This is a genomic window from Paenibacillus radicibacter (assembly GCF_024721995.1).
GTDB lineage: Bacteria > Bacillota > Bacilli > Paenibacillales > NBRC-103111 > Paenibacillus_AM > Paenibacillus_AM radicibacter.
This window is the reverse complement of sequence record NZ_JANQBC010000008.1, coordinates 115,343-230,685: the sequence shown is the minus strand read 5'-3', so window position 1 is coordinate 230,685 and position 115,343 is coordinate 115,343. Positions and strand designations below refer to the sequence as shown.

The following is a 115,343-nucleotide window of genomic DNA, read 5'->3' as shown; positions in this document are numbered from 1 at the left end:
TTCATCCGCTTTGTTGCTTAAGAATGCGGTTTCCACAAGAATACTCGGAATGGTACCCATGCGAATCACATAAGCTGCGCTTGGCATTAAGCCTTGATTTTTAACACCCGTATTTTTTATGTACTCTTGTAGCATCAGCTCTGCAAATTTCTTTGACTTTGGTGACAGAGCTTCCATTTCTGGCGATGCTGGATACGACGATTGCGGATAACGATTATCATAATACATAATCAATCCGCCGCGAGCCTCGTTGTTGGTATGTGAGTTTGCATGTATAGATACGAATAGATCCGCTGATTGACGATTGGTAAAGTTGACGCGTTCCTGTAAACTTAAGAACTTGTCTGATTCACGAGTCATAATGACCTCGATACCACGCCTCTGAAGCTCATCTCGCACTTTCAGTGAAATGTTTAAATTCACAACCTTTTCCTGCAAACCCGTAACACCGATTGCTCCAGGATCTTTACCCCCATGTCCTGGATCGACGACTACTTTTAACGCAAATGCGGAACTCGGAAAGCATAGCGTAAAAATAGTAAAAAGAAGTAGAGCGCGTGATGCCTTTTTCATAGTATGTATCTCCTCCCAGGCCTTATTCTACATTGAAAGCATAGCTAGTTGCACGTATAATTAGGCTTGTAGATTTTGGGAGAGGACGGAATTAGATCAATCTATGAAAAAAAACTATTTTATTTTGTTCCTATTTATTGTCATTGGATTAGTAGTTGGAATTATCATCGGTGAGCTGTTAGCACCCGTTAAAGCGCTCTCTTTCTTAACCAAATCAGTAGGGTTCTCTTGGGAACCGAAGGCGGATTTGAACGTGATTAAGTACAACATTGACTTTGAAGTCAAGTTGAATTTGTGTGCAGTGATTGGGCTAGCCGGAGCAATCTGGTTGTATCGAAAGCTCTAATCATGCACATTCTGAAGTTGAGTTTAATAGTTGAATTTAATTGGAAAATAAAAGGAAGTGACTCGCGCATGCATGAGGCAGTAACAGATCAAGTCACGCTTGTCCTAGCGTCATCCTCACCACGCAGACAAGAGCTAGTTCGCTCGCTAGGGTTTCCCTATCGAATTGAAGTAAGTGATGCGGATGAACAAGTGGAAGAAAGTTTAACACCTAGCCAAATTGTGGAAACCTTAAGTCTTCGCAAAGTGAATGTGATTTATGATAAATTAAAGCTAGAACAGCAAATGGGTAGATCCATATTAATTGGTTCCGATACAATTGTTGTCAAAGATGGCGTTGTGCTCGGCAAGCCGATCAACGAGCAAGATGCGGCACATATGTTGAGTATGTTGCAGAACGCAACGCATCAAGTGTATACAGGGATTGCTTGTGTAGATTTGGAGACAGGTCAATCGATTATGCGCCATCGTGCAACGGATGTCCATATGAAACCATTGACAGATGGGCAGATCAAGCGTTATATTGCAACAGGCGAACCGATGGACAAGGCAGGTTCCTACGCAATTCAAGGCATTGGTGCAACTTTCGTAGAATCGATAGAGGGTGACTATTTCAACGTAGTTGGACTCTCGGTTTCACTTCTGAGTGATATGCTTGCTGAACTTGATGTTAATATATTGTAATTTGTATTTCTTTTTTTCTGGTATAATAGTTGGGAATAAATGAAAATTTATACACCTATACTATGATGAAAGAAGGGAATTCATATTTTGCCTCATCTTGCAATACGGGATGTCCCTAGTGAAGAAAGACCGCGTGAACGCATGCTGCAATTTGGTGCACAAGCACTGAGTAACGCTGAACTTCTTGCGATATTACTAAGGACAGGAACGATGGCAGAATCCGCGATTGGACTTGCACACCGTGTACTTGCCCACGCGGGCAGCTTGCGCGCTCTAGTTGAGATGCGCAGGGAACAACTTACCCAGATTAGAGGCATCGGGGATGCAAAAGCCTTGCAAATACAGGCTGGCATCGAGCTTGGACGTAGAATTGCTCGTTCGACGATGAGTGAAGCGATCACCATACGCTCACCACAAGATGTGGCGAATCTATTAACCGAGGAACTACGGTATTTAACGAAAGAACATTTTGTCTGTCTGTTTCTGAATACGAAGAATCATGTGATTGGTCAGGAAACTTTGTCAATTGGATCTTTGAATGCTGCGATTGTACATCCAAGAGAAATATTCCGTGCTGCGATTACCCGAAGCGCGGCTTCCATTGTTTGTGTACATAATCATCCAAGCGGCGATCCAACGCCGAGCGAGGAGGATATCGACATTACGAAACGATTGCTTGAAGCTGGCGGTATTATTGGGATTGATGTACTTGATCACATCATAATTGGGGACTCCAGATTCGTAAGTTTGAAGGAACAGGGGTATATGTAATATAATGAGCATTATGTTTGAACTGAACACAGTGATGACAGTTAGGGAAAGGAGCTTCTACAAATGTTCGGTGGAAAAGATTATGGAATTGATTTAGGTACGGCAAATACGCTCGTTTACGAAAAAGGAAACGGGATTATTGTCCGCGAACCCTCAGTGGTTGCTCTTCGTACAGATACAAAAACAATTGAAGCGGTCGGTAATGACGCGAGAAATATGATTGGTCGTACACCAGGGAATATTAGAGCTATTCGTCCGATGAAAGACGGCGTTATTGCCGATTTTGAAACAACAGCAGTTATGATTCGTTACTTCTTGCGTCAAGCGCATAAGCCAAGCATCTTCGGACGTCATCCGAATGTGATGGTCTGCGTGCCGTCTGGAATTACAGCCGTTGAGAAGCGTGCAGTAACAGATGCAGCGAAACAAGCAGGTGCGCGTGAAGCATACACGATTGAAGAGCCGCTTGCAGCAGCAATCGGTGCAGATCTTCCGGTATGGGAACCAACAGGTTCCATGGTAGTTGATATCGGTGGAGGTACGACAGAAGTTGCCGTTATTTCACTAGGAAGTATCGTAACAAGCCGCTCCATTCGTGTAGCTGGTGACAACATGGACGATGCGGTAACTCAGTTTATCAAGAAAACGTACAGCCTGATGATTGGTGAACGTACAGCTGAAGCACTGAAGATGGAGATTGGTTCTGCAATGCCGCTTGATGCGCCAGAAAGCTTTGAAATTCGTGGTCGTGACCTTGTTTCCGGTTTGCCGAAAACATTAAGCATCACTTCCGACGAAATTACAGAAGCGCTAGCAGATACAGTGACGTCTATTGTTGAAGCTGTTAAGATGACGCTTGAAAAATGTCCGCCAGAACTTGCTGCTGACATTATGGATCGCGGTATCGTCCTTACAGGTGGCGGAGCGCTCTTGCGTAACCTGGATAAATTGTTAACTAGAGAAACAGGTATGCCAGTTATCGTTGCAGACAACCCGCTGGACTGTGTTGCAATTGGTACAGGTCGTTCACTTGATCACATTCATTTGTTCAAAGGTTCGGACTCAAGTGCAAGATATAAGAAAAAATAGTATAGCGCCATGTTAAGAAGGTGTTCGAATTGTTCAGGTTTATGGGGAATAAACGGCTCATTATACTCATGTTTGCACTCATTTTCTTCTTCATTATGATGGGATTGACACTGGGTGGACGTGTTGGAATGACTTGGCCAGAAAAATTTGTTAAAGACTCAATTTCATGGACGCAAAGTGTCGTCTACAAGCCCGCTGCTTATATAGCGGGTTTCTTTAAAGATGTTGGAAATTTGGGTGTCATTTACGATGAGAATCGCACACTCAAGTTAACATTGACTCAATATGCGAGAGATACACAGCGTCTGAATGATCTTGAAGCACAGAATGAACGCTTGAAAGAGCAACTCCATTTTACAGAAAATCAAAAGCAATCCAATAATTACAAATACCGAATTGCTGAAGTGACAGGTTCCAACTCGATCGATCCTTATAACAATTCAATTACTGTAAATTTGGGTGCTAATGATGGCATTAAACCGAATATGGCAGTCATGACAGTAGATGGTCTTATTGGTCGTGTGAAAACAGTAACACCACTTACGTCTACGGTTCAATTGTTAATGGACATTAACGAAGCGGACAACTCTTCTAAGGCGATCTCGACAACTGTGCAAGGCAAAGACAAGGACTCCTACGGTGTCATCGAAAGTTATGATAGTGTGACAGGATTGCTTGTCATGACTCGTGTGGACAAAGATGATCCGATTGCGGTCGGTGATACGGTTATTACTTCTGGTTTAGGACAAGTGTTCCCGAATGGAATTCCGATCGGAACGGTTGTTTCACGCGATGTTGGGGATTTCGGTATTACACATAAGGTTATGGTTAAGCCTTTCGTGTCGTTCCGTAAAATCCGTGAAGTGTTCATCGTTGAAGTACCGGGGTTGGGGTGAGTGATGAGGGGATTAAGAAGACATTACCGGTGGCTGTTATTACTGCTGCTATTCATTGTACAAGGGACGTTAATGCCATGGATTTTACCTGAATCCTGGCAGTCTAGTGTACATATCTCACCTAACTTTGTACTTGTCATTATTCTTTATTACGCACTCTATTTAGGCAGGCATCAAGCCTTATTGTATGGGGTAATCTTTGGATTACTTCAAGATTTCATTTACTATGGGCATATGATCGGTGTGTTTTCATTTGCAATGGGTTTAACAGGCTATTTGATTGGTCTGATGCAAGTGTTTAGACCGCACTTTGTGTTGTATACCGTGGTATTAATCGGAGTCGGAGTTGCGTTATGTGAAATGATGGTGGGTAGTCTTTATCTGCTCTTCAACGTAACGAAGGTTCCTTACATGTTCGCACTTACTCATTATGTACTACCAAGTGCATTATTCAATATGTTGTTCGCACTTGCGATTTATATACCAATGCGTAAATGGATTGATTCTATGAATTTGGTGAAAAAAGAGGGAGAAGCATCTTGAGCAGGAAGGAAATAGAGCCCCATTAGCCGAATTGTAACCATTAGGAGGCTGAAGTGGGATGACTGCAGAGATAAAACAACATGTAACCTTAAAGGGTAGCAAGGAAGGTTTGATTTTTCGTCTCGAGGACAATTGTGAATTCGACGAACTATTAACCAGCCTACGCCATATGTTAGAGCAATCGCATGTTCAAATACTTTCTGGACCTATCGTCCATGTGTATATGAAGCTAGGCAAACGTACGATTACGGAAGATCAAGAAGAACAAATTCGAGATATTCTGAGAGCTAAAGGCAACTTATTGATCCAATCCATAGAGTCAGATGGACTTGAAGATTTATCCAATCAACAAAAATTAACTTCCATTAAAGGGATTGTTCGCTCGGGACAAATTTTGGAACATAAGGGTGACCTCTTGTTTTTAGGTGATGTGAACCCTGGTGGCTCTATAATTTGTACAGGCTCCATCTATATTTTGGGTGCACTCAGAGGGCTTGCTCACGCTGGATGTGATGGAGATAAAACAGCTATTATTGCCGCATCTTATATGAGGCCGACACAACTGCGAATTGCAGGCATTGTATCTCGATCGCCAGATGAATGGGGAATTGAGGAAGCTCATATGGAATTTGCATATATACAAGATGATGTGATGCAGATCAATAAGCTGAATCATTTGCATCAAATTTTACCGTAATAATACCAAGCTGTTGATTCAATATCGAGGAGAGTGAACGTCGTGGGAGAAGCTATAGTTGTTACATCAGGTAAGGGCGGGGTCGGCAAAACAACGACTTCAGCTAATTTAGGTTCTGCTCTTGCTTTATTAGGGAAGAAGGTTTGTATGGTCGATACAGACATCGGACTTCGTAATCTAGATGTCGTAATGGGACTTGAGAATCGGATCATTTATGATCTTGTCGATGTATCTGAAGGGCGCTGCAGATTGCAGCAAGCTTTAGTGCGTGACAAGCGATTCTCCGAGTTGTATTTATTACCTGCTGCCCAAACCAAAGATAAAGATGACATTACACCTGATGCTGTTAAGCAGATTGTGGATTCGCTTAAAGAGGAATTTGACTATATTATTATTGATTGTCCAGCAGGTATTGAACATGGATTCCGTAATGCAATTGCGGGTGCAGATCAAGCGATTGTCGTAACAACACCAGAGCTTACGGCTACACGTGATGCGGATCGGGTTATCGGCTTGCTCGATAAATCAGGAATCAAGTCGCCTAAGCTAGTTATTAATCGGATTCGTCCGAATATGATGAAAAAGGGCGAGATGCTGGACATCGACGAGATTTGTTCCATACTTGCCATTGATTTGCTTGGTATTGTACCAGATGATGAACATGTCATTAAAGCAGCAAATACCGGAGAGCCTACCGTGATGAGCGATACATCACGAGCATCTATCGCTTATCGCAATATTGCTCGTCGTATATTGGGAGATTCAGTCCCACTTGCGCCGCTTGAATACAAGCAAGGTGTGTTTACTAAAATGAAAAAAATGCTCGGGATAGGATGAGGACTTGAATTGCTGAAGAAACTCAAACAATTTGATTTTATCATCGTCTTCATTCTGGTTTGTTTCATGGTTCTCTCTTCAATGATGGTCTACAGTGCCACGCTAGATGATCGAATCACGATTTCATTAACCAAAAGTTTGACGATCTACGGGATCTGTTTAGTAGCTTTCGTAGCGACGGCGTTGTTTGATTATCGTGTCTTAATGAAATTTTGGCCATATTTATATGGCGTAGGCATGCTATTGCTACTTTATGTATTTTTCTTCGGTAAAGTGGTCAATGGTGCCAAGGGTTGGATAAAAATCACAGAATCCCTCAATTTACAGCCAGCCGAGTTAATGAAGCTAATCCTCATTCTTGTTATTGGGGCATGGCTTGCTAAGCGTAAAGGGGAGTCATTGGAGTTCGTGAAAGATGTGCTTCCAATTGGCTTACTTGTCTTTGCTGCTTTCTTCATCGTAGTGGTTATGCCGGATATGGGTAATGCGATGATTTACGTGATTATTCTGATCGGTATGTATTGGATTGGAAATATTCGTTACTCGCACATGTTCATTGGAGTCGCTGTCATTGTCGGTATCTTTGTACTCGCTTATTACTTGTACAATACGTACCATGAGCCGATTACAACTTTTATGGCTCAGAACAATTTCGGTCACTGGGTGAAGCGGATTGATGGATTCTTGTATGAAGACGCAGACAAAGACTGGTCACTTCAAGCACGCCGGGCCCTCGTTGCAATTGGTTCGGGAGGACTTGCGGGTCAAGGCTTCCTTCAAGGACAAGCTACGCACAGCGGCGGCATCATTTATGGTTACTCGGATACGATTTTCGCTGTCATTGGTGAAGAGCTAGGGTTCCGTGGTGGCGCGATTCTGCTACTCATGTACTTCGTGCTTATTTACCGCATGATTCTAATTTCGATTCGAAGCATTTACCTGAGTGGTTCTTATATTATCATTGGAATTGTATCGATGTTCGTCTTGCAAATTTTCCAAAATATCGGGATGTTGATCGACATATTGCCTTTAACAGGGATTACCCTTCCGTTCATCTCTTACGGCGGAACGTCCTTGTTTATTAACATGGTTTCCATGGGGCTTGTGATGAGTGTTAAACTCCATCAAGACAAATACTTTGATTTTGAAGATGATTAAGGGTCCAGCCTAAGCTGGGCTCTTTTTTTGTATCGAAAAATGGGATGCGGTCTATTTGTCCAAGCTTTTTCATAAAGTAGAGTAAGTACAAGCTTTGTGCAGGAGGGGCAAACCGATGCCAATCAAAGATAACGTTCGCCAGCGGCGATTAGAGAGAATTAAATCTTTGCAGGAAAATAACGTACAAACCGAGCGAATGAACAATGAACAACTACGCTTGCCCGTACCGTTTGAGTATTCGCGTCCCGATATGGAGAGATTGGAAACGGAGATTGACCCTAGACTCAATGATCCGGAATATGTATGGCGGCAAAAGTTTAGGCTTGATCATGAAGAGCAAATTGAACCTCCTCTTAGTCTCTGGAGTGGATTCCGAACAAAAGTATGGATCGCGTTGCTGATGTTTATATTGATTTGGGCGTTATTCCAAATTAAGCACCCCATCGCTCAAAAAGGACAATCCTACATTGCGACGATGCTCGTACAACCGATCTCGTATGATTCCCTAACAGCATGGTACCATCGAACTTTCGGGGATTCGCCTTCCTTCATTCCTGTTTTTGATAACAAGGGAAAAGAAGACGCGGTGAAAGTAAGCCTTGGCAATAAACGTACCTATTTCGCACCGCTTCAAGGCAAAGTGACTGTACCGTATTCCGCGTCGAACGGTGGTATTCTGTTATCTGCACAAGCAGGAGCTCCTGTATTTGCGATGGATGATGGGCAGGTTATTCGTGCAGGTGAAAGCGAATCAACCGGCTACACCGTTGTCATTCAGCATCCGGAAGGCGTGCAGTCCGTGTACGGCTGGATGGATGGTGCGAAATTGCAGTTGAATGATTGGATTAAGGCAGGCGAGACGATCGGTTATGCGGCCAAAGATCAGTTCAAGGAAACAGGCATTCTGTATTTTGCGATCAAAAAGGATAAGATGAGCGTAGATCCGGCGGATGTGATTTCCTTTGATTAAATGCTTCGGAATTACATTCAGCATTCATCCCCTATTCACGATTGTACTCATCCTGTCGATTGCTACAGGATACATGATGGAGGCACTTACACTCTTTAGTATTGTGCTCATTCATGAACTTGGACATGTTGCAGCGATTCGCGTATTTGGTTGGCGTTTAAAAGTTGTACGCTTACTTCCGTTTGGCGGAGTTGCAGAAGTGGAAGAGTCGGGCAATGTACCAGCGTGGGAAGAGTTAGTCGTAGCCATAGCGGGTCCAGCGCAGCATATATGGATGATCGGTTTTGCATGGGGTATGAAAGTATGTGGTGTGTTTGACCCGGCATGGTGGGACTATTTTATCGAGGCCAATCTGATGCTGGGCTTATTTAATTTACTGCCGATTTTGCCACTAGATGGAGGCAGAATGATGCAGTGTGCGGTCAGCTATTTCCTTCCGTTTCATCAGACGATTCGGGTGAGCATTGCTCTGTCGCTTATTTTAAGTGCTGTTGTGGTGGGAGTTGCTATACATGAAATTGCGGCAGGACGCATTCAGCTTAGTATCGCGGTTGTAGGTGTGTTTCTACTTGTCTCGAATTGGTATGCGTGGCGGCAGGTGCCCTTTCACTTTCTGCGCTTCTTAGCCGTTCGGGGAGAGCGCGGCACGACTTTTATTCATGCAGGAACACTGGCGCAGCCGATCGTTGTGGCGAAGCATCGTACGATTGAACAAATCTTAAAGCTGCTAAAGCGCGAGCGGTATCATTTGGTATACGTGGTGAACGAATCTGGCAAGATTCAAGGGGTGTTACCTGAGCAGCGTCTGTTATATGCTTTTTTTTACGAAAAAAAACAGGGGAGTGCAGTTTCAGAGCTTTTCATGTAAAATATCACTTGGGGTGAGGGCATGAGGCAAGTGATTGTGCATTGCAAACCTGAGTTAACACAAGCAGTCGTTATTGAGGATGGAAAGCTTGTGGAGTATGACGTACAACACCTGCTGGATAAGCAGCGGGCAGGCTCAATTTATTTAGGGTGTGTTGTAAATGTGCTACCAGGAATGCAAGCCGCTTTTGTGGATATTGGACTTGAAAAAAACGCATTTTTATACATAGATGATTTACTTCCTGTACATTTGGAAAAGCAACCGCAGCAGAAGCCGCCTATTGCTGATCTGATCACAGTAGGTCAAGAGCTGATGGTACAAGTTGTGAAAGATCCAGAAGGAACCAAGGGAGCTCGTATAACGACGCATTTCTCCATACCTGGCAGATGGATTGTGTATATGCCACATGCGGATTACGTTGCGGCTTCGCGCAAAATCGAGTCTGATGCGGAGAAAACACGACTGAAGATGCTGATGGAAAGTTTGAAGTGTAACGAGGAAGGCATTATTGTACGAACGGTAGCTTCTGGTCAAAGTGAAGATGCGATACAGCGGGATCTAGTGGAGTTAAGGGAGCTTTGGAAGAGTGTAGTGAAGAAGAGTAGAATCAGCCGAGCACCCGCTCAATTGTATCAGGACCTCGATCTTCTACCCAAACTAGCACGTGATGTCATCAATGAAGATGTTAGTGAAGTGTGGATTGATCGCAAAGACATGTGTGAGGAGATGCAGAGGCTTATAGAGCGGCAACTCTCACACACAGTTGCGAGCACGATGCCATCGATCCAATTGTATAAAGAGCCGCTTATGATTTTCGATAAATTTGGCGTAACGGATGAATTAAGTCGTGCATTCCGGCGTAAAGTATGGCTGCCGAGTGGTGGTTACTTAGTTATTGACCCGACAGAGGCGCTGACCGTTATTGATGTGAACACAGGCAAATTTGTTGGGTCCATGAATTTAGAAGAAACGGTATTCCAGACGAATTTGGAAGCGGCAAGTGAAATTGCACGCTTGCTAAGACTTCGTAACATTCGCGGGATGATTGTCATCGACTTTATCGATATGGTACAAGAAGCGAATCGTGCAAAAATTTTAGAAACATTGGTACAGGCGACAAGCAAAGATCGTTCCAAGACAATTGTTATCGGCTGGACGAAGCTTGGATTACTCGAAATGACACGCAAACGCAAATAAATCCATAAGGAGCGTTGCATTTGCCTAGCACTTATGATAAAGTATTTCAAGTGTGTTGCTAACACATGCTGTAACCGCGCGAATCGGGTATCTAAAGTATGACTTCGGTCATCTGACTGTAAAGTCATCACCTAGACGTAGGCGAGTCTGAGACATGAGGGAGGTGCAACAAAATGTACGCAATTATTGAAACTGGTGGTAAACAATACAAAGTTCAAGAAGGCGATGTATTATTTATCGAAAAAATGACTGCAGGCGAGGGCGAAGTAGTAACTTTTGACCGCGTATTGGCAGTATCCAAAGAAGACGGTTTAGTAGTTGGTTCTCCGGTCGTTTCCGGTGCTACTGTTTCTGCGAAAGTAGAAAAGCACGGTAAAGACAAGAAAATCATCGTTTTCAAGTTCAAAGCGAAGAAAAACTACCGTCGTAAGCAAGGTCACCGTCAACCATACACGAAGGTTGTAATCGAGAAGATCCAAGCTTAAGAGGCCCTTATGATACAAGTTACCATATGGCGCGCTGACGCGAAAGATTCAGCTATTACTGCTTTTAAGGTTGTAGGACATGCTGACTATGACGTTCGTGGCAAAGACATTGTCTGCGCCGCTGTATCGGCGATTACCGTCGGAACAGTTAACGCTATTGAAGAACTGACTCGTGTGAAACTGAAGGCGAAAGTCAAAAGTGGATACATGCTCGTGGACATTCCGCAAGGAATCGATTCGCAAGTAGCAGAGCGAGTTTCGTTAATCTTAGATAGTATGGTCGTCATGCTAAACACGATCGAAATAACGTACAGTAAGTATATAAATGTACAGACATCTTATTCAAAAGGAGGTTGACATCTATGTTGAGATTAGATCTTCAGTTATTCGCATCCAAAAAAGGTGTGGGTTCCACAAAGAACGGACGTGATTCCCACTCCAAACGTCTTGGTGTAAAACGCGCTGATGGTCAAGGTGTTACTGCTGGTAGCATTATCGTTCGCCAACGCGGTACGAAAATTCACCCAGGTAATAACGTTGGCATCGGTAAAGATGACACGTTGTTCGCACTAATTCCTGGCGTTGTGAAATTCGAACGTATGGGACGTGACCGTAAAAAAGCGAGCGTTTATCCGTTTGAGACAGTTGCTGTTGAAGCATAAGATAAACGTAAAAACCCTGGCGACTCGATCGTCAGGGTTTTTTTCTCTATACATTCAGCGAGTCATTCTTCTTAAAGATAGTGGTGAACTTTTCCAAGTTAAATGATATACTGACTTGAGCAAAGTTTCATAAGATCGGGGAGAAATGGATGAGTCGCCGAAATAGCGCTACAATAGGGTTTATTCTGTCCATATTAGCAGTTGTTGCGGCAATTATGTTGCCATGGCATATTGGATTAAAGCTCATACTTGCGGGAATTGCTATAGCGCTTGGTACGCTTGCTGTCCGATCTGACCGAGCGGCAATTCGAAGACAATATGAAGAGAAACGTGACGAACTTGATGTCATCCATCAGCAGCAGGATGAAGAGCTTCTTCGTGTCGTGAATCGCTTCAGACATGATTGGATGAACCACTTTCAAATCATATTTGGATATATTCAGCTGAAAAAAGTTGATAATTTACAAGATACAATGGAGAAAATAAAAGGTAAGATGCTACAGGACAGTTTCTTGTCCAAGCTAGGGATACCATCGCTTATCGTTTATTTACTCAAGGCAAGGATGGATAGCAGCAAGATGGAGCTTGAAATCGATATCGTGCAAGAGGTTGATCTATCTCAACTGCCAATTAAAGCGGAGGCGATCACTGCCCTGACGCGTACCGTTGTGTCGTTGTTTCAAGAACATGCCCAGCTTGCTGAGGAAAACCCCAATGTATTGTCTGTACAATACTGCCAAGAAGGCGATGCGCTGTTATGTGATTTTGTGTATCAAGGGATTTACGACCAAAATCAACTAGAGCGGAGCTTGGAGAAGGAATTGGTTATAAGTACAGAGGAGCTAGCCGCAGACGAGATGACGTTTGGCGAGCAAGAAGCGGTGGTTACAATACGGATCCCGTTTCAGACCGGATGAGGTGAAAGGTAATGTTTGTAGATAAAGCGAAAATTTATGTAAAAGGTGGCGACGGTGGCGACGGTTTAGTTGCGTTTCGTCGTGAGAAGTATGTTCCAGAAGGTGGACCTGCAGGTGGTGACGGCGGTCGCGGAGGCAACGTTATTTTCCGAGTGGAAGAAGGACTGCGCACACTTGTTGATTTCCGTTATCAAAAGCACTTTAAAGCGGACCGTGGTATAAAGGGTCGCAATAAGAGTATGCATGGTGCGAACTCCGATCACATGATCGTAAAAGTACCTCCGGGTACAATCGTTATCGATGATGACACGAATGAAGTCATTGCGGATTTAACGCGTCATGGTCAAGAAGTGATCGTCGCTCGCGGCGGTCGCGGCGGTCGTGGGAATACACGATTCGCAACACCGAATAACCCAGCACCTGAAATTGCTGAAAAAGGCGAAGAAGGCGTTGAGCGTTGGGTAACTCTTGAGCTGAAAGTAATGGCTGATATTGGTCTTGTCGGGTTCCCGAGCGTAGGGAAATCGACATTATTGTCGGTCGTATCTGCGGCTAGACCGAAGATTGGTGCGTACCACTTTACAACGATTACACCGAACTTGGGTGTGGTTGATGTTGGAGATGGTCGTTCCTTCGTCATGGCGGACTTGCCAGGTCTTATTGAGGGTGCAAGCGAAGGCGTTGGCTTAGGACATGATTTCCTACGTCACGTAGAGCGTACGCGTGCGATTATTCATGTATTGGATATGTCTGCGTCTGAAGAGCGTGATCCGTACCAAGATTGGATTACGATTAATGAAGAGATGAAGACGTACAATGCGAAGCTGGAAGAGCGTCCGCAACTGATCGTAGCGAACAAGATGGACATTCCAGAAGCGGAAGAGCAACTTGTTATTTTCAAAGAGAAGCTTGCAGCATCTGGTAAACAATACCCAATCTTCCCTGTATCGGCTGTGACGAAGAGTGGTGTGCAGGAACTATTGTACAAAGCAGCAGATCTGCTTACAACGATTCCAGAAATGCCATTGATCGAAGATATTGTCGAAGTGGAAGAGCGTAAAGTGTACCGTCTTGCTCCGAAAGATGATCAGTCGTTCACGATTTCACGTGACAATGATGTATTTGTCATTGAAGGAGTGGCAATTGAGCGTCTGTTCAAGCGCACGAACTTCTCCACAGAGGAATCTGTGTTGCGATTTGCCCGTATTCTTCGAAAAATGGGGATCGACCAAGCGCTGCGTGATCGCGGTGTTGAAGAAGGTACAACCATTCGCATCTGTGATGTGGAATTCGAATTTGTTGAGCACAGATAAGAAGATGAATGCGTAGATCGAATAATAGATCATAATGGCTATAGACAAATAGAGGGCTGTCCAAGAAGTGTCTACACTTCAAGGGCAGCCCTCGTTGTATTTGTAAAAGGAAGTATTGGAGTGAGTCAGCGTCCGCGTAATCGTTTAATTGTGGCAGCCATCCGCCTGATTGCCCGGTAGGTGGATCGATTAGGAAGTCTAGCAAATAGCAGATGGGAAGGAAAGTCGAAATTGACTTCAATAATCCAGATGTTCCCATTTTTGTCTAGAGCGAAGTCGATGCCAATCTGTGTTGTTCTGGATTTGTAACGGTTAAAATGATTGCAAATCTGGACGCTGAGGTCGATTAGTTGTGCCCGTATTGCGGTAATTTGTTCAGGTTTGAACTGAAGAGACTGCTTGAGCGCTTCGTCAAAAGGTAGTGCATAGCCGCGAGAGCGGGATACATTCGTAATGACACTAGTTGGACCTGCGACTTTGGCAATAAGCCCGTAAAATTCCCAATTGCCGCCGGGTACACGCATCATCATGGATCGAATATCATAAGGACGCTTGTTAATAGTGGAAAGAGGTATCGCTTGTTGAATCACATAGCGGGGTTCGACTGATGTAGATACGATATGGTTATAAAGCTCAGTTGTCGTAGGGAAGTGATGGGTCTTGCCTTTGATTCTAATCGTAGAAAATTCACCATTGGCGGTTTTCCAAGCTTTAAGTATGCCTACGCCTCGATGTTGTGTGTTTGGTTTGATGAATACAGATTGGTGCGTATTTAAATACTCACTGAGTGTATTTGGATCAAGTAGTGCTGTGCGAGGCAGGTAAGAGGAGATCGCTTTATTGCGATCAAAAAATGTATGTAAGCCCCATTTGGACATTGTTGTGCGCCTCCTAGTATGGATTGATAGTTTCATAGTATGTAAGATATGCGCGCGTTGTAACGGCAAGAGGGTGCTTGGAGTGTGGAATTGATTGATTTTGATTAGTAGAAATAGAAATGGCTGATTATCAAAAAAAGAATGGATCGAAGCACAGCTAGATTACTGTGGCTTGATCCATTCTTCGTTTTATTTATGAGACACGTCGCTGTCATATTTTCTTTACTTTAATATTTTCTTGATCCACGAATAGCCATTCTTCATTGTTGGATAGCGGAAAGGAAGGTCAAAGCGCGTCGTCTGGTGAAGGACACTCTTATGGTGCGAGAACAAGTCGAATGTGTCTTTCCCGTGATATCTGCCCATACCGCTGTTGCCTACACCACCAATTGGCAGGTTGGTGGATGCGAATTGAATGACAGTGTCATTGATCGCGCCACAGCCGAAGGATATGCGTCGAAGTAAATCTTGTTGTAATGTCTTGGATTCGGAAAAAAGATACAGCGCAAGTGGCTTCGGTCTTGCGGTGATCGGCGCGATGACGTCCCGCGACAAGTCATTAACCTTAAGGACCGGCAGAATCGGTCCGAATATCTCTTCCTGCATGACGGGGTCCTCCCACGTCATGTCCCCCAAAATCGTCGGTTCGATATACCGACGATCCTCTTCACCGCCGCCTCCGGCTAGGAGCGTGCCGCTGCTAGTATCTAGCAGCGTACGCAGGCGGCGATAGTGCCGGCCGTTCACAATGGCCGGCAGGTCCTTCCGGCGGGGATCGCTGGGCGACCCGCCGTAGAGCTCCGCGATGGCAGCTTGCATCGCGGCGATGAGTGCGTCGTGCACCGTCTCGTGCACGAGGACATAATCCGGCGCAACGCACGTTTGGCCGGAGTTTAAGAACTTGCCCCAAACAATTCGTTTGGCGGCAAGTTTTATATTTGCATCGTGGTGGACGATGCAGGGGCTTTTCCCGCCGAGTTCTAGTGTAACTGGCGTCAGATGTTTACTTGCGGCTTCCATGACGATTTTGCCAATCGCAGGACCGCCGGTGAAGAAGATGTAATCCCATTCTTCACGAAGCAGCATGGTGCTGGCATCTACGTCGCCTTCGATGACTCTGAGCATCTCTTTTGGCAAGCCGTGGGCATTAGCATCTTCCACGAGCTTAACAAGAGCGGCCGACGTATGTGGTGCCTGTTCCGACGGTTTCAATACGACGCAGTTCCCTGCGGCAATTGCACCAATGACAGGCGCAAGTGAAAGTTGGAATGGATAGTTCCATGGGGCAATCACAAGCGTCGTACCGAATGGTTCCGGATAGATGATCCCACGTGCGCCGAAGTGAATGAGCGCCGTTCTCGTCCGTTTGGGCTTCGCCCATCGCCGTATATGCTTTAATGTATGTCGAATCTCCGCTAAGACGATTCCTACTTCAGAGGAATACGCCTCGAATTTGCTTTTGTTAAGGTCGAGCTTCAGTGCTTCAAGAATTTGCGGTTCGTGGCGTCTAATTGCATCTTGAAGTTTGCGTAATGCTTCGATTCGAACTTCGATGTCTAGCGTTACACCTGTTCGGTGATAGTCTTTTACTTGCTGAACAGCTTGCAAGATCCCCTCATTTTCATGACTCATAACCGACACCTCCCTCATTCTTACAATTTTTAAACTGAGAGTGTTCAATAAGTTAAACGGAAGAGAAAAATGCACTGTAGGAACGAAGTGATCGCCTTTGAAATCGTGAAACTACCATTAAACCAATTCAAATTCACGATTGAGACAGCGACCGGAAGTGTATTTTTCTCTGCAGAGTCCCAACTTTTTGAACACGCACTAGAAGTACCTACCTTATAAGCGGATCAACAAAAGGCGTCCAGTGAATAGTCGGGTTGTCATTTACGCTATCTAGTCCAGCCGTTCCGATCCAAGGATGTGTGCTTGTCTCATCCGATAAATAATGCTCAAGCATCATGCGGAAGATGAATGGGAGGTCACGATCGAGAATCTCGCTGCGAGGAATCCAGTGAAGCTCACCCTCATCGGTTGTGATGCGAGGATTTACTTTGGTCGTTGCTGTATAGAAGAATTGCTGCCTTAGTTCGCCGTCAAATAGGCGCATCAAGATATAGTGGAGCTCCATATTTAATATTTCATGTTCCAAGATACCTGTCTCTTCTTCGATTTCTCGTAAACACGCTGTTCTCGGCGTCCCAATTTCTTCAGGTTCAATGTGACCGCCGACTGCACCCCATTTTCCAGGAGATAGGGTACGATTATTAGAACGTTTCATCATTAGTAACTCATCTCTTTCGTTAAATAAGAGAACGGCAGACATGAGTCGCATTGTCATCATGAGAATATCCACTCCTATGAATATTTAGATTATAATAAAAGCATACCATAATTTTCAGAAAATCACCCATTGCCCTTTTGAAAGGCATGCAGTATAATGTCCACTGTAGGGATACAGTTGTATTTTTAGAGAGGACGTTACTGATGGTACAAGATAAGCATAACTATTATGTCGTCCGCGAAGATATTCTTCCAGAAGGCATATTGAAAACGGTGCAGGCGAAGGAGTTACTTGCTCGCGGCGAAGTGAGTACGATTCATGAAGCTGTTGAGAAAGTCGACTTAAGCCGCAGCGCATTTTATAAATATAAAGACCGTGTACATCCGATCAACAAACTTGAACGCGAACGCATCATTACGGTGGGGATGGATTTAACGCATCGCTCCGGTATTCTATCGAAAGTCTTATCGATGATTGCAAATCACGATGGCAATGTACTCACGATCAATCAGACGATTCCACTACAAGGTATGGCGAACGTGACGATTTCAATGGATGCGACCCAGATGGGTCCTAAAGTTGATGAACTCATGCACGCTCTGCGTTCACATGAAGGCGTCAAGCGAGCTTCGATATTAGGTGAAGGCGGCTCATTATCTTTCGATTCATAACATATTCATAGATGATAGATTATTAGGAGGTAGTTGGAATGAAACCAATTAAAGTAGGATTACTAGGACTTGGAACTGTTGGAACTGGTGTTGTGCGCATTATTGAAGGACATCAAGAGGATTTGCAGCGCAAGACAGCAAGTGCACAAATCTCCATTGAGAAAATTTTGGTTCAAAACTTGGAGAAAGAACGCACAGTGTACGTAAACCGTGATTTACTAACGGATCAAGCAGAAGATGTAATCGCAAATAGCGAGATTGATATTGTAATTGAAGTGATGGGCGGCGTTGAGCTTGCTCGTGCCTATATTCTAGAAGCTTTGGAGCGTGGCAAGCACGTTGTAACAGCGAACAAAGACTTAATGGCGCTTCACGGCCCTGAGATTTTGGCAAAAGCAGCTGAGAAGGGCTGCGACGTATTCTATGAGGCAAGTGTTGCGGGTGGTATTCCGATTATTCGTACACTAATTGATGGGTTCTCTTCCGATCGCATTACGAAAATCATGGGTATTGTGAACGGAACGACGAATTACATTTTAACAAAAATGAGCCAAGAAGGCGCAGCTTACGCTGACGTGTTGAAAGAAGCGCAAGACCTTGGTTATGCAGAGGCAGATCCGACTTCCGACGTAGAGGGACTCGATGCAGCTCGTAAAATGACAATTCTATCGACACTTGGTTTCAACTCTAGTGTTGATCTGAAAGACGTTGAAGTGAAAGGTATTTCTCAAGTAACCAAAGAAGATATCGCTTATGGAAAGCAACTTGGATATGAAGTGAAATTACTAGGTATTGCTGAAAGCCAAGATGATCATATTAGTGTATCAGTTCAACCGACAATGGTGAAGAAATCCCACCCATTATCAGCAGTTAACGGCGTGTTCAATGCCGTGTATGTTTATGGAGAAGCAGTGGGCGAGACAATGTTCTATGGCCCAGGTGCAGGTACAATGCCAACAGCAACTTCTGTTGTTGCAGACCTCGTTGCAGTGATCCGTAATATGCAAGCTGGTGTAAGTGGTCGTGAAATTTTCAAACCGTACAAAGAAAAGAAATTGAAAACAGATGAGCAAATTTCTTCGAAATACTTCTTGCTCTTGCATGTGGATGATAAAGCAGGCGTTCTAGCGAAAATTACGCAAGTATTCTCGCAGTATGATGTGAGTCTAGAGTCTGTTCTTCAGCACCCGAACCAACACAATCCGGATGCGGAAATTATTATTATCACACACGGTGCAAATCGTGCATCCATGAACAATGTAATCGCAGAATTCGATCGCCTTGACGTTATCCGCTCCATCAAGAGCGTCTACCGTGTAGAAGGCTAATATACAAAATAAAACGTTCAAAAAAATCTAACGAAGGAGAAAGGTATCAACTGTAGGAGCGGAGCGCTCGACTTTGAAAGAGTAAATATTCCATAAAATAAATTCATAATTTACGATTTCACGGAGACCGAAGTTGATACCTTTCACCGTAGTGTCCAGATTTTTTGGACGTACGTTAGACCACACAGAGAGAGGTAGAGAGACATGAGATACATGGGACTTTTACATCAATATAAATCATTTTTGCCAGTGAATGACAATACACCAATGCTAACCCTGCATGAAGGAAATACACCTCTTATCCATGCGGAAAAGTTATCAGAAGAGCTCGGACTTGAACTCTACTTCAAATATGAGGGACTCAACCCAACCGGTTCATTCAAAGACCGTGGAATGGTAATGGCAGTTGCTAAAGCGATTGAGGAAGGCTCACGCACGATTATGTGTGCTTCCACAGGTAATACGTCAGCAGCAGCTGCTGCCTATGCGGCTAAAGGGAATCTGAATTGCATCGTACTTATTCCGAATAACAACATTGCACTTGGAAAGTTAGCACAGGCGATGATCTATGGTGCAAAAGTGATTGCGATTGAAGGCAACTTCGACCGTGCACTTGAAATCGTTCGTGAAATTACAGCTAAACATCCGATCTCCCTTGTTAACTCTGTGAATCCACATCGGATTGAAGGACAGAAGACGGCAGCATTTGAAGTATGTGAACAGCTTGGACAAGCGCCTGATTATTTAGCGATTCCAGTTGGTAATGCGGGTAACATCTCGGCGTACTGGAAAGGATTCAAAGAGTTCAAAGAACACGGGAAGATCGATTCCTTACCGAAAATGATCGGTTTCGAAGCAGAGGGTGCTATGGCAATTGTCAAAGGGGAGCCGATCTTGGAACCAGAAACAGTTGCAACAGCGATTCGTATCGGAAATCCAGCTTCTTGGAAAACAGCTGTTGCTGCGGCTGAAGAGTCACAGGGTCAAATTAACTATGTGACTGATGAGCAAATTTTGCATGCATATCGTTTAATTGCAACTAAAGAAGGTATCTTCGCTGAACCGGGTTCAGCAGCATCTATCGCAGGTGTGCTCAAACTACACAGTGAAGGTTACTTCAAGAAAGGTCAGAAAGTCGTGTGTGTACTAACTGGACATGGACTCAAAGACCCTAACATCGCAATCAAGACAGTGGCGACTGAGCCGCTTGTTGTTCAAGATACAGAGGAAGCAGTGATGGCGGCAATCGCGAAGCTGGAAGTTCAGGGTTAGGTGATCATATGAGACATGAACGCGTACGAGTGAAGGTTCCAGCATCAACTGCCAACCTAGGACCTGGATTTGATTCATTAGGAATGTCACTTGAGCTGTATGCTTATATCGAGATGAGTTTTGCAGATCAGACAGAAATTGAGTTGTTCGGTGACAATATGGAAGGAGTTCCGCTTGATAAATCGAACTTGATTTATGAGGTGGCACAGATGGTATTCGCTGAAGCGGGTGAACATCATCCGGAGCTCTACATCGGTATGTGTAGTGACATTCCGCTGACGCGGGGGCTAGGCTCTTCCGCGTCTGCAATCGTTGGCGCGCTAGTCGCCGCCAATGCTTTAATCGGCGGTAAGCTATCCGCTGACCGCCTCTTCCAGCTGGCGTCCCAGCTGGAGAAACATCCCGACAATGTAGGTGCCTCGCTATTCGGCGGCATTGTCGTCGCATTCTGGGATGGTGCTCGGGCGGAGCACATCCGACTTGAACCGCATATCGATATGGATGTGCTGGTTGCGATACCGTCGTTCCAGCTAGCGACGGAGAAGGCACGCCACGTGCTGCCGCAGTCTGTGGCGCTTTCGGAGGCTGTGTTTAACCTCAGCCATTCGTCTTTACTCGTTGCAGCGTTTGCTACTGGCAACCTTGCGATGATCCGTCATGCGATGCAGGATCGCTTGCATCAGCCGCATCGTGCGGCGCTAATCCCAGGTATGACGGAGATCTTGGAGCATGCCGTCCAGCACGGCGCACTGGGTGCAGCGCTGTCTGGTGCGGGTCCAACAATGCTTGCACTTGTAGACGCTAGAAGTGGACGTAGAAGCGAGCTTGAATCGTTCCTTCGTGATACATTTGCGAAGCATCAGATCGAAGTCGATATTCGTCTTCTTCGTCCATGTCTGACAGGAGTTCAAGTACTGTCTGTTGAACAAAGTGTATGCACCTTACTTGAGCTTGCCAAAGGAGAATATGCGGTATGAAACGAGTCGCACTGCTAGGTCCGGGCACATTTTCCGAAGAATCGGTTCAGCATTTTCTCGGGATTGGCCATTATGAATATGTAAACAGTAAATTTATTTCGGATGTATTTACGAATACAGCAACAGGTCAGACGGAGTATGGAGTTATCCCCATTGAAAATACGATTGACGGTTCAGTCGCTTTGCATATGGATTGGCTTGTTCATGAAGTCGATTTGCCCATACAAGCGGAGTGGGTTTATCCTGTAGATATTAACTTAATCGGGTATACGCCACATGAGCGGCAAGATTCTGAGAATCCTTACGGTCATATTCGTAAAGTGCTTTCTCATCCCGTCGCCCTTGCACAATGCCGTCAATTTATTAAAGGGCATATGCCAAGCGTTGAGATTGAACAGGTTAGTACGACAGCAGAAGGTGTGCGTATTGTACAAGCTGCGAAAGACCCTTCGATTGCCGCTTTTGGCACAACGAATGCGTCCAAGCTGTATGATGTTCCGGTACTGGCTGCGCTGATTCAAGATCATAAGGATAATGTGACGCGGTTCTTGCTAGTCGGGACAGAGAAACCTGATCTTCGACTATCTGCGCATATGAAGACGACGATTCTCGTTACAATGCCAGAGGACTATCCAGGAGGTCTTCATCAAGTGCTATCTGCATTTGCATGGCGGCGTATTAACTTGTCTCGCATTGAGTCAAGACCAACGAAGAAGAAGCTTGGTAATTATTATTTTTACATCGAAATTGAAGGTTCTTTAGAATCGGTATTACTGCGCTCTTCTTTCGAAGAGATTGAAGCGATCGGTTGCGAAGTCAGGGTATTGGGCTGTTATCCATGCTACACACATGCAGATGGCCCCATTATGATGGAGGTGTAGATTTACATGTCAGAACAATGGATTTATCTAGATGGCGAATATGTGTCCAAAGCAGATGCGAAAATTTCAGTTTATGACCACGGTTTTTTGTATGGTGATGGTATTTTTGAAGGCATTCGTATTTATAATGGCAACATTTTTAAATGCAAAGAACATTTAGACCGTCTATACGATTCTGCTAAATCGATTATGCTGCACATTCCACTTTCCTATGATGAGATGCAGGCTGTGCTCGTTGAGACGATTCGTCGTAACGGACTTCGTGATGGTTACATTCGATTAGTTGTATCTCGTGGTGCAGGCGATCTAGGACTCGATCCTCGCCGTTCACCGAAAGCTAGTGTCATCATCATTGTGGAGCAACTTGCGATCTATTCGGAAGAAATGTACCAGAATGGACTGAAGACGGTATCTGTCTCTCAACGTCGCAATATTCCAGATGCCTTGAATCCGAAGATCAAATCGCTTAACTACCTGAATAATATACTAGTTAAAATTCAAGCGAATCTTGCAGGTGTGGGCGAAGCGATTATGCTGAACTCACAAGGTTATGTGGCAGAAGGTTCAGCGGATAATATATTTATTATTAAGCGTGGAACATTGTACACACCACCTTGCTATTGTGGAGCCCTTGAAGGTATTACACGTGGTGCGATTATGGAATTGTGTGAGCGTTTGGGTTACAAGCTCAAAGAAGAGCCATTTACGCTGCATGACGTATATGTTGCGGATGAAGTGTTCTTCACGGGAACAGCTGCTGAAGTGATTGCGGTACGTGAAGTGGATGGTCGCATTATTGGTGATGGTAAAGCAGGCCCGATAACGACACATTTGCTCAACGAATTCCGCTCGTTTGTTGAAGTAGATGGTGTGAAAGTATACGAATAGATCGTCTGAATGACGCTCCTAAATCCCTTGTATGCTGCGATTTTCGCAGGTGCAAGGGATTTTTTTGCAAATTATATGGTCAAAAGCCCAGATGGTGCATAAAATGTACTGTCTTGAGATGAGCGAGGGAATTTAGAATATCAAGGGAGGATTTTAAATTGAAAATTCATATTTCGAGAAAAGGGGATACCCTATTAAGTATTGCGACAAAGTATAATGTCGATCCGGTTAAGTTAGTTGCATCAAATTCGATTCTTCAAAGTGGAGATGAGGTGGAGCCTGGTGTAAAAGTAAAAATTCCGATCCCACCCAAACCCATTGAGCTTCCCCCAGCACAGTTTTTACATCAACATACGGTACACCAAGGAGATACGCTCTGGAAACTAAGTAAAACGTGGAATGTTCCGCTAAAAGTATTAATTTCGGTAAACCCTCAGCTCAAAAATCCGAATGTGCTATTAAGCGGAGAAATTGTCAATATCCCTAAGTTAACAGATACGATTACGCAGGTTAGCATGGTGGCAGAATCTATATCTCAGGCAAGTCGGGCGGAGGAACCACAAGGGCAGAGAGTCGTGCAAGTGGAACAAGAGCCTGTGGTTTCAGTGGCACAAGAGAACTGGAATCAAGCGTCTACACAGGATTCAGAAGCTGAAACCTACCCACCAAGTAATTATGTCACTTTCGACGGTCATGTCCCAGCTGTTAATTACAACTATGTTGCAGAAGAACAGCCAAGAATGATGCCAACGAATACGGAATGGGGAACGAATTATCCTGTTTATGAAACGAATGTGACGAATCCTTATGAGACATATGCGATTGATCCACGTACGAACATTCCAGCACTTCCTTACGATGACTCTGCATTAGTTGCACAAGAACAGCCTCTAGATACAGACCAAATTAAAGCTCAAATTCATCAAATATTGAACAGTGCCGTTAAAGAGCAAGATGGGTTATCGGATGAAGCTGCTCCAGCAGCATTTAAACAGAAATCTTCCAAACCTAGTGAAAAATCCAAGCTTAAAGCCAGAACTTCCTCCACTACTTCCAAAAAATCTTCGAAATCTTCTTCCACCTCATCTAGATCGACAGCGAAAAAAGGACGTCCTTGGATCAAAATGTAATTCCCATACAATGAAAAAGTGGAGTGTCTTAGCAGCAGCTTCGATCCTCCACTTTTATTATGAGTAGAAATGTACTTATTTGGCAGCTCTAGGTAGGGAAATTAACCATTTCCCATCTTGTTCGCCGACGATCATATTTGGAGTGATAGCGGGTGCTTCATCTGCGGGGAGTGGGCGAGCAGACTTTGTTTTTGGGTCTATGCGATACCATCCTTTTCCTTCGATATAAAACAATGGAATGTTGCTGGTCATATAAAGGCCACCTATCTTCGTTTCGGGTGTTATCCCAATCGAAGTTTGGAATGTAATCTCTTGATCGGGACTTGTCCATATCCAGTATTCATTGCCTTTATTGGATTGGATCAGTACATGCCATGTGTGTCCACTAAAGGTTACTACTTTTTGATAAGAATTAGAGTTTTTATCATTCAATTGCTTATCGAGAGAGCGAATTTGGCCAGTGGCAATGTCAAGAAGCCAAAGTCCAGTATCAGCATGGTAGACAAGCTTTTTACCTTCTAACCACTGTGAATAGCTGTAGCAAGGACCCTCATAACAAGTGAAGCTACCCATGTTATCAAATTTCTTAACAATTTTACCATCTACGCCATCCAGCAGATCCATTTGCATATGAATGGTGTTCTTGTCATTTAATTGCCCCCATATGATTGCGATTGCTCCAGTAAGGGGATCGATATCGAAACTAACAATTTGACTGTGCTCTTTCGGGACGGTCCAGATGGTGTCGAATTGCTGCTTGGTGGTGTCATAGAGCTTTAACTCTGTTAATTTGGAGTCAAATGCAAGGAGGTCTTCTTTTTGGGAATCCCACTTCGGGCTTCTTAACTCTTGATTCGATTTGTACAAAAAGGTTTGCAGGACGTTGCCCTTACGATTTATGATTTCGTAAATTTTTTCTGCTCGCATATCTGTCTCCACATCAAATGCTGCAAGCATATTGCCATTATTTTTGCTAGACGGAGTAATAAGGTTATAGTTGTTGCTTGCTGTAAATGCGCCTGTTTGTGATCGTGTAATAGGGTCATACCATGCGAATTTTAAACTTGTTGTCGGTTCTATTAAAACATAATTTTCAGATTTTAATTGAAACCCGCGTGCGGTTCGAATGCTAGTTGCACCAAGGGTGACAAAATTTGTTTTACTTGGTTCTTCATATTGGAGTGTTAAATCAAATGAACGATTGTCGATCCAAGATAGGCTCCACTGAGCACCAGTCAGGGAACGCTGGAAATGTTCATTAACTGAAGTGCGATCCAACTCTTCGCTGAAATTGAAATGGAACGTATGTTTTTCACCGATTTGAATTTGTCTGGGCAGCGTCAGGTTCTCTCGGCTCCAAGCAAAAGCTTGTTCAACAAGTGGGACTGTTGGGCTTGCAATGGTGTAAGTGATCGGTTTCATATAATAGATCGTAATTTGCTTACTTTCATTGTGACTGGGTGAGAAGAAGCTGATGGCTATGTCCGTGGTTGGAGCACCTTTAAGTGAAATAACAATATGCTGATCCCCAGGGTCAATTGTTGCAGTAAAAGACACCGGCTCGCCTCTTGTTGTTGTGACTGCGATATTGCGTCTAATCGTCTCGAATTGTTCCAACGTAGAAGTTGTACTCTTCGGTATATTTAGGGAGAAGGTGACCGTTGCATCACGATGGGAATACCAAATTTGTTGACCAGGCTCATAATCCCAATACTGATTGTTCTCATTAATCCGAATGGAGTGGAATTTATCTTGTTGGATTTTATCAAAAAGCTTGCTAGCAGATTCTGAATTTTCTTTGGTTGCAGGTTTTGGGGTCATGTTTGGAAATGGAGGCTCTGCGTTCTTCGTCTGTGACTGCTGCCTGCTTAAAGAAGTTAAGATGAGCACGATACAGCATATCGCAAATATGGCTCCATACACGGTTCTCCAATTGGTTTTGGATGAGCGGTTCATCAATAATTTCCTCCTGAACGGTTCATGTCTGCATACCTCGTTCTTCTATACTGGTTCGACTTTCCATAACCGAATTCCTCTATGTATATTCACGTCATGCAATGGTAAAAATAGTGAAAAAAAGGATAGAAGGGGATCGACGTGGTTGTTTTCAAAATACCGAGACAATGGAAGAAGATGCTTCGTCGCCAACGCAAATGGCTGTCGCTCGGATTCGTAATCGTGATCGCTCTATTAGTATTTGCCAGCTATAAGCTAAATCAGCGTGAGGAATCGAATCAGAATCAAGTGGCAGTGCAAAGTGTATTAGCACCTACTGAGCAGCAGATGTCACCTGATCATGTAAAAGCGTTAGCGGAAATTCGAAGCACAAAGCAGGATCGTGAAGTGATTTTACAAAAGAAATACGTATGTGGGGAAGAATTACAGAACTTAGGTATACTGCCTGTAAATAAAGTCAATGATCTAATTGCTGAACATTCCGATTGGACACTTGCTCTGCATCCGGATGGGACGGTATATGTGAGTCAATACATCTCTGATTTATCGCCTCAGTGTAAGAAAGGGGCTTACTTCGGACTAGATGATAAGGGTGTATTCTCCTTGTTTGAGGGTCTTCCCGCTGATCGAAAAGTGATGAAAACATTTTTCCAATTAAACATTCAGTATTTACGAAGTAGCTTGCCGGATGACACGATTGCCCAGCTTTATAAAGGAATTCGCGTAAAAGATGTGGACGAGTATAATTCGGTATTATCCACATTTGCCGATTATGCGCTTGCTGAATATGAACCGCATATGGGTGCATCCTCCTAAGTGAACGTGAATGTGTGACTTTTGTACGAGTAAATGGAAGGGATAGGTACAGACTCCTAAGCAGGAGGGTGCCTATCTCTTTTTGTTATGATCTGATATAATGGCAGTGAATACATATGTTCGCTTTTTGGTGAAAAGGGAGAGGTTCAGCTTGCGTATTTTAGGCATCGATCCGGGAATTGCGATTGTCGGTTTTGGTTTTATTGATAAACAAGGATCACGGCTTACGCCTGTACAATATGGGTGTATACAGACCGAGGCACATACGGACCCTGCGCTGCGTCTGCAACAGGTGTATGATTCCATCCAAGAGCTGATCAAGCGCTATAAACCGGATGCAGTTGCTATTGAGAAGTTGTTCTTCAATCGAAATGTCACTACAGCGATGACGGTTTCTCAGGCACGGGGAGTGCTAATTTTGGCAGCTGTGCAGAATGGTCTGCCCATTGCGGAGTATACGCCGCTGCAAATTAAGCAAGCCATTGTTGGTTATGGAAAAGCAGAGAAGAAGCAGGTTCAGGAAATGGTTAAGATGTTCTTAAAGCTTACGACAGTTCCGAAGCCGGATGATGTGGCAGATGCACTTGCGGTTGCGATTTGTCATGCGCATTCTTCGACTCTATTAAATAAAATGAACGAGGGTAAAAAAATATGATAGATTTTTTACGTGGTCGTCTTGCAGTGAAAGAAATAGATTATGTTGTTTTGGATGTTAATGGGGTTGGCTATCGAGTTTGGTGTCCGAATCCACATGAACCGAAGTTTCGTGATGGAGAAGAGTTGACGTTATTCTGTCACTACCATGTGAGGGAGGATGCTCACCTCTTATTCGGCTTTCCTACGCGTGAAGAGCAGTACCTTTTCCGTAGATTAATAGAAGTATCTGGTATTGGTCCGAAGGTCGCATTAGGCATGCTAGGTGGTGCTCGCCCAGAGACGATTATTTCCGCGATTCGTGGTGATAACTTAACCTTCTTGTGTAAATTGCCAGGTATCGGAAAGAAGACCGCTCAGCGCTTAGTACTGGACCTCAAAGATAAGCTTGGAGCTGCACTTGAAAGAGGTGGAGCGCTTGGCGATGCTACATGGGCTAATGGTATTGATGTTGGTTTAGGATTAGATTTAAGTCCAGCAAGCAGTTCGAGTAGTGACACTTCCGAGTGGCAAGCTGCTAAGGAAGCGCTACAAGCGCTTGGGTATAACGAAGCAGAATCTGATCGAGCGTTGCAAGCTACTCGCGCAAAAGTATCGGAGAAGGACGCTTCTGTAGATGTTATCGTGCGTCATGCGCTTAAGGTGCTGTATGCACAGTAATAGAGTGATAGAGTTGTAAAGTGGTAGGAGGCTAAACATGGAAGATCGTATTATTTCTGCGAATCTCATGATGGAAGACAATGGTGTGGAATTTAGCTTGCGTCCACGTTATTTATCGGAATATATCGGACAAGCACAAGCCAAAGAAAACTTGAAAGTATATATTGAAGCAGCGAAACAGAGGAAGGAAGCACTCGATCACGTTCTTTTGTACGGACCTCCGGGACTTGGTAAAACAACGTTATCGAACATTATCGCAAACGAACTAGGTGTCGGGATTCGTACGACATCAGGACCTGCGATTGAGCGTCCGGGAGACTTAGCTGCGATCTTGACGAACTTACAAGAAGGCGATGTGCTCTTCATTGACGAGATTCATCGCCTTCATCGTACGGTTGAGGAAGTGCTCTATCCAGCGATGGAAGACTTTGCACTCGATATTATTATCGGTAAAGGTCCTTCCGCGCGTTCTGTCCGCTTGGACTTACCGCCGTTTACGCTTATCGGGGCGACTACACGTGCAGGGCTCTTGTCCTCGCCGCTTCGTGATCGATTCGGTGTCGTGTCACGTCTAGAGTATTACTCCGTCGACGAGCTGACGTATATCGTGTCACGTACAGCGGATCTGCTAGAGGTTGGGATCGTCGGTGAGGCAGCAAGAGAGATCGGTATGCGCTCACGAGGTACACCACGTATTGCGAATCGATTGCTGAAGCGGGTGCGAGACTTTGCTCAAGTCAAAGGGGACGGCATCATTACGCCGGATATTGCATCACAAGCGCTCAAAGCCATTCAGATTGACGACTTAGGTCTAGATGAGATTGACCATAAGATGCTGCGCTCCATCATTACAAGCTTCGCTGGAGGTCCTGTAGGCCTCGATACAATCGCAGCGACGATTGGTGAAGAAAGCCAGACGATCGAAGACGTCTACGAGCCATATCTGTTACAGATTGGCTTCTTACAGCGCACCCCGAGGGGCCGCATGGTCACACCTCAAGCTTATAACCACTTGGGCATCCCCATGCCTAAGCAGAATTAATTATAACTAACACGCATGTTCTGAAAATCAGGCTGAGGAGATAAAAATAGCGGGAAGAGCGAAGCGACCGACTTTAAAGAGTGAAACTTTCTCATAAAGAGTGGGTTCAAAAAGTTAAACGGAAGTGTTTTTATCTCTGTAGTGTCCCAAACTTTTTGAACCCACTCTTACCCTCCAGTCACGATTCAACAGAGGCTGGAAGTACTTTTTTTCACCTTAGCAATCTGATTTTTTGAACATGCCTCCCCGGAGAGGATGAACACACATGAAATTAAGCCAAATATGGATCCAAGCAGGGAAATACGTACTAGCAGGCGCTTTACTATTTAGCACAACACTTCCATTTGCAGCAACTTCAGCGTACGCAGCTGTGCCTAAGCTTGATCAGATTCGCGTCGCACTCTTCATGAATACAGCTAAGAGCAGCAACACATCTGTCGTAACATTGAAATCCGATAAAGGGTTCGATATTAGCACTCGATCAGCAAGCGGCACAATCCCTCTTTTTAACGCAGCAGACACTTCGATCCGTGCATCAGCTGATGGCTTTCGAGTCTTATTACTAGAGACTGAGAACCAAGGTACAGCTAAAGCGATTGCAGAACAGTTGTCTTCTGGCGCTGACAAAGTGAACGTAATCACATATACGAAACAAGGTAAATTGACCTATCGAGTAGAGTATGGATATTACGTAACGAAAGAACAAGCGACAGCGGGAATAGATACCGTTCTTCGTAATGGAACGACAAGTGCACTAATAGGTGCATTTAAACCTGTTGTTGTAGGAAATGCTCGACTGCAAGCTGGTAATACGGGTTCAGAGGCGGATGCAGTTAGGACTTTAGCGGTTGTAAATCAAGCAGGGTTGTATGGTAACGTCGTTGCGCAACTAGACGCTGCTGGTCAAGCGCAGTACACCGTATGGGTTGGGGATGAGCAGGATGCAGCTTCACTGCAAACTTTACAAGCATCAGCAGCTCAATTACTGCCAGGCATTGCTCTACAAGCAGCAGACAATAAGAGACCGTATGTGATCCGCAAAACAGAAGCGGGCGGCGTGCATTATGCTTTTAATGGGGGGAACAATCAACTACTTATTCATCCCAAACAGATAGGCGTAAGCGTTAAAGAAAAATCAGACAATACATATCGTGGTGACATCGAGCTTAGCGTATATAAAGATCGACTAGCAGTTATTAATGAAGTAGATTTTGAACAATATTTGTATTCCGTAGTAGGAGCTGAGATGGGAGGTTCCTATCCAACGGAAGCACTCAAGGCACAGGCCGTATCTGCTCGTACGTATGCGTTAATGAACGGACTTATGTACGATATCGCGCACGTTGTAGATAATACATTCGATCAAGCATACTCCGGTATGGGCCGTGAAGCAACGAACGTCATTCAAGCGGTTGAAGCGACACGCGGAGAAGTCGTAGTAGATGGTCAGAATAAATTGGTCCAACCCTTCTACTCGGCTAGCGCAGGTGGTGTGACGGCAGATATAACCGAAGCGTGGGGCGGTAAAGGATACGATTATTTACAAAGCGTGAAGTCGCCAGATGAAGGCACTGCGGAGAAATGGTACCGAATACTGCTTAATGATGGCAAAGTGGGCTATGTGTTTGGTGACTATTTGAAAGCAACAGGTAATTCATCAATTGCAGGGTTTTCCTATTATCGAGTTACAGAACCGAACTTGAATGTGCGTATGGCGCCGTCTACCTTTACAACACTTGGACCTGTAGTTGGTAAGTTAAATGTGGGTGAACAAGTTGTTGTACTAGAAGAAGTGATGGTTGGCTCGCCATATGTATGGGAACGGATGCTTGATGAAGCTACACTGTCTAATTTGCTTGCGAAAAATGGGGTTACGACCGGTGGCGCTGTTAACTCACTTGAAATTACGAAGCGTGGTCCTTCTGGACGTGTGACCGAAATTTCCGTAAACGGCAAACCAGTTAAAGTGAAAACACCAGATGCCATTCGCACCGTACTAGGTTCACTTCCAAGTACATTGTTTGAAATTGAGCAGGCTGGACGTTATACTATTAAAGGCGCAACAGCTGTGAACAATCGGGATAGCTCACAGCCGGTCTATGCACTCAGTGGCAATCAGTCACAAGGGTCGCCAGTCTCGCAATCCCAATATTTTGTGCTTGGAGCTAATGGCAAAGGTAATTCTCTAACTTCAGATTCTTACTTCCGTATTTTCGGAAAAGGATATGGACACGGCATTGGCATGTCTCAATATGGAGCTAGAAACTACGCCCTGCAAGGCTATACTTATGTGCAGATCATTCAGGCATACTATAATGGAGTCACGTTAACAAAAGGATGAAATCAGATGGAAGTTGAAGCTTTTGATTATATATTACCAGAGGAGCTAATCGCGCAGACGCCACTGGCGGATCGGACTAGCTCCCGTCTGATGACGTTAAACAAACAATCAGGTGAAGTTCGTCATCAACATTTTGCAGACATTATCCATGATCTGAAAGCCGGGGATTTACTCGTGATGAACGATACACGGGTCATTCCAGCCCGGCTTTTTGGTGTGAAGAAGGACACAGGGGCTAAAGTGGAAGTACTGCTCCTGAAATCGTTCGGTGAAGATCGCTGGGAAGCCCTCGTTAAACCGGGTAAACGCATTCGTAGCGGTGCTACACTCGTATTCGGTGATAAGCTTGAAGCGATTGTTGAAGAGTCGGGTGAGATGGGTTCCCGTATTCTCAAGTTCCAATACAATGGTATTTTTAATGAGATTCTAGATGAACTCGGCCATATGCCGCTTCCTCCTTATATCAAAGAAGTTCTGGATGAGAAGGATCGTTATCAGACCGTTTATGCGAAACATGAAGGCTCTGCGGCTGCGCCGACAGCGGGGCTTCATTTTACGAATGAATTAATGCAAGCAATTAAGGATAAAGGGGTACAGATTGCTTATATTACCCTTCATGTAGGTTTAGGTACGTTCAGACCAGTATCCGTAGATCGTATTGAGGATCATGCGATGCATGCGGAATACTTTGATGTTCCAGAGGAAACAGCAGCTGCTATTAATGAGACGAAGAAGAATGGCGGACGTGTGATGGCTGTCGGCACGACTTCTTCACGTACGCTTGAAACAGCGGCGCGTGTTAGTAGTGCGAAGCAAGATGGAGAGCAGTCCACAAATTCCGATTCGCCAAGCACAGGCTACCGTCCAATTACGAGCTGTTCAGGTTGGACAGATATCTTCATCTTCCCAGGCTATCAGTTCCAAGTGGTTGACGCTTTAATTACGAACTTCCATTTGCCGAAGTCAACGTTACTTATGCTAATTTCGGCGATGGCTACTCGTGAGCATGTGATGCAAGCGTATGAGGAAGCAGTGAAAGAGCGCTATCGGTTCTTCTCCTTTGGCGATGCAATGTTTATTTATTGATTATAAATTAGGATGTGAATACAGTTGGTAGCAGTAACTTACGAACATATTAAAACTTGTAAACAGTCAGGTGCACGTTTGGGTCTAGTTCATACCCCTCACGGAACGTTTGAGACACCAGCATTTATGCCGGTTGGTACACAAGCGACTGTGAAGACGATGAGTCCAGAAGAGCTTAAAGGAATGGACGCACAAATTATTCTTAGCAACACGTATCACTTGTTCTTGCGTCCAGGTCATGACATTGTGAAAAAAGCAGGCGGCTTGCACAAATTCATGAACTGGGATCGTCCGATCCTTACAGATAGCGGTGGTTTTCAAGTCTTCTCTCTGAGCGATATGCGCAAAATTACAGAAGAGGGCGTCCATTTCCGTTCCCACTTAAACGGGGACAAGCTTTTCTTATCGCCAGAAGTTGCGATGGAAATTCAGAATGCACTCGGTTCTGACATTATGATGGCATTCGATGAGTGTCCGCCTCCAGATGCAGATTATGATTATGTGAAAAAGTCGCTTGAGCGTACAACACGTTGGGCTGAGCGTTGCTTAGCAAGTCATGCTAGACCGCATGATCAAGCTCTATTCGGTATCGTACAAGGCGGTATGTTCAAAGATTTACGCAAAATGAGTGCCGAGCATTTGACTTCCATGGATTTCCCGGGTTATGCTATTGGTGGACTGAGTGTTGGCGAACCGAAGCCTGTGATGTACGATATGCTCGATTGCACTGTTCCACTTCTTCCGGATAACAAGCCTCGTTATTTGATGGGGGTTGGCTCACCGGATGCATTGATTGAAGGTGCGATTCGCGGCGTCGATATGTTCGATTGCGTACTTCCTACAAGGATTGCACGTAACGGAACTTTGATGACATCCAGTGGTCGGTTAGTTATTCGTAATGCGAAATTCGCTGAGGACTTTGGTCCGATTGATCCAGAATGTACGTGTTATACGTGTCAGAACTACTCTCGTGCGTATATCCGTCACCTGATTAAAGCGGATGAAACATTCGGCCTTCGTTTGACAACAACTCATAACTTGCATTTCTTACTACAATTAATGCGTGATGTCAGACAAGCTATTATGGAAGATCGCCTCTTGGATTTCCGAGATGCATTTTTCACAAAGTACGGTCTCTATGATAACGATAGAGGATTTTAAGAACTAGGGAGGAATTTTGAAAATGCTATTAGCTGATGCAGCTGCTACAGGTAGTTCCTGGATGACATTTTTACCACTAATCGTAATGGTAGTGTTGTTCTACTTCTTGCTTATCCGTCCGCAACAAAAACGTACTAAGACTCGTAACATGATGCTTGGTAATGTGAAAAAAGGGGATAAAGTTGTTACAATCGGTGGTTTACACGGTACAATCGTGGAACTTACTGATGATACAATGGTTCTTCGTGTAAATGATGCAACAAAATTAACATTTGATCGTTCTGCAATTAATACGGTTGTTTCATCTACTGAAGCAAGCGCATCTTAATCCAGCTGACAGTTGGACATAAATGAAGAGCCGCGTGATGTCATTATTGGCATCTAGCGGCTCTTTTTCCGTGTTATTCTGGTTTTTTGGCATAAAACACAGCAAATCCATAACTCTTATATACACAATCTACGTCGATAAAGCCTGCTTGCAGGAGCCAGGACAATTGACTACCAAGGGGTGCATTTCGGTCCAAAGTGACACGACGATCAATGGAAGCCTCAATAGCCTCAAGTGATAAATCGGTGCTTCTGACATCTTGCTCCCATTGTTGTTTGTATAAGGAATCCATAATCGAAGTAGGTCCTTCAACTTGATCTGCGTTTATGAATACACCGCCTTGCCGTAAATGAGCAAAGATTTTACTGAATAAATGCTGCTTCTTATCATGCTCAAGATGGTGAATAGAGAGTGAGGAGACGATGATATCAAAGTGGTCTTCAAAGGGCAACTCGGTATAGTCTGCAAGCAAGAATTGTACATTAGAATTTCCGTCAAATCGTTGTTTAGCTTGATTCAGCATCCCCTCACTAAGATCGACGAGTGTAAACGTACCTTGTGGATATTTTTCCATAACATACGCGCTCATGAGTCCAGTACCAGCACCAAGATCAAGAACTTTTGGTGATATTGTCTGACTTGTAGCAAGTCTAGTCGCGATTCCATAGAAATCATCATATCCGGGTATCAATTTACATCGTTGTCCATCATATCCTTGCGCACCTGCATTGAACTTTTCCTTGATTCTGTGATCCATAATCACCATCTCCTTCGGCTATTTTTTCTAATTGTATCGTGGTGAGGAAGAAGATGGAAATATATAAATCAAATGAATTTAATAGGTTTTTCCTATAAAAGAATACTAAAAACACCCTGCATATTGCTATGCAAGGTGATTCATTTAATCACTTAAACTACGCTGTTTCATCGGTGTGTTCACGCGAGCAGGTAACTTAAACGATTGACGTCCTTGTGCAATTTTCAAGCCGTATTTACTAGCTGCAACACCAAGAATAAGTCCAGCGCCCATATCGAGGAACCAGTGAATACCTAGATAGAAAATCGAAAAAATAATAATGCCCGCGGTAATACGGGTGAACCATTTCCAGAATGCATTGCCGGAGTGTGTCGCAATAACAGCCATAGTTATGGACAAGGAAGTATGCAAACTTGGGAAACAGTTATTGATTCCGGACATTTCGCGATACGTCTGTTCGAATGTAGGGAATACGTTAGAGATGAGCATATTCACATTCGGGTTTAATACCCAAACTTCATTCACTTGGAAAAATAAATAGAAAGGCATCGCGACGACATAGTTGATAATAATTGCGTAACAAAGTGCGTTGAACAATTGATAGTTTTTGTTCCATGTATATAATGCAATGGAAACAATCATGAGTGTTGAGAACACTATGACATAGAAGAAACTTGTTACATACGTAAGGGTATCATTTAAGAAAAAGTGCTGTATGTTCGCAACGAATTCTTTTTCAATCGAATAAAAAATAAGAGTAAAGTCGGTTTTATTATGAATGAATTTCTCCACCCATAATTCTAAATTGTTCATTAGTAGAATCAAAACAAGTGCACCGAAATGCAACAAGTAGCGTGGGGAACGAATTAAATTCATTACAAACGTATAAGCAATACGAATCGGATCTTTCTTGGTTGTTATATATAAAAGAACGATCGTACATATTGTGGTATAGATCGATACATGTGTCATAGATTCGAATGGACCCATGATGTGATTTCCTCCTGGAAATTGGAGCATAATTAATAGCTAGATCATTATAGCATATCGATCAATCTGATTCTATTAACTGCCCACAATTGCATTACTTTCTAGAATTTACACCAAATATACCTCCGATACCCGAAGATAATAGAGATACACATAGAAGTAAGAACGAACGAGCATTAAGTCCTGCGTCAAAGCTTAAGAAAGCGATCATGAAGATAATCAGTGTATAGAGGCAGCCGAGCATACCGCCATAGTACCAGCCTTTCGTTCCAGACTTTTTCCCCGCGACAAATCCACCCACAAGCAGGGAGATGATGTGATTAATATAGGAGAACGTTGGCAAGCTGGACTCATCAGCTGAGGTAATTAAGAGAATGAGTGAAGTGAATAGTGTCCCTATAAACATAATGATGAAGGCATAAATTAATCCGGAGAGTATGGGTGACATGACGCGGGCTTGATTGACTTTCGTAATTGGATTCATTTTTTCGTCCATCCCTTCTAATATTCACATTGATTTAACACATTGTATGGTCAAGCTGCCAGAATTAGTACAAGTTCACTGGAATGATTGGATGGACTACCAAGAATTAAGCATTTAAGCCCTGCATTTTCACAAAATTGAAGGTCACACTAATGTTAGAAATCGTTAGAAAAGAAAAGGCGGGAGGCTTGAAAGTTGTGAATGAGCTGACCTTAATTCTGCGTTTGGTTCTAATTGGTTTGGTTGTAGCGTTAGTTGTACGTCCGATTAGTAAGGTCGAAGTGGGCAAGTTGTCGGTTGTTGATTTTGTGATTCTGGTGATGGTTGCGCAAATTGGAGTCATGGCGTTTGTTGAACCGGGCCGTAAGCTTACAGATGTGCTGATGCCGCTTGCAATTCTGGCGGTTATTCGTTTCATGTTGACAGTGAAGATACCTGCTCGGGGCATCCCGAAGGAGCTTCCGCAAACGGTTAGTTCAGTTGGCATCCCTCCAATTGAGCAAAGTGGGTTGATTCGCTATGAGGGATTGCCGCTACCGCTTATTCTGGATGGGAAAGTACAGGATGCAAATTTAGAGAAGATCGGTCAAACCCGATTTTGGCTGAAAAATCAATTGCAAGAAATGGGTGCGGAAGGCTTCAAACAAGTGTTCTTCTGTTCGTTTGATCATCGTGGTCGGATGTATTATTTGGATAAAAAAAGAAGGTGAACCTATCTGGGCAACCAGCTAGGTTTTTACTATTTTACGCCCCATGCGTAAAATGCGTGATAAATCGCTTCGATTAATTAGTTTGAGTATAAGGATCATGAACAAATAGGTGGCAAGAGCAATGATACATGCCGCGAAGAAACGAATACCTTCACTCGCTGTCCAAGGAATTTCCATGACCGCGTTACATAACAGGCCACTAACAGTCATCGCCACACATACCTTGAGCATGTCATATCCGTTCACTGTAAACTTTAACGCGCGCTGTACCGCAAATAAGTGGAGTATCGTTACGATAATGGTATTGGCATTAATCGCGATGATCGCGCCTTTAATACCAATTTCCGGCTGTCTAACAAGAAAGTAGATGAGTGCTAATTTAACTGTTGCGCTTATGAGTGTGTTAAACAGTGCTGTTCCAGGGCGATCTAATACTTGTAGAGCGGCTTGTAGTGGAGCTTGCAAGTAGATGAAGAGGGCAACAGGTGCCATCATTTTGAGCATGATTCCGACCTCAGCATTGTTGTACATGAGCTGGGTTAGCGGACTCGCGAGGACGAACATAATAACAGCAAATGGAGCGCCTGAGACAAGTGCGAGTCGAAGTGATTGATTCATCCGCGAGTGAATGAGGTTCGTATCTTTATGAGCCGCGGCTTCCGAAAGGGATGGAATAAGCACAGTCGATAAGGAGTAGGTAAGTGCAGTTGGGAGTAACAAGATTGGGATGACCATACCTTGCAGAGCGCCATACTGTGCTGTGGCAAGCGCTGTAGCTACACCAGCAATTGCTAAACACTTGGCTATCAAGATGGATTCGACCAAATAGGATGTAGCTCCGATTAGTTTGTTTCCCGTAACAGGAATAGAGATTGATAATAGTTGTTTAAAAATGTTGAGGCGTCCCATTGATGGTTCTGCCGAGGATACAAGTACCGCAGATCTTTTTTTATTTTTCAAACCTTGTCGATAATAAAAATAAAGAACTGCAATTCCACCAAGCTCCCCGATCATAACACCCACCATCGCGCCTGCAGCAGCAAAATGAATGCCATAAGGAAGCATGAGGAAAGAGAAAAGCAGAATCATAATGATTCGAATCGTCGTCTCGGCAATTTGGGAGGAAGCCGTTGGAATCATATTATGCCTACCTTGGAAATATCCGCGATATACGGCAGAGACAGATGCGATAAGAATGACAGGACCCATACACATGAACGTGTAGTAAACGCGTGGATCGGTTAGTAAATGTTTGGTAATCCATGGAGCAAAAGTGTAGGAGAGAGTCGTAAGTATTGTAGCGAGTATGACGGAGAACGTTAATGCGATTCGCAATATGGTACTCACACGTCGCTCGTTGCCTTCGGCTTCTGCCTGCGCGATGAGCTTGGAAACGGCAAGTGGTATACCTCCTGATATAAGAGTGAGGATGAGCACGAGGAATGGCCATCCTAGCTGATATAAGCCTACTCCTTCAGCACCGATCACGCGTGGTAACGCAATCCGTGGAATAAAGCCAAGAATGCGGGTGATGATGCCTGCACCAAGCAAAATCAATGTCCCTTTAATAAATGATTGCTTGCTCACACCAACTCGTCCCCTTTAGCCCGTATACATCCACCATATGCAACACCTGTCCAAGCTAATGCTAACAATTTGCAAGGTAACCAATTGGATTCAGCAGGATAATGGTGTAAGCTTGTAGAATGGATACGATTACATGATCGATATGGCAATGCCCGAGTTTGGAGGGGGATACGTAAGATGAGACCGGAAGATCAGCCAATTGTAGAAGAACAAGAGCTAACCGAAAGCGAATTGTCTGAGATGATTCAGGACATGTGTAAGAGCAAGGCGGAGGAAATTTGTATCATCGGATATATAGGTGTAACGGATAAGGATATTTGGGACTGTGTTTCTGAAAAATACAGAAAAAGCGGTACACCACAGTTGCATCAAATGGTAAATGATATTTTGTCGCTTAAACCGACGCAATTCATGAATTGGATGACGATGCAAATGTATAAAGGGTCCTAACTCGAGAGGGTGGGGCTTTTTTTGTTAATGAAGTTCGAGTTTTGGGGTCCTAGCAATGTATTTGAATAGGCACTGAAGTGAATGCGTTACTTAGTGGGAGAATTTTGTTGAGAATTGCTGTAAATTGACGCGTTTTTCCGTGCTGAGTATAATAGGAATATTGAGTTAGGAAGGGAGACAAGCAAGCACATGAATTTTAAACGGATTAGCGTTTTTATCCTGACCGTTGTGATTACACTTGGCGCTATTATTTGGTCAAGTCCGAGCTTGGTCAGAGAAGTTAGATTAGGATTGGATTTAAAAGGCGGCTTCGAGATTCTGTATGTTGCAGAACCGCTTGAAGCTGGAGGAGAAGTAACGCAATCCGCACTAAAAGAAACAGCGAATAACATTGCTAAACGTGTCGATGCACAAGGGATCAGTGAACCTGAAATTCGTCCGGAAGGTACTGATCGTATTCGTGCGCGTCTAGCAGGTGTGAGTGATGAAGCAGCTGTTCGTGAAATGATTAAGAAACCCCAAGAACTCTCATTCAGAGGTTCTGACGGTAACAAAGAATTAATCGGAACGGATTTCGTACCTGGTGGTGCGAAAGTTGGCTATGATGGTAGAACCAATCAGCCATTAGTCGAGATTAAAATGAAAGATCAGAAGAAATTCAGAGATATCACAGCGAAAATTGCAGCTATGCCAGACGGCAAGAACACGCTTGGTATTTATTTAGATGAAGAGATGTTGTCTAACCCTTATGTCAGCCAAACATTGGATACAGACGTAGCAACAATCTCCGGCAGCTTTACGTATGAAGAGGCTAAGAAGCTTGCAGATACGATTAACATGGGAGCTTTGCCGCTTAAACTAACAGAGAAATACGTACAATCCGTTGGCGCTACATTGGGACTAGCTTCCCTTGAACAAACAGCAAAAGCGGGTATTATCGGTTCCATCATTATTTTGTTATTCATGGTACTTTACTACCGTATTCCAGGTCTTGTAGCAGCATTTACGCTCATTACATATACGTGGTTATTGCTCCTCGTATTTGATCTCATGCATGCAACGTTAACATTGCCAGGTATTGCGGCACTCGTACTCGGGATCGGGATGGCGGTCGATGCGAATATCATTACGTACGAACGGATTCGTGAAGAAATTCGTACGGGTAAGAGTCTTGCTTCTTCCGTAAAAGCGGGTTCCAAACATTCCTTCCGTACGATTATGGATGCGAACGTGACGAACATCATTTCGGGTGTTGTTCTATACTTTATCGGTAATGGCGCAATTCGCGGCTTTGCTGTTGTGACAATGCTAAGTATTGTAATCTCGATTATTACAAACGTGTTTCTTTCTAGATTCCTTATGCACTTGCTTGTTCGCGGGAATGTCCTGAAGAAGCCAAGTATGTTTGGTGTAAAGGAGGCGGACATCCGTGAGCTCTAAGTCTAGATTTCATTTAGATACCGATTCAGGTAAGAATCGTTTTGATTTTATGAATCACCGCAAAATTTTCTTCATCATTTCCATTGCCATTACGGTGCTTGGACTTGTCATGATTCTTTTCAAAGGATTACATTATGGTGTTGATTTTAAAGCAGGATCTACAGTTGACATTCGTACAACGCAGTCCGTTGATAAAGTAAAAGCGGAACAAGTTGTAAAAGATGCAGGTTTTAGTGACGTCATTCTCACAGTGGGCGGCGATAATAATCATCAGATCTCTGCTCGCTTCGAGCATGTACTTGATGATCCATCCGTGAAGAAGATCGAAACCGTGATGAAAGCTGCTTTCGGTAACGATATCTCCACGGAAGTAAACATCGTTCCACCAGATATTGCGCAAGAGCTTGGACTTAAAGCGATTTATGCCATTGCAATTGCAAGTATCGCGATCTGTATTTATGTAAGTATTCGCTTCGAATGGCGATTTGCGTTAGCAGCGATTATTGCAATTTTGCATGATGCGTTCATTACAGTGAGTGTATTCTCCATTTTCCAATTGAAAGTGGACATTCCATTTATCGCAGCGATTCTAACCATTATCGGTTACTCGATTAATGATAAGATCGTTATCTTTGACCGTATTCGTGAGAACCAACGCTTTGCGAAGCTAAAAACTTCCGATGATCTATCTAGAATGATTAACAACTCCATCTGGCAGACAATGGCTCGTAACATCAATACGGTATTTACTGTACTTATTGCAGCAGTATGTTTGTTCATCTTTGGTAGTGAGTCCATTAAGTTGTTTGCCTTGGCAAAAATTATTGGTCTTATCTCTGGTGCGTACTCTTCAATCTGTATTGCAAGCCCATTATGGTTCTTATTTAAGCGTGGCTCTGTCGGTTCCAAACGTAAACCGGCTGCTCTTGCAAAAGAATAGTTGTGGTTCTGTAAGTTATGCTTACAGCGTAAAATGATAAACAAGTCTAATTGGATGGCCGCGTGAGTTTATTGCGCGGCCTTTCGTCAGTAGAAGGACCTATTCATAGAGGTTAATTTACATGGGGAGGGCAACATGACTGTAGAGCGTTTGAGAAAAGCTGCATTTGCGGCTTGGTCTGGTATTGCAGTAAATGTCATTCTTGCCGTAGCCAAAGGTTTTGTAGGATGGTTTTCGGGTAGTAAAGCACTATTAGCAGATGCGATCCATTCTGCTTCGCAAGTAGCAGGATCGTTTGCAGTAATGATCGGTCAACGTGTAGGTAAGATGTCACCTAAATCTAATAATCCATATGGCCGGGTTAGGGGCGAGTATATCGCTTCTGTGATCGTGGCGGTATTGATGCTAATTGTTGGAGTTGAGATCGGGATCTCTGCGATTAAGTCCATCTACCATGGCGGTATCGCAGAACCCAATGGGTTTGCAGTTATTATTATTCTGGTATCGATCGTTGTGAAAGAAGCGATGTTCCGCTACCAGTTTCACTTAGGCAAGAAGACGCATTCACCGTTTCTTGCTGCACATATGTGGTCGCATCGATCCGACTTATATTGCTCGCTAGCTGCGCTTGTTGGGGTTGTTGGGGCTTACTTAGGTAATCTATTGTCATTAACCTTTTTTAACTATTTAGACCCATTAGCTGGCCTTGTAATTTCCTTTTTTATATTAAAAATGGGCTATGATCTGATGATGGAAGCCATCTATAACACGCTTGACCATGCCCTTCATCATGAGGATGCACAGGAGCTTATTCAGACCGTGCAGCGAGTGAAAGGTGTCATTATCATCGAGGAATTGCGTGCGAGAGAACATGGGCATTATGTCATCGTTGACGTGAAGATTAGCGTGAATCCTCGTATTACAGTTCTGGAAGGACAGGAAATCGCTAAGGTTGTAAAGTCGCAGTTAATGAAAAGATTTATTCACATTTCAGACGTGTTTGTGCATGTTTTTCCATATGACCCGGGTTATCCATATAAGAATAATCTGAATGTGGACCATAGCGACTTCCCATCGGTATTGCATTAAGCACTGTGGGAGTTGGCAAGGGGGATATTGTGTGTTACTTGGTAAGGGAAGATGGCAAGTTGGTCAAATAGACGAAGAAGTGATGGCGTCGATCTCACAGAGTGCGGTGGATCTTCCACCACTTGTCTTGCAGTTATTAGCAGCAAGGGGAATGACGGATTCTGAGGAGATTCAGCGCTTTTTATATGGTGGTAGTGAAGGGTATCATGATCCTTTTCTTTTGGAAGGCATGCAAGCTGCTGTTGATCGTATCAAACAAGCACTTGCCAATCATGAGAAGATTCGTGTGTATGGTGATTATGATGCGGATGGCGTAAGTTCAACGGCGTTAATGGTAAGATTGCTGCAGGGCTTGGATGCGAATGTAGACTATTACATTCCACATCGGGTAAAGGAAGGTTATGGCTTAAATTGTGAGGCAGTCGATCAAGCGAAGCTGGATGGGATTACACTGCTCATTACAGTAGATACTGGTGTGAGTGCTGTAGAAGAAGTGGCTTATATTAAGCAGTGTGGAATGGATGTAATTGTGACGGATCACCATGAACCACCTGCTATATTACCTGAACCGCTTGCACTTATTAATCCGAAAAAATCGACATGCCCCTACCCGTTTAAAGGACTAGCTGGTGTTGGGGTTGCGTTGAAACTTGGCCAAGCACTGCTTGGCAGAATGCCAGAGGAATTGCTTGAACTTGCTGCGATCGGAACAGTAGCAGATTTAATGCCTCTTCAAGATGAGAATAGACTTATTGTGAAACAAGGCTTGGAGCAAATACGCACAGGTGGATTTGTGGGTGTTCGAGCCCTACTTCGTGTATGCAGTATTGAGAAAAGGGACGTATCTGCAGGTCATATCGGATTTTCAATTGGGCCAAGAATTAATGCTAGTGGTCGATTGGAGTCTGCGGATACGGCTGTTCGCCTATTACTCACAGAAGACAGTTCCGAAGCAGATGAGCTTGCGCAAGAGCTTGATGTTCTGAACGTTGAACGTCAGCGTATTGTAGAGGAAATGACAGTAGAAGCTGTTGCAATGGTTGAAGCGGAACGTCAGAAGTCGGATCTGCCTCATGTTCTCGTACTTGCTGGTGAACGATGGAATATTGGCGTTGTTGGTATTGTTGCCTCACGTATTGTAGAACGTTACTATAGGCCAACACTTGTGCTGAGCATTGATCCTGAACAAGGTACAGTAAAAGGTTCGGCACGCTCGATTGCAGGTTTTCACTTGCATGAGGCATTGACGGAATGTGATGCATGGCTTGATCATTATGGCGGTCACAGTGCAGCAGCAGGAATGTCGCTTAAGCTTGAGCATTTAGAAGCATTCCAAACACAACTTAATGAAATCGGTAAGCGACTACTACAAGAAGAAGATTTAGTCCCTCTTCTAGGTGCTGATCTGGAATGTCGACTCGAAGATATTCCACTTCCGTGCATTGATACCTTGCAATTGTTGGCACCTTTTGGCATGGGGAATCCTGCTCCGAAATTTATCATTCGAGAGTTGGCTATTACTGAAGTTCGTACGATGGGCAAGGAAAGCCAGCATCTTAAGCTCGGGCTAACACAAGCTTCAGAAGAGGTAAAGTTTGTCATTGAAGGTGTTTCATTTGGCAAAGGGGAACTGAGTCCCTGGATGACGATTGGGGCTAGTGTTGATACACTTGCGGAGCTTTCCGTAAATGAATGGAATGGTCTTCGTAAACCGCAACTCATGATGAAAGATATTCGGATACCACATCGACAATTATTCGATTGGCGTGGGAATGCAAGAGCTGCAGAAAAGATCGCATCACTACGCACAGTAGTAGCGACGAAAGCACCGAATCCGGAGTCAATTATTGGGTTGGTTTTGTTTGAAGATTCGGTTGCAGATTTTCATTCGAACGCAACTAAGATCGCGAACAACGCGGATTTGCCTGTGTGGTCGCATGACGAAAAGGCAGATAAACTAACCCCTATAAATGAGCTTGCGAAGATGCATGCTTTTCAAGCGGTTACTGATGTGGTATTCTACAATTTGCCGGCGCATCCTACTCAGTTGCGTCAAGTTGTCGTGCATGCGACTAATTGTCATCGCATGTATGCATTATTTGCCGAGACAAATCCGCTTCTTAGCGGGAGTGTACCATCTAGGGAGCATTTTAAATCCATGTATGGTTTACTCGGGCGTGCAGGTTCATGGCAGACGCCGAGTGCAACTTTCGAGCGTCAGCTTGCTAAGCGTTTGGAAGTTTCTGAGACAACGGCAGCGTTCATGCTTCAAGTGTTTGAGCAATTAGGATTTATTGAACGTACAGGAAGTGAGAGCGGGCTTGCCGCTCAACCACCGAAGCGGGATTTAACAGAATCTAACTTGTATCAAGCAAGAATGAATCGAACTGAAGTCGAGCAATTGTGTATGTTCAGCTCTGCGAAAGAGCTCGAGTGTTGGATTGCACAACGATAACACTATTTTATATCATGATTGGAGGGGTACTGATGAATTTTAAAGAGCACATTCGTGTGATTCCAGACTTTCCTCAGCCAGGTATCCGCTTTAAGGATATTACAACTATTTTGAATAATGGTCCTGTTTACAAAGAATCAATCGACCATATTGCACAGCTCGTGAAGGATCTAGAAATCGATCTAATCGCAGGGCCAGAAGCACGTGGTTTCGTTGTTGGTGCTCCTCTTGCTTACTCTTTGGGTCTTGGATTTGTTCCAATTCGTAAGAGTGGTAAATTACCAGGTGAAACTATTGAAGCGGACTATTCCCTTGAATATGGTAAAGATAAGCTTGCTATGCATAAAGATGCGATCAAGCCAGGTCAACGTGTTCTAATCGCAGACGATTTGCTTGCAACTGGTGGTACTATCGAAACTTCGATTAATCTAATTAATCAATTGGGCGGCGTAGTTGTCGGTGCAGCATTCATGATCGAGCTTTCCTATCTTAACGGTCGTGAGAAGTTGGGCGATATCCCAACATTTACGATGGTAACTTACTAAAAGATTGGTTTGATTAGGCAAATAAATACACCCTTTAGCAGATATGTCCGTGAAAGTAGCGCATATCTGGTGACGGGTGTATTTATTTTTAAGGGCAGACATGTCTCGACAGTTGACGCGGGGCTATATACCAAGGCATAATGAATTAAAATTACTTACTTAAGGGAATGGATGGGTCCATGGGTATTGAGCTTTTACTTCAAAAGGCGTCGACTTATCTAAAAGAAGCCGATCTCAAGAAAATTGAGGAAGCATATGCATTTGCCGAACAAGCTCACCACGGTCAAGTGCGTAAATCAGGTGAGCCTTATATTCTGCACCCGGTTGCGGTAGCAGAAATTATTGTGAACATGCAGATGGATACAACATCCATAATCGCTGCTCTGCTTCATGATGTCGTTGAAGATACTACGGTTCCGCTGGATCAGGTAAAAGAGAAATTTGGCGAAACTTGTGCGATGCTTGTTGATGGACTTACGAAGCTGGAGCGCATTCAGTTCAAATCCAAGGAAGAGCAGCAGAATGAGAATTATCGCAAAATGTTTGTTGCCATGGCGCAGGACATTCGCGTTATTCTAATTAAGCTTGCCGATCGTCTGCACAACATGCGTACGCTTAAATTTCAATCTGAAGAAAATCAGCGACGTATCGCTTATGAAACACTAGAAATTTTTTGCCCAATTGCACACCGCCTCGGTATTTCTGCGATCAAATGGGAGATGGAGGATATCGCTCTGCGCTATCTAAACCCTCAGCAATACTACCGTATTGTGAATCTCATGCAGAAGAAGCGTACAGAGCGGGAGCGTTACATCGAAGAAGTGGGCAGCAACATTAAAGAGAAACTCCACGATATGGGCATCGAGGCAGATATTTCAGGTCGTCCGAAGCACATTTATTCTATTTATAAAAAAATGTCCGCGAAGAACAAACAATTCACTGAGATTTATGATCTCATGGCACTTCGCGTTATTGTAGATAACATTAAAGATTGTTACGCGGCTTTGGGTATTATCCACACGTTATGGAAGCCAATGCCGGGTCGATTTAAAGATTATATTGCCATGCCGAAGACAAACATGTATCAATCTCTGCACACGACCGTTGTGGGTCCGACTGGAGAGCCTCTTGAAGTGCAAATTCGTACGTGGGAAATGCATCGAACTTCCGAGTTCGGGGTTGCCGCGCACTGGGCTTACAAGGAAGGTACAATCGCACCGGCGGGGTTTGGCGATAAGATGAGCTGGTTCCGTGAAATTCTGGAGTTACAACAAGAAACCCATGATGCAGCTGAGTTTATGGAGTCCATGAAGATGGATTTCTTCTCAGATCTTGTATTCGTGTTTACGCCGAAGGGCGAAGTGTTCGAACTACCAGCTGGCTCAGTTCCACTCGATTATGCATATCGTATTCATACGGAAGTAGGTAACCGTACCATTGGTGCCAAAGTAAACGGACGTATCGTTCCACTAGACCATAAGCTGAAGACAGGTGATATTGTTGAAATATTAACGTCCAAGCATTCTTATGGTCCAAGCCAAGATTGGGTTAAGATTGCGCAATCTTCCCATGCGCGTTCTAAGATTAAACAATGGTTTAAGAAAGAACGTCGCGAGGAAAATGTGGAAAAAGGCCGCGATGCGATTGAACGGGAATTAAAACGTATGGGTATCGATCCTTCTACACTCATGACGGAAGACAAATTGATGGAAGCAGCAAAGAAATTTACATTCAATGATGTGGATGATATGTTGTCTGCTATCGGTTTCAGCGGTTTAACTGCTGCGCAAGTATGTACAAAGTTAACGGAGAAAATGCGCAAAGAAGCAGAAGAAGCGCAAATTATTCAGTTAACAAATGAAATTAAAGAAGTTAAGTCATCAGATAAAGAGCGTAAGGGCAGACCGACGAACGGGATTCGTGTCAAAGGCGTCGATAATTTGCTGGTACGCTTTGCACGTTGCTGTAATCCGGTTCCTGGTGATGATGTTGTTGGATATATTACACGTGGTCGAGGCGTATCTGTCCATCGTGCAGACTGTACGAACATCCCGGTTGGGGATAACGAAGAGGGCAACCGCGTGATTGAAGTTGAGTGGGCAGAAGCGATGGAAGCGAACTTTAACGTGGAGATCGAGATCACTGGACATGATCGCAGAGGATTGCTCAATGAAGTGCTCAAGGTTGTGTCGGAGAGTAAGACGATGATTTCAGCTGTATCTGGACGTTCGGATAAGAATAGGCTAGCTCAAATTCATATGACGATCTTAATTAAGAATATCGATCATTTGCAAGCGGTAGTTGAGAAAATTAAACGTGTACAGGATGTGTATTCTGTACAACGTATTATGCAATCGTAAGGAGTACGTACAATGCGAGTTGTCATTCAGCGTAGCAAGGAAGCAAAAGTAACGGTTGATGGACAAGTAGTCGGTCAAATTGATCGTGGCCTTGTCTTGTTAGTCGGGATTACCCATGATGATACGATAGAAGATGCCAAGTATGTAGCAGATAAAATTGCGGGATTGCGTATTTTTGAGGATGAAGCCGGCAAGATGAATGAATCCATCATGCAAATCGGCGGCCAAATATTATCGATCTCTCAATTCACCCTGTATGGTGATTGTCGGAAGGGCAAGCGTCCAAGCTTTATCGCCGCCGCTCGTCCTGAGCAAGCTCAGCCGCTTTATGATCAATTTAATGATCTGCTTCGAGCGCAAGGTTTACAAGTGGAGACAGGGGTGTTCGGCGCGATGATGGATGTCAGTCTTACGAACTGGGGTCCTGTTACAATCGTATTGGATACCAAACAATAAATAAGTACATGCCGTTATTTTCCGATCCAATGGGAATAACGGTTTTTTGTTTTTTTAAAGAACAACACAATTGGCAACACTAGGGGTAACCATATTTACAACCTAAAGGAGAAGTTACCCCTATGCGTCAATCGATGAAACAAATCTTAATGACCCGCTCATCCGATGGAATGATCCAATCCCATTATGAAGCCATGCGAGTCGGCGGCAGATTAAGTGATGTAGAGCTTGGTGAGATGGAGTCGATAGCGCCAAGTTCCATCCGCAGAATGCCTCATAAATCATTACGATGAGGGGATATCTTAAGCGTCTCGACCCACCAATTGGGAGGTTGAGACGTTTTTTGTTTACGAAAACTCCACGATTTTTCCATTGACAAGATTTATGATACACTAGTCATGTTTGTAATTTCGACATCATAGACGATGGAATGCATGAAAATATTGTAGGATGGTGGAAAATGTCGACACACAGGACTCATAAGAAACAATCGAACAATTGGATCATCTTGATGATCGTACTTATCTTGCTCGCGGTAGCAGGTGCGGGAGGGGCTTTGTATTACCAATATAAACACTCTCAACATATCGGTAATCCGCAAACATTAGAGCAAGTCGAGTATCTGAATAAATCGGAAGAAGAATACGATGTGATCGTTGTAGGTACAGATCCGGAAGGGATCACAGCAGCCGTATCCGCAGCTCGCAATGGTCAGAAAACATTGTTAGTAGACGGTAATGACCGCGAAGTGCTGGGCGGACTGCTTACAGTAGGTTGGCTAAATTCACTGGATATGAACTTTAGTCCAAACAGTGGCGGTATTCTGAATAAACCAGTACCACTAAATAAAGGCTTGTTCTCCGAATGGTATGATCGCGTAGAAGGCGACTCGTTCGACGTGACGACAGCTGCTAACGTGTTCTATGACCTCGTGAAGAAAGAAAAGAACATTGATCTGATGTTAAAAATGAAAGAAATTAAGCCGAAGATGACAAAAGGTGCTAACGGCAATGATGTGATCGAGGGCATTGTTGTAACAAAAGCAGACGGATCGCAGCAGACGATTAAAGCGAAATCGGTCATTGATGCAACACAAGATGCGGATATCGCAGTTGCTGCAGGCGTTCCTTATACGTATGGCCGTGAAGATTTAAGTGATAAGAATACGAAAATGGCAGTTACGCTTGTATTCCGCTTAAAGAACATCACACCTGATGTGTGGGCGAAAGTTAAAGATCGCTTGCAGAACGATAAGGATGAAGGTACAGGTGCTAACGATGTAAGTGCTTGGGGATACAAGGAAATGTATGATTACAAATCAAGTAACCCTAAGCGTGTTGTAATGCGCGGACTGAATATCGGTCGTCAGAATGACGAAACGATGCTCATTAACGCCTTGCAAATTTACGGCATTGACGGTGCTGACACAGCATCACGTGCAGAAGCATTCGAAATTGGAAAGAAAGAAATTCCACTTGTTGTGGAACACATGAAGAAGATTTATCCGGAATTCGCTAATATTGAGCTCGATGCAACTGCACCAGAGCTATATGTTCGTGAAACACGTCATATCGAAGGTGAATATCGTCTTCATATCTTGGATGTCTTAGAAAATCGCGACCACTGGGATCGCATTGGATTTGGTTCCTACGAAGTGGATATTCAACGTTCTTATGCAGGTGATGGTGGAGCGGTTGTAGCTGACCCTGAACAATATGCAGTTCCTTTCCGCAGTATTGTTCCTAAGAAGATCGACGGTTTACTCGTTGTAGGTCGTTCATCAAGCTTTGATACACTGCCACACGGTTCTTCTCGAACAGTTCCTGTTGGTATGGCTACTGGTCAATCCGCAGGTGTAGCGGCTAAGCTTGCTACGGACAACAAAGTAACGTTCCGTGAAATGTCGCAGAACAAAGAACTTATTGCAAAGTTGCAAGAGATGATTAATCAACAAGGTATGGATGTGAAACCATTTAGCATCAAACCTTATCCATTCATGGAGCACAAGCAATATGAGGGTCTTAAAGTAGCTGTAACTTATGGCTTGGCTTATGGCAGCTATGGCAATACGGCATTTAATTTGGACAACAATTCTAACCCTGTTCGATTCATTAACTTACTCTATGGTGCGAAGAAAATGAAGCCTGATGCGTTCACAGGTGATCCTGGTGCAGCGCTAAGTTATACGAAGGGTGCAACTGCTGATCAACTTACAGCTGAGCGTAAAGAACACGCGGCTAAAGACTTAACACTTGATCAAGCTTGCTACACAGTAGCTCTAGCATTAGGTATTAAAGTAGAAGCCCCAGCAGATGCGAAGGCAGAACTAGTGAAGCAAGGTATTCTAACAGAAGCATCACTACAGACAATTACAAATCCTGCTAAGCTTACCGATGGCGACAGCTTCATGCTTATCAAAGACTTGCACGACCGACTTGTGGGAACGAAGTTATAGAACAAATTTGTAATATGACTGTAATTTGTTTTTCATGTGTCATTAATGTTGGTTGCTTATAATAAAAGTCGACCCCCTTTTATAATAATATGATATGGATGGCTCGCAGCTTATGGCTTGCGAGTCTTTTTCTTTGTATACATGACAATACTAACTAAAGGTAAGTTATTTATGAAAAATAAATGAAACTAGTTCCGCGACATGAGTGGATGTGTTAAAATAGTCACTAAGGAGATGATCGCTATGGATGATTCTTTATGTCCAAAGTTTGAAAGCGCATTTGAGTTGCTCGGGAAAAAATGGACGGGCTTAATTATTAAAGTATTACTTACAGGCCCTAAGCGATTTAAAGATATTTCGGATGTGATTCCCGCGATGAGTGATCGAATGCTATCGGAAAGATGCAAGGAGCTTGAGCTTTCTGGTGTTGTTATCCGTCATGTTTATCCGGAGACACCTGTTCGTATTGAATATGAGCTTACAGAAAAAGGAAAAGATTTATTTAAAGTTATGGAAGAGGTCGGTAAATGGGCTGAGAAGTGGGGCTCAACCTGCCCATAACTTTATGTTGCCTATTGGAATATTTTGCGATTATAATTAAGTAACATATCAAGAGTGCGGAAGAACCGCCTATAGATACGCGTATTTTACGTATCTATGGGCGGTTTCTTTTTTTGTAACTCGGAGGAGGTTCGGATAATTCACTAACCATGGACGTCATCAATTTAAACAAGGCTAGGGGGAGATGCAGCTTAATCCGAGAGGTAAAAAAAACTGGGCTAGGAAGGAGTGAAATTGAAGCTCTTGACTTTATGATATGTGATGATTAGAATAATACATATTATAACTTTAAATGACTTTGATCCAGTGAAGGGATAAAGTAGTTTGCCCCCACATATTTAGAGAGGAAAGCCTTGGCTGTGAGCTTTCTTATGATGAGCAATCGAATGACCTCCCAGAGGACAACCAATGAACACCGCGTGAGGCGTAAGCCAAGCAAAGTCAGTAAATGGATTGCGTGCACGGGCGTTAACCGTTTAAGCGAAGGAAATTGTTCTTGGGCTATCCAAGAGAAGTGGACTTCGAAATGTGGGTGGTACCACGGGTGAATTTGTGAATTCAAATCTCTCGTCCCTGATGTTTATTTAAACGTCAGGGATGGGAGATTTTTTGTTTTAGTAATAAAGTACATGCTGACTGTAGAGGAGGGAATCAAATGGCGATACAAAAGCCAAAAGGAACAGCCGACTTGCTACCTGGTGTAGTTGAGAAGTGGCAGTTTCTAGAATCGAAAGCAAGAGAGTTGTGTCACCGTTTTAACTATAAAGAGGTGCGTACTCCGATTTTCGAACAAACTGAATTGTTCACGCGCGGTGTAGGTGAGACGACGGATATTGTGCAAAAAGAGATGTACACGTTCGATGATAAAGGCGAGCGCAGCATGACACTTCGTCCAGAAGGTACGGCTGGTGTTGTTCGTTCTTATGTGGAGAACAAGCTGTATGGTGAACCTGATTTAACGAAATTGTATTACATGGGCCCAATGTTCCGTTACGAACAGCCGCAAGCTGGTCGTCAGCGTCAATTCCACCAATTCGGGATTGAAGCATTCGGTTCAACAGATCCAAGCTTGGATGCAGAAGTCGTTGCACTTGGTTATGCATTCACACAAGATGTGGGTCTTAAAGATGTAACCGTTGAAATTAACTCAGTAGGTACGCCAGAAATTAGAGCGGTGTATCGTGAGAAGTTACGCGAATTTTTTGCACCGGTTAAAGATCAGTTGTGTAAAGATTGCCAAACGCGCTTTGATACGAATCCACTTCGTATTCTCGATTGCAAGAAAGATGTTGCTTTCGGCGAGGGAGCACCCGAATTATTAGCAGATTTAGACGATGCAGCGAGAACGCATTTTGAAGCTGTAAAATCGTATTTGACCAAGATGGGTGTTCCATTCCAAGTCAATACACGTCTAGTCCGTGGCTTAGATTACTACACGCATACGGCTTTTGAGTACAAGGCAGCAGGAATTGGTGCAATCGATACGATTGGCGGCGGTGGTCGTTATAACGGACTTGTCGAGCAAATCGGCGGGCCAGATCAATCCGGTGTTGGACTCGGTATCGGTCTTGAGCGTATCTTGCTCGTACTCGAATCTCAGCAAGCGAACATTCCGGTTCCAAGACCACTTGATGTTTACTTGATTGGACTGGGTGAGGCTGCTGAACAAGAAGTGACAACTTTACTTCACCAAGTACGCTTAAATGGACTTGTCGCGGAGAAAGATTACCAAGGACGTAAGATGAAAGCGCAGATGAAATCAGCTGACCGCTATCAAGCAACCTATGTTGCCATCTTGGGTGATGATGAATTAGCACGTGGAGAAATTTCCGTCAAAGCGATGGAAACGGGTGAACAAGTATTAGTGCCGCTTCCTGAGCTTGCGGCGTGGATTCATAAACAAGGAAGCAAATAGAGGAGGAAATAATAATGCTAAGAACACATAACTGTGGCGTAATTAGTAAAGACCATGTTGGGGAGACAGTCACACTTAATGGTTGGGTACAAAGAAGACGTGACCTAGGTGGCGTACACTTTATCGACCTTCGTGACCGCAGTGGTTTCGTACAAATCGTATTTAACCCTGATTTCTCAGGTGAAGCTCTTAAAGTAGCAGATCGTGTTCGTAACGAGTTCGTGCTTGCTGTAACAGGTAAAGTTGTTGAGCGTGATGCAGAGACAGTGAACAAGAACATTCCGAATGGGGATGTTGAAGTTCAAATTACGGAAATCGAAATTTTGAACGCTGCAAAAACAACTCCATTCTTTATTGAAGATGGGATTGAGATTGATGAGTCCTTACGCCTTAAATATCGTTACTTGGACCTTCGTCGTCCAGAAATGCAGAAGACGTTAATGCTTCGTTCGAAGCTTTCGAAAATTTTCCGTGATTACTTAGATGACAATGGATTCGTGGATGTAGAAACGCCAATCCTAACGAAATCAACACCAGAAGGTGCACGTGATTATCTTGTGCCGAGTCGTGTACACCCAGGTGAATTCTACGCATTACCACAATCTCCACAGCTATTTAAGCAGTTATTGATGGTGAGTGGTCTTGAGCGTTACTACCAAATCGCACGCTGCTTCCGTGATGAAGATTTACGTGCTGACCGTCAACCGGAATTCACACAAGTCGACATCGAGACTTCATTCTTGAATCAAGATCAATTGTTCGAGATGATGGAAGAATTGATTGCTCGCTTTATGAAAGAAACTAAAGGTATTGAGATTGAATTGCCACTTCAACGTATTACTTATGCAGATGCAATGGGTAAATACGGTTCCGATAAGCCAGATCTTCGCTTTGGACTTGAGCTTGTTGATCTTGCAGATCTTCTTGCAGACACAGAAGCTAAAGTATTCGCTGCTGCGATTAAATCCGGCGGTCAAGTGAAGGCACTTAATGCAAAAGGCTGCGGTACATGGAGTCGTAAAGATATCGATGACTTGACTCCATTCGCAATGCGTTATGGCGCGAAAGGTTTAGCATGGATTCAAATGAAAGACGGCGAGATGAAAGGCCCTATCGTGAAATTCATAAGTGAGTCCGAACAAGCGGCAATCAAGGAGCGCCTAGGTGCAGAAGAAGGCGACTTGCTATTGTTCTCTGCTGACACGAAGAAAGTTGTTGCAGATGTACTCGGTAACCTTCGTCTTAAGATTGGTAAGCAACTCGGTCTAATCGACGAGTCTAAGTTTAAGTTTGCTTGGGTTGTTGATTTCCCACTTCTAGCTTACGATGCAGACGAGAAGCGTTATGTGGCAGAACATCACCCGTTCACACGTCCAAGAGAAGAGGATTTACACTTCTTCGATACAGATCCTGGCCAAATTCGTGCGCAAGCATACGACTTGGTGCTTAACGGATACGAAGTGGGCGGCGGCTCGATGCGTATTTACAAGCGTGAAGTACAAGAGAAGATGTTCGCAGCACTTGGCTTCTCACCTGAGGAGTACAATGAGAAATTCGGCTTCTTGCTTGATGCATTCGAATATGGAACACCTCCACACGGTGGTATCGCATTCGGTCTAGACCGTCTAGTCATGTTAATCTCGGGTCGCACGAACCTTCGTGAGACGATTGCATTCCCTAAGACTGCGAGCGCAACAGACTTGCTAACGGATGCTCCAAGCCAAGTAGACAACAAGCAATTGGATCAGCTTTCCTTACAAATTGCTTTGAAGAAGCAAGCTGAAACAAAGGTTAATGCATAAGATTGACATTATCAACGATGAAAGGGCCCGGTAGGGCCCTTTTTTAAACAGGAGGTTCAATAACGGGATGTTACATCAATTTTCTCGTACCGAGTTGGCAATTGGGCCAGATGGCTTGGAATTAATGAAGAATAGTACGGTAGCTGTACTTGGTGTTGGCGGGGTCGGTTCGATGGCAGCTGAGGCGCTTGCACGTACGGGTGTAGGACGCATTGTGCTTGTTGATAAAGATGTCGTAGACATTACGAACATTAACCGTCAAATTCATGCACTTACAACAACTGTAGGTCAATCCAAGGTTGATTTGATGCGTGATCGAATTAAACTGATTAACCCTGAATGTGAAGTCGTTACGCTTCATATGTTCTATACGGAAGAGACGTATGAACAACTATTTGCTTACCCACTTGATTATGTAGTGGATGCAGCGGATACGATCATTTACAAGATTCATTTGATTAAAGAGTGTTTATCTCGTAAAATTCCGATCATCTCATCGATGGGTGCAGCAAACAAAATGGACCCTTCACGTTTCCAAGTGGCAGATATTTCGAAAACATCCGTAGACCCGATCGCTCGTGTTGTTCGTACGAAACTGCGTAAAGACGGGATCAAGAAGGGTGTTAAGGTCGTATTCTCCACAGAAGAGCCGATGAAACCTCGTGAAGATGTAACGAAGAAAATCGTTCCGGCGACAGCTCCTGATATTCGTAAGGCGAAGCAGCCGCCATCATCTAATGCATTCGTTCCACCAGTAGCTGGTCTCATTGCTGTTAGTGTGGTTGTGAAGGATTTATTGAAAAAACTGGAGCAATAGTAAGAGCAAACAATCAAATTGTGAATTGTAAAATCATTAATGACAGGCCGGTGTTTAGGGCTAAAGTCGTTAATGATTTTTTGTTAAGAATATGCGGTTAATAATGGGGTTTCATGACAAATAGGGTGGTAAAAGTTATAATTGAGGGAAGGAGATGAACGGAACATGGATTTATTTACGTATGCCCAAGAGGCGGAAGGCAATCGTTCGAAGTTGCTCGCAGACCGAATGCGGCCAAGGACGCTAGAAGAATATATTGGACAAGAACATATCGTAGGAGCAGGTAAATTGTTACGCCGTGCGATTGAAGCGGATCAAGTAACATCGGTCTTACTCTACGGACCGCCAGGTTCAGGGAAGACGACGCTAGCGCATATTATATCGAATACCACGAAGGGTGAATTCGTAAAGCTGAACGCGGTGGATGCTAGTGTTAAAGATGTGCGGGATGTGATTGAGCAAGCGAAGCAGATCAAAGCGATGTACGGTCGCAAGACGATTCTCTTCTTGGATGAGGTGCATCGCTTTAATTCAGCCCGGCAGGACGCTTTGCTGCCGGCAGTGGAAGAGGGCACCATTATATTCATTGGTGCCACGACGGAGAACCCGTTCCGCTACGTGAACGGGGCGTTACTATCCCGCTCGACGCTGTATCAGCTCGAGCCGCTAACCCCAGAGCATGCGCTCATCGCCATGCGCCGCGCCATCACCGACGAGTCCCGCGGGCTCGGCGGTATCCGCATCAGCGCGGAAGAGGATGCGCTTGCGCATATCGCGCACATGGCGAATGGGGACATTCGCCGTGCGCTGCAAGCGCTCGAGCTAGCCGCGCTGTCGACACCCCCAGATGCGGGCGGCACGATCCGCATCGATCTCACGACGGCGGAAGAATCGATCCGCCGTCCATTCGTGAAAGCGGACGAGTCGACGCAGTACGACGTCTTGTCCGCTTTCCACAAGAGCGTCCGCGGCTCTTCGAGTGCCGCGCTGTTCTGGTTTCTCTACGCGGTAGAGAAACTAGGGATGGACCCGAAGGTGTTCCTTCGCAGACTAATCGTCGCGTGCTCCGAAGATATAGGGCTTGCCAATCCACAAGCGATGCCACAGGCAGTCGCTGCTCTTGACGCTTTTCAACAGATCGGCTGGCCGGAGTCGAAGTATGTCATTTCCCAGGCAATTTTGTTTGCAGTAGAAAGTCCGAAGTCGAATGCCGTCACACTGGCAATCCTCAAGTCAATGGCACTGATGGATCAGATACGTTCGGCGGATGTACCGATGCATTTGCGTGACACACACTATAGTGGCGCAGAGCAGTTAGGCCACAAAGGTTATATGTATCCGCATGATTATCCGAATCATTATGTGGAGCAGCAATATTTACCGACAGCAATTAAAGACGAAATTATATATGAAGCTACCGATCAAGGTATGGAAGCCAAAATCCAGATCAATCAACAGAAACGGCGAATATCCAGAAAGCGTTAATTGCTGTTTAGATAGAAAGCAAATGGATAAATCGCCGTATTTGCAGATTTTTCTTGTTCTAGGGCTCAAATTGCTCGTATTTATAGGATAAAGCTATCCATTAGGAAGTATTATCGCCCCTAGGTTCATTCTAGGTCGTTTGACGATACAGTTTATAACTAGATATAATTAAAGCAGTATACCTAATTTAGTAACCAAAAAGTATAAAAAGCTAGAAAGGAGTGAGACACCGATGGGGAGTTGACGGTTGTAAGAGGATGGACGTTTAGCGGAAAGTTTGATGCAACATAATTATTCATAATCCGAAGGAGGTGTACCTATCCTGCTTATGTTTAGAGGATAGGAACTAATTTGACAGACCCTTTACCGAGTATATTGAACTTAGTATTAGTGATGTTTCTGGTATTATTGAACGGATTTTTCGTAGCAGCTGAATTTGCAATGGTGAAAGTGAGAAGCAGTCGGATCGATACGCTTGCTGATGAAGGGAATAAGCGGGCTGGTTTCGCACAGAACATTGTTAACAATTTAGATGCTTACCTTTCGGCGTGCCAGTTAGGAATTACGCTAGCATCATTAGGACTAGGTTGGCTGGGTGAACCTGCTATTGCGAATTTGATTCGCCCAATGCTTGGATATATTGGAATTACGAGTGATGTACTCGTTTCTACAGTATCATTTATTATTGCGTTTGTACTTATTACGATTTTACACATTGTATTAGGTGAGTTAGCACCAAAGACACTTGCGATACGCAAGTCAGAGAAAGTAACATTGTGGACTGCTGCACCAATGATGTTCTTCTACAAAATGATGTACCCATTCATTTATGTACTTAACAACATGGCGAACTGGTTGCTCCGTCTAATCGGAATTGAACCAGCAAGTGAGCACGATTCGGCTCATACCGAAGAAGAAATTCGGATCTTGATGAAAGAAAGTAACAAGAGCGGACTTATTAATAATACAGAACTTGCTCTAGTTGATAATATCTTCGATTTTGCAGAGACGACAGCCCGGGAAATTATGATTCCCCGCACAGAGATGATCTGTCTGTATACGAATCTGTCATTTGAAGAGAACAAACAAATTGCTTTGGAGGAAATGCGCACAAGATATCCGATCTGTGAAAAAGACAAGGATAACATTGTAGGCTTTATCCATATCAAAGACTTGCTCAGACACCAAGAAATAAAAGACTATCGTTCGATCATTCGACCTATCACATCCATTCCAGAATCCATGCAAATTAGTAATTTGCTGAAACTGATGCAGAAGAAGAAGACGCAAATTGCAATCCTAATCGACGAGTATGGCGGGACATCAGGGCTTGTTACACTTGAAGATATTATGGAGGAGATCGTTGGAGAAATCCAAGATGAATTTGATGAAGAGCGCGCAGTAATTGAGAAGAAGGATGAATCCACTTACTCGCTTGATGGTCTGATGTTAATTGATGAAGTCAATGACTACTTTGGGTTTGAGATGGAATCAGAAGATTATGATACCATTGGAGGATGGCTGTATTCACAGATTGAAATTCCTCCAAAAAAAGGTCAATCAATCACATATAACGATTATGTACTGATTGTGGATGAGACGGACCACTTGCGGATCTCCAGGATTATTGTACAAAAAAGAAAGCATATTGAAGAGGATACCATTGAAGCGGTATCTTAACGATAAAGAAGAGAAAGTGCCCGATGTCGGGTGCTTTCTTTTTTTACAAATGATAACATTGATGTGGTTGACATGTGATGTTGGTTGATTTATAATTATCTTAAATTAAAGATATTATTTCGGAAGGAGCAGTAAGGATGGTTGAGAAGAAGAAAGATCTAGCCTTAGACCTATTCATTGTCTTATCTCGTGCTTTTAATTCTGTGGCTGCACATACAACCCGAGATATTCGAGAAAGCGGTCTAAACGTAACTGAATTTGGAGTACTGGAGCTGCTTTGGCATAAAGGCGCACTTCCGCTTCAACAAATTGGTGAGAAAGTATTGATGTCCAGCGGGAACATTACGTATGTCGTGGATAAGCTTGAAGCTAAAGGCTTGCTCGTACGAAAGCCATGTCCTGAAGATCGACGTGTGACTTTCGCGGAAATTTCCGATAAGGGCAGCGAGATGATGGAACAACGTTTTCCTAAACATGAAGATGTCATCAGACATGCAACAGCAGGACTAGACGCAGAGGAAAAGCAGCAAATTATTAAACTGTTAAAGAAGTTAGGGATCTCCGCGCAGAAGACGTTTTAGCCTCTTCTGTTTGTTATAAATCTTAAATTTAAGATACTTTATATTAAACATATTATTGGAGGATTGATGAACATGACTGTACACATTTATAAGCCAGAGCAGCAAGCAATTGGAGCATTTGATGAAGGTAGAATTACAGAACAGAAACCAATTGGTTTTCCAGGAGAAGACTCTGTTCTGCAAGGCATTGGTCCACTCTTCTACTGGGCGTGGGCAGAAGCACATGAAGATAGTGTCATAGGTTTGCATCCACATCGCGGCTTTGAAATTATGACCTATGTGATTGATGGTAAGGTGGGTCATTACGATACACTTGGAACACGTAGTTCAGTAGGTCGTGGTGGAGTGCAGCTAATGCAGACGGCATCAGGAGTGTCGCATGAGGAACATTTTGCAAAAAGTACACAAGGGATGCAAATTTGGTTTGAACCATTCCTGAAGGATGCGTTGAAGCGTAATCCGACTTACACACAGTTCGAACACGACCAGTTTCCAATTGAGATGAAAGATGGAGTCATAATCAAGACGGTTATTGGCGAAGGTTCCTCGATTGAAATTGTTGCAGATGCGAAAATGTGGGATATAGAAGCTTCGGCAGGAGTTGCCTACAAGGCAACGGTTCCGACAGGTTATTCGCTAGCTGTATTGTTACTGGATGGTCAAGGTAAATGGTCGTCTTCGGCAGATAAAGCTATGACACCTGTTCAATCTCGAGATTTCGCTGTATTTCATGCGGAAAATGATACGAAAATTCAACTTGAAGCGACTGAAGATGCACCAATACGCGCGTTAATCATTCAAATTCCGACAGATGTCGAATATCCACTATTAAGAAATAAGTAAGTATTAAACGAACCTATTTTCTATATTGGAGGAAATTATACAATGACGAACATCTTAATCCCATATTACAGTGCATACGGACATATTTATGAAATGGCAAAGGCAGTAGCTGAAGGAGCAAGTAGAGTTGAAGGTGTAGAAGTGCGATTGGTACGTATTCCTGAGTTTGATTTTCTAAAAGAAAAGATGATGAGTCAGCCCTTCTACGTGCAAGCACATGAAGCGCAAAGTCATATTCCAGAAGCTACACATGCGGATTTATCATGGGCAGACGGAATTATATGGGGAATCCCTTCTCGTTATGGCTCAATGCCAGCACAGGTGAAGCAATTCCTAGATTCAGCGAGTTGGCTATGGATGAAAGGGGATCTTGAAGGGAAGGCGACAGCTGTCTTTACAAGTTCGGGTTCGATTCATGGCGGGCAAGAGGCGACAATTCTAACTTCATTCGTACCTCTGATGCATTTCGGAATGATTTTCGTGGGACTGCCTTATGCGGAAAATCCTGAGCAATTAACCGCGGATGGAATTGGTGGATCGCCCTATAGTGCATCCACAGTTGCTGGACCTGATGGCACGAAAACCCCAGATCCACGTGAACTCACAATGGCAGCAAGACTTGGAACGAGAGTAGCTAAAGTATCCCAACCGCTTCAGTCGTTAAAATAACATCACAAAAAAGCCAAAGTACCTCTTATCATATAAGGTTACTTTGGCTTTTATTATTTACATCCAGATGAATGGCTTATTGGTTCACAACGTCGATAATCCCGCCGCCAAGGCAAATGTCTCCATCGTAGAAGACAACGGATTGTCCTGGAGTAATCGCTTTTTGCGGATTGTCGAATACGACTTCACATGTGTTATCGCTAGTGAATCTCATCGTTACACCTTGATCGGCTTGGCGATAACGGAACTTCGCTGTGCACTTGTATTCACCTTGTGGTTTGTTCGGTGAAATCCAGTTTACTTGTTCAGCAGTTAGGCTGTTGGAGTAGAGGTGTGGATCTTGATCGCCTTGCACGACGTAAAGAATGTTCTTCTTCAAGTCTTTACCGGCTACAAACCATGGTTCACCTGTACCTGCGCCACCAATACCAAGACCTTGGCGCTGACCAAGCGTGTAATACATGAGGCCGTCATGACGACCTTTCACTTCGCCGTCATACGTGCAGATGTCGCCTTGTTGTGCAGGTAAGTAGGAACTTAGGAATTCTTTGAAATTACGCTCACCAATGAAACATACGCCAGTTGAATCTTTCTTCTTCGCTGTCGCGAGATCAGCTGTTGCCGCAAGTTCACGTACGCGTGGCTTCGGCATATGACCGATTGGGAACATGGCTTTGGATAATTGATATTGATTGAGTGCATGTAAGAAATAAGTTTGATCCTTGTTCGAGTCATTGCCTCGCAGCAAGACGAATTCGCCATCGCGTTCTTCGACTTGTGCATAGTGACCTGTTGCAATGAACTCCGCACCAAGGTCAAGTGCTTTATTGAGGAATTCACCGAACTTAATCTCACGGTTGCAGAGCACATCCGGATTAGGGGTGCGTCCTGCACGGTATTCATCTAAGAAATAAGCGAACACCTTGTCCATGTATTGTTTCTCGAAATTTACCGTATAAAAAGGGATACCGATCTGATCGCACACACGGCGTACATCTTCTGCATCATCTTCTGCCGTGCAGTGTCCGAACTCATCTGTATCGTCCCAATTTTTCATAAAAACGCCAATGACGTCATAGCCTTGCTCTTTTAGCTCAAGCGCAGCCACAGAAGAATCGACCCCTCCGGACATGCCAAGCACGACACGCGCTTTATCACTCATAGTTAGAACCTCACTTTCCTATGTCTATCACATCTATTATAACGGTTTTAGGCGGAATTATAAAATATGTCATCGTAATGTAACTATTTTTCTGCTACAATCGGTATAATTATGTTAACATGTATTCTGATAAACTCTCTTTAAAAATCGGTTTACATGGTAGACAAATAGGTAAACCTTAAGAGTAGATGATAGATAGTCAAATGAGGTGCTCTGTTTGAAAATTTCAACAAAAGGCCGTTATGGCCTCACGATTATGATGGAACTTGGCAATCGCATGGGTGAAGGTCCAACTTCTCTTAAAAGTATTGCGGAGAAACATCAATTATCGGAACATTATTTAGAACAACTGGTCGCTCCATTACGTAATGCCGGTCTAGTAAAAAGCATTCGTGGAGCCTATGGTGGATATATACTATCGAAAAATCCCGAAGACGTAACTGCGGGAGAAGTGATTCGCGTGCTGGAAGGTCCGATTTCACCAGTCGATTTTGAAGAAGAAGATGACCCAGCCAAGCGTGATTTATGGATCCGTATTCGCGATTCGATTGCAGATGTACTTGATTCCACGACCTTAGCGAATCTCATCTATTTTAAAGATGAAGGCAAACAAGACAATTACATGTTCTATATTTAGCAGGTGATGACAATGAAATCAATCTATTTCGATTATGCAGCTACGTCACCGCTACACCCTGACGTACTGGATGCCATGCTTCCTTATTTAACGGGAATATTCGGTAATGCATCATCCCTTCATGCCTATGGACGAGAGGCTCGCAATGCGCTTAACCGATCACGGGACGCCATTGCGAAGCACTTAGGCTGTCAGTCATCTGAGATTATATTTACAAGCGGTGGCACAGAAAGTAACAACTTGGCGTTGTTCGGTGTTATGCAGGCCTTAGGTCGTGAAAAGAAGCACATAATCACGTCCCAGATTGAACACCACTCTGTACTCCATCCTTGTCAGGAATTAGAGAAGTTAGGTTACGAAGTTACATACTTAGGCGTTGATTCAACTGGGCGTGTGGCGGTCGAAGATGTTGCAAATGCAATTCGTCCGGATACGGCCCTTATCTCCGTTATGTATGGTAATAATGAAGTCGGTACGATTCAACCTATTGAGCAGATTGGAGAAATTGCTCGCAAGCACCAAGTATTGTTCCATGTGGATGGCGTTCAGGCGCTAGGTAAAATTCCACTTCATCTATCGATGCTGCCAGTGGATTTGATGAGTTTCTCTGCTCACAAAATCTATGGACCTAAAGGCGTTGGGGCGCTATACGTCTCGAAACATGTTCCGATTCATGCTTATCAGCATGGGGGCAAGCAAGAACGTAAACGTCGCGGCGGTACAGAGAATGTTGCAGGTATTGTTGGATTCGCCAAAGCGGTTCAAGATGCAGTCGAAGAACTTGATGCTCGAGTTGCTGATCTCAAGCAATTGCGTCAAGGGATGATTAATAAACTTAAGAATGAGCTAGGACCAATTGGTGAACACTGGGTTATCAATGGGCATCCAGATCATACGTTACCTCATATATTGAACATCAGTTTAGTGGGTCTTGATACCGAGACTTTACTGATGAACTTAGACCTAGAAGGTATTGCAGCAGCAAGCGGGTCGGCATGTACTTCCGGATCACTAGAAATTTCTCATGTACTTAAAGCGATGCATTTACCAGAAAATGTTACACTTTCTGCTGTGCGATTTAGTGTAGGAATTGGGAATTCTATGGAGGAAATTGATACGGCTGCCCAAAAAATTGCAACCATCTTGAAACGTACACGTATGTAGAAGGATACGATAAACAATGGCTTGACAACAAGAGGGCGCCGATATCCGAAGTAATCGGATGGAGGTAGAAGAACTTGCGCAAAGCACGTGATATTGTGGGTCTTCCTATTCTTAGCTTACAAACTGGGAAAAAGGTTGGCAATGTGAACGATTTACTCATTAATCAAGAGTGGCAAGTTCATGGCATATGTCTTCGTCAAAAAAATTGGTTTACGACTCCGCAGTATATGAGATGGGATAACATTTCCTCATGTGGAGAGGATGCAATAACCGTTGAAGAAAGTAACTTGCTTACCGAGTGGGATGTAGACACGATCACATTCCTAGAAGGAAAGCGTAAAGTGAAAGGTCTTCCAGTCGTTACAGCCAACGGTATCCAGCTCGGATTTGTTGAAGATGTTTATTTAGAGGAACAATTGGGAAATAAGATAATAGGTTTTGAATTGTCTGAAGGATTCATTTCCGATGTGATAGAAGGTCGCAAGTGGCTTCCTTTAGAGGAACCAGTGATCCAAGGTGAAGATGCGCTCATCGTCCCGGTTCACTGCCAAGATCACTTGAAAGACTTCATTGTAGACAAAGAGGAATAGGGTGAGATTATGATGCGTTGTCCAAATTGTAATTCAAAAGATATAGGTAAAATCGGCTCCCATCAGTTTTATTGCTGGGGCTGTTTCATCGAACTAAGTGTTCACGGCGAGAAAATGTCTGTCTATCAGGTGGAAGAAGACGGTACTCTAAGTTCACTTGATGACTTGTTTTTTGAAGAAGAAATGCAAGATATGCCGCAAGTTCACGCCAACTAGCCATAACAGACTGCTAGATGCAGTCTTTCATTGCATGCGCCGAATTGATGCAGTACAGCCTTTATGAGGTTTGTACTGCTTTGATTCGGCGCTTTTTCTCGTTCTGGTTTATTTTTGAAGGGTTGTACATATACTTTCTTTAAAGTGTGGATGAAATAGTCTGGCCACTGCGGATAAAAGAAACTCTTCCGGTCGCTGTCTCAATCGTGAATTTTGAATTTATTTAATGTTATTTTCACGATTTCAAAGGCGAACACTTCGTTCCTCCAGAGCATCTTTTCTCCTTCGTTCCGCTATTAGTCCACCATTTCACAAGAAAGTCTATGTACAGGAGGTAGTACGCATGGAGCGCTTTTGGAAAAGCCCTTGGTTTGTAGGTCTCGTGTTTGCGCTGCTCGGGCTGCTTACCTTGTTTATGATGCTGCAGATCAAGCCGCTGCTTATCGGAATATTTAAGTTCCTTGAAGCGGTACTTGCACCGTTCTTTGTTGCGCTTATCGTATCCTATGTGCTGAATCCAGTTGTGAATGTGCTAAGTGAGCGGCGTGTACCTCGGACAATCGCTATTCTTCTAATATATGCCTTGTTCTTCGCGTTATTGACAGTGATCTTCATGAATTTGATTCCGGTCTTCATTAAGCAGCTTGATGAGCTTAACGAGCATTTGCCAGAGCTCACAACCAGGGTGCGCATATTTGTAGATGGCTTTAATCAGAATAAGTTCCTCCCAGATTCGATTAGGATGGGCTTTAACAGTTCGCTTCTGAAGATGAATGAAGTCGTCTCTCAGTCGATATCAGGCTATATTAACAGCATTGGTAGTACGTTAAATACGCTTTTTGTCGCATTTATCGTGCCATTCCTGGCTTTCTACATATTAAAAGACTTCCAGCTTATTGAGCGTACTGCGCTTGCGATTGTACCGCGCTCACACCGTAAAGAAGTTGTTTCACTCCTTATTGATATTGACACCGCACTTGGGAGCTACATTCGCGGGCAATTGCTCGTCTGCTTAATAGTCGGGGTGTTTGCCTATATTGGATATTGGATTATCGGCATGCCGTATCCGCTGCTTCTAGCGTCAATTGTGGCTGTCTTTAATATTGTGCCATATTTAGGCCCATTTCTTGGTGCAGCACCTGCGATGCTTATGGCCTCTACGATATCGTTTAAATTAGTGATCTTGGTGGCAATTGTGAATACGATTATTCAGATCATGGAAGGTAACATTATCTCACCGCAAGTAGTCGGTCGTACGCTGCACATGCATCCGCTAACCATCATTATGGTGCTTCTAGTCGGTGGGGAAGTATGGGGAATGCTCGGGATGATTCTAGCCGTGCCATTCTTTGCAGTACTCAAAGTTATCGTTCAACATGTATTTAAATATTACGTTCATCGCAAATCGAAGCGAGTGTAGATTGCCACTAGTTGACATGTATTTCGTGTGTCGATATAATTTGGCTATAAAAATGTTGATGAAATCATAGTCGATTATAGACCACGTTCCAGAGAGAAGGTTACGGTGTTCGCTTTTCGTTCTGAGGATGACTTAGAATGATGCGAAACAGGGTGCAAGAACCTTACGTGAAGGATAATTCACTGCTAATTTCGGAGTGCAGATGAACTCTGCCGGTTGGACCCGTTATCGATCCGCACAAGGAGATTGCAAAATCGATTCAAAGTAAACGATTGCAATAACCAGGGTGGTACCGCGAAAATTAATTCGTCCCTGTATTTAGGGGCGTTTTTTTATTTTCTAAAGACCCTGGGATGCTGCCGATTTATTTATACACCGTGTTTAAAAAGTCTAACGGAAGAGAAAAGAAACACTGTAAGGAGCGGAGCGTTCGACTTTGAAAGAGTGAATACACCATATACCCTAATAAAATTTCACGATTTCACGGAGACCGGAAGTGTTACTTTTATCTGCAATGTCCTGACTTTTGGAACACGAACAACTAAATCTAGAAATTATTTCAAGGGGGCCAATCCAAATGAAATCAAGTGAAATTCGTTCAAAATGGTTGCAGTTTTTTGAAGAAAGAGGACATAAAGTCGAGCAAAGCGCACCGCTTGTGCCGCATAATGACCCATCTTTGCTATGGATCAACGCAGGTATGGCACCATTAAAAGCGTATTTTGACGGAAGAGAGATTCCTGAGAACCCGCGTATCGCAAACGCGCAAAAATGTATTCGTACGAACGACATTGAGAATGTAGGTAAAACACGTCGTCACCATACATTTTTCGAAATGCTTGGTAACTTCTCTATCGGTGACTATTTTAAAGAAGAAGCGATTACTTGGGCTTGGGAATTCTTGACGGATCCGAAATGGATCGGATTTGATCCAGAGCGTATCTCCGTAACAGTATACGAAGAAGATCAAGAAGCATTCGACCTATGGAATAAGAAGATTGGCTTGCCAGATGAGCGTATCTACAAGCTTGGTAAGGATAATTTCTGGGATATCGGAGAAGGTCCATGTGGTCCTTGTACAGAAATTTTCTATGACCGTGGTGAGAAATATGGCGATCTAAGTGATCCAGAATGCTGGCCAGGTGGGGAGAACGAACGTTTCCTTGAAGTGTGGAACAACGTATTCTCCCAATTCAATCATAACAAAGACGGTTCTTACACACCGCTTCCGAAGAAGAACATTGATACGGGCGCAGGTTTGGAACGTTTCGCTTCCATCTTGCAAGACGTAGACTCGAACTTTGATACAGATTTATTCATGCCTTACATCGAGAAAACGTGTGAACTAGCTAAAGTGGAATACCACGTGAATGATGAGCATGACGTTGCATTAAAAGTAATCGCTGATCACATTCGTACGGTTGTATTTGCTGTGGGTGATGGCGTATTGCCTTCGAACGAAGGTCGTGGCTACATTATTCGTCGCTTGCTTCGCCGTGCGGTTCGTTACGGTAAAGTGCTTGGTATGGACAAGCCATTCCTACACACATTGACACCAATTGTTTGTGAAGTAATGGGTTCCCACTACACGGAAATCGTAGAGAAACAGGAATTCATCGAGAAAATTATTCGCCTTGAAGAAGAGCGTTTCCACGAAACATTGTCTGATGGCCTCAATATCTTAGCTGAGATGGTGGAAAAAGCACGTGAGAACGGTTCTTCCGAAATTTCAGGAGCAGATGCGTTTAAATTGTATGACACATACGGTTTCCCGTTTGATTTGACGGAAGATTTTGCAGCGGAAAAAGGAATGAGAGTGGATCAAGCTGGTTTTGATGTTGCCATGCAAGAGCAGCGTGATCGTGCACGTGCAGCACGTCAAGATTCCGATTCTATGAAGGTACAAGGCGGACCGCTTAGCCAATTTACGGATAAAACCGAATTTGTTGGATATAATGAAATGGGAGTATCTGCTAAAGTAATCGCAATCGTTCACGAGCAGCAATTCGTTGAGTTCGTAGGCGTTGGCGAGACTTGCCAAGTGATCTTGGATCGCACACCTTTCTATGCAGAAAGTGGTGGTCAAGTTAGCGACACAGGTACAATGAAGAACGAAGAAGTTACACTTGTTGTTGAAGATGTAAGCAAAGCACCACACGGTCAATTCGTGCATACAGTTCGCGTTGAATCTGGTGTGCTTCGTAATGGTGTTGAAATTGTGGCTGAAATCGCACGCGACAATCGTGAAGATATCATCAAGAACCATACAGCGACTCACTTGCTGCACAAAGCATTAAAAGAAGTGTTGGGTACGCATGTTAATCAAGCAGGTTCCTTAGTTGAAGCTGAGCGTCTACGCTTTGACTTCTCACACTTTGGTTCAATTACAGCTGAAGAATTGCAAGAGATTGAACTTCGTGTGAATAAGCAAATTTGGATTAATACACCTGTTGATATTTCTTCCAAGGCAATTGATGAAGCAAAAGCAATGGGTGCAATGGCTCTGTTCGGTGAAAAATATGGCGATGTTGTTCGTGTCGTTCAGATCGGTGATTACAGCTTAGAGCTTTGTGGTGGTTGCCACGTAGCGACAACAGGACAAATTGGTATGTTCAAGATTGCTTCTGAGTCCGGTATCGGCTCTGGCGTACGCCGTATTGAGGCTGTGACAGGCCGCTGCGCCTATGAATATATGGATGGTCAGCTAAACCTGCTTAAGGATGCAGCTGAGTTACTCAAATCCAACATTAATGATGTGCCAAAGCGTGTGGAAGCAACTCTTGCGAATGCAAAAGAAATGCAGCGTGAGATTGACTCCCTACGTGGCAAATTAAGCCGTATTGAAGCGGGTTCACTAAATGATCAAGTGAAAGTAATTGGCGGCGTACAAGTACTTACAGCTGCTGTGAATGCACCTGACATGGATTCACTTCGTAACATTGTAGATGAAATGAAAGGCAAGCTTGGTTCTGCTGTTATCGTACTAGGTGCAGTTTCTGGCAACAAAGTGAACCTTGTAACAGCTGTTACACAAGATTTGATTCCACAAGGTTTCCACGCAGGTAAGATTATTAAAGAAGTAGCGACAATTTGCGGTGGTTCTGGCGGTGGACGTCCTGACATGGCGCAAGCTGGTGGTAAAGATCCTGCGAAGCTAGAAGAGGCTCTTCAATCCGTAGAATCGCTAGTTTCGACGATTTTAAAGTAATATTTTCAAATGTGACATGATATTTGCTATCTTGTGTCAGCATTTTGTGAGATAATGAGAAAGAGTTTTGTAGATGGGAATGGAGGTGTATGCGGTGAGTACAATGGATAAGACGATGAAATTCAGTATGAAAGCTGAAGAAATCGATGTTACACCCAAAGAGGTGCTTCTTACCGTTTATAATGCGCTGCAGGAGAAGGGATACAATCCAATTAATCAAATAGTAGGGTACCTTCTATCTGGAGACCCGGCTTACATTCCGCGTCATAACAATGCGCGCAGTCTCATTCGTAAGAGAGAACGAGATGAACTGGTAGAAGAATTGGTTCGCTCGTATCTTAGTCAGCATAAATGAAGGATTGATTCGAGTGATTAGACTCATGGGATTAGACTACGGGGACAGAACAATTGGAGTGGCGCTTAGCGATTTACTCGGATTTACGGCACAAGGACTTGAAGTCATTCGTCGTAAATCAGAGGATAGCGATTGGGAGCGTCTTGCGCAAATTATTCGGGAATATGAAGTACACGAAATTGTTGTCGGCTTGCCGAAAAATATGAATGCAACAATTGGTCCGCGCGGTGAGCTTTGTATTGCTTTTGCGGAAGCATTAAAGGAAAAATTTCAATTACCCGTACATCTTTGGGATGAGCGTCTGACTACGGTTTCAGCTACTCGCACATTGATTGAAGCTGATGTGTCTCGTAAGAAGCGTAAAGCGGTTGTCGATAAAATGGCAGCTGCACTTATTCTCCAAGGATATATGGATTCCAAAAGATGAAGAGGTGAGGGATAATCATGGCTAACAATGAAGTGAACAACATGGAAGAGCCCGAAATCATTTACATTCCCGACGAAGAAGGAAACGAAGAAGAATTTGAAGTCATCATGAAGTTCGATGTTGACGGATCTGACAAAAGATATATGATGGTTGTCCCTGTTGATGGGGATGATGAGACAGACGAAGTGTATGCGTTCCGTTATGAAGAAGACGAGAATGGCGATGATCTGAAACTCTACACGATTGAGAACGAAGAAGAGTGGGCGATTGTCGAGGAAACTTTCAACACGCTTGTCGCTGAGATGGAGGAAGACAATTAATGAGCGTTGTTCAGACGAATGTACTTCAAGGCGTATATGGTGATGAGATTATTCTAGTCGATGAACAAGAAGAATCCACTGCGTTTAAGATTATGGCGGAATTTGATTATGAAGGTTCCAAATATGCGGTTCTTCAATCCGATGAATTGGAGAAAGAAGAAGAGGTTGTCATCTACCGCATAACTTCAGCTGCTGAAGGGCAATATGAGCTTGAAACGATTGAAGACGACGATGAATGGGAAGCAGTATCAGAACAGTACGATGAAATTGCTTATCCAATCGATATCGAAGAGTAAGAAAGTAGAGGAGCGGAGTCCATCCGCTCTTTTTATTGCGGTATAATAGTTAACGAGCATGATAATAAAGATCAAGATGGAGGATTCTAACTCAATTATGGAACAATGGAACGAACCGAAGAAGAAACCGAAACGAACCGCGGTCCGTGTGTTGCTCGTAATCGTGATTCTGCTGCTACTCACTGGCGCAGGTGCATTCATCTATGTCAATCAACAACTAAAACCAATGCCAAGTCAGGATAAAGAAGTGCGGGTTAAGATCGAACAAGGGATGGGCGCACGTAAGATTGCCTCTCTTCTTGAGCAAAATGGACTTATTCGTAATGATGCTGTATTTATGGGTTACTTAAAGTGGAATAATGAGGGTTCGCAGTTTAAAGCTGGCGAATACGCCATGAATCCGGGTATGACATTCGACGAAATCATTGATAAACTCAATAAAGGTTTAATCGTGAAGGAAGATATGATTCGATTGACAATTCCTGAGGGCTACACGATTTTGCAAATTTTTGATAAGCTTAAGGGCATGGCTGAATTTGATGCAGATGCATTTTTAAAACAAGTTGAGGATCCTAAAGGTCTCGGGCTAACTTCTGAAGTCGCTCAGCAAATTCCGAATAATGATAAACTTCGCCACGTCTTAGAGGGATACTTATTCCCTGAAACGTATGAGTTTAAGAAAGGCTCAACGGAGAAGGATCTCATCGTGCGGATGACACAAGAGCTGGATAACAAGCTGAAGGAGCTACCGGCAGGCTGGGAAGATCAATTAAAGAAACTTGGGGTTACTTTTCATGAAATGATGACTATTGCTTCGCTTGTGGAGAGAGAAGTTGCCGTCGATAAAGAACGGGGACTTGTTGCAGGTGTCATCTACAATCGGATAAACAAGAAAATGCCGTTGCAAATTGATGCGACGATTCAATATTTGTTCGATAAGCCGAAAGAACGTTTATTCTTGAAGGATTTAAAGGTTGAAAGTCCATATAACACTTACTTGAATGCAGGTCTTCCACCGGGCCCAATTGGTGCACCGAGCTTGGATTCGATTCGTGCCGCGCTTTATCCTGAAGCGTCGAAGTATTTGTTCTATGTGACGAAAAAGGATGGCTCCAAAGAACACCTGTTCGCGGAAACATTCGAAGAGCATCAACGCAACAATGCTGAAAGTAAAAAATAAAGAGTTGCAGGCAGTCATGCATGCAATTGGAAGTGAGGTACCTATGAAAAAGCCAGAATTGCTCGTAAGTGCGGGCTCTTTAGAAGAAATGCGCCGATTGATCGAAGCAGGGGCAGATGCTGTGACGATGGGTGAACATACATTTGGACTTCGTCTTGCTGGAGACGTATCCTTGAGCGAATTAAAAGAAGGCGCGGCATGGGCACATGAACACGGTGCGAAAGTGTATGTATCTGTAAACCAGATCATGACGAACGACCAAGTTGCTCTTCTGCCTGATTACATTCGTGGTTTAGAGGATGCAGGTGTTGATGGAGTCTTATTCGGTGATCCTGCAGTATTAATGGCAGTGAAAGAAACGGGTGTGAAGTTAAACTTGCACTGGAATGCGGAGATGACGTCCACCAATTACATTACAGCGAACTATTGGGGTGAGAGGGGAGCTTCTCGTGTGTTCTTAGCACGTGAGTTGAACCTGGAGGAAGTTATCGACTTCAAGCAGAACTGTGACCTTGCAGTTCAAGTTCAAATTCATGGAATTACGAACATTTACCACTCCAGACGTGAACTTGTACGCAGCTACTTGGAACATCAGGAGAAGGATGATGCGGGTACGCAAGATCGCACGATCAATCGTGGCCTGTATTTAATCGAGCAAGAGCGTCAAGACGAGCGATACCCAATCTTTGAAGATACAACAGGTACACACATTATGAGCTCGGACGATATTTGCATGCTGGAAAGCTTAGATGAAGTACTTGCAGGCAAAGTTGATGTGCTCTATATCGAAGGCTTGATGAAATCCTTGGCATATAACGTGACAGTAGTTAAGAGCTATCGTGCAGCAATTGATGCGTATACAGCTGACCCAGACAATTATCAATTTAATGAAGAATGGTTAGATGCAATTCGTGAATTACAAGATCCAGATCGTGAATTGTCCTTCGGATTCTTCTTCAAAGAGCAAGTATATTAAGTTTAGAAACAAAGAGGTGAATAACATGAATGTGAATGCAATGGTTGACGCTCGTGCACGAGGAAAACGGGTTAGATTGGATAAGCCTGAGCTGCTTGCACCAGCAGGTAACTTAGAGAAATTGAAATTCGCTGTTCATTACGGCGCTGATGCGGTATATATTGGCGGACAAAAATATGGTTTGCGTTCCAATGCAGATAACTTCTCCATTGATGAGATGCGTGAAGGTGTAGAGTTTGCGGCGAAATACGGCGCTAAAGTGTTTGTTGCGACGAACATTTTTGCCCATAATGAAGATATTGAAGGTCTTGAGGAGTACTTGCGTGACATCCAAGATGCTGGTGTTGCGGCGATTATCGTGGCAGATCCGCTTATTATTGAGACATGCAAACGTGTTGCACCGAAGATCGAAATTCACTTGAGTACGCAGCAATCCACAGTAAACTGGATGGCCGTGAAGTATTGGAAAGAAGAAGGCATTGATCGTGTCGTGCTTGGTCGTGAAGCAAGTATGGAGGAGATCGATGAGATCAAACGCAATGTAGAGATTGAGATTGAGACGTTCGTACACGGTGCGATGTGCTCTTCTTGGTCCGGCCGTTGTGTACTTTCCAACCACTTTACAGACCGTGACTCTAACCGTGGTGGTTGCTCGCAGTCCTGCCGCTGGAAGTATGATTTGTATGCGACTGATGAAGCTATTGCGAATTCACCACTTGCTAGTGGACTTCCGCTGTTTGCTCCAGAAGATGATGCCTTTACGATGGGTTCTAAGGACTTGTACATGATTGAGCATATTCCAGCGATGATCGAGTCAGGTGTAGATTCTTTCAAAATTGAAGGACGTATGAAGAGTATTCATTATGTAGCAACAGTTGTGAATGCTTACCGTCAAGCAATTGATGCTTACTTTGATAATCCAGAGGAATTCGGGCTTAAGCAGCAATGGTTAGAAGAAATTTACAAAGCGGCGAATCGTCCGCTCAACACAGGCTTCTTCTTTGATGTACCGGGTCGTGAAGATCATATCTATGAGCCAGAAGACAAGGCAATTGGCTATGACTTTACAGGTCTTGTGCTTGGTTATGATGAAGCAACGGGAATTGCTACTGTTCAGCAGCGCAATCATTTTAAGATTGGTCAAGATGTGGAGTTCTTCGGCCCGAATGGGACATACTTCAAACAGACAATCGATGCGATGTGGGATGAGGAAGGTAACGAGCTTGATGTCGCTAGACATCCGATGCAAGTGTTGAAGATTCGTACGGATGCGCCTGTTAGTGAATTTGATATGATGCGTAAAAAAGTTGGAAAATAAATAGCGATAGCCCATTTGACAATAGTAGGTCAAATGGGCTATTTTTTTGTTTTTTTGTAAATGAAAGAAAGGAAAAGTGTGGAATATGTCGAATCTAGTATTTTATTCATCAAATATTAAGTTTTTTTATTTATCATGCCGATAACACTCTAATAGCACAAAAAAGTAAACTTCATGGCGGTGAATGTAAACGATGTCAAATTGGTTTTCGAAAGTTACAGCTTATGGTAAGAAAGCAGGTGATCAGATGAATGGCTTAGCTCAGAAGTTCAAAACTAAGTCTAAAGCCCCAAAAATATCAAGTGAGAATCGATCTTCTGATAAAGGCTCGCGGTTAGTGCACCCCCTTCGTTCAGTAGGTCTCAAACTATTCTTTATCTTCTTTGTTTCCATTCTAGTCTTCGTTCTGACGGTAGGGATATTCTCTTATCAAATTTCGAAGAGTGTTATCCAGAAGAAAGTATCTAGTGTTTCTTCGGAAGCGATCGTACTTGCGCAACAAAAGTTAGATTATTTCTTTGCTACATATGAAAAAATGTCCCTCCAACTTATTTCGGATAACACTTTAAAATCACAAATTGAATCCTTGAAAAGTTTAAAAGAGGGAACTTACGAGTATTTAGAAACAACAAGACTGATGAGTGATAAGTTAGGTCAATTCTCACTTACAGACACGAACGTAAAGGCAATTCGATTATTCGATATGTCTGGCAAGCAGTTGAAGTTATACGGAGAAATGCCTGGTGAGGTGGATTCTTCTCGAGGTTGGTTCAAGAGAGTTGTGGATCAGCAAGGAAAGACCGAATGGATTGCGAACGGTGAGGATTCAGTTTCGAAAAATGAAGATGAAGTAGCAATTGGTCGTGTCATTAATGATGTGAATTTGATGGGTGGATCACTCGGGGTACTTGTGATTGAAATCTCTCTGAATACGATTGCTAAAGATATCGATATGATTAATCTGGGTGAAAATGACGACATTGTAATCACAGATAAGAATAATATGTTAATTTATAGTGAAAAACGTGACCAAATCGGGAAGAAAGCCAATATTGAACTTACAGAAGAAGAATTGAAGCAAGACAAAGGTTCATCGAAAAACGATGATACCCAAGTCGTGTACGCTCGTTCTGCACTAACAGATTGGTACTTGGTAGGTAGTGTTCCGATTCGTGAGCTAGTGAAAGACGCGATTCAAATCTTTAATGTAACGATCTATGCAGCCATTATTGCGGCAATTCTTGCTATATTCATCGGACTGTTCATCATGCGGATGATCGGCAAACCACTTACGAAACTCATGAACTTGATGCGAGAAGGGGCGAGTGGCAACTTAACCGTTCGTTCGAACTTTAAGGCTTATGATGAGATTGGTCAGCTTGGAGCTAGCTTTGACATGATGATGCAGGAAATTACAACGTTGGTAAAACAGACGAACCAATCTGCACAAGAAGTGCTAGAGACGGCTAAAGAATTAACCTATGCATCGAAAACAACGGCAACAGCAGCCAAAGAAATTGCGGTAGCAACAGATGAAATCTCAAGTGGTGCTGCTGGACTTGCGGGTGAATCGGAAAGAGGAACAGAACTGACACACCACATCACAGAAAAGATGAAGGATGTCATTCAATCCAATTTAGAAATGGGTACAGCTGCTGGGGAAGTTCGATCCTCCAGTGAACAAGGTACACAGTACATGAGCGAATTAATTTCGAAGACAACACTTACAGAAGATCTTGTTCGTTCAATGGTTCTCAATGTAAATAATTTAAAAGAGAGCACGCGCTCGATTCGCAAAATCTTGGACGTGCTCAACAATATGACGAAGCAGACGAATATCTTGTCACTGAATGCTACAATTGAAGCAGCAAGAGCAGGAGTAGCAGGTAAAGGGTTCATGGTCGTTGCTGATGAAATTCGTAAACTTGCGGATCAGTCGAAGCAATCCATTGAAGTGGTTGGTCAAATTACAGAGACCATTCAGTTGGGAATTGATGAGACGGTAACCGTTCTATCCAATGCTTACCCAATCTTTAATGAACAAATTGTATCTGTAAAAGAAGCGAATACAATCTTTGATCAAGTACAACAGCATATGAGTGACTTTATTACACAACTAAGCGAAGTAAGTGACTCGATCGTCGAGCTTGATCAATCGCAGAATGTACTATCAGGTGCAATGACTAGTGTAAGTGCGGTAGCTGAAGAGTCGCTTGCAACATCGGAAGAAGTAGCCTCCTTATGTTCGGAGCAGTTATCGATTTCCGAAAGTTTAGTGAAACTCTCTGATAAACTTGGGGAATTATCGAACTCCCTTCAAGATAGTTTGTCTCGCTTCAAGGTTTAATCGCATGCGTTGATAATAAATGGAAGAGAAGATCCCTTTAGTGATAAAGGGGTCTTCTTTTTTTGTGAGGTTTGATGAGAAACAAGAACGCCGATACTGAGAGTATCAACAATAGCAAGCCAGTTAGAGAGGGAGGCGATATGTATGCGTATTCCACAATTAGATCTGATTATATTGATGCGTAAACGAATCGTAGTCGTTGCGCTTGTAATCGTTACGGTTATCTCCCTCCTATTGGGGCGGTTGTTCTGGATTCAAATACTCTCACCAAGGCGTTACTCGTCGGAACATATTGATCTTGTTGCGAGTTCCGTTACGCATCGGCAGAATGGTCTGGAACTGGATAGTGGCAGAGGTGACATTTATGATCGGAATGGCCAGACTCTTACTGGTGAGACTATACCTGCACTTGCTTTCTTTCATCCAGATCCGAATAACCGGAAAGAACTTATTCCGCTAGTACCGCAGAATAAATTAGAGCAGTTGCTTGCCATTTTACATACAACGAATGAATCTTGGCAGGCATTTGCCGCAAACTTAAGCAAGTCTGCCTTCTGGAAGAACCCCGGGCAAGAGGAGCCGATGGCACTTTCTGAACAACAAATGAGACAGATTGAAGATCTGCAATTAGAGAATGCAGCGATCGTGACATATAAAAAGCGATATCAACAAACCCCTCTTGCATCACAATTAATCGGTTACGTAGGGCAGAATCCACTACGCATTGAGTCGACTTTTGCACAAGAGTTAAAGAGAGGACTACTTGCAACAGATAGTAAAATCGGTGGTGCGGGGCTTGAGAAGTCATTTCAACGATGGCTGCTTGGACTTGGTAAAACTTCTCTGACTTATTATGTGGATGGGAAAGAACGTTACATCGAAGGTATCGGTCAGCGAATGATGAAGATAGACAATGAACACTATCCACTACAAGTCATGTCAACATTGGATAAGAACATACAGCAGCAGCTTGAAAACTTCATGCAAAAAGCGGGAATTGAGAAAGGTGCAGCCGTTATATTAGATACAAAGACAGCGGATATCGTAGCCATGGCAAGCTTTCCTAAATTTGATCCCAATCATGTGCATTTGGAAGAGGGAAGTTGGAGTAACTTAGCCTTGAAACAAACCGTTCCCGGATCGATCTACAAGACGGTTATTGCAGCAGCTGCCTTAGAAGAAGGTGTGGTTACATTACGTGAATTGTTTGAATGTGATGGTGATTTAGGGAAATTCGACTTCCACTGCTGGAAAGAGGGTGGACATGGCATCCTTACATTAGAAGAAGCTTTTGCAGATTCTTGCAATATTGTGTTTGCCAAAATTGCGCAGCGGCTAACAGCCGAGCAGATCATGCATGCTGCACAAAAGTTAGGTGTTCTATCGACTGTTGGTTGGCAAGGGAAGTCGACGCGTGAAACGAATGATTTTAAACAATTGGATGGTGAGGAAGAGGGGCAACTCTTTATCGGTGGTATTCCAAGTCGTGATACGGGTGTGCTTGTGCAGTCCGCTATCGGTCAACGTGATGTGCGGATGTCACCGCTGCAAGCTGCGAACCTAGTTGTAACCTTGCTCAATCGTGGTACAGTCAAAGCACCTCGTGCAGTGAAAGAGATCCGATATCAGAATGGACTCATGATGGAGAGATTCCCTGAGCAGACGATTGTACCTCGTAGTCAAGGGATATCTGCTCAAACATCACGATTTTTATTAGAGGGTATGAGGGAGGTTGTCACTCATGGAACCGCTCAAGCATTATTAGGTGGCAAATGGGATTTAGCCGGGAAAACGGGGACAGCTGAAGTGTTCAAAAATGGTAAATCCTTGGAAAATCAATGGTTTATCGGATACGGTCCAGTGAAAAATCCTCGTTATGCAATGGCGATCGTAGCGGAAGAGGTGAAGCCGAATTACCCGAATCAAGTGCTTCCCGTGTTTAAGGCTTTGATGAATGAACTTGCAAATGCTCCGTTGCAGAGTAAATAGGCATCCCTTACAATAAGGACACGACTTCATCGTGATGGACTTAAGTTTAGTTGTGAGGAGATGGGCAGTAGTGGGTGAAATAGAAACGAGCTTGGGGAAGGTTCACATATTGGATCGTTCTCAAGATTTGAGTCATAGCGATATTTTATATCCATTTGCATTAGAAGAATTGTTATGTCGCCGCGTAGGTGAAGGTGCAAGTCCAATTGTTCATATATGGAGACATCCCAAAGCGTTCGTGATGGGACTTAAAGATAGCAGACTTCCGAATGCGGCTGTTGCTAAGGGGAATTTAGAACGACAAGGTTATCAAGTAGCAGTGCGTAATTCCGGAGGAGCGGCAGTTCCGCTTGATGCAAGTGTTGTGAATGTCACGCTAATTACGCCTAAAGCGCAGGGGAATATTGATTTCCGCAAAGATTTTGAACGAATGTATCGGTTTATTCAATCTGCATTAGAATTTTGGACGGATGGTGTGAACAAAGGGGAAGTGATCGGCTCGTTCTGCCCAGGAGACTTTGATTTGAGTATTGGGGACCAGAAGTTCTGCGGAATTGCTCAGCGGAGACAGACGCATGCGATTGCGGTTCAAGCTTTTGTCATTGTAGAGGGGAAGGGACAGGACAAGGCGTCCAAGGCAAGGGCTTTTTATGATGAGGCTACAAGTGGAGTCGTTCAGTCGAAGGAAGAAGAAGTAGTTCAGCCGACATTCCCGCTTGTTGAAGAGAATTCAATGATATCGATTGCCGAAGCGCTGAAGCTCGCCTTTACAGTGGAGCAATTTAATACGGGAATACTTCATGCGATTCATGCATTTACGAATGAGGAAGTTACACCGCTTCCGCAGGAACAATTACCTTCTGAACAAGACGTTCAGGCGATGATCGATCAGTTACGCAAGCGGTATGATATTCCGTCTGTCTAATACACGCTTCTAACCTAGGAAGTGTTGCAACGCATGCATCATTTCTTTTTGCCAAAAACCCCACAGATGATGACCAGGCTTCTCGATATAGAGGAGCTTGGTTTTTTTTTGTTCCAAAATTTCCTTCGTTGCACGGTTCTCTGCGACAAAATCAAACGTTCCGCGCTCTGTTTCCACCTCAATTTCATCTAATCCGATTAGCATGTAGAGGCTCAGCCATGACAAATCGTCTTGTTCCTGTAATTGTTCTCGCGTATCTTGAAAAAATGCACCAGAAAAGGATATTACTTTGGAAAAAAGGTCACGATAATGGATGGCAAGGTGTATGGATACGGTTCCGCCTAGAGAGTCTCCAGCTAAGATTCGTTCATCTGAAGTTGTGCGAACAGGGTAGTTCTCTTCCACCCATGGAATTAATTCTTCGGTGAAAAAGTTTAAGTAGTTCGCATGAAGATGACCATTAGGTGCATATTCCGCAGTACGAATGGAGGTATCGACGTCCACACCAACGACAATAGCAGGTTCCATACCATCTTCAAGAATACCTTGTGTTAAGAAAGTAGCGATTCGGCCGAAATTAAAGAATTGCTCGCCATCTTGGCAGTAAATCACGGGATATGATAATAACACGTTGTAACCAGGAGGTAAATATATCCGAATAGGGCGATCATGCCCAAGGTAATTTGAGGGAATGATATGTTTGACGATGGTACGTTTCGTGTAAAAAGCATTGTCCATTGTGTAGGAAACCTCCATTTTTTACAAAAGTGTCGTATAATAGTTTGGATTTTACGTTAATCTGTATTATAGATATTCGTAAACTGTACTATTCATCGACATAAAAGTTAGCAAATAACTAGGTAAAGACTGTGTACTTTTTTATAAAACAGGATTATAATGTTACTATAACAGAAATCACTGCAATAGTAATTAATTTCATTGAGCTATTGCGCTTGATCAGTTGTAATTAACTTATGCTTTCGGAAACAAAGCTTAAACCCTTCTAGATAGAACATGTTTCCTAATTAATGACTTGAGGTGAATGATATGAGTAAGGTTCAAAACAAACTGAACTATGAAGTAAGCTCAGAGAATGTGACACCATTAACGATTCTTGCACCGGACGGTTCAGTAGTTAATGATGACAAAATGCCTAAATTAAGCGACGACCAATTGCGCGAATTAATGCGTAGAATGGTCTTTACTCGTACGTGGGATGAGCGTGCAATCAACTTGGGACGTCAAGGTCGTCTTGGTTTCTATGCGCCAGTATCTGGTCAAGAAGCTTCCATGATCGGTTCCGAATTTGCACTTAACAAAGATGACTTTATTTGCCCAGGTTACCGCGATATGCCGCAGCTAGTATGGCACGGCCTTCCGTTATACCAAGCATTCCTATATTCCCGTGGTCACCAACATGGTGGACAAATCCCTGCTGATGTACACGTATTGATGCCTCAAATCATCATCGGTGCACAAATGCTTCATGCAACAGGTGTTGCAATGGCATTCAAACAACGTGACGAGAAGCGTGTAGCAATCGGTTACACTGGCGACGGCGGTAGCTCCGAAGGCGATTTCTACGAAGGTTTGAACTTTGCTGGTGCATTTAAGCTACCTGCAATCTACTTCGTACAAAACAATGGTTATGCCATTACAACACCTTACGCGAAGCAAACTGCTGCTCAATCCGTTGCGCATAAAGCACTTGCTGCTGGTATCAAAGGTGTTCAAGTTGACGGTATGGACGTTCTTGCTGTGTACACAGCAGTTACTGAAGCTGCTGAGCGCGCACGCAACGGTGAAGGTGCAACTCTTATCGAGGCACTTACTTACCGCTTCAAGCCGCATTCCTTGGCAGATGATACGACGAAATACCGTACGAAAGACGAAGAAGCTGAATGGTCTGAAAGAGATCCACTTAACCGCTTCCGTGCATTCTTGACGAAAAAAGGTCTATGGACTGAAGAAGAAGAAGCACAAGTAAAAGAAGATGCTAAAGCTACAATTGCAGAACAAATCAAAAAAGCGGAAGAAACAGAGAAGATGACAGTAAATGGTCTAATTGACTCCATGTTCGAAGTAACTCCGAAGCATTTAGAAGAGCAAAAGGCTTATTTTTCTTAAGAGGGGGGCACAACAATCATGGCACAAATGAATATGATTCAAGCGATTAAAGACGCACTTCGCGTTGAGCTTGCTAGAGATAAAAATGTTCTTTTATTCGGTGAAGACGTAGGTCACGTTGGCGGTGTATTCCGTGCAACTGAAGGTTTACAAGCAGAATTCGGTGAGACTCGTGTATTCGATACACCACTTGCTGAGTCCGCAATCGGTGGTTTGGCAGTAGGTCTTGGTATTCAAGGCTTCCGTCCAGTTGCTGAGATCCAATTCGTTGGTTTTATCTATGAAGCACTTGATCAAATCTGTGTTCAAGCAGCGCGTATGCGTTACCGCTCCGGTGGTCGTTACAACTCCCCAATCGTGTTCCGTACACCATTTGGTGGCGGTGTTAAAGCGGCTGAGCTTCACACAGATTCCTTGGAAGGTCTATTGATCCAAACTCCTGGTATCAAAGTTGTCGTTCCTTCCAACCCTTACGATGCAAAAGGTCTTATGATCGCTGCAATTCGTGATAACGATCCTGTATTCTTCATGGAGCACTTGAACTTGTACCGTGCATTCCGTGCAGAAGTACCTGAAGGCGAATATACAGTTGAGCTTGGTAAAGCTAATGTTGTTCGTGAAGGTGCAGACGTAACGATTATTACTTACGGTTTGATGGTTCATACTTCCGTTAAAGCTGCTGAGGAAATCGAAAAAGCACGTGGAATTAAGGTGGAAGTTATCGATCTTCGTACCCTAATGCCGCTTGATATTGATACGATTGTAGAATCGATCAAGAAAACAAATCGTGCAATTATCGTACAAGAAGCACAGCAAACATCCGGTGCGGCTGCAGAGGTTATTGCTCAAATTAATGAAAAAGCAATTCTACACTTGGAAGCTCCAGTACTTCGTATTGCAGGTCCAGATACGGTGTATCCTTATGCACAAATCGAAGATGCTTGGTTGCCATCTACAGCACGTATCATTGATGGCATTAACCGTGTTCTTGATTTCTAGAATATTTGAAGCGGACAGACTTAATTAGGGAGGTAAACCATCATGGCTCTTTTTCAATATAAATTTCCTGAACTAGGCGAGGGAATTCACGAAGGCGAAATCGTGAAAGTGAATATCAAACCTGGCGATAAAGTAGACGACGAAACAATCTTGATGGAAGTACAGAACGATAAAGCAGTAGTTGAAGTACCATGTCCAGTTAACGGTGTGGTAAAAGAAGTACTAGTTAAAGACGGCCAAGTATGCACGATCGGTGAACTAGTAGCTGTAATTGATGTTGAAGGTGAATTGCCTGCAGAAAGCATGCACCACACAAGCGGCAATGATAGCGCACCAGCACCTGCAGCAGTAGAAGCTCCAGCGGCAACTCCTGCACCTGCAGCGCCTGTTGCAGCTCCAGTAGCATCTGGTAACGTTCTAGCTACACCTAGTGTACGTAAGTTTGCTCGTGAGCAAGGTGTTAACATTGCTGAAGTTCCTGCTACTGGCAAGAACGGCAAAGTAACACGTGAAGACGTAACAGCATTCGCAGCGGGTGGCGTAGCACCAGTTGCAACTCCAGCAGCAGTGGCTACTGAAACTGCAGCACCAGCGGCAGCAACAAGCACACCAGTTGCTCCAGCAGCTGCAAACCTTGCTGAAGAGCGCGTACCATTCAAAGGTATCCGTAAAGCGATCTCCAATGCGATGGTTAAATCTGCTTACACAGCACCTCACGTTACAATTATGGACGAAGTAGATGTAACTGAGCTTGTTGCTTTCCGCGCGAAAATGAAGCCAATGGCTGAGAAGAAAGGCGTTAAAGTAACTTACCTTCCGTTCATCGTGAAGGCACTTGTTGCGGCTTGCCGTGAATTCCCAGCGCTTAATGCTTCGATCGACGAAGAAAGACAAGAAATTGTATACAAAAAACATTACGATATCGGTATTGCAACAGATACAGACAACGGTCTTATCGTTCCAGTTATCCATGAAGCTGATCGTAAGAACATCTGGAATGTTGCATCCTCGATTGCTGATCTAGCGAAACGTGGTCGTGATGGCAAACTTGCACCTGCTGAGATGAAGGGAAGCACGATTTCCATTTCCAACATCGGTTCTGCAGGGGGTATGTTCTTCACTCCAATCATTAACTATCCAGAAGTTGCAATCTTGGGTACTGGTCGTATCACTGAGAAACCAGTAGTTAAGAATGGTGAAATTGTTGTTGCTCCAGTAATGGCACTTTCCCTAAGCTTTGACCACCGTTTGATCGATGGCGCAACAGCACAAAACTTCATGAATTACATTAAACAATTGCTGGCAAGTCCTGAACTGTTCTTAATGGAGGTGTAACACAATGGTAGTAGGCGATGCTTCTTTAGATATTGATGTGTTGGTAATTGGCGCTGGCCCTGGTGGTTACGTAGCTGCAATTCGTGCAGCACAATTAGGTAAAAGCGTTCTAATCGTAGATAAATCCGAGTGGGGCGGTGTGTGTTTGAACGTGGGTTGTATCCCATCCAAAGCACTTATCTCCGCGGCTCACCGTTATGAGCACATGACTCATTCCCATACAATGGGTGTATCTGCAGAGAACGTAACTGTAGATTTTTCTAAAGTACAAGAATGGAAGCAATCCGTTGTTAAGAAATTAACTAGCGGTGTTGAAGGTCTTCTTAAGGGAAATAAGGTTCAAATGTTCCAAGGTGAAGTGATGTTCATCAATGAGAACGAAGCTCGTGTGTTCAATGATCAAGAAGCACCGCGTTACCGCTTCAAACATTGCATCATTGCAACAGGTTCTCGTCCAATCGAACTTAAGCCATTCCCTTACGGCGGACGTATTATGTCTTCCACAGAAGCACTTGCTCTTAAAGAGATTCCGAAGAGCATGATCGTTATTGGCGGCGGCTACATCGGTATTGAACTTGGTCAAACATTCGCGAAGTTCGGAACGAAAGTGACGATCCTTGAAGGTTCTAAGTCCATTCTTCCAGCTTCCGAGGCAGAAATGTCCAAGCTTGTTAAGAAAAACTTGGATCGCTTGAAAGTGGATGTATTCGCAGAAGCTCTTGCGCAAAGCTCTGAACAAAACGACAAAGAAGTAACTGTAACATTCACTGTTAAAGGTGAAGAGAAGAAAGTTACTGCTGAATATTGCCTGGTAACAGTAGGCCGTCGTCCGAATACAGACGGAGATCTAGGTCTTGAGCTTGCTGGTGTTAAGCTAGGCGAGCGCGGTGTTATTGAAGTCGATCAACAATGCCGTACAAGCAATCCGAACATCTACGCGATTGGTGACGTTGTTCCTGGTCCTGCACTTGCTCACAAAGCAAGCTATGAAGGTAAAGTTGCAGCTGAAGCACTGGCAGGATTGCCAAGCGTAGTTGATTATAAAGTAATTCCTGCAGTAGTGTTCTCTGATCCAGAGATCGCATATGTGGGTTATAGTGAAAAAGAAGCTAAAGACCTTGGCATTAACGTTGCAGTAGGTAAATTCCCTTACGCAGCCAACGGCCGTGCACTTGCAATGAATGAGTCTGATGGTTTCGTGAAAATTATCGCGAACAAAGACACAGGCGTGATCATCGGTGCTCAGCTTATTGGTCCTGAAGCATCTAACTTGATTTCCGAAATGTGTCTTGCAATTGAGATGGGAGCTACACTTGAAGATGTGGCACTTACAATCCATGCGCATCCAACACTAGGTGAAATTACGATGGAAGCAGCGGAAGTTGCTCTAGGTCATCCGATCCACATGATCGGTGCGAAGTAATATTTGCTTTTGAAAATAAGAAACCGCGGCAGCCGATTCGTTCGGCTCTACCGCGGTTTTTTTGTTAATTTATATAGTAATCGGCTTTAAAAATTGAAGGGCTTGTGGAAGGATACGAATGTTTAATGATTGCGCTGTACTTATCTCTCCGTCGCTTTGAACAAAGTGCGGTTCTTGCGTATGTATCTGGATATGACTGCCTTTAAATATCGATACGGCTGGATGTTCCATATGTTTACCGGAGTAGATCGAGATAAATATGGACACGAGTTTCATTCGATTTAACGAGTGAATGACGATAACATCTGCTTGACCATCATCACAGATTGCAAGTGGATTGATCTTCATTCCACCTCCAAAGTAAGGTATATTCGAGCTGACAATCATCCATACGGTTGAAAAATGATGGCTTTCCTCATCCACCTGAACGGTTGCTGTAAATGGTCGGAACGTGAAGAACGCCTTAGCTGCTGAAAGCAAGTAAGAGATTTTACCGAGTGAAAGTCGATTAAATGCTTTCTTATGAATCGCTTCATTCGTATTTCGAGCTACGACAGCATCAAAGCCGGCACCTATACAGTTCACAGATATATTTCCATCTGACTCTAGTAAATCGATGGGTGTGGGCACATGTACATCTAATAGAAGTTTCAGTGCTTTGCGAGGATCGGTTGGAATGTGATGTCCTTTGGCAAAGTCATTGCCTGTTCCTGCTGGTATAAAACCGAATCGAGTCGTAGTTAACCTCTGACTTTGATATAAGCCATTGACAGCTTCATGAACCGTTCCGTCACCGCCAATGACAACAAGTGTATCGATTTCATCTTGAGTAAGAAGTTCCTGCGTGAGCAGAGTTGTTTCACCAGCACACTGCGTTATTTTATAGCAAAATAGGATGTTTTGACGGTTTAACTCTTGGCGTACCGTATCCCATACATATCTCCCTTTTCCATGACCTGAAACCGGGTTTACGACCAAACCTAACATGAAAACCTCCGATAATCGTATTTGTCTGTCTAATCATAATGCAATTTGTCGGAAGAGAAAAGAGAATTGTCCCCCCTGTTTGTCGAAATGAAGACCTGTGAAAGCGCTATATTAATTAATATAATTAAATTGTAAGTTAACACAAACAATTTTGGGAGGTCACTCAAATGAAAAAGACAGTTGTATCCATGACGGCATTACTACTAGTATTGTCCTCAGCGCTTGCTGCATGTGGTAAAGAAGAGACAAAAGACGCTGCAACAACACCTGGTGCTACTCAAACAGCTAAACCAGAAGAGGCAGGTAAGCCATTTACAATTAACCTGCGTCACATCTTGATTAAGGATACGGACAAGCCTGCTCTAACTCGCTTAGAAGAAGTGAAGAAGAAGACAGAAGCGGCTGTTCCAGGTCTTACAGTTAACTTTGAAGGTATGGAAGAGAACGTTAACCGTTTCCAAAAACTTCGTGCTGAAATGTCAGCAGGTAACCCTCCTCAAATCTTCAACCTATTCGGTGGTACGGACACAAGAGACTTCTCCAAGACAGGAAATCTTCTTGATCTAACTCCAATCTTGACTGAACTTGGTATTAAAGATAAGTACAACAGCTTATCCGAGTTCACAGTAGACGGTAAAATCTACGGTCTACCATTGACTGGTTATGCTGAAGGTATTTTCTACAACAAGAAATTATTCGCTGACAATGGAATTAAAGTTCCACAAACATACGAAGAGTTGCTAGCAGCTTCTGAGACTTTGAAATCCAAAGGCATCATTCCATTCGCACTAGGTTCCAAAGAGCCTTGGGCAATCAACATGATGATGAACACGATGTGGGTACGTGAAGCTGGAAACAACATTACGGAAGATATCGTTGCTGGTACGAAAAAATGGACAGACGCTGGCGTAGTGAAAGCATTCGCTAACTACTCCGAACTTCACAAGAAAGGCTACTTCCCTAAAGGTACTTTGTCTCTAGCTTATCCTGAAGGTCAGAACGACTTCAGAACTGGTAAAGCTGCAATGGCATTCGACGGAAGCTGGGCTGGCGGTTCCTTCACAGATGAGACTAAAACTGCAGTATCCAAAGAAGTTGGTTTCTTCGCGTTCCCATCAACAGGTGGTCCTGGGGATGGCGCACTTAACGCTTCTTACTCCAACGGTTATGGTTTCTCCGCGAAACTAAACGATCAAGAGAAGAAAGCTGTTAAAGAGTTCATCAAGCAAATGTGGAGCCAAGACCAACAAGAAAAGCAATACAAAGAAGAAGGCTGGTTGCCAGCTATGAAGTTTGAGCTTGCAAGCGCGAAAGAAATTACGAAAGACATTAGCGGTGTAATGGGTAAAGCGAAAACTGTATTCCCTGCATTTGACTCCGTTGTACACGCTAAAGTTCGTGACGCTCTTGAAAAAGGTATGCAAGAATTGATCGGCGGAAAAATTACACCTGAGAAACTGGCTGAAAAGATCCAAAAAGTTCAAGACGAAGTAGCTAAAGAGAAGAAGTAATTCACATTCTCCTTTAAGAAACATGTCTGAGCAAGTAACGGGTATCTCCACCAGGTGATACCCGTTACATATATTTAAATAAATATTTACCTGAGTAAATCAGGATAGAGACTGGAGGTTCACATGAATAAGACTTTGCGTAATCCCTTGACGTATTTCTTGTTTATAATACCGACGCTGTTACTGTATACGATGTTCTTTATTTATCCGGTACTTAGCACATTGAAATCTGGCTTTACAAGCTGGGATGGTGCGAATACACCTGTATTTATCGGACTAGATAACTATGTAAAAGCGTTAACTAACGATGAAATTTTCTGGAAATCATTCTTTAATAACGTTTTCTTCATCTTATTCTCTTTATTTATTCAAATCCCAGTCATTATTCTACTAGGTATTCTAGTATCTGGTGTGAAGAAATTCCGTGGTTTCTACAAAACGACTGTTTTCCTACCAAGTATTCTTTCAACTGCTGTAGTAGGTATTCTATTCTCCTTCGTCGTGTTCCACCCGGAGATCGGTTTGTTAAACAAACTGTTTAGTGCTGTCGGCCTTGAGAGCTTAATTCCTGAAGGCAGCTGGTTAGGATCAGAAAGTACAGCAATGCTTGCCATTTTGTTTACCAACGCTTGGCAGTGGACAGGTTTCTATGTTGTTCTCGTGCTAGCAGCGATCCTTGGTATTTCCAAAGAAATTTTCGAGGCTGCAGAAATTGACGGCGCGACAGGCTTCCAAAAAGCTCGACTAATTACAATACCATTGATTCGTCCGATTATTCTTGTGATCATGCTTCTATCGATTACAGGTGCGATGAAGGCTCTAGATGTTATCTTGGTTATGACAAATGGCGGACCGTTCAGCTCGACAGAAGTTATGGCAACGCATATGTACAATGTTGCTTTCAAACAGACTGAATATGGATACGGTAACGCGATTGCGAATCTCATTATGATCTTTACATTGGGAGTCACTCTACTGTTCGGTATCTTTTCGAAAAAATTCGGGGATGTGGAGAGCTGATGAAAAACAAAAAAGGTATTCTTACTCACGTTATCCTGATGCTTTATGTTATTATTACATTATATCCGGTTTTCTGGGCATTCCAGAACTCCTTCAAGACTTCAGCAGAAGTTATTTCACATCCGTTTGCGATTCCAACTGATTTCCAATTCGTGAACTATATCAATGCATGGACATCTTCCAAGATTAGTACTTATTTCTTTAACAGCTTGTATATTTCTACACTAGCCAGTGTGGTTTCCATGGTACTTGCAGCAATGACTGCTTATGCAGTAACTCGTATGCGCTTTAAAACAATGAGTAAGATCGTACAAGCGTTTATCGGTCTTGCACTTATGATTCCAGGTTCCTTCTTGCTTGTACCGTTGTTCTTCTTACTTAACGATATGAAAATCGTCAATACACACGCAGCGCTCATTATTCCGTATATTACATTCGGAATTCCGCTTACCGTGTTTGTTATATCTGCCTTCCTTCGCTCGATTCCGAACGATTTGGAAGAAGCAGGTGTTATGGACGGCTTGTCCGCATATGGCTTGTTCTGGAGAGTCATCCTGCCACTATGTACACCAGCGCTTGTAACGGTGTTTATTCTGAACTTCTTAGGAAATTGGAACGAATTCGTTATGGCACAGTTCTTCTTAACAAAAGAAACGCTGCGTACACTCCCTGTCGGCATGGTTGCATTCATGAACTCCCTAAATATGAACTATAGTGGTCTATTCGCTTCTACGATGTTTAGCGTCATTCCAGTTGTTGTGATCTATGCCATTCTTCAAGAGAAAATTATTGAAGGTGTAACAGCTGGTAGTGTGAAGGGATAACCTGAAGGAGGAAAGAGGCGTAATGATGAATCTTAGAAAAAAAGTGTTCCTTGCTTTCTTTGGATTCATTATTATTCCTCTTTTTGTTATTGGCAGCATTACGTACCTCGTCATCCAGAATATTATTGAAAAAAACTATACTGATCAATCAGAGCTTACGATTCAAGCGATTGGACATAATATCAGTTCCATATTTAAAGAGGCAAATACGTACTCAGAGTATTGGCGTTTCCAAAGTGAGCTCAATGCGATGTTGGCATCATCTGATGGAATTGGTGGTCAGTCCTCGCGTTATTTAGATAACATTAGTATTCTAAAAAGTACATTCTTAACTTATCTTGCAGTCGATAAAGTAGCCATCTACGATGTACAAGGCGATTATGCGGCGGCTTTTAAGCGGAAGGACAGGGACATCTTGAAAGTTCCTTTCTATCAATTCCGATCCCATGAAGTATATAAAGAAATGATTGAACAGAATGGGCGAGCGACTTGGGTAGGCCCGAATGAATACACTTCTGTTATTGATAGTGATGGACAATTTACATCGATTCGATTGATGCGAGACCCTTCCTCCATGGAGATTAAAGGGTATTTGTTGTTAACAATGCGCTTTAACGAGCTGGACAGGCTAGCGAGTTCATTCTTCTATAACCAGCCTGAAGCAAGTCGCTTCTTAATTGTGAATCATTCAGGTACCATTCTTAAAGACAGTAAGAGTCAGTTGGATGGTCATAACTTAAAGGATTATAGCTCCGGGTCCGTTGATCTTACGAAAGAATATGCAACTTCCAAAGTCATGTTTAATGGCGTTGAAAGTATGCTCTCCGTATACGATTTTGATTTGGAGAAAGAAGGAATTAAGAACTGGAGTCTTGTTTACATTACACCGTGGGATTATTTATCCGGTAAAACGTTGACAGTGCTCAAATGGGTATCTATTGTTATTACTTTCTTCTTGATTTGCGCATTGCTATTTAATCTATTGTTTGTGAATCGATACATTCGATTTATTAGCTATTTTGTATCCAAAATGAAACATGCAGAACTTGGTGATCTAAGAGTTCGGGTTCCTGTAAGAGGGCATGACGAAACGACGATTCTTGCTCGTGGATTCAACTCACTTGTTGCTCGTATGGAATTGCTCATCGAAGAAATCAAGATGGAACAAGAGCGGAAGAAGAAAGCGGAGTTAATGCTGCTAGAAGCACAGATTAAACCGCATTTTCTTTTTAACACATTAGAGTCAATTAACGCTTTAGCGATTCAGAATGAGGGTAAGAAAGTAAGTCAGATCGTGTACCGACTTGGTTCGATGCTGCGAATGTTCGAGCATAAAGAAGAAATTTCAGTTGCTCTTGAAATGAATTACTTGAAAAACTATATGGATATCCAAGCGTTCCGCTTTGAAGACTTGTTCCAGTATGAATTTGATCTGCCGAAAGAACTTGAGAACTACTCGATTCTGAAATTGACCTTGCAGCCACTTGTTGAAAATAGTATCCAGCACGGTTTTGAGGGATTAGAAGGCGGAGGAGCGATTAAGATTTCTGTGGAAGATCAAGGGGATCATATCGTAATTTGGGTGGAAGACAACGGTAAGGGTATACCGAGTGATGTGCTCAATCGTTTAGAATACAAAGGAACAAGCTTAAAATTACCTAAGCAAGCAACTGAGACGAAGCGAATTGGCCTTGGCATATTAAATGTTGCAGATCGTCTTCGCATTCATTACGGAAACTCCTGTGGCATTTTCATTTGCAGTGAGCTTAGCAAAGGCACAACAATTAAATGCGTAATTCCAAAATATATTGCTGGGTGATGGAAATGAAATTAAAAGCGTTACTTGTGGATGATGAAATCAATATTGTACGTAATTTACAAAAAGTATTACCTTGGGAGTCGATCGGCTTTGATTCGGTTGAAACGACAAGTGATGGATTAAAGGCACTTGCGTACGTCGAAGAACATAATCCAGATCTGATTCTATGTGACATTCGAATGCCCAATTTAGATGGTCTTGGTTTCTTGCAAAAGCTAAATGAACTAGGCAAAGACTATGCAGTCATTATGCTGACAGGTTATCAAGATTTTGAATACATTCGAACTGCGCTTAAGTATGGTGCTCGTGACTACATCCTCAAGCCTATTAATTACGAGGAGCTAGAGAATGTCGTGACGAAGCTTGCAGAGGAAATCATAGACAAGCGAATGGAACAGGCACGTGAGCAGAAGAAGTGGAACAGTGTCATGAACCTTGCTTATGAGAAATTGCTGCATGACGTACTCCTGGATTATACGAATGTGAGTGTAAGACAATTTTTATTCAATGATGAACATTTGCTCGAAGAGCTCGAATATACATTAATTTTGGTTGATTTGGATGAGTACTCCCACATTTCAAGGAATTGGAATGAGAAGGAACGTAAGCTACGTAATTTTGCACTGCGAAACGTTCTTCAAGACGCGCTTAGCAAAGATGAACTTAACTACGCGGTGCTTCAGACTCGTGAAGGCGAGTGGTGTGTTGTGATTCAGCATACGAAAGGGAACAATCCAAACGACATTAATAAGATGCAGATGTGGTCGCATATGTTACAAGAGGCTGTTCATCTCAATGTGAAACTCAATGTGTCACTCGGTATTTATCCGAAACATGCGTCTATGCATGAACTTGCGGATGCTTATAAGAAAGTACAGCGCTCACTTCACTTATCCCCTGCGAAGAAGCAGATTCTCGTCCTGAAAGAACAGGCTGGAACGAATGAATTGAATTACTCGATGTGGGGATTAATTGAGGAGATTGTTACAGCGCTTAAACAACGTGATCAGGCGAAGATGGATCAGGCGTTTAGTGAATTAAACCAAACACTTAAAGCGATCTCTGAGCAGTCAGTTCTTCGCGTTGAACAAATTCTACACTTCTTAATCCTGCACTTGGTGCGTGAGATGAAGGAAATTAATGTCCTGAGTGATGAAGAAGAGGCAGCTCTCTGGGCAAAGCTAGAACGTTCGATCTCAGTCAAAGATTTGATGGAAAATATTCATCAACTCATTCATACCTCCATGAATACACGTATTAATCGTAAACCTAGTGATACGTTCATGATATCTGCAAAAGAGTATATTAATAAAAATCTAGCAACTGATTTTGGCGTTGAAGAAATTGCGGATTATATCGGCATTTCTTGCTCATACTTCTCCTTGCTGTTCAAACAGCAGTTTGGTGAAACGTTCTTGGAGTATTTAACAAGACAACGCATCGAACTTGCGAAGTCGATTCTAGTCATGAGTGACAAGAGTATTACACAGATTGGCAAAATGGTAGGCTATGCAGAGCGCAGATACTTTACACGCGTATTTTTGAAATTTACAGGCATGACACCAACGGAATATCGGGAAAAAAGAGAAACTCCAATTCATGAATGATGAAAAGAGGTCGTCACGTATGAAACTCGAAAACATGTCATTGCGTCAAAAAATTGGTCAAATGTTTATGTGCGGATTCAAAGCACAGATTCCGAATGCAGAAGTGAAAAGCTTGATTGAAGAGTATCAAGTGGGTGGAATTATCTACTTCCGTCGTAATCTCGTGAATCCTGAGCAAGTTGCAACGTTATCTAGTGATCTTCAAACAGCGGCAACAATAGACAACCCGTTATTAATTGCTATCGATCAAGAAGGCGGTATGGTAGCAAGAATTGAGGAAGGCATTAGCCTTATGCCAGGCAGTATGACACTTGGTGCAAGCCGAGACACAGATGCATCTTATCAAACGGCACAAATTTGTGGTAAAGAACTTCGTGCAATGGGGATCAATGTGAACTTTGCACCAGACGTTGATGTGAATAACAATCCACTTAACCCTGTTATTGGGGTTCGTTCCTATGGGGAAGATCCAAAGCTCGTTGCGCAGATGGGTTCAGCTGCTGTTCGTGGCTATCAAGATGCAGGTGTAACTGCAACGATCAAGCACTTCCCAGGCCATGGGGATACGAATTCCGATTCGCATTACGCATTGCCTACAATCTTGCATGATATGGATCGTCTAAGATCAGTTGAACTCGTACCGTTTATTGATGCAATTGAGAATGGTGCTGACATGGTCATGTCTGCACATATTATTTTCCCAGCGCTTGAGCAAGAGAAGTTACCATCAACTCTATCCCCTCGCGTGATGCAGAGCTTCCTTCGTGAAGAGCTTGGGTTTAAAGGTGTCATTGTAACAGATTGCCTGGAGATGAAAGCAATTGATGATCACTTCGGACCGGCAGAAGGTACCGTACTTGCAGTAGAAGCAGGTGTAGATATCGTATTAATCTCCCATACGTATGAGAAGCAAGTTGCGGGAATCAATGCGCTTGTTCAAGCCGTAGAAGAGGGAAGAATCTCTGAAGCACGAATTGATGAATCTGTAGAGCGTGTGCTTGCTCTTAAAGCGAAGTTAAAGCAAGCAGAAGCATCAACAATTGGATTGAATGAGGTTGGTTTGCCAGCTTCTGAGGAAGTGGCGGCTAGTGTCTATGAGAAGAGTGTTACACTCGTTCAGAACAATAATGATATTATCCCGCTTGCTTCTTCGAAGAAGACGCTCGTGATTTGGTCTGAGGTTCGTGAGAATACAGAAGTGGTAGAATTCATTTCACAGAAAGAAACGTTAGGTTACTATTTGGCTGAGAAAATGGGTGATGTGAGCGAGACTCGTATTTTCCTTGATCCGACTAAGCAAGAGATTGCAGAAACATTGAAACTTGTCGAAGCAGCTGATCAAGTCATCTACGTGACGTATAATGCAACATTTGCAGAGGGGCAAATTCATCTTGCGAAGGAAGTCGCAAACTTGGGTAAATCCTTCGTTGTCGTAGCAGGACGCAACCCATTTGATCTTGTATCCTTCCCAGAAGTTCCGGCGTATATTGCAGCTTACGAGAACCGTCCACTTGCGATGAAGGCTGTGGCTAAAGTGCTATTAGGTGAGATTAATGCACAAGGTCAATTGCCAGTAACGATTTCTGAGAAGTATGCTTATGGTTGGTCTTTATCCTAAATAGCTTATAAATTAAGACTCTCACGTGAGGGGGATTGGCAATAATCCTGCTCAAATGTGGGGGTCTTTTTCTATAATACACAATGGTAATTTATCCCTTATTATTGAAATGAATCCCTATTAATAGGTTATATATGGATATATACTAAAAATTGTAATCATATTAAATATTTGGAGGTCGAAATATGAAAAAGACAGCAGTAACTCTCGTAAGTTTACTAGCAGTTGGCAGTGCGTTAGCTGGATGTGGTAGTAAAGAAGCAGCAACGACACCTGCACCGACATCGACGCCTGTGGCAACCAAAGCACCTGAGGCAGCAACTCCAGCACCTAGTAAGGCACCAGAAAAAGTAACTTTGAACTTGCGTAACGTGCTCGTAAAAGAGACACAAGCTAAAGAATTAGCACGTTTGCAACAAGTAAAGAAAGATGTTGAAGCAAAAGTTCCAGGACTTACTATCGAGATGGTTTCGATGGAAGAGCAGGCACACCGTCTTCAACGTTTACCTGCTGAATTTGCTCAAGGAAACCCGCCAGAAATTTTCCAACTATTTGGTGGCTCCGATACGAAGAAATTTTCCAAAACTGGTAGCTTACTTGATCTGACACCCATTATTACAGAGCTTGGTCTTAAAGATAAATTCTATGACTTAGGTGAGTTTACAGTAGACGGTAAAATTTACGGTCTTCCACTGGCTGGATATCAGGAGAACGTCTTCTATAACAAGAAGATCTTTGCTGACAACGGTCTTCAAATCCCAAAAACTTGGGATGAACTTATGAAAGTTTGTGAAACGTTAAAAGCTAAAGGCATTCAACCTTTCGCATTCGGTGCGAAAGATGCGTGGGCAATCACAATGCCAATGAATACACTTTGGGTACGTTATGGTGGAAAAGATATTACGGCTGAAATTCAAGCAGGTACTAAGAAATGGACAGATCCAGGTGTGGTTGAAGGTTTCAAAAAATTCAAAGAACTCATTGATAAAGGTTACGTAACGAAGAACTCCTTAGCACTAAGCAATGAGCAAGGCTATGGCGAATTCCAAAAAGGGAATGCTGCAATGCGCTTTGATGGAACTTGGGCAGGTGGAGCGTTCACGGATCCTAAATTCAGTAAAGTAACGGATGATGTTGGATTCTTCCAATTCCCGAACGTTGGAGGCCCTGGCGATAACATCGTAAATGCTTCCTACTCTTCCGGATATGGTTATTCATCTAAAGTAAATGATGCTCAGAAAGCAGCAATTAAAGAATTTATTAAGCGCATGTACAGTGATGAAGAGCAATTGAAACAAAATGCAGATGAAGGCTGGTTGCCAGCGAAGAAGATTACAATTGACAGTGCTAAGCCTTATGTAAAAGAAGTGTTTGCAGTAGCAGGAGCAGCTAAGGGATCATTCCCAGCATTTGATGCTGAAGTACCAACATCAGTTCGTGATTTTATTTTCCAAGAGGCACAAAAGTTAGTTGGAGGTAAAGTTACAGCAGAACAATTCGCTGAGAACGTTCAGAAAGCTCAAGAGAAAGCAGATAAAGAAAAGAAATAATGATTGAATAAGAATTGAAGTAGCGGGTATCACCAATCGGTGTGGTACCCGTTACTTGTTCAATAAACCTATACGCGGTATAAGCGTTATAGAGAACGGAGGTCATCGTGAATCGTACATTACGAAATCCGGCAACATTTATCCTTTTCATATTGCCTGCTCTAATTTTGTATAGTGTGTTCTATATTTATCCGATCTTCACGACGTTTCAATTTGGATTTACAGATTACAATGGATTATCCAAACCCGAATATATTGGATTTGAAAACTATGTGACTGCACTCACGGATGATCCAAATTTTTGGGTCGGATTCTTAAATAATGTTTGGTTTATTTTGTTCTCGATCTTTGTTCAAGTACCGATCATTCTACTCATTGCTGTACTCGTTGCTGGTGTAAAAAGGTTCCGTGGTTTTTACAAAACAACGGTATTCTTACCTAGTATTTTGTCGACTGCGGTAGTAGGTGTATTGTTCACATTCGTAGTCTTCCATCCTCAAATCGGGATACTTAATAGTGGTCTAACTGCAATTGGCTTGGAATCATGGACGATGGGTTGGCTAGGTGATGAGAGAACGGCTATGTTATCGATCTTAGTCACCAATGCTTGGCAATGGACAGGGTTCTATGTGGTGCTTGTACTCGCTGCGATTTTTGGAATATCCAAAGAAGTTCTAGAAGCCGCAGAGATTGATGGAGCAACAAGTTTTCAACGAACTCGATTTATTATCATCCCACTTATTCGTCCAGTCATCTTCGTTATTATTCTATTATCCATCACGGGAGCCATGAAGGCATTAGATATCGTTATCGTTATGACAAATGGAGGACCATTCGGTTCTACAGAGGTAATGGCAACGTATATGTATCGTGTAGCCTTTAATCAAGATTACTACGGATATGGTAATGCAATTGCGAACTTGATCTTTATTTTCTCTTTACTCATTACTTTGATATTTAATAGCATTTCCAAAAAATACGGGGATGTGGAGGGCGAATGAAAAAAAGAAAAGGTATCGGCGTCCATGTATTTTTGTGGATCTATGTGATCGTCACGCTCTATCCGATCCTATGGGCATTTCAGAATTCATTAAAAGTATCAGCGGATGTCGTTGCAGATCCGTTTGGTCTTCCGACTTCGCTGCATATTCAGAACTATTTTGACGTGTGGGTGAAAGCGAAGGTTAGTACGTACTTCTTCAATAGTTTCTATATCGCAACGACAGCGAGTGTTGTCTCGATTGTGATTGCGGCGATGGTCGCTTATGCAGTTACACGCATGCGTTATCAGTTACCAGCTAAGATTGTGAAGTCATTTATCGGATTAGCCTTGCTCTTACCGGGATCATTCTTACTTATTCCGTTATTCCGGCTTGTGAGTGATCTTCACATTAAGGACACGCCGTTTGCGATTCTTTTCCCGTATATCACTTTCGGGATACCCCTTACGATGTTTATCATTTCGGCGTTCTTGAAATCCATTCCAAATGATCTGGAAGAAGCGGGTGTAATGGATGGACTAACCGCATTCGGTCTGTTCTGGCGAATTATATTGCCGTTAACGCTCCCAGCACTCGTAACGGTATTTATTCTGAATTTCTTAGGGAACTGGAATGAATTTATTATGGCTTCCTTCTTCATTACGGCGGATAAGTATCGAACACTCCCTGTTGGGATGGTCGCATTCCGAGATAGTTTGAACCAGAACTATGGGGGATTGTTCGCGGCGACGATGTTCAGTATCATTCCGGTAATTATCATTTACGCCTTCTTACAGGAGAAGATTATTGAAGGGGTTACAGCGGGGAGTATTAAAGGGTAGTGTGGACAAAGAGAAAGCTGCAAGGCATCTGAAAAGGATGTTAGCAGCTTTTTTTGTATGAATTTGATGTTCAATTATTCGAACCAACCTTTGCGTTTAAACCAGACATACATGGAGCCGGCAACGGTAATCATGATGCCTATTACAATAAAGTATCCCCATTTCCAACCGAGCTCAGGCATATTGGTGAAATTCATCCCATACACCCCAGCTAAGAACGTAAGCGGCATGAAAATAACGGTAATAACGGTAAGAGTCTTCATGATGCTGTTCATCCGATTGGAATTAAGCGAAATATAAGAGTCACGCAGATCAGCGGTAATCTCGCGATTGGATTCGATCATATCGGTTAATTTGAGCAGATGATCATGAATATCGGAAAAATAAAACAGATGCTCTTTGAGACCCGGTATGCGATTTGAGTTAATAACATGGTAGAGTAAGTCGCGCATCGGGATAATCGTTCTTCTTAGCTTGAGTAACCGGGAACGGATGGCAAACAATTGATCCATATTACTCACGATTTCGTTATGACTGCTTTCAAGATCATCTAGTCCGTCTTCAATCTGATGAACGCATGGAAAATATTGATCAACGGTCTTATCGATGACAGCATGCGCAGCAAATAGAGGACCGATTTGCCAACCAGAAGATTGTTTACGTACTCGTTCGCGTGCTTCTTCAATGACCTGAATTTGTTCCAAGGAGAAGGTAACGATAAAGTTAGGCCCTACAAACATATTGATTTCTTTAGCAACTAAAGATGGATGTTCAATCGCATGTAAGATGAGGAATTGGATGTCATCATAGTGATCTAACTTCGGTCTTTGAAGCAGATTGAAGCAATCTTCAATTGCAAGTGGATGGAAATGGAAATAATCCTGAAGTAATTTCCCTTCTTCTTCTGTGGGTGCAGTCAGATCTACCCAATACCACTGAATCGTATCGGATTTTAATTGCTCAAGCGTAAGGTACTCCAGCAATTTATTGTCTTTAGTGATGGCTAATGTACGGATCAATCAGGGTCATTCCTTTCTCGTGCAATCATTATTATCATTCTACTATACGAACAGGTATATAACAGAGACAAGCATAATATTTTTAAGATATAGGATAATCCTGAATCATCAAGGAGGAATGTAGGATGAAACCAGAGATGGATGAGTTAAGATTGGCGGAAGAAGCCTTAGATGATGCTGAGTTAAGTGAAGAATTGCTTGATGATGCAATAGAAGACGATGAGGATGAAGATGATGAAGACGAAGATGAACTCGAAATTGACGATGCAGGTCTCGATGATTTCGATGCGGAATACGATAGTGCGGATGAAGAGGAATTAGGTTAAATCGATATAAGTTTAAAAATGTAAAAAGGATGCCAAATCGGCATCCTTTATTTGCATTATAAATGATAATTAGTTTGAAGGCATTCTTCCGCCATTGACAAAACGGTCTTTCCAGTAGCCTGTCTCTAAAGAGGAAATTGCCACTCCGTTAGCGGAAGGTGTGGCATGGATCATTTGACCATCACCTATATAAATTCCTACATGACCAATGCCTGTCCCATTTACGCGTAGGAATACGAGATCTCCGACACGTAGGTCGGATTTTTTAGCTACTTTAGCAAGTTGATTATTCTGCGAGTTGGATCCCCATTTAATCGAGAGGTCAGCAGCTTCTTTGTATACGTATTGTGTAAAAGAGGAGCAGTCGAAGATAAAATTCTTCGGATCACGTGCACCGTATTTGTATGTAACTTTTCCCATTAAGGATTTAGCGAATTTAACGATTTTTTCGGACTTATTCGTATTTGCGCTAGGTGCAACATAATCCGTGTATTTTGCGTTAGAAGATATGTAGCCGGATTGACCTTGTTTGGTTTGGACTTGCAACCAATTCGCATTTACTTGTTTGACCACATGAACTTTCTCTCCTTTTTTCAAAAAAAGGATTGGTTTCTTTGCGGTACTTGGTGTAGAACGTAAGTTGACACCATATTCAATGGTTGTTTCGTATGTATTTTTTGCATAAGCACCGAAAGTGATTTCCAGCTCTGTGTCTGGGCTTTCAGCTGCAAAGGTACTCATTGGCATAGCACCAAGCATTAGGCTTGAGGCGATCATGAGAACTCCAAGTTTTTTCTTCAAGTTGTATCTCCTCCAAGTATGTATTTAGGGGATAATCCCGTGCACGTACAAGCATAGCATTGGTAATTGTTGATTTCATTCATTAAATATTGGTAAATTTGGCTGCTACGATTGGAATGTGATGGGAGGAAAATGAAAGTTGAAAAGAATAAAGTTGTTTAGATTTTTCATCTGTTTACTCGTTATGGTGCTTGGATTACAGTCGGTTTCAACGGTATGGGCTAAAGCGCCGAATACCATTTCTTATGATGTAAAGCTTAAGGTAAATGGAAAGTTGATTCAGTCGGATTCACCGCCGTTTATTTACACGGAAATCGGACTTACGATGGTTCCGATTCGATTCGTGACGGAGGCTTTAGGGGCTAAAGTCGAGTGGAATGCGAAGACGGAAGAAGTGACGATTACGAAGAAAAATAACGTTATCGTGCAGAAGATCGGGAATAAGACTGCGCTTTTAAATGGCAGAAAAATTGAACTAGGTGCGGCAGCAGAGCTTAGAAATGCTCGTACGATGGTTCCGCTTCGCTTTGTAAGTGAAGGACTAGGGTCAACGGTGCAGTGGAATGGCGATAAGAATGAAGTGAATATTATCGATCAAGAGCCGGTACAGCCTCCAGTTCAACCGCCAGTACAACCACCGGTACAGCCGCCAGTTGGGGATAAGACGAAGGAACTTCGTGGAGCATGGATTTCGACGGTATATAATATCGATTGGCCATCGAAAACTGGATTGTCTGTACAAAGCCAAAAGGCGGAGTATACGAAGCTTTTAGACAGCTTAAAAGATATGGGTATCAATGCTGTATTCGTTCAAGTTCGCCCGGAGTCAGATGCACTGTATAAGTCCAAGCTTGTCCCATGGTCCAAGTGGCTGACAGGTACACAAGGTAAAGATCCTGGATACGATCCACTTGCATTCATGGTGGAAGAGACTCACAAGCGTGGCATGGAGTTTCATGCTTGGTTCAATCCGTTCCGTGCAAGTAATGGGGTAAATATGGACGAGCTTGCTAGTAATCACCCAGCGAAGACGCATCCAGAGTGGATCGTGAAGAATAGCAACAAGCTATACTTAAATCCAGGGATTCCAGAAGCTCGCTCCCACATTATTGATACAATTATGGAAGTGGTAAAAGGGTATAACGTGGATGGCGTGCATTTGGATGATTATTTCTATCCTTATGGTTCGGAGAAATTTGCTGACGAGGCGGCATTTGCTGCCTACAATAAAGGGAATATCAAGAACATCGACGACTGGCGTCGGGATAACATTAATCAGTTCGTGAGAGATTTAAATCAATCGATTAAAGCGGAGAAGAAGAATGTGGAATTCGGTATTAGTCCGTTCGGTGTATGGAAGAATCAAAGCACAGATCCAACAGGTTCTCCGACTACAGCTGGCGTAACGGCTTATGACAGCCTACGTGCTGATGTGCGTACGTGGATTCGTAACGGTTGGATGGATTACGTCGCTCCGCAAATTTATTGGAGCATCGGCTTTAAGGCAGCAGCTTACGATAAGCTGGTCGATTGGTGGGTAAATGAAACGCGTGGCAGCAACGTTAAGTTGTACATCGGACAAGCTCCTTACAAGCTAGGCACGAAAGAAGCGGGTTGGTCTACAGCTACTCAAATCACAGATCAACTTGATTACAATAAAAAATACGCTGAAGTAAAAGGCAGCATCTACTTCAGTGCTAAGAATCTGCTTGGTAACGTGCTCGGGATTAAGGATGTTCTCAAGGCGTATTATCAAACTAAGTAATTTGATGTAAAAATAGTGGGTACAATAAAAGGAAGCCTTAGACAGTTCGCGAGAACGTCTAGGGCTTCCTTATTTTATTTGCAGATGCAGTTGATTAGTTGGGGCTAAGAAAGTAGAAGGAATGAGATGTAAGTACGTAAGATAGTGGTAACAAAGTAAGAAAGGCACGTAAGCATTAAGCAAATAAATAAGTTAAGTAGGTAGAAGGTAGTCGATAAAAAAGTAGATAAACACGTAAACAATCAAGTAAGCAATCGCCTTTCTTTCTCTCTGCCGATCCAAAGGATGGCAAAGACAGGGGAGGGTGCGAAGCACCCGACCATCTTTCCTGCCTACTCAGTCCGTGGTGAAAAAGTCCAACGTAGATAAAAAGTAGCAACTGGAGGAGCGTAGCGTTCGCCTTTGAAATCGTGAAAATACCATAAATCCAATTCAAAATTCACGATTGAGACAGCGACCGGAAGTGCTACTTTTTTCGAAGTGAGCCGACTTTTTCACCACGCGCCCCCACTTACATTATGTCAAACTTCCCCGGCATATAATGCGACGACTTAATATACCGAATCGTCTTCGTCGCAGCACGCATCACAATCGACTCCGTTTCCGCACGTTGATTCGGTAAGAAGCGCACACCACTTACGAAATCACCCGGTGTAATCCCAGTTGCAGCGAAGATCACATCTTCCTCACCAACCATATCCTTCATATACAAAATTTTGTTCGTATCAACAATTCCCATCTCTTTGCAGCGCTTGTGGTCTTCTTCATCAAGCGGCATGAGACGTCCTTGCAGTTCCCCTTCCAAGCAGTAGAGCGCAGCAGCGGCTAAGACACCTTCAGGTGCACCACCAGAACCGACATACAGATCAACTCCTGATTCTTGGAACGCCGTTGCGATCGCGCCTGCTACATCACCAGCACTCAGCAATTTAATGCGTACTCCTAACTCGCGAAGCGTACGAATCTGTTCGGCATGGCGTTCGCGTTCCAAGATCGACACCGTAATATCTTCGATATTTTTGTTCAAATAAAGCGAAGCTTTACGAATCGTCTCTGGAAGCGGGTCATCTAGACTCAGCTTTCCTTTGAGCATCGGTCCACAAGCCAGTTTTTCCATATACATATCTGGGGCATGCAGAAGTTGTCCTTTATCCGCAATTGCAACGACCGCAAGTGCATGATTGAGGCCATTTGCCACAAGTTCGGTGCCTTCAACGGGATCAACAGCCACATCCACTTCACAACCTTGCCCATTCCCAACTTTTTCACCTATATAGAGCATTGGAGCTTCATCCATTTCTCCTTCGCCAATTACGACTGTCCCGTGAATCGGTACGGAATCGAACATTTTACGCATCGCTGATGTTGCAGCACCGTCTGCTTCATTCTTCATTCCTTTTCCCATCCATCTTGCAGATGCCAATGCAGCCAGCTCAGTTACGCGAACAACTTCTAAAGAAAGTTCTCTCCTCATTTGTCTGTTCCCTCCTATTAGTATGTCACATATGATAAATTCAAATAAATATTGTGTCATAATTAATAATATGATATAAAATATAATCAATCAACATAAATGTGACTCATTATTAAAAATAAAAATGAATTGAAGGAGCTGTCATGATATGCGCCCTATGATCCAAACTGAACCAACTCAATTAACTTACCGCTGGATAATGCATTTTGAAGAGGGAAATAAGGATTTGAAGCAATTACTTGGGGGTAAAGGTGCGAATTTAGCGGAGATGACTCGTGCTGGATTGGCTGTGCCTCCTGGTTTCACGATAACGACGGAAGCTTGTCGGGCGTATTATCAAGGACATCAATTGCCAGAAGGTTTGCTCGACGAAATGAAACAGTCGATGACTGAACTGGAACAAAAGAAAGATCAACGCTTCGGCGATCCGACAGCTCCACTCCTAATTTCCGTTCGCTCGGGTTCGGTTAATTCCATGCCTGGTATGATGGATACGATCTTGAATTTAGGTCTTAATGACGAGACTGTTAAAGGTTTAGCAGAGTTAAGTGGTAACGAGCGCTTTGCGCTTGATTGTTACCGTCGATTCATTCAGATGTTTAGTAATGTTGTGTTTGGGGTTGAGGGTGTTTATTTTGAAAAAATATTACGCACAATGAAGCAGAGTCGTAAGGTGGAGACCGATCAACAATTAACGGCTCAAGACCTTGCAGAACTAATTGTGTCATACAAAAATGTTGTGAAAACAAATGCAGGTAAACCGTTCCCACAGGATGTACAAGAGCAATTGCTTCTTGCAGTAGAAGCCGTATTTCGCAGTTGGAACAACCACCGTGCGATTATTTATAGAAGATTACATGCGATTCCTGATGAGCAAGGTACAGCCGTAAACATTCAATCGATGGTGTTCGGTAATTTAGGGGATGACTGTGGTACAGGTGTGCTGTTCACACGTAACCCATCCACAGGTGAACGTAAGTTGTTCGGTGAGTATTTAACGAATGCACAAGGGGAAGATGTGGTTGCTGGTGTACGTACACCGAAAGCGATCTCTGAGATGGAAGTAGAAATGCCTGAGATTTACAAGCTTCTAAGTGAAACAGCTGCTCAGCTTGAAGCCCACTATCGTGATGTGCAAGATATTGAATTCACGATTGAGAAGAATCGTTTATATATGTTGCAAACACGCAATGCGAAGCGTACTGCACAGGCGGCTGTGAAGACAGCAGTTGATTTTGTAAATGAGGATATGATTACGAAAGCCGAAGCGATTGAACGCTTGGATACAGCGCATCTGAATCAATTGCTACACCCATCCATTGATCCTTCAATTACACTTAATGTATTAGCAACAGGACTTCCAGCATCCCCAGGTGCAGCAAGTGGTCAGATTGTGTTCGATGCGGATACAGCAGAATCTTGGAGTAAGAAGCAAGGGAAAGTAATCCTCGTTCGCAGTGAAACGACACCTGAAGATATTCATGGTGTGATCGTGGCACAAGGTATTCTAACTAGTCATGGTGGCATGACGAGCCATGCTGCCGTTGTAGCTCGTGGTATGGGCAAACCTTGCGTATGTGGCTGTGAAGCAGCTGAAGTGGATGATGAATTGAAGCAGTTATCGATTAACGGACGTACGTACCAAGAAGGGGATTGGATCTCTATTGACGGTGCTACAGGTCGCGTAATTGATGGCAAAGTGGAGTTAACGGATGTGAACTTATCCGATGAATTGCTTACTGTCTTGTCATGGGCAGATGAGATTCGTTCGATGAAAATTTATACGAATGCGGATCATCCAGAGGATGCGCGTAAAGCACGTGAATTCGGTGCAGAAGGGATTGGCTTATGTCGTACAGAGCATATGTTCTTCGGCCATGATCGACTGCCAGTTGTGCAGGCTATGATCTTGGCTGAGAATCTCAGGGATCGTCTAGAGGCACTAGATCGTTTGCTGCCGATGCAGCAAAGTGATTTCGAAGGATTGTTCAAAGCAATGGACGGCTACCCTGTAACAGTTCGCTTGCTTGATCCACCACTTCATGAGTTTTTACCGAACCTAGATGAATTGAATGAGCAGATGGCTGATTTTTTGAAAAATGGTAGAGAGCAATCGAATGATGCAAATAAATTGCGTACATTGATCAAGAAAGTTCGCTCTCTACATGAAGTGAATCCAATGTTAGGTCAGCGTGGCTGTCGTCTAGGTATCCTATATCCAGAAATTTATGATATGCAAATTAGAGCGCTATTCCAAGCAGCTGTTATTAGCATTCATAAAGGTGTAGAAGTGATTCCACATATTATGATTCCACTTGTAGGTCACTACACGGAACTTAAGTTCTTCCATGAGCGAATCACAAGTATGGCACTTGAAATTTTCACAGCAGCAGGTGTTGAATGTGATTATGAAATCGGTACGATGATTGAAGTGCCACGCGCAGCACTTACAGCTGAGAAGCTTGTGCCCTATGCAGATTTCTTCTCTTATGGAACAAATGACTTAACACAAATGACATTCGGCTACAGTCGTGATGATGCTGAAGGTAAGTTCCTTACTTACTATGTAGACCAGAAGGTGCTCCCTAATAATCCGTTCCAAGTGTTAGATCGAGATGGCGTTGGTCAGTTGGTAGACCTTGCGACACAGAAGGGGAAGAAGCTTAAACCAACCTTGCAAGCAGGAGTATGCGGCGAACATGGTGGAGACCCCGAATCCATTATGTACTGTCAAGAAATTGGTCTAGATTATGTAAGCTGCTCACCGTATCGTGTCCCTCTAGCACGTATTGCAGCAGCACAGGCGAAATTAGCCGCTGATCGCAGACATTCAAATTGTAACTTGTCCTAATTTTATATATAGTAGGTAGAACAGCATGTTCCAAAGGATCGAACACTCCGAAGAAATAAAGCACAAGCATATGCTTACGAGGTAGCTTTCTTTCAGAAAGCCTGTGACTCCTTGAAATCGTGAAATTTGAATTGATTATAAGGAATTTTCACTTTTTCAAAAGTCGAACGCTAGCGCTCTTACAGTGCTTCATTTCTTCTCCGTTTGACCTTTGTAACATGCATCGAGTTTGAAGTAGGAGGGATTGTTATCCAACTAACCGCACGTCAGATTAGCATTGTCAAGCTGGTACGTGAGCAGGTTCCCATTACTGGGGAACAAATTGCGGAACAGCTTGGTGTCAGCAGACCTACAATCCGATCAGATCTATCCCTTTTAGTGATGCTTGGATATATCGATGCGAAGCCCAAAGTCGGTTATTTCCCTGTGGCGATGGAGGATGTGAAGCATGAAGGGCGCAGCCATCTTTCTCAGCTTAAAGTGAAGGATCTGCAATCACTACCTGTGGTCGTCAAAGAAACAACAACCGTTAATGATGCAGTTGTGGCCCTTTTTCTAGAAAATGTCGGCAGTCTGTTCGTAACGGATAGCGAAGGGATGCTGCTTGGCGTCGTATCGCGTAAAGATTTGCTGAAGGTAACACTCGGGAACCCAGGGGCTGCAACGATGCCGATTAGTCTTGCGATGACACGATCTAATTTGATTACCGTATCGCCGGAAGAAGACTTGGTAGAAGCTGCCCGCAAAATTATTCATTATGAGATTGATAGCTTGCCTGTCGTCACGAAACACGTATCAACAGGCGGCAAAGAAAAGTTGGAAGTGATCGGGCGTATTACCAAGACGACCATGACCAGAATATTACTTGAATTCGTATTGGGGTAGGGGGATCTCATGGCGAAGGACCAACAAATGATTACAATCTGCTCGGATTCTACAGGAGAAACCGGCGAAGGTGTTGTCAAAGCGACACTTCGTCAGTTCAATGGCAATGTTGCTCGCATCAGGCGGGTCGGTCATATTCGTACAGATGAAGAAGTGACTACTATCGTGGAACAAGTGGCAAGTGAAGGCGGATTTATTGCCTATACACTTGTCCAGCCTGAGCTTCGTGAAATGCTTAAACAAGAAGCGATTCGACTAGGTGTTCGAGCAGTAGACATTATGGGCCCAATGATGCAGGCGTACATCGATACGTTCAATGGTGCACCTAGCAGCAAGCCTGGACTACTGCACCAACTAGATGAAGATTATTTCAAACGAGTCGAAGCCATTGAATTTACTGTAAAATGTGATGATGGCCGTGACACGGCATCGATGCTAAAGGCAGACATCGTTCTAATCGGAATTTCACGTACATCCAAGACTCCACTTAGTATTTTCTTAGCACATAAAGGGTACAAAGTGGCGAATTTCCCACTTGTACCAGAAGTGAAAATTCCAGCTGAATTGTATCAAGTCGATCGGGCTAAAATCATCGGGCTTACGATGGACCCGGAATACTTGCTTAAAATTCGTACGGAACGTCTCAAAACATTAGGTCTTCCATTTGGTTCACAGTATTCTTCTTATGATCGGATCTTGGAAGAGATGGATCATGCACACTCATTAATGAAGCAGCTTCATTGCCCAATTATTGATGTGTCCAATAAAGCGATTGAAGAAACAGCAGGCATTATTATGAATTATTTGTAGTTTGATATTTGGTAAAAAATGTCATATAATAATGACGTTCATATTTAAGGTCGGAGATGTGGAGGGCCGCAGCGTACTATTGAATAGATTTCAATGGGATAGCTTGCGGCTTTTTTGCATTCTTGAAAAGGGGCGGGTTATGGGTCATTCATTCTCAAGCTTGTATCGTAAACAAATCGTGGAGCAATTACAACAAGATACATATGACTTGATTGTGATTGGCGGTGGTGTGACTGGGGCTGGGATTGCACTCGATGGGGTTGTACGTGGTTTAAAGGTTGCGTTGCTTGATATGCAAGACTTTGCAGCCGGAACGAGCAGTCGTTCAACGAAGCTTGTCCACGGCGGTCTTCGTTATTTGAAGCAAGGCGAGATTAAACTTGTTCGTGAAGTAGGGCGAGAGCGAGCAATTGTGCATGCGAATGCGCAGCATGTGGTGACCCCAGAATGGATGCTTATGCCGATCATTAAAGGTGGTACATACGGCAGGCTCACTTCTTCCATTGGAATCTTGCTCTATGACTTTCTTGCAGGTGTGAAAAAGCACGAGCGTAGACGCATGCTCTCGAAGAAGGAGACGCTTGCGAAAGCACCCCTACTGCGCAGCGATGATCTGATCGGTGGCGGTTATTACGTTGAATATCGTACGGATGATGCTAGGCTTACAATTGAGATTATGAAAGAAGCGGTGAATCGCGGTGCGATTGCCATGAATTATATAGAAGTGCAAGACTTTATTTATTCAGATGGAAAAATAATCGGTGTTCGCGCCCAGGATCATCAAACTTCACAAGAGGTAACAGTTCGTGCTTCGCAAATCGTCAATGCCGCGGGACCATGGGTCGATACACTTCGTGAAATCGATCATTCGAAGCGAGGGAAGCAGCTGCACTTAACGAAAGGCGTACACTTGGTAATTGATCATAGCCGCTTTCCACTGGAACAGGCGATTTATTTTGACACGGAAGATAAACGGATGCTGTTCGCAATTCCACGAGATGGGAAGACTTACGTTGGTACAACCGATACGAATTACACGGGAAATATAGCAAGCCCATTCATGACAGCAGCGGATCGTGAGTACTTGCTGGCAAGTACGAATGCGCGGTTCCCGAGCTTGCTGCTAACAGCTCAAGATGTCGAATCCAGTTGGGCGGGGATCAGACCCTTAATTCATGAAGAGGGTAAAGCGCCATCGGAACTATCCCGTAAAGATGAACTGATCGAGTCCCCTTCGGGTTTAATTACAATTGCAGGCGGGAAATTGACCGGTTATAGAAAAATGGCGGAGCGAATCGTGGACTTAGTAACGAGCAGGTTATCCATAGTCCATGGGCGTACCTATCCATCTTGCACAACCGACCAGATTCGTTTATCAGGTGGTACATTTGAAGAGGACTTTCAATCTTTTATGGACAAATGGATTCAGATTGGAATGGAATATGGACTATCGCCTGCTCGCTCTGCTGAGCTTGTGCAAAGATATGGAAGCAACGTGGAACAAGTATTTGCCCACATCAAGCCGATGGCATATAAAGCCTATTTACTTGGCATCGACAGTGGGATCTTAGCCGCTCTGCGATATGGAATGGATCATGAGATGGTGACGCATCCGCTTGATTTTCTAAGCAGACGCTCATCAGCAATTAACTTTAATCATAATGAAGCGCGAAAGTGGATACAACCGGTCATTCGTTATATGGCGGAAGTGTTGAAATGGGATAATAATCAAACTGCCCTTTACAAAAGTGAGGCCGAAGAGGCGTTTCGCATGGCGCGAGAAGTGGCCGAGTAACGTTTATCCGAATAAAAAAACATCCCAATCCATCAGATTCATGGAGCGGGATGTATGCATTCTGATTAGGCTGATATCGTCTCAACTTCAACGGCAATCACATTCTCAAGTTTCTTAATCATGTAATAGATGGAGGTTGTGCGTACTTTACGAGGGGCGGATAATACCATCTGTATTTGTTGGCGTTCTTCGGATAAATCCTTCAGTTTAATATGCTTCACCCGCATATGATCACGTTCAATTTCATCAATCATTCTCGCCATCTCAGCATTCTCTTTAACAATAATGAGCACAGATAGATCGCGATCGCTTAATTTCTGTGGACCCCATAATTTAATGCCAAGTGGGAATAGATTGATAGCTAGAATAATTAAGATAACGGCTGTAAAAGCTTCCTTGTAGAATCCTGCTCCTGCGGCAATACCAAGTCCAGATGCTGCCCATACCATCGCGGCTGTTGTGAGTCCAGAGATTACATCGTTACTGCGTCTGAGAATTGCTCCTGCTCCAATGAAGCCGACACCGCTTACGACTTGCGCAGCTAGACGCATCGGGTCCATATTCGTATGTCCTGCAACCGAGTAAATGTTAACAGCTTCAATTGAAACAATGGTGATGAGACAACTTGCAACCGAGATAACCATACTTGTTTTCATGCCAAGGGGCTTATGTTTCAGTTGGCGATCAATACCAATTAAGAGACCAAGAAGTAGTGCACATATTAATTTAATGATGTATTCATATTGCATAAGATGATTCCCCCAGTTGATATTACATGAATTGATCTGGATAATTGGAAAATATACCATGGACTCCTATGTCGCGAAGCGCTTCATAAGTTGGGCGTTCATTCACGGTATAGGCAAGCACTTGATAACCATGCAGATGACTCTGCTGTACATAATGGGAATCAACGAATGACCAATCTGGATTCAAGCTATATACGGGATAGGGCAATTGCTGGGCATAAATCCATGGATCGATAATTCGGGTGGAGAAAAGTAATCCCAGCTTAAGTTCTGGACAAATCTTATGGATCGTCTGCAGTGCATAATGATCAAAGGAAGAGATAATTGCCTGATCTTCCATCCCTGCTTCCTTAATCGCATCAGCTAGCTTCTGTTCAATCCCAACATAATAGAATGGGAGATTCTTAATTTCAAAGTTCATGATCATCTCTGTGTTTTTCACAAGATCGAGTAATTCTACTAAGGTTGGGATCTTCTCTTGATGGAATTTAGGGTCCATCCAGCTTCCTGCATCAAGTGCTCTTAACTCTTCGAGTGTGAAGTCTTTAATGAAACCCTGACCGTTCGTGGTACGTGATACATCTTCATCATGACAGATGACAACGTGTCCATCCTTGGTGAGTTGTACGTCTAGCTCGATTCCTGGACAATTCATATCAACTGCCATCTGGAAAGCAGCCATTGTATTCTCTGGTGCATAGCCTGATGATCCGCGATGCGCATAAATAAACATCTTGATCCGCTCCCTTACTAGGCGTTATTTTAGATAAAGATAAGGTTGTGTTTGATTGTATGTCTACACTTTTTGATTATTCAGTATATATACTAAACTATCGTAAATCAATATAGAAGGAGATTGGTTATGGAAACTTACATTTTATCTCTGGATCAGGGAACGACAAGCTCTAGAGCGATCTTGTTTAATCGAGCAGGTGAAATCGTTCATACCTCGCAAAAAGAATTTCCGCAATATTTTCCAAAACCAGGATATGTTGAACATCAACCACAAGAAATATGGGGATCCATAGCTTCGAGCATCTCCAGTTGTATAATCGAATCAGGTGTGCGACCGAATCAGATTGCAGGAATTGGGATTACGAATCAACGGGAGACGACGATTGTATGGGATAAACATACAGGTGAACCCATTTATCCTGCGATTGTGTGGCAATCCAGACAGACTAGCAGTATTTGCGAACAATTAAAAGAGCAGGGGCATGAACAACTGTTTCGAGAAAAGACAGGGCTGCTGCTCGATGCTTATTTTTCAGGGACAAAGGTGAAGTGGATCTTAGATCATGTGGATGGGGCTAGAGCAAAAGCAGAACGCGGCGATCTGTTGTTCGGGACGGTCGATACGTGGCTCATCTGGAAGCTGACCGGTAACAACGTACATGTCACAGATTATTCGAATGCGTCGCGGACGTTAATGTATAACATACATAAGCTTGAGTGGGATGAAGAATTACTCGAGATATTGACGATCCCGAAGTCGATGTTGCCGCAAGTATGTGATTCTTCTCAGGTAGTAGGAATGACAGCTCCAGGACAATTCTTCGGGGAACAAGTTCCAATTGCAGGAATTGCAGGGGATCAACAGGCGGCACTCTTCGGGCAAGCTTGCTTTGCACAAGGGATGGCGAAGAATACATATGGAACAGGCTGTTTTATGCTAATGAACACGGGAGAAAGTGCGGTTGTATCGAAGCACGGACTACTCACTACGATTGCATGGGGGATTAATGGCAAAGTGGAGTATGCGCTGGAAGGCAGTATATTCGTAGCGGGTTCAGCGGTTCAATGGCTGAGAGATGGACTACGTATGATCAGAGAGTCCAAGGACAGCGAGCTATATGCGAAGCGTGTTACTTCAACTGAAGGTGTGTATGTCGTACCTGCATTCGTAGGATTGGGTACTCCTTATTGGGATAGTGATGTCAAAGGGGCTGTATTCGGTATTACGCGCGGTACGACGAAGGAGCACTTTATTCGTGCCACGCTCGAATCACTCGCTTACCAGACGAAGGATGTCCTGACTGCGATGGAGGCGGATTCTGGGATTAAGTTATCTTCACTACGAGTAGATGGCGGAGCAACAGCGAATCGATTCCTGATGCAATTCCAAAGCGATCTTCTTGGTGTCACGGTAGAGCGCCCCATAATTAGTGAAACGACAGCACTTGGAGCAGCGTACTTGGCAGGGCTTGCGGTTGGTTATTGGAAGGATCAAGACGACATCAAGTCCCAGATGAAGATCGATTGTGCATTTGAACCGAATATGGATGACGAGACAAGGGCGGGCTTTTATTCAGGTTGGCAAAAAGCAGTTCATGCTGCAATGGCATTCAAATAAGGGTTTAAATTTTCCATTATTTATGAGAGAATCAGGTTAATCACGGAAATGGGGAGGAACTTGCAATGTCTAAAGCTCGGACTTTATCCTTTGATACGTTAGCAGTTCACGCAGGACAAGAGATCGATCCAACCACATTATCAAGAGCTGTTCCACTGTATCAGACGACTTCATATGGGTTTCATGATACAGATCATGCGGCGGATTTATTTGCGCTGAAACAATTTGGTAACATTTATACCCGTTTAATGAACCCGACAACGGATGTTTTTGAAAAAAGAATCGCTGCCCTCGAAGGTGCTCCAGCTGCACTTGCAACGGCATCTGGTCAAGCCGCGATCACATACGCGATCCTGAACATTGCAGGCAGTGGGGATGAAGTCGTATCCGCATCAACCTTGTATGGCGGTACGTACAATTTATTATCAACAACGCTTGCGAAACTCGGCATTAAAGTAAACTTTGTCGATGCAAGTGAGCCAGAAAATTTCCGTGCTGCAATTACGGATCGTACGAAAGCTCTGTATGCAGAAGCGATTGGCAATCCGAAAGGCGACGTTCTCGACATCGAAACTGTTGCGAAGATTGCACATGAACATGGCATTCCACTCATTGTAGATAACACATTTCCAAGCCCTTATTTACTTCGTCCAATTGAGCATGGGGCAGATATTGTCGTGCATTCAGCAACCAAGTTTATCGGTGGACACGGTACATCCATTGGGGGTGTGATCGTAGACGGCGGAACATTCGACTGGAAGCAGAACGATAAATTCCCGGGGCTCACAGAGCCGGATACGAGTTACCACGGGGTTGTATTCGCAGATGCGGTGGGTCCGATAGCTTATGTCATTAAAGCACGTGTTCAGTTAATGCGTGATATGGGGGCGACGATTTCTCCGTTCAACTCGTTCTTGCTCTTGCAAGGACTCGAAACGTTGCATCTGCGGATGGAACGCCACTGCTCCAATGCGCAGAAGGTAGCAGAATTCCTCGAGCAGCATGATGCAGTTGATTGGGTGAATTATGCGGGACTTCCAAGCCATAGTTCGTATGCCGTCGCTCAAAAATATTTACCAAAAGGTGCAGGCGCGATTATGACCTTCGGTATTAAAGGCGGCATTGAAGCAGGACGTAAGGCGATTAACGCCGTACAATTATTTTCCCATCTAGCGAATGTAGGAGATTCCAAGTCGCTGATTATTCATCCTGCAAGTACGACGCATCAACAACTTGATGAACAAGAGCAGCTAGCAGCTGGTATTTCACCAGGTATGATCCGACTGTCCATAGGGACGGAAGCGATTGACGATATTATATATGATTTGGATCAAGCGATACGCGCAAGTCAGGCTTAATCAGAGAATTCTCGTTTCATAAATCCAAATAAAAAAGCATTCTTGGCACATGCTAAGAGTGCTTTTTCCCTTTCAATCGAACAAAGTTATGCTATAATCAAAACTTATAAAATTACATCTTAGATAAACGGAGCGATTGATGGTATGAAGACACAAGATGAACAATGGACAAGTAGATTAGGATTTATTCTTGCCGCAGCTGGATCTGCTATAGGATTGGGTGCGATCTGGAAGTTTCCTTACATGGTGGGAATGGGCGGCGGTGGCGCGTTTCTCTTACTTTTCATCGCCTTTACACTCTTAGTAGGATTACCTCTATTATTAGCTGAATTTGTTATCGGTCGCAGTACAGGCAAGGTAGCCATTCCTGCGTATCAAGAAATTGCACCGAAGAAAAAGTGGTACTTACTCGGATATTTAGGCATGGTATCTTGTGGAATTCTACTGTCCTTCTATGCAGTGGTCGGTGGATGGATTCTCCTTTACTTATTCAAAGCGATAACGGGTCAATTGATGCAACCTGCTGGCGGGTATGGCGAGCTATTCAACA

The 115,343-nt window shown here is 43.4% G+C and carries 107 protein-coding genes and 1 other annotated feature (2 of these 108 running past the window's edge); of the genes, 90 read left to right on the top strand and 17 right to left on the bottom strand.

Annotated features, from left to right (window positions below):
- Positions 1–573, bottom strand: the beginning of a protein-coding gene (locus tag NV379_RS15980; RefSeq protein ID WP_258208320.1) for an N-acetylmuramoyl-L-alanine amidase. 687 nt of this gene lie to the left of the window's left edge; 573 of the gene's 1,260 nt are visible here — the first part of the coding sequence; the start codon lies at positions 571–573; the stop codon falls past the left edge of the window.
- Positions 574–676: 103 nt separating this feature from the next.
- Here NV379_RS15980 and NV379_RS15975 point away from each other — a divergent pair, with 103 nt between their 5' ends.
- The 17 genes from NV379_RS15975 (at position 677) to obgE (ending at position 14,005) form a co-directional block, all read left to right on the top strand.
- Entirely contained in the window at positions 677–919 is a 243-nt protein-coding gene (locus NV379_RS15975) for a DUF4321 domain-containing protein (RefSeq protein ID WP_258208319.1), read from the top strand.
- 68 nt (positions 920–987) lie between these two features.
- Complete coding sequence (locus NV379_RS15970; protein ID WP_258208318.1) at positions 988–1,602, top strand: Maf family protein; 615 nt, start codon at positions 988–990, stop codon at positions 1,600–1,602.
- Between the two features lie 87 nt (positions 1,603–1,689).
- Complete coding sequence (gene radC, locus NV379_RS15965; RefSeq protein ID WP_373426121.1) at positions 1,690–2,373, top strand: RadC family protein; 684 nt, start codon at positions 1,690–1,692, stop codon at positions 2,371–2,373.
- 63 nt (positions 2,374–2,436) lie between these two features.
- Complete coding sequence (locus NV379_RS15960) at positions 2,437–3,462, top strand: rod shape-determining protein (protein WP_258208317.1); 1,026 nt, start codon at positions 2,437–2,439, stop codon at positions 3,460–3,462.
- 41 nt (positions 3,463–3,503) lie between these two features.
- On the top strand, positions 3,504–4,358 hold the full coding sequence (gene mreC, locus NV379_RS15955) for a rod shape-determining protein MreC (RefSeq protein WP_258208316.1): 855 nt from the start codon (positions 3,504–3,506) through the stop codon (positions 4,356–4,358).
- Positions 4,359–4,361: 3 nt separating this feature from the next.
- Positions 4,362–4,901 (top strand): rod shape-determining protein MreD, encoded by a 540-nt coding sequence (gene mreD / locus NV379_RS15950; protein ID WP_258208315.1) that lies wholly within the window; start codon positions 4,362–4,364, stop codon positions 4,899–4,901.
- 58 nt (positions 4,902–4,959) lie between these two features.
- Positions 4,960–5,598: a septum site-determining protein MinC gene (gene minC / locus NV379_RS15945; RefSeq protein WP_258208314.1), complete on the top strand. Its 639-nt coding sequence runs from the start codon at positions 4,960–4,962 to the stop codon at positions 5,596–5,598.
- A 42-nt stretch (positions 5,599–5,640) separates the two neighbouring features.
- Positions 5,641–6,435, top strand: coding sequence for a septum site-determining protein MinD (minD, locus tag NV379_RS15940; RefSeq protein ID WP_258208313.1), 795 nt, complete (start codon positions 5,641–5,643; stop codon positions 6,433–6,435).
- 9 nt (positions 6,436–6,444) lie between these two features.
- Positions 6,445–7,593, top strand: coding sequence for an FtsW/RodA/SpoVE family cell cycle protein (locus NV379_RS15935; protein ID WP_258208312.1), 1,149 nt, complete (start codon positions 6,445–6,447; stop codon positions 7,591–7,593).
- 115 nt (positions 7,594–7,708) lie between these two features.
- Complete coding sequence (locus NV379_RS15930; RefSeq protein ID WP_258208311.1) at positions 7,709–8,563, top strand: M23 family metallopeptidase; 855 nt, start codon at positions 7,709–7,711, stop codon at positions 8,561–8,563.
- A complete protein-coding gene (locus NV379_RS15925; RefSeq protein ID WP_258208310.1) occupies positions 8,556–9,431 on the top strand; it encodes a site-2 protease family protein in 876 nt (291 codons plus the stop codon). The genes NV379_RS15930 and NV379_RS15925 overlap by 8 nt, the downstream gene beginning before the upstream one ends.
- 21 nt (positions 9,432–9,452) lie before the next feature.
- Positions 9,453–10,628 carry an Rne/Rng family ribonuclease gene (locus NV379_RS15920; RefSeq protein ID WP_258208309.1) on the top strand — a complete coding sequence of 392 codons (1,176 nt, stop codon included), beginning with the start codon at positions 9,453–9,455 and terminating at the stop codon, positions 10,626–10,628.
- A gap of 62 nt (positions 10,629–10,690) precedes the next feature.
- Positions 10,691–10,787: a sequence feature (ribosomal protein L21 leader region), on the top strand.
- 14 nt (positions 10,788–10,801) lie between these two features.
- Positions 10,802–11,113, top strand: a complete 312-nt coding sequence (rplU, locus tag NV379_RS15915; RefSeq protein ID WP_258208308.1) for a 50S ribosomal protein L21 — start codon at positions 10,802–10,804, stop codon at positions 11,111–11,113.
- Positions 11,114–11,122: 9 nt separating this feature from the next.
- Positions 11,123–11,470 carry a ribosomal-processing cysteine protease Prp gene (locus NV379_RS15910; RefSeq protein ID WP_258208307.1) on the top strand — a complete coding sequence of 116 codons (348 nt, stop codon included), beginning with the start codon at positions 11,123–11,125 and terminating at the stop codon, positions 11,468–11,470.
- A gap of 5 nt (positions 11,471–11,475) precedes the next feature.
- Positions 11,476–11,775, top strand: coding sequence for a 50S ribosomal protein L27 (gene rpmA, locus NV379_RS15905; RefSeq protein ID WP_258208306.1), 300 nt, complete (start codon positions 11,476–11,478; stop codon positions 11,773–11,775).
- Between the two features lie 149 nt (positions 11,776–11,924).
- Entirely contained in the window at positions 11,925–12,692 is a 768-nt protein-coding gene (locus NV379_RS15900; RefSeq protein WP_258208305.1) for a Spo0B domain-containing protein, read from the top strand.
- An 11-nt stretch (positions 12,693–12,703) separates the two neighbouring features.
- Complete coding sequence (obgE, locus tag NV379_RS15895; protein ID WP_258208304.1) at positions 12,704–14,005, top strand: GTPase ObgE; 1,302 nt, start codon at positions 12,704–12,706, stop codon at positions 14,003–14,005.
- Between the two features lie 125 nt (positions 14,006–14,130).
- On the opposite strand, the gene NV379_RS15890 is transcribed toward obgE, so the two are convergent.
- From NV379_RS15890 to NV379_RS15880, 3 genes are all read right to left on the bottom strand, one after another.
- Entirely contained in the window at positions 14,131–14,883 is a 753-nt protein-coding gene (locus NV379_RS15890; protein ID WP_258208303.1) for a YheC/YheD family protein, read from the bottom strand.
- Positions 14,884–15,105: 222 nt separating this feature from the next.
- Complete coding sequence (locus NV379_RS15885; protein ID WP_258208302.1) at positions 15,106–16,515, bottom strand: aldehyde dehydrogenase; 1,410 nt, start codon at positions 16,513–16,515, stop codon at positions 15,106–15,108.
- Positions 16,516–16,723: 208 nt separating this feature from the next.
- A complete protein-coding gene (locus NV379_RS15880) occupies positions 16,724–17,233 on the bottom strand; it encodes an NUDIX hydrolase (RefSeq protein WP_258208301.1) in 510 nt (169 codons plus the stop codon).
- Between the two features lie 143 nt (positions 17,234–17,376).
- On the opposite strand from NV379_RS15880, the gene thrR reads away from it, so the two are divergent.
- The 7 genes from thrR to NV379_RS15845 all read left to right on the top strand — a co-directional run bounded on the left by thrR (position 17,377) and on the right by NV379_RS15845 (position 24,320).
- Complete coding sequence (thrR, locus tag NV379_RS15875; protein WP_258208300.1) at positions 17,377–17,844, top strand: transcriptional regulator ThrR; 468 nt, start codon at positions 17,377–17,379, stop codon at positions 17,842–17,844.
- A 38-nt stretch (positions 17,845–17,882) separates the two neighbouring features.
- A complete protein-coding gene (locus NV379_RS15870; protein ID WP_258208299.1) occupies positions 17,883–19,172 on the top strand; it encodes a homoserine dehydrogenase in 1,290 nt (429 codons plus the stop codon).
- A gap of 204 nt (positions 19,173–19,376) precedes the next feature.
- Entirely contained in the window at positions 19,377–20,444 is a 1,068-nt protein-coding gene (thrC, locus tag NV379_RS15865; protein ID WP_258208298.1) for a threonine synthase, read from the top strand.
- An 8-nt stretch (positions 20,445–20,452) separates the two neighbouring features.
- Positions 20,453–21,421 carry a homoserine kinase gene (thrB, locus tag NV379_RS15860; RefSeq protein ID WP_258208297.1) on the top strand — a complete coding sequence of 323 codons (969 nt, stop codon included), beginning with the start codon at positions 20,453–20,455 and terminating at the stop codon, positions 21,419–21,421.
- A complete protein-coding gene (gene pheA / locus NV379_RS15855; RefSeq protein ID WP_258208296.1) occupies positions 21,418–22,302 on the top strand; it encodes a prephenate dehydratase in 885 nt (294 codons plus the stop codon). Before thrB ends, pheA begins: the two co-directional genes overlap by 4 nt.
- 6 nt (positions 22,303–22,308) lie before the next feature.
- Entirely contained in the window at positions 22,309–23,190 is an 882-nt protein-coding gene (ilvE, locus tag NV379_RS15850) for a branched-chain-amino-acid transaminase (protein WP_258208295.1), read from the top strand.
- Positions 23,191–23,348: 158 nt separating this feature from the next.
- Entirely contained in the window at positions 23,349–24,320 is a 972-nt protein-coding gene (locus NV379_RS15845) for a LysM peptidoglycan-binding domain-containing protein (protein ID WP_258208294.1), read from the top strand.
- Positions 24,321–24,395: 75 nt separating this feature from the next.
- Here NV379_RS15845 and NV379_RS15840 read toward each other — a convergent pair whose 3' ends face one another.
- Positions 24,396–26,276 (bottom strand): hypothetical protein, encoded by a 1,881-nt coding sequence (locus NV379_RS15840; RefSeq protein ID WP_258208293.1) that lies wholly within the window; start codon positions 26,274–26,276, stop codon positions 24,396–24,398.
- A 141-nt stretch (positions 26,277–26,417) separates the two neighbouring features.
- On the opposite strand from NV379_RS15840, the gene NV379_RS15835 reads away from it, so the two are divergent.
- The 8 genes from NV379_RS15835 (at position 26,418) to yajC (ending at position 34,364) form a co-directional block, all read left to right on the top strand.
- The gene (locus NV379_RS15835) at positions 26,418–27,092 is read left to right on the top strand and encodes a BofC C-terminal domain-containing protein (protein ID WP_258208292.1); all 675 of its coding nucleotides are present in this window, start codon (positions 26,418–26,420) and stop codon (positions 27,090–27,092) included.
- A 151-nt stretch (positions 27,093–27,243) separates the two neighbouring features.
- Positions 27,244–27,747, top strand: a complete 504-nt coding sequence (gene ruvC, locus NV379_RS15830; RefSeq protein WP_258208291.1) for a crossover junction endodeoxyribonuclease RuvC — start codon at positions 27,244–27,246, stop codon at positions 27,745–27,747.
- Positions 27,744–28,406 (top strand): Holliday junction branch migration protein RuvA, encoded by a 663-nt coding sequence (gene ruvA / locus NV379_RS15825; protein WP_258208290.1) that lies wholly within the window; start codon positions 27,744–27,746, stop codon positions 28,404–28,406. The genes ruvC and ruvA overlap by 4 nt, the downstream gene beginning before the upstream one ends.
- A gap of 37 nt (positions 28,407–28,443) precedes the next feature.
- Positions 28,444–29,448 carry a Holliday junction branch migration DNA helicase RuvB gene (gene ruvB, locus NV379_RS15820; protein WP_258208289.1) on the top strand — a complete coding sequence of 335 codons (1,005 nt, stop codon included), beginning with the start codon at positions 28,444–28,446 and terminating at the stop codon, positions 29,446–29,448.
- A 265-nt stretch (positions 29,449–29,713) separates the two neighbouring features.
- Positions 29,714–31,789: a SpoIID/LytB domain-containing protein gene (locus NV379_RS15815; RefSeq protein ID WP_258208288.1), complete on the top strand. Its 2,076-nt coding sequence runs from the start codon at positions 29,714–29,716 to the stop codon at positions 31,787–31,789.
- A 6-nt stretch (positions 31,790–31,795) separates the two neighbouring features.
- A complete protein-coding gene (queA, locus tag NV379_RS15810) occupies positions 31,796–32,875 on the top strand; it encodes a tRNA preQ1(34) S-adenosylmethionine ribosyltransferase-isomerase QueA (protein WP_258208287.1) in 1,080 nt (359 codons plus the stop codon).
- Positions 32,876–32,899: 24 nt separating this feature from the next.
- Positions 32,900–34,036, top strand: coding sequence for a tRNA guanosine(34) transglycosylase Tgt (tgt, locus tag NV379_RS15805; RefSeq protein ID WP_258208286.1), 1,137 nt, complete (start codon positions 32,900–32,902; stop codon positions 34,034–34,036).
- A gap of 22 nt (positions 34,037–34,058) precedes the next feature.
- Positions 34,059–34,364, top strand: a complete 306-nt coding sequence (gene yajC, locus NV379_RS15800) for a preprotein translocase subunit YajC (protein ID WP_258208285.1) — start codon at positions 34,059–34,061, stop codon at positions 34,362–34,364.
- 73 nt (positions 34,365–34,437) lie between these two features.
- On the opposite strand, the gene NV379_RS15795 is transcribed toward yajC, so the two are convergent.
- From NV379_RS15795 to NV379_RS15785, 3 genes are all read right to left on the bottom strand, one after another.
- On the bottom strand, positions 34,438–35,121 hold the full coding sequence (locus NV379_RS15795; protein ID WP_258208284.1) for a class I SAM-dependent methyltransferase: 684 nt from the start codon (positions 35,119–35,121) through the stop codon (positions 34,438–34,440).
- Between the two features lie 144 nt (positions 35,122–35,265).
- Positions 35,266–36,111 carry a phosphatase PAP2 family protein gene (locus tag NV379_RS15790; protein ID WP_258208283.1) on the bottom strand — a complete coding sequence of 282 codons (846 nt, stop codon included), beginning with the start codon at positions 36,109–36,111 and terminating at the stop codon, positions 35,266–35,268.
- A 94-nt stretch (positions 36,112–36,205) separates the two neighbouring features.
- Positions 36,206–36,595 (bottom strand): TIGR04086 family membrane protein, encoded by a 390-nt coding sequence (locus tag NV379_RS15785; protein ID WP_258208282.1) that lies wholly within the window; start codon positions 36,593–36,595, stop codon positions 36,206–36,208.
- Between the two features lie 152 nt (positions 36,596–36,747).
- On the opposite strand from NV379_RS15785, the gene NV379_RS15780 reads away from it, so the two are divergent.
- Complete coding sequence (locus NV379_RS15780; RefSeq protein WP_258208281.1) at positions 36,748–37,305, top strand: YetF domain-containing protein; 558 nt, start codon at positions 36,748–36,750, stop codon at positions 37,303–37,305.
- A gap of 18 nt (positions 37,306–37,323) precedes the next feature.
- On the opposite strand, the gene spoVB is transcribed toward NV379_RS15780, so the two are convergent.
- Positions 37,324–38,892 (bottom strand): stage V sporulation protein B, encoded by a 1,569-nt coding sequence (spoVB, locus tag NV379_RS15775; RefSeq protein ID WP_258208280.1) that lies wholly within the window; start codon positions 38,890–38,892, stop codon positions 37,324–37,326.
- Between the two features lie 177 nt (positions 38,893–39,069).
- On the opposite strand from spoVB, the gene NV379_RS15770 reads away from it, so the two are divergent.
- From NV379_RS15770 to wrbA, 19 genes are all read left to right on the top strand, one after another.
- Positions 39,070–39,342, top strand: a complete 273-nt coding sequence (locus NV379_RS15770) for a post-transcriptional regulator (RefSeq protein WP_258208279.1) — start codon at positions 39,070–39,072, stop codon at positions 39,340–39,342.
- Positions 39,343–39,531: 189 nt separating this feature from the next.
- Positions 39,532–40,782 carry a protein translocase subunit SecD gene (gene secD, locus NV379_RS15765; RefSeq protein ID WP_258208278.1) on the top strand — a complete coding sequence of 417 codons (1,251 nt, stop codon included), beginning with the start codon at positions 39,532–39,534 and terminating at the stop codon, positions 40,780–40,782.
- Positions 40,772–41,722, top strand: a complete 951-nt coding sequence (gene secF, locus NV379_RS15760) for a protein translocase subunit SecF (RefSeq protein WP_258208277.1) — start codon at positions 40,772–40,774, stop codon at positions 41,720–41,722. Before secD ends, secF begins: the two co-directional genes overlap by 11 nt.
- A gap of 135 nt (positions 41,723–41,857) precedes the next feature.
- Positions 41,858–42,811 carry a cation diffusion facilitator family transporter gene (locus tag NV379_RS15755; protein ID WP_258208276.1) on the top strand — a complete coding sequence of 318 codons (954 nt, stop codon included), beginning with the start codon at positions 41,858–41,860 and terminating at the stop codon, positions 42,809–42,811.
- A gap of 31 nt (positions 42,812–42,842) precedes the next feature.
- A complete protein-coding gene (gene recJ / locus NV379_RS15750; RefSeq protein ID WP_258208275.1) occupies positions 42,843–45,266 on the top strand; it encodes a single-stranded-DNA-specific exonuclease RecJ in 2,424 nt (807 codons plus the stop codon).
- A 32-nt stretch (positions 45,267–45,298) separates the two neighbouring features.
- On the top strand, positions 45,299–45,811 hold the full coding sequence (locus tag NV379_RS15745) for an adenine phosphoribosyltransferase (RefSeq protein WP_258208274.1): 513 nt from the start codon (positions 45,299–45,301) through the stop codon (positions 45,809–45,811).
- Between the two features lie 179 nt (positions 45,812–45,990).
- A complete protein-coding gene (locus tag NV379_RS15740; RefSeq protein ID WP_258208273.1) occupies positions 45,991–48,171 on the top strand; it encodes a RelA/SpoT family protein in 2,181 nt (726 codons plus the stop codon).
- 12 nt (positions 48,172–48,183) lie between these two features.
- The gene (gene dtd / locus NV379_RS15735; RefSeq protein WP_258208272.1) at positions 48,184–48,627 is read left to right on the top strand and encodes a D-aminoacyl-tRNA deacylase; all 444 of its coding nucleotides are present in this window, start codon (positions 48,184–48,186) and stop codon (positions 48,625–48,627) included.
- Between the two features lie 122 nt (positions 48,628–48,749).
- A complete protein-coding gene (locus NV379_RS15730; protein WP_258208271.1) occupies positions 48,750–48,920 on the top strand; it encodes a hypothetical protein in 171 nt (56 codons plus the stop codon).
- Between the two features lie 167 nt (positions 48,921–49,087).
- Positions 49,088–51,082, top strand: a complete 1,995-nt coding sequence (locus NV379_RS15725; RefSeq protein ID WP_258208270.1) for an FAD-dependent oxidoreductase — start codon at positions 49,088–49,090, stop codon at positions 51,080–51,082.
- A 243-nt stretch (positions 51,083–51,325) separates the two neighbouring features.
- Positions 51,326–51,643 carry a winged helix-turn-helix transcriptional regulator gene (locus NV379_RS15720; RefSeq protein WP_258208269.1) on the top strand — a complete coding sequence of 106 codons (318 nt, stop codon included), beginning with the start codon at positions 51,326–51,328 and terminating at the stop codon, positions 51,641–51,643.
- Positions 51,644–52,298: 655 nt separating this feature from the next.
- Positions 52,299–53,558 (top strand): histidine--tRNA ligase, encoded by a 1,260-nt coding sequence (gene hisS, locus NV379_RS15715; RefSeq protein ID WP_258208268.1) that lies wholly within the window; start codon positions 52,299–52,301, stop codon positions 53,556–53,558.
- A gap of 14 nt (positions 53,559–53,572) precedes the next feature.
- A complete protein-coding gene (aspS, locus tag NV379_RS15710; protein ID WP_258208267.1) occupies positions 53,573–55,360 on the top strand; it encodes an aspartate--tRNA ligase in 1,788 nt (595 codons plus the stop codon).
- A gap of 67 nt (positions 55,361–55,427) precedes the next feature.
- On the top strand, positions 55,428–56,177 hold the full coding sequence (locus NV379_RS15705) for a tRNA threonylcarbamoyladenosine dehydratase (RefSeq protein WP_258208266.1): 750 nt from the start codon (positions 55,428–55,430) through the stop codon (positions 56,175–56,177).
- 165 nt (positions 56,178–56,342) lie between these two features.
- Positions 56,343–57,662, top strand: coding sequence for a replication-associated recombination protein A (locus NV379_RS15700; protein WP_258208394.1), 1,320 nt, complete (start codon positions 56,343–56,345; stop codon positions 57,660–57,662).
- Positions 57,663–58,055: 393 nt separating this feature from the next.
- On the top strand, positions 58,056–59,342 hold the full coding sequence (locus NV379_RS15695; protein WP_258208393.1) for a hemolysin family protein: 1,287 nt from the start codon (positions 58,056–58,058) through the stop codon (positions 59,340–59,342).
- A 137-nt stretch (positions 59,343–59,479) separates the two neighbouring features.
- A complete protein-coding gene (locus tag NV379_RS15690) occupies positions 59,480–59,923 on the top strand; it encodes a MarR family winged helix-turn-helix transcriptional regulator (protein WP_258208265.1) in 444 nt (147 codons plus the stop codon).
- A 72-nt stretch (positions 59,924–59,995) separates the two neighbouring features.
- Positions 59,996–60,766 carry a pirin family protein gene (locus tag NV379_RS15685; protein WP_258208264.1) on the top strand — a complete coding sequence of 257 codons (771 nt, stop codon included), beginning with the start codon at positions 59,996–59,998 and terminating at the stop codon, positions 60,764–60,766.
- 42 nt (positions 60,767–60,808) lie between these two features.
- Complete coding sequence (gene wrbA, locus NV379_RS15680; RefSeq protein WP_258208263.1) at positions 60,809–61,435, top strand: NAD(P)H:quinone oxidoreductase; 627 nt, start codon at positions 60,809–60,811, stop codon at positions 61,433–61,435.
- Between the two features lie 76 nt (positions 61,436–61,511).
- On the opposite strand, the gene mnmA is transcribed toward wrbA, so the two are convergent.
- Positions 61,512–62,597 (bottom strand): tRNA 2-thiouridine(34) synthase MnmA, encoded by a 1,086-nt coding sequence (mnmA, locus tag NV379_RS15675; RefSeq protein ID WP_258208262.1) that lies wholly within the window; start codon positions 62,595–62,597, stop codon positions 61,512–61,514.
- Positions 62,598–62,814: 217 nt separating this feature from the next.
- On the opposite strand from mnmA, the gene cymR reads away from it, so the two are divergent.
- The 16 genes from cymR to NV379_RS15595 all read left to right on the top strand — a co-directional run bounded on the left by cymR (position 62,815) and on the right by NV379_RS15595 (position 79,965).
- Complete coding sequence (gene cymR, locus NV379_RS15670; RefSeq protein ID WP_258208261.1) at positions 62,815–63,234, top strand: cysteine metabolism transcriptional regulator CymR; 420 nt, start codon at positions 62,815–62,817, stop codon at positions 63,232–63,234.
- A gap of 12 nt (positions 63,235–63,246) precedes the next feature.
- On the top strand, positions 63,247–64,398 hold the full coding sequence (locus NV379_RS15665) for a cysteine desulfurase family protein (RefSeq protein ID WP_258208260.1): 1,152 nt from the start codon (positions 63,247–63,249) through the stop codon (positions 64,396–64,398).
- A gap of 74 nt (positions 64,399–64,472) precedes the next feature.
- Positions 64,473–64,988 carry a PRC-barrel domain-containing protein gene (locus NV379_RS15660; protein ID WP_258208259.1) on the top strand — a complete coding sequence of 172 codons (516 nt, stop codon included), beginning with the start codon at positions 64,473–64,475 and terminating at the stop codon, positions 64,986–64,988.
- A gap of 9 nt (positions 64,989–64,997) precedes the next feature.
- Entirely contained in the window at positions 64,998–65,204 is a 207-nt protein-coding gene (locus NV379_RS15655; RefSeq protein WP_258208258.1) for a YrzR-like zinc ribbon domain, read from the top strand.
- A 343-nt stretch (positions 65,205–65,547) separates the two neighbouring features.
- On the top strand, positions 65,548–66,624 hold the full coding sequence (locus NV379_RS15650; protein ID WP_258208257.1) for an AI-2E family transporter: 1,077 nt from the start codon (positions 65,548–65,550) through the stop codon (positions 66,622–66,624).
- Between the two features lie 577 nt (positions 66,625–67,201).
- Positions 67,202–69,832, top strand: a complete 2,631-nt coding sequence (gene alaS / locus NV379_RS15645) for an alanine--tRNA ligase (RefSeq protein ID WP_258208256.1) — start codon at positions 67,202–67,204, stop codon at positions 69,830–69,832.
- 94 nt (positions 69,833–69,926) lie between these two features.
- Complete coding sequence (locus NV379_RS15640) at positions 69,927–70,187, top strand: IreB family regulatory phosphoprotein (RefSeq protein WP_308860297.1); 261 nt, start codon at positions 69,927–69,929, stop codon at positions 70,185–70,187.
- A gap of 16 nt (positions 70,188–70,203) precedes the next feature.
- A complete protein-coding gene (ruvX, locus tag NV379_RS15635; protein WP_258208391.1) occupies positions 70,204–70,614 on the top strand; it encodes a Holliday junction resolvase RuvX in 411 nt (136 codons plus the stop codon).
- Positions 70,615–70,631: 17 nt separating this feature from the next.
- A complete protein-coding gene (locus NV379_RS15630) occupies positions 70,632–70,934 on the top strand; it encodes a DUF1292 domain-containing protein (RefSeq protein ID WP_258208255.1) in 303 nt (100 codons plus the stop codon).
- A complete protein-coding gene (locus NV379_RS15625; RefSeq protein WP_258208254.1) occupies positions 70,934–71,230 on the top strand; it encodes a DUF1292 domain-containing protein in 297 nt (98 codons plus the stop codon). Before NV379_RS15630 ends, NV379_RS15625 begins: the two co-directional genes overlap by 1 nt.
- A gap of 97 nt (positions 71,231–71,327) precedes the next feature.
- A complete protein-coding gene (mltG, locus tag NV379_RS15620) occupies positions 71,328–72,410 on the top strand; it encodes an endolytic transglycosylase MltG (RefSeq protein WP_258208253.1) in 1,083 nt (360 codons plus the stop codon).
- On the top strand, positions 72,391–73,386 hold the full coding sequence (locus NV379_RS15615) for a peptidase U32 family protein (RefSeq protein WP_308860296.1): 996 nt from the start codon (positions 72,391–72,393) through the stop codon (positions 73,384–73,386). Before mltG ends, NV379_RS15615 begins: the two co-directional genes overlap by 20 nt.
- A gap of 25 nt (positions 73,387–73,411) precedes the next feature.
- Positions 73,412–74,704, top strand: a complete 1,293-nt coding sequence (locus NV379_RS15610; protein ID WP_258208252.1) for a peptidase U32 family protein — start codon at positions 73,412–73,414, stop codon at positions 74,702–74,704.
- 193 nt (positions 74,705–74,897) lie between these two features.
- The gene (locus tag NV379_RS15605; protein WP_258208251.1) at positions 74,898–77,051 is read left to right on the top strand and encodes a methyl-accepting chemotaxis protein; all 2,154 of its coding nucleotides are present in this window, start codon (positions 74,898–74,900) and stop codon (positions 77,049–77,051) included.
- A 144-nt stretch (positions 77,052–77,195) separates the two neighbouring features.
- Positions 77,196–79,040, top strand: coding sequence for a peptidoglycan D,D-transpeptidase FtsI family protein (locus tag NV379_RS15600; RefSeq protein WP_258208250.1), 1,845 nt, complete (start codon positions 77,196–77,198; stop codon positions 79,038–79,040).
- A gap of 70 nt (positions 79,041–79,110) precedes the next feature.
- The gene (locus tag NV379_RS15595) at positions 79,111–79,965 is read left to right on the top strand and encodes a lipoate--protein ligase family protein (protein ID WP_258208249.1); all 855 of its coding nucleotides are present in this window, start codon (positions 79,111–79,113) and stop codon (positions 79,963–79,965) included.
- Between the two features lie 9 nt (positions 79,966–79,974).
- Here the strand turns inward: NV379_RS15595 and NV379_RS15590 are convergent, their stop codons facing one another.
- Positions 79,975–80,703: an alpha/beta hydrolase gene (locus NV379_RS15590; RefSeq protein ID WP_258208248.1), complete on the bottom strand. Its 729-nt coding sequence runs from the start codon at positions 80,701–80,703 to the stop codon at positions 79,975–79,977.
- Positions 80,704–81,012: 309 nt separating this feature from the next.
- Here NV379_RS15590 and pdhA point away from each other — a divergent pair, with 309 nt between their 5' ends.
- The 4 genes from pdhA to lpdA are packed head-to-tail and all read left to right on the top strand — an operon-like array spanning position 81,013 to position 85,849.
- Positions 81,013–82,092: a pyruvate dehydrogenase (acetyl-transferring) E1 component subunit alpha gene (gene pdhA / locus NV379_RS15585; protein WP_258208247.1), complete on the top strand. Its 1,080-nt coding sequence runs from the start codon at positions 81,013–81,015 to the stop codon at positions 82,090–82,092.
- 18 nt (positions 82,093–82,110) lie between these two features.
- Positions 82,111–83,091: an alpha-ketoacid dehydrogenase subunit beta gene (locus tag NV379_RS15580; protein WP_258208246.1), complete on the top strand. Its 981-nt coding sequence runs from the start codon at positions 82,111–82,113 to the stop codon at positions 83,089–83,091.
- Positions 83,092–83,133: 42 nt separating this feature from the next.
- Positions 83,134–84,426: a dihydrolipoamide acetyltransferase family protein gene (locus NV379_RS15575; RefSeq protein ID WP_258208245.1), complete on the top strand. Its 1,293-nt coding sequence runs from the start codon at positions 83,134–83,136 to the stop codon at positions 84,424–84,426.
- 4 nt (positions 84,427–84,430) lie between these two features.
- Positions 84,431–85,849 carry a dihydrolipoyl dehydrogenase gene (lpdA, locus tag NV379_RS15570; RefSeq protein WP_258208244.1) on the top strand — a complete coding sequence of 473 codons (1,419 nt, stop codon included), beginning with the start codon at positions 84,431–84,433 and terminating at the stop codon, positions 85,847–85,849.
- A gap of 69 nt (positions 85,850–85,918) precedes the next feature.
- On the opposite strand, the gene NV379_RS15565 is transcribed toward lpdA, so the two are convergent.
- Positions 85,919–86,836: a diacylglycerol/lipid kinase family protein gene (locus tag NV379_RS15565; RefSeq protein WP_258208243.1), complete on the bottom strand. Its 918-nt coding sequence runs from the start codon at positions 86,834–86,836 to the stop codon at positions 85,919–85,921.
- A gap of 167 nt (positions 86,837–87,003) precedes the next feature.
- On the opposite strand from NV379_RS15565, the gene NV379_RS15560 reads away from it, so the two are divergent.
- From NV379_RS15560 to NV379_RS15520, 9 genes are all read left to right on the top strand, one after another.
- Entirely contained in the window at positions 87,004–88,347 is a 1,344-nt protein-coding gene (locus tag NV379_RS15560; protein WP_258208242.1) for an extracellular solute-binding protein, read from the top strand.
- A gap of 123 nt (positions 88,348–88,470) precedes the next feature.
- Positions 88,471–89,367 (top strand): carbohydrate ABC transporter permease, encoded by an 897-nt coding sequence (locus NV379_RS15555; RefSeq protein ID WP_258208241.1) that lies wholly within the window; start codon positions 88,471–88,473, stop codon positions 89,365–89,367.
- Entirely contained in the window at positions 89,367–90,191 is an 825-nt protein-coding gene (locus NV379_RS15550; RefSeq protein WP_258208240.1) for a carbohydrate ABC transporter permease, read from the top strand. Before NV379_RS15555 ends, NV379_RS15550 begins: the two co-directional genes overlap by 1 nt.
- Positions 90,192–90,216: 25 nt before the next feature.
- Positions 90,217–92,010, top strand: coding sequence for a cache domain-containing sensor histidine kinase (locus NV379_RS15545; protein ID WP_258208239.1), 1,794 nt, complete (start codon positions 90,217–90,219; stop codon positions 92,008–92,010).
- A 5-nt stretch (positions 92,011–92,015) separates the two neighbouring features.
- A complete protein-coding gene (locus NV379_RS15540; protein WP_258208238.1) occupies positions 92,016–93,617 on the top strand; it encodes a response regulator in 1,602 nt (533 codons plus the stop codon).
- A gap of 19 nt (positions 93,618–93,636) precedes the next feature.
- Entirely contained in the window at positions 93,637–95,235 is a 1,599-nt protein-coding gene (nagZ, locus tag NV379_RS15535; RefSeq protein WP_258208237.1) for a beta-N-acetylhexosaminidase, read from the top strand.
- Positions 95,236–95,420: 185 nt separating this feature from the next.
- The gene (locus NV379_RS15530) at positions 95,421–96,785 is read left to right on the top strand and encodes an ABC transporter substrate-binding protein (RefSeq protein WP_258208236.1); all 1,365 of its coding nucleotides are present in this window, start codon (positions 95,421–95,423) and stop codon (positions 96,783–96,785) included.
- A 107-nt stretch (positions 96,786–96,892) separates the two neighbouring features.
- Positions 96,893–97,786, top strand: coding sequence for a carbohydrate ABC transporter permease (locus tag NV379_RS15525; RefSeq protein ID WP_258208235.1), 894 nt, complete (start codon positions 96,893–96,895; stop codon positions 97,784–97,786).
- The gene (locus tag NV379_RS15520) at positions 97,783–98,607 is read left to right on the top strand and encodes a carbohydrate ABC transporter permease (RefSeq protein WP_258208234.1); all 825 of its coding nucleotides are present in this window, start codon (positions 97,783–97,785) and stop codon (positions 98,605–98,607) included. The genes NV379_RS15525 and NV379_RS15520 overlap by 4 nt, the downstream gene beginning before the upstream one ends.
- Before the next feature lie 74 nt (positions 98,608–98,681).
- Here NV379_RS15520 and corA read toward each other — a convergent pair whose 3' ends face one another.
- Positions 98,682–99,626: a magnesium/cobalt transporter CorA gene (gene corA, locus NV379_RS15515; protein ID WP_258208233.1), complete on the bottom strand. Its 945-nt coding sequence runs from the start codon at positions 99,624–99,626 to the stop codon at positions 98,682–98,684.
- Between the two features lie 125 nt (positions 99,627–99,751).
- Between corA and NV379_RS15510 the strand changes: the two genes are divergently transcribed.
- Positions 99,752–99,952: a hypothetical protein gene (locus NV379_RS15510; protein ID WP_258208232.1), complete on the top strand. Its 201-nt coding sequence runs from the start codon at positions 99,752–99,754 to the stop codon at positions 99,950–99,952.
- Positions 99,953–100,021: 69 nt separating this feature from the next.
- Here the strand turns inward: NV379_RS15510 and NV379_RS15505 are convergent, their stop codons facing one another.
- Positions 100,022–100,753: a C40 family peptidase gene (locus tag NV379_RS15505; RefSeq protein WP_258208231.1), complete on the bottom strand. Its 732-nt coding sequence runs from the start codon at positions 100,751–100,753 to the stop codon at positions 100,022–100,024.
- Between the two features lie 148 nt (positions 100,754–100,901).
- Between NV379_RS15505 and NV379_RS15500 the strand changes: the two genes are divergently transcribed.
- The gene (locus NV379_RS15500) at positions 100,902–102,518 is read left to right on the top strand and encodes a family 10 glycosylhydrolase (RefSeq protein ID WP_258208389.1); all 1,617 of its coding nucleotides are present in this window, start codon (positions 100,902–100,904) and stop codon (positions 102,516–102,518) included.
- A gap of 511 nt (positions 102,519–103,029) precedes the next feature.
- Here NV379_RS15500 and glpX read toward each other — a convergent pair.
- On the bottom strand, positions 103,030–103,992 hold the full coding sequence (glpX, locus tag NV379_RS15495) for a class II fructose-bisphosphatase (protein WP_258208230.1): 963 nt from the start codon (positions 103,990–103,992) through the stop codon (positions 103,030–103,032).
- A 148-nt stretch (positions 103,993–104,140) separates the two neighbouring features.
- On the opposite strand from glpX, the gene ppdK reads away from it, so the two are divergent.
- The 4 genes from ppdK to NV379_RS15475 all read left to right on the top strand — a co-directional run bounded on the left by ppdK (position 104,141) and on the right by NV379_RS15475 (position 110,333).
- Entirely contained in the window at positions 104,141–106,843 is a 2,703-nt protein-coding gene (ppdK, locus tag NV379_RS15490) for a pyruvate, phosphate dikinase (protein WP_373426120.1), read from the top strand.
- 270 nt (positions 106,844–107,113) lie between these two features.
- Positions 107,114–107,728 carry a helix-turn-helix transcriptional regulator gene (locus NV379_RS15485; RefSeq protein WP_258208387.1) on the top strand — a complete coding sequence of 205 codons (615 nt, stop codon included), beginning with the start codon at positions 107,114–107,116 and terminating at the stop codon, positions 107,726–107,728.
- A gap of 9 nt (positions 107,729–107,737) precedes the next feature.
- The gene (locus NV379_RS15480; RefSeq protein ID WP_258208229.1) at positions 107,738–108,538 is read left to right on the top strand and encodes a pyruvate, water dikinase regulatory protein; all 801 of its coding nucleotides are present in this window, start codon (positions 107,738–107,740) and stop codon (positions 108,536–108,538) included.
- 139 nt (positions 108,539–108,677) lie between these two features.
- A complete protein-coding gene (locus tag NV379_RS15475; protein WP_258208228.1) occupies positions 108,678–110,333 on the top strand; it encodes a glycerol-3-phosphate dehydrogenase/oxidase in 1,656 nt (551 codons plus the stop codon).
- A 65-nt stretch (positions 110,334–110,398) separates the two neighbouring features.
- On the opposite strand, the gene NV379_RS15470 is transcribed toward NV379_RS15475, so the two are convergent.
- Together NV379_RS15470 and NV379_RS15465 are read right to left on the bottom strand one after the other, a co-directional pair.
- A complete protein-coding gene (locus tag NV379_RS15470; protein WP_258208227.1) occupies positions 110,399–111,082 on the bottom strand; it encodes an MgtC/SapB family protein in 684 nt (227 codons plus the stop codon).
- A gap of 22 nt (positions 111,083–111,104) precedes the next feature.
- Positions 111,105–111,815: a glycerophosphodiester phosphodiesterase gene (locus NV379_RS15465; RefSeq protein ID WP_258208226.1), complete on the bottom strand. Its 711-nt coding sequence runs from the start codon at positions 111,813–111,815 to the stop codon at positions 111,105–111,107.
- Positions 111,816–111,944: 129 nt separating this feature from the next.
- On the opposite strand from NV379_RS15465, the gene glpK reads away from it, so the two are divergent.
- From glpK to NV379_RS15450, 3 genes are all read left to right on the top strand, one after another.
- Positions 111,945–113,435, top strand: coding sequence for a glycerol kinase GlpK (gene glpK, locus NV379_RS15460; protein ID WP_258208225.1), 1,491 nt, complete (start codon positions 111,945–111,947; stop codon positions 113,433–113,435).
- A 65-nt stretch (positions 113,436–113,500) separates the two neighbouring features.
- Positions 113,501–114,793, top strand: coding sequence for a homocysteine synthase (locus tag NV379_RS15455; protein ID WP_258208224.1), 1,293 nt, complete (start codon positions 113,501–113,503; stop codon positions 114,791–114,793).
- A 144-nt stretch (positions 114,794–114,937) separates the two neighbouring features.
- Positions 114,938–115,343 carry the start of a sodium-dependent transporter gene (locus NV379_RS15450; protein WP_258208223.1) on the top strand. Its footprint extends 947 nt past the window's final position, so the window shows 406 of its 1,353 coding nt (coding positions 1–406); the start codon lies at positions 114,938–114,940; its stop codon lies beyond the right edge, outside the window.

Excerpts from the sequence above, each read along its gene's own strand:
- NV379_RS15480 (WP_258208229.1), top strand. The coding sequence starts at position 107,738 with ATGGCGAAGGACCAACAAATGATTACAATCTGCTCGGATTCTACAGGA.
- aspS (WP_258208267.1), top strand. The coding sequence starts at position 53,573 with ATGCTAAGAACACATAACTGTGGCGTAATTAGTAAAGACCATGTTGGG.
- NV379_RS15615 (WP_308860296.1), top strand. The coding sequence starts at position 72,391 with ATGCTGAAAGTAAAAAATAAAGAGTTGCAGGCAGTCATGCATGCAATT.
- NV379_RS15610 (WP_258208252.1), top strand. The coding sequence starts at position 73,412 with ATGAATGTGAATGCAATGGTTGACGCTCGTGCACGAGGAAAACGGGTT.
- NV379_RS15465 (WP_258208226.1), bottom strand. The coding sequence starts at position 111,815 with ATGTTTATTTATGCGCATCGCGGATCATCAGGCTATGCACCAGAGAAT.
- NV379_RS15975 (WP_258208319.1), top strand. The coding sequence starts at position 677 with ATGAAAAAAAACTATTTTATTTTGTTCCTATTTATTGTCATTGGATTA.
- NV379_RS15470 (WP_258208227.1), bottom strand. The coding sequence starts at position 111,082 with ATGCAATATGAATACATCATTAAATTAATATGTGCACTACTTCTTGGT.
- NV379_RS15545 (WP_258208239.1), top strand. The coding sequence starts at position 90,217 with ATGAATCTTAGAAAAAAAGTGTTCCTTGCTTTCTTTGGATTCATTATT.
- NV379_RS15780 (WP_258208281.1), top strand. The coding sequence starts at position 36,748 with ATGTTAGAAATCGTTAGAAAAGAAAAGGCGGGAGGCTTGAAAGTTGTG.
- NV379_RS15605 (WP_258208251.1), top strand. The coding sequence starts at position 74,898 with ATGTCAAATTGGTTTTCGAAAGTTACAGCTTATGGTAAGAAAGCAGGT.
- NV379_RS15520 (WP_258208234.1), top strand. The coding sequence starts at position 97,783 with ATGAAAAAAAGAAAAGGTATCGGCGTCCATGTATTTTTGTGGATCTAT.
- NV379_RS15960 (WP_258208317.1), top strand. The coding sequence starts at position 2,437 with ATGTTCGGTGGAAAAGATTATGGAATTGATTTAGGTACGGCAAATACG.
- NV379_RS15475 (WP_258208228.1), top strand. The coding sequence starts at position 108,678 with ATGGGTCATTCATTCTCAAGCTTGTATCGTAAACAAATCGTGGAGCAA.
- NV379_RS15655 (WP_258208258.1), top strand. The coding sequence starts at position 64,998 with ATGATGCGTTGTCCAAATTGTAATTCAAAAGATATAGGTAAAATCGGC.
- NV379_RS15785 (WP_258208282.1), bottom strand. The coding sequence starts at position 36,595 with ATGAATCCAATTACGAAAGTCAATCAAGCCCGCGTCATGTCACCCATA.
- NV379_RS15770 (WP_258208279.1), top strand. The coding sequence starts at position 39,070 with ATGAGACCGGAAGATCAGCCAATTGTAGAAGAACAAGAGCTAACCGAA.
- thrR (WP_258208300.1), top strand. The coding sequence starts at position 17,377 with ATGGTACAAGATAAGCATAACTATTATGTCGTCCGCGAAGATATTCTT.
- NV379_RS15730 (WP_258208271.1), top strand. The coding sequence starts at position 48,750 with ATGCGTCAATCGATGAAACAAATCTTAATGACCCGCTCATCCGATGGA.
- NV379_RS15580 (WP_258208246.1), top strand. The coding sequence starts at position 82,111 with ATGGCACAAATGAATATGATTCAAGCGATTAAAGACGCACTTCGCGTT.
- queA (WP_258208287.1), top strand. The coding sequence starts at position 31,796 with ATGGAAGTTGAAGCTTTTGATTATATATTACCAGAGGAGCTAATCGCG.
- NV379_RS15700 (WP_258208394.1), top strand. The coding sequence starts at position 56,343 with ATGGATTTATTTACGTATGCCCAAGAGGCGGAAGGCAATCGTTCGAAG.
- yajC (WP_258208285.1), top strand. The coding sequence starts at position 34,059 with ATGCTATTAGCTGATGCAGCTGCTACAGGTAGTTCCTGGATGACATTT.
- NV379_RS15550 (WP_258208240.1), top strand. The coding sequence starts at position 89,367 with ATGAAAAACAAAAAAGGTATTCTTACTCACGTTATCCTGATGCTTTAT.
- NV379_RS15455 (WP_258208224.1), top strand. The coding sequence starts at position 113,501 with ATGTCTAAAGCTCGGACTTTATCCTTTGATACGTTAGCAGTTCACGCA.
- NV379_RS15900 (WP_258208305.1), top strand. The coding sequence starts at position 11,925 with ATGAGTCGCCGAAATAGCGCTACAATAGGGTTTATTCTGTCCATATTA.
- NV379_RS15530 (WP_258208236.1), top strand. The coding sequence starts at position 95,421 with ATGAAAAAGACAGCAGTAACTCTCGTAAGTTTACTAGCAGTTGGCAGT.
- mltG (WP_258208253.1), top strand. The coding sequence starts at position 71,328 with ATGGAACAATGGAACGAACCGAAGAAGAAACCGAAACGAACCGCGGTC.
- NV379_RS15815 (WP_258208288.1), top strand. The coding sequence starts at position 29,714 with ATGAAATTAAGCCAAATATGGATCCAAGCAGGGAAATACGTACTAGCA.
- NV379_RS15870 (WP_258208299.1), top strand. The coding sequence starts at position 17,883 with ATGAAACCAATTAAAGTAGGATTACTAGGACTTGGAACTGTTGGAACT.
- thrB (WP_258208297.1), top strand. The coding sequence starts at position 20,453 with ATGAGACATGAACGCGTACGAGTGAAGGTTCCAGCATCAACTGCCAAC.
- NV379_RS15745 (WP_258208274.1), top strand. The coding sequence starts at position 45,299 with ATGAATTTTAAAGAGCACATTCGTGTGATTCCAGACTTTCCTCAGCCA.
- NV379_RS15560 (WP_258208242.1), top strand. The coding sequence starts at position 87,004 with ATGAAAAAGACAGTTGTATCCATGACGGCATTACTACTAGTATTGTCC.
- NV379_RS15695 (WP_258208393.1), top strand. The coding sequence starts at position 58,056 with ATGTTTCTGGTATTATTGAACGGATTTTTCGTAGCAGCTGAATTTGCA.
- NV379_RS15565 (WP_258208243.1), bottom strand. The coding sequence starts at position 86,836 with ATGTTAGGTTTGGTCGTAAACCCGGTTTCAGGTCATGGAAAAGGGAGA.
- obgE (WP_258208304.1), top strand. The coding sequence starts at position 12,704 with ATGTTTGTAGATAAAGCGAAAATTTATGTAAAAGGTGGCGACGGTGGC.
- NV379_RS15910 (WP_258208307.1), top strand. The coding sequence starts at position 11,123 with ATGATACAAGTTACCATATGGCGCGCTGACGCGAAAGATTCAGCTATT.
- NV379_RS15510 (WP_258208232.1), top strand. The coding sequence starts at position 99,752 with ATGAAACCAGAGATGGATGAGTTAAGATTGGCGGAAGAAGCCTTAGAT.
- hisS (WP_258208268.1), top strand. The coding sequence starts at position 52,299 with ATGGCGATACAAAAGCCAAAAGGAACAGCCGACTTGCTACCTGGTGTA.
- NV379_RS15720 (WP_258208269.1), top strand. The coding sequence starts at position 51,326 with ATGGATGATTCTTTATGTCCAAAGTTTGAAAGCGCATTTGAGTTGCTC.
- NV379_RS15930 (WP_258208311.1), top strand. The coding sequence starts at position 7,709 with ATGCCAATCAAAGATAACGTTCGCCAGCGGCGATTAGAGAGAATTAAA.
- NV379_RS15665 (WP_258208260.1), top strand. The coding sequence starts at position 63,247 with ATGAAATCAATCTATTTCGATTATGCAGCTACGTCACCGCTACACCCT.
- NV379_RS15740 (WP_258208273.1), top strand. The coding sequence starts at position 45,991 with ATGGGTATTGAGCTTTTACTTCAAAAGGCGTCGACTTATCTAAAAGAA.
- nagZ (WP_258208237.1), top strand. The coding sequence starts at position 93,637 with ATGAAACTCGAAAACATGTCATTGCGTCAAAAAATTGGTCAAATGTTT.
- NV379_RS15555 (WP_258208241.1), top strand. The coding sequence starts at position 88,471 with ATGAATAAGACTTTGCGTAATCCCTTGACGTATTTCTTGTTTATAATA.
- minC (WP_258208314.1), top strand. The coding sequence starts at position 4,960 with ATGACTGCAGAGATAAAACAACATGTAACCTTAAAGGGTAGCAAGGAA.
- NV379_RS15650 (WP_258208257.1), top strand. The coding sequence starts at position 65,548 with ATGGAGCGCTTTTGGAAAAGCCCTTGGTTTGTAGGTCTCGTGTTTGCG.
- NV379_RS15575 (WP_258208245.1), top strand. The coding sequence starts at position 83,134 with ATGGCTCTTTTTCAATATAAATTTCCTGAACTAGGCGAGGGAATTCAC.
- NV379_RS15705 (WP_258208266.1), top strand. The coding sequence starts at position 55,428 with ATGTTACATCAATTTTCTCGTACCGAGTTGGCAATTGGGCCAGATGGC.
- NV379_RS15795 (WP_258208284.1), bottom strand. The coding sequence starts at position 35,121 with ATGGATCACAGAATCAAGGAAAAGTTCAATGCAGGTGCGCAAGGATAT.
- mnmA (WP_258208262.1), bottom strand. The coding sequence starts at position 62,597 with ATGAGTGATAAAGCGCGTGTCGTGCTTGGCATGTCCGGAGGGGTCGAT.
- NV379_RS15630 (WP_258208255.1), top strand. The coding sequence starts at position 70,632 with ATGGCTAACAATGAAGTGAACAACATGGAAGAGCCCGAAATCATTTAC.
- NV379_RS15600 (WP_258208250.1), top strand. The coding sequence starts at position 77,196 with ATGCGTATTCCACAATTAGATCTGATTATATTGATGCGTAAACGAATC.
- NV379_RS15625 (WP_258208254.1), top strand. The coding sequence starts at position 70,934 with ATGAGCGTTGTTCAGACGAATGTACTTCAAGGCGTATATGGTGATGAG.
- NV379_RS15840 (WP_258208293.1), bottom strand. The coding sequence starts at position 26,276 with ATGAACCGCTCATCCAAAACCAATTGGAGAACCGTGTATGGAGCCATA.
- ruvA (WP_258208290.1), top strand. The coding sequence starts at position 27,744 with ATGATAGATTTTTTACGTGGTCGTCTTGCAGTGAAAGAAATAGATTAT.
- NV379_RS15540 (WP_258208238.1), top strand. The coding sequence starts at position 92,016 with ATGAAATTAAAAGCGTTACTTGTGGATGATGAAATCAATATTGTACGT.
- thrC (WP_258208298.1), top strand. The coding sequence starts at position 19,377 with ATGAGATACATGGGACTTTTACATCAATATAAATCATTTTTGCCAGTG.
- NV379_RS15920 (WP_258208309.1), top strand. The coding sequence starts at position 9,453 with ATGAGGCAAGTGATTGTGCATTGCAAACCTGAGTTAACACAAGCAGTC.
- secD (WP_258208278.1), top strand. The coding sequence starts at position 39,532 with ATGAATTTTAAACGGATTAGCGTTTTTATCCTGACCGTTGTGATTACA.
- ppdK (WP_373426120.1), top strand. The coding sequence starts at position 104,141 with ATGCGCCCTATGATCCAAACTGAACCAACTCAATTAACTTACCGCTGG.
- pdhA (WP_258208247.1), top strand. The coding sequence starts at position 81,013 with ATGAGTAAGGTTCAAAACAAACTGAACTATGAAGTAAGCTCAGAGAAT.
- NV379_RS15790 (WP_258208283.1), bottom strand. The coding sequence starts at position 36,111 with ATGGGTCCATTCGAATCTATGACACATGTATCGATCTATACCACAATA.
- NV379_RS15880 (WP_258208301.1), bottom strand. The coding sequence starts at position 17,233 with ATGATGACAATGCGACTCATGTCTGCCGTTCTCTTATTTAACGAAAGA.
- NV379_RS15890 (WP_258208303.1), bottom strand. The coding sequence starts at position 14,883 with ATGTCCAAATGGGGCTTACATACATTTTTTGATCGCAATAAAGCGATC.
- wrbA (WP_258208263.1), top strand. The coding sequence starts at position 60,809 with ATGACGAACATCTTAATCCCATATTACAGTGCATACGGACATATTTAT.
- ilvE (WP_258208295.1), top strand. The coding sequence starts at position 22,309 with ATGTCAGAACAATGGATTTATCTAGATGGCGAATATGTGTCCAAAGCA.
- lpdA (WP_258208244.1), top strand. The coding sequence starts at position 84,431 with ATGGTAGTAGGCGATGCTTCTTTAGATATTGATGTGTTGGTAATTGGC.
- NV379_RS15755 (WP_258208276.1), top strand. The coding sequence starts at position 41,858 with ATGACTGTAGAGCGTTTGAGAAAAGCTGCATTTGCGGCTTGGTCTGGT.
- pheA (WP_258208296.1), top strand. The coding sequence starts at position 21,418 with ATGAAACGAGTCGCACTGCTAGGTCCGGGCACATTTTCCGAAGAATCG.
- glpX (WP_258208230.1), bottom strand. The coding sequence starts at position 103,992 with ATGAGGAGAGAACTTTCTTTAGAAGTTGTTCGCGTAACTGAGCTGGCT.
- NV379_RS15590 (WP_258208248.1), bottom strand. The coding sequence starts at position 80,703 with ATGGACAATGCTTTTTACACGAAACGTACCATCGTCAAACATATCATT.
- NV379_RS15885 (WP_258208302.1), bottom strand. The coding sequence starts at position 16,515 with ATGAGTCATGAAAATGAGGGGATCTTGCAAGCTGTTCAGCAAGTAAAA.
- NV379_RS15690 (WP_258208265.1), top strand. The coding sequence starts at position 59,480 with ATGGTTGAGAAGAAGAAAGATCTAGCCTTAGACCTATTCATTGTCTTA.
- rpmA (WP_258208306.1), top strand. The coding sequence starts at position 11,476 with ATGTTGAGATTAGATCTTCAGTTATTCGCATCCAAAAAAGGTGTGGGT.
- ruvB (WP_258208289.1), top strand. The coding sequence starts at position 28,444 with ATGGAAGATCGTATTATTTCTGCGAATCTCATGATGGAAGACAATGGT.
- dtd (WP_258208272.1), top strand. The coding sequence starts at position 48,184 with ATGCGAGTTGTCATTCAGCGTAGCAAGGAAGCAAAAGTAACGGTTGAT.
- NV379_RS15970 (WP_258208318.1), top strand. The coding sequence starts at position 988 with ATGCATGAGGCAGTAACAGATCAAGTCACGCTTGTCCTAGCGTCATCC.
- rplU (WP_258208308.1), top strand. The coding sequence starts at position 10,802 with ATGTACGCAATTATTGAAACTGGTGGTAAACAATACAAAGTTCAAGAA.
- mreC (WP_258208316.1), top strand. The coding sequence starts at position 3,504 with ATGGGGAATAAACGGCTCATTATACTCATGTTTGCACTCATTTTCTTC.
- alaS (WP_258208256.1), top strand. The coding sequence starts at position 67,202 with ATGAAATCAAGTGAAATTCGTTCAAAATGGTTGCAGTTTTTTGAAGAA.
- NV379_RS15685 (WP_258208264.1), top strand. The coding sequence starts at position 59,996 with ATGACTGTACACATTTATAAGCCAGAGCAGCAAGCAATTGGAGCATTT.
- NV379_RS15725 (WP_258208270.1), top strand. The coding sequence starts at position 49,088 with ATGTCGACACACAGGACTCATAAGAAACAATCGAACAATTGGATCATC.
- glpK (WP_258208225.1), top strand. The coding sequence starts at position 111,945 with ATGGAAACTTACATTTTATCTCTGGATCAGGGAACGACAAGCTCTAGA.
- mreD (WP_258208315.1), top strand. The coding sequence starts at position 4,362 with ATGAGGGGATTAAGAAGACATTACCGGTGGCTGTTATTACTGCTGCTA.